We start from the raw sequence: 110,825 nt of genomic DNA, 5'->3' as shown, positions 1-110,825 counted from the left end.
GTCCGGCGGCAGGTGCCCCCTGCCGGACGTCATGCGCGGCGAGACCGCCGTCGCGGCAACGCTCAGTCGGCCAGTCCGCGCAACAAGTCGTTCACGCTGGTCTTGCTGCGCGTCTTCTCGTCCACCTGCTTGACGATCACCGCGCAGTACAGCGAATGGCTGCCGTCCGCCGCCGGCAGCGCGCCCGACACCACCACGCTGTACGGCGGCACGCTGCCATAGCTGACCTCGCCGGTCATGCGGTTGTAGATCCGCGTGCTCTGGCCGAGGAACACCCCCATGCCGATCACGCTGTGGTGGCCGACCACGAAGCCTTCGACCACCTCGGAGCGCGCGCCGATGAAGCAGTGGTCCTCGATGATGGTGGGCCCGGCTTGCAGCGGTTCCAGTACGCCGCCGATGCCGACGCCGCCGGAGAGGTGGCAGCCCTTGCCGATCTGCGCGCAGCTGCCGACGGTGGCCCAGGTGTCGACCATGGTGCCCTCGCCCACATAGGCGCCGATGTTGACGAAGCTGGGCATCAGCACCACGTCCCTGCCGATGTGGCTGCCGGCGCGCACCACCGCACCCGGCACCACGCGCGCGCCCAGCTGGCGGAACGCGGCCTCGTCGAAACCAGCGAAGCGCGCCGGCACTTTGTCCCAGAACGGCGCGGGCGCGGCGTCCACCACGGCCATGTCCTGCGTGCGGAAGTACAGCAGCACGGCCTTCTTCAGCCACTGGTTCACCCGCCAGCCGCCGTTGCCATCGGGCTCGGCCACACGCAGGTCGCCGCGCTCCAGCCCGGCGATGGCCGCGTCCACCGCCGGGCGCACGCGCGCGGCGATCTCGTCGGCGGTCAGGTCGGCACGGCGCTCCCAGGCCTCATCGAGGGTGGCGCGCAGGACGTCGGTGTCGGGCAGGTTCATCGTTTGTCTCCGTCGAGGGCGGCCAGCAGCGCGTTGCGCAGTGCGTCGCGGCGTTCGGGCGCCAGGGCCTGGTTGTGTTCGTCGCTGACCAGCAGCAGATCCTCTGCGCGCTCGCCGAAGGTGGCGATGCGCGCGTCATGCACGCGCAAGCGCTGCTCACGCAACACGCGCGCCACGTCGGCCAGCAGGCCGGGCCGGTCCGTGCAGACCAGACCGATGCGGGTAATCCCGGCTACATCAGCAAAATCCAGCTGCGGGGGCACACGGAAGTGGCGCAGGTGCTGCGGCTGGCTGCGCCGCGCCGGCTGCAGGCGGTCGATGTCGCCGCCCAACGCGCGCGCCAGCGCCGCGGCCAACATGGCCGGCTCCGGCGCTTGGCGCTGCTCGGCCGGCAGCACGTGGAAGGTGTCGAAGATGGTGCCGTCCGGGCCGTCCAGCGCGCGCGCCTGCAGCACGCTCATGCCGAGCCGGTCGAGAGTGATCACGATGGCGGCGAACAGGCCATCGCGGTCGGGCATGTGCACCAGCACGTCCAGTCCGTCGCGGCCGTCGCGGCCGGGCATGGCGCGCGCGGCGACCACGGTCTGCCCGGGCGCCGCATCGCGCAGGGCAGCGGCCTGCCAGGCGATCTGGTCGGCGCGGCTGCGCAGGAAGTTCTCCTCCGGCATGCGCGCGAACATCGCGGCAATGGCGTCTTCGGTATGCCCCCCCGCCAGCAACAGCGCGCGGGCAGCCTCGCGGTTCTCGGCGATGCGCTCGGCGGTGCCCACCGGCTGCCCCAGCCCGCGGCGCAGCGCCAGCCGGGTAGCGGCATGCAGATCGGCCAGCAGGCGGTCCTTCCAGCTGTTCCACAGCTTGGGCGAGGTGCCGGCGATGTCGGCGCAGGTCAGCAGGTAGAGCGCGTCCAGCCGCTGGCGGTCGGCCACTTCCGCGGCGAAGCGGTGGATCACCTCGGGATCGGTGATGTCCTGCTTCTGCGCGGTCACCGACATCAGCAGATGGCGGCGCACCAGCCACTCCACCAGCGCCGTGTCGACCTCCGACAAGCCGTGCGCTTCGCAGAACGCGCGCGCGTCCACCGCGCCGAGTTCGGAATGGTCGCCGCCGCGGCCCTTGCCGATGTCGTGGAACAGCCCGGCCAGCAGCAGCAGCTCGGGCTTGCGCAGCGAGGGCCACACCTGGTGAGCGGTGGAAAACCGCGGGTCGGGCTCGCCGCTGGCGAACCCGTCCAGATTGCGCAGCACGGCCAGCGTGTGCTGGTCCACGGTGAACGCATGGAACAGGTCGAACTGCATGCGGCCGGACACCTGCTGGAACGCCGGGATCCAGCGCCCCAGCACGCCTAGCCGGGCCATGCGCTCCAGCGTTTTCACCGGCTGCGGGCCGCGCAGCAGCGCCAGGAAGGCGTCGCGCAGGGATGGCGGCGCCTCCGCGTAGCCGGGAATCTGCGGCAGCTCCTGCGCCAGTTCGCGCGCGGTCTGGGAATGCAGGCCGCGCAGCGCCGGATCGGCGGCCCAGGCGGCGAACAGCGCGAACACATGCGCCGGGTCTTGCCCCAGCCAGCCGGGCACGCGCGCCGCCAGGTAGCCGCCGCGGCGTTCGAAGTGCGCATCGATCGGCTCCGGGACGGCGACCCCGGCGAAGTACTCCTCGAAGCGCTGCAGCAGGCGATCGCTGATGCGCCGCACCACCGCCGCGCTGCGGTAGAAGCCCTGCATCATCTGCTCGACAGCCAGCGCCCCGCCATCGTCCTGGTAGCCCAGCCGTGCCGCCAGCAGCTTCTGGTAGTCGAAGCGCAGGCGCTCTTCGCGCCGGCCCGCGACCAGATGCAGGCCGTAACGCAGCCGGCACAGCGCGCGCCGCTCGCGCTCCAGCGCGGCGGCTTCGTCCCAACCCAGCCGGCCGCATTCGATCAACTGGTCCAGCGCCCGCACGCCGAAGCTGCGCAACGCCAGCCAGCCCAGCATGTGCAGGTCGCGCAACCCGCCGGGGCCGTCCTTGAGGTTCGGCTCGAGATTGTCGGAGGTGTCACCGAAGCGGGCGTGCCGGCGGCGCTGTTCCTCGCACTTGGCTTCGAAGAACGCTTCCGGTGGCCACACCCGCGCGGGCGACACGGCATCGCGCAATGCGGCCTCGGCGGATGCCCCGGCGCACAGCGGGCGCGCCTCGATCAGCGCGGTGAGCACGGTGATGTCATCGGCCGCCTCGGTGCACTGGGCCGCCGAGCGCACCGCGTGGCTGGCCTCCAGCCCGGCATCCCACAGCAGCGCGATGAAGCGTGCCAGCGCGGCCTGGTGGGTGCGCTGGGCGTCCGGTTCGGCCAGCACCAGCAGATCGATGTCGGAACACGGGAACAGCTCGCCGCGTCCGTAGCCACCAACCGCGAACAGGGCCAGCGGGGCATCGCCGGGCAGGCAGCGCCGCCACGCCGCGCGCACCTGCGCATCGACGGCGCGGGCGCGCAGCGTGACCAGACGATCGGCCGGGAACCCGGCGTCATAACGCCGCGTCAGGCGGGCATCGGTCCGCGCCAGCGCGGCCTTCGCCGCGGCGGACCAGGCAGGATCATCGCCCGCCGGCGCGCTCACAGGTCGTTGTCGTCGCCCGGCAGGCGGGTCAGGATTTCCACGCCGTCGCGGGTCACGGCCACGGTGTGTTCCCACTGCGCCGACAGCTTGCGGTCCTTGGTCACCACGGTCCAGCCGTCCGGCAGCAGACGGGTATGGCGGGTGCCTTCGTTGATCATCGGCTCGATGGTGAAGGTCATCCCTTCCTGCAACACCAGCCCTTCGCCGGGGCGGCCGTAGTGCAGTACCTGCGGGTCATCGTGGTAGACCTTGCCGATGCCGTGGCCGCAGTACTCGCGCACCACCGAGAACCGCTCGGCCTCGGCGTACTGCTGGATCGCATGGCCGATGTCGCCCAGCGTCGCACCCGGCTTCACCGCGCGGATGCCGCGGAACATCGCCTCGCGGGTGACCTCCACCAGCCGCCTGGCCATCACCGAGGGCGTGCCGACGAAGTACATGCGACTGGTGTCGCCGTGCCAGCCGTCCTTGATGACGGTGACGTCGATGTTGACGATGTCGCCGTCCTTCAGGACCTTGGCCTCGCTGGGAATGCCGTGGCAGATGACGTTGTTGACCGAGGTGCACACGGTCTTGGGATAGCCGCGGTAGCCCACGTTGGCCGGGATCGCGCCCTGCACGTTGACGATGTGGTCGTGGCAGATGCGGTCGAGTTCCTCGGTGGTGACGCCCGGCTTCACGAACGGGGCGACCACCTGCAGCACTTCGGCGGCCAGGCGGCCGGCCTCGCGCATCTTCTCGATCTCGGCGGGGGTCTTCAGATGGATGCTCATGGCAGGGATTATCGCCCATCCGTCCCCGACCCGGGGCCCGGCGGGCGGATCGCCTGTCCGCGCCCCCCGCCAACGGCCTGCATGCCGGGAAGAGGGCCGCGTTTGCCCCGCCCGCGCGCCCCGGGCTATACTCCACAGGCTTTATCGCCGCTACGACGGGCGCACCGTCGAATCCACACCTGTCGGCAATCCCTGCTCCGGGGTGCCCGCGCAAGCGGGTTCGGTTGCAGTGACGACAGGGAGGCCCAACCCCGGAACCCAGCGCATGCCGCGTGCGGCAAGGCGCACCGCCCTCAACCCTGGCGCGGGTTCCACCCTATCGGAGTTTCTGCAATGCCCCAGATCACCATGCGCCAGATGCTGGAAGCCGGCGTCCACTTCGGCCACCAGACCCGCTACTGGAACCCCAAGATGGCGCCGTACATCTTCGGTGCCCGCGGCAAGATCCACATCATCAACCTCGAGAAGACCGTCCCGCTGTTCAACGACGCGATGAACTTCATCAGCGGCGTGGCGCAGAAGCGCGGTATCGTGCTGTTCCTGGGCACCAAGCGCAGCGCGCGCGACGCCGTCAAGGAAGAAGCCGAACGCTGCGGCATGCCCTATATGACCCAGCGCTGGCTGGGCGGCACCCTGACCAACTTCGCCACAGTGAAGAAGTCGGTGGCCCGCCTGAAGGAGCTCGAGGCCGCCGAGACCGACGGCACCTTCGACAAGCTGGTCAAGCATGAAGTGATGGGTCTGCGCCGCGAACGTGACAAGCTGCAGGCCTCGCTGGGCGGCATCAAGGACATGAACCGGCTGCCCGACGCCCTGTTCGTGATCGACATCGGCCATGAAGACATCGCCATCAAGGAAGCCAAGAAGCTCGGCATCCCGGTGGTGGCAGTGGTCGACACCAACTACGATCCGGCGCTGGTCGACTACCCCATCCCGGGCAACGACGACGCCATCCGCGCCGTGCAGCTGTACGCCCGCGCCGCCGCCGACGCGGTGCTGGAAGGCAAGGCCGCCGCCCCGAACGCCGCCAATGTGCGCGAGGAAGACTTCGCCGCCGCGGTCGAGGGCGAGGAAGCCGCCAAGCCGGCCCGTCGCAACGGCAAGAAGGGCGAGTAATCGCCCCGTCATGCGGCCGCGCCATGCTGCGCGGCCGCGAGTTATTGCTCGTCATTCCCGCGCAGGCGGGAATCCAGGGACATTGAAGTCTGTCGGGCGAAGTCCATGGATTCCCGCATGCGCGGGGATGACGTCACCCACCCTCTAGAGGCAACCCCCAATGGCTGAAATCACCGCTTCCCTCGTGAAGGAACTGCGCGAGCGCACCGGCGCCGGCATGATGGAGTGCAAGAAGGCGCTCACCGAAAACAACGGCGACATCGACGCGGCGGCCGAGTGGCTGCGCAAGCAGGGCCTGGCCAAGGCCGACAAGAAGGCCAACCGCGTCGCCGCCGAAGGCCGTATCGCGGCGGCCCAGGCCGGCGGCAAGGCCGTGCTGGTCGAGGTCAATTCCGAAACCGACTTCGTCGCCAAGGACAGCAACTTCATCGCCCTGTGCGAGGCCGTGGCCCAGGCGGCGCTGGACTCCGGCGCCGCCGACGTGGAAGCCCTCAAGGCCGCCAAGGTGGCCAGCGGCGAGAGCGTCGAAGAGGCTCGCGCCGCCGCCGTGGCGAAGCTGGGCGAGAACATCCAGGTGCGCCGCATGGTGCGCGTGGACGGCAGCAACACCGTCGCGGCCTACGTGCACGGCGGCAAGATCGGCGTCCTGGTCGAGCTGTCCGGCGGCGACGCCGAGCTGGCCCGTGGGCTGGCGATGCACATCGCCGCCATGAACCCGCCGCACAACAAGGCGTCCGACGTGCCGGCCGAGTTCATCGCCAAGGAAAAGGAGATCGAGCTGGCCAAGATGAGCGAGAAGGACAAGGCCAAGCCGGCCGACATCCTCGAGAAGATCATCAGCGGCAAGATCAACAAGATCATCAACGAGGTCACCCTGTACGGGCAGCCCTACGTGCTGGACGGCGACAAGACCGTCGAAGCCGTGGTCAAGGCCGCCGGCGCCGACGTGATCGGCTTCCAGCGCCTGGTGGTCGGCGAAGGCATCGAGAAGGTGCAGGAAGACTATCTTGCCGAAGTCGCCAAGGCGATGCAGGTCTGAGTCCCCGCACCCCCTGATCCACGAAAAACCCGCCGGCGACGGCGGGTTTTTTGTTGCCGCCTGTCGGCCAGGCGTCAGCCGCGGTGGTAGGGATGGTTGGCCAGCAGCGCGGCGGCGCGGTAGAGCTGTTCTGCCAGCACCAGCCGCACCAGCATGTGCGGCAGGGTCAGCGGGCCCAGCGACCAGTGCTCGTCGGCGCGGGCGATGACCTCGGGCGCATGGCCTTCCGGCCCGCCGATCAGGAACGCAAGGTCGCGCCCCTGCCCGCGCCAGTATTCGAGCCGCTGGGCAAGTTGTTCGGACGAATGCATCTTCCCGCGGCCATCGAGCGCGACGACGTGCGCCTGCTTCGGCAGCGCGGCCAGCACGCGGGCGCCCTCGTCGGCCATCGCCCGGACGGTGTCGCGCCCCTTGCCACGCACGCCGGGCTCGATCTCGGTCAGCTCCAGCGGCAGCCAGTGCGAGAGCCGCTTCTGGTATTCGGCAAAGCCCTGCGCCACCCAGCCGGGCGCGCGCTCACCCACGGCGACCAGGCGGGCCTTCATGTCACCGCCCTGATCCCGCGCGGCAGGGCTCAGGCCTCCGGCGTGTCAACCGCCGCATCATCGGGATGCTGATCGCCCACCGACCACAGCCGCTCCAGCGCATAGAACTCGCGCACCCGCGGCAGCATGACGTGGACCACCACGTCGCCCAGATCCACCAGCACCCATTCGGCCTCGCGCTCGCCTTCCACGCCCAGCGGCATCACGTCGAGCTTCTTGGCGAAGCGCACCACTTCATCCGCCGCCGACTTGACGTGGCGGGTGGAGGTGCCGGAGGCAATCACCATGAAATCGCAGACGCTGCTCTTGCCGCGCACGTCGATTTCCACCACGTCCTTGGCCTTGAGTTCCGCAAGCCCATCGTGCACGGCCCTGAGCAGGGCCTCCACGGACGGTGGCGGGCTGGGCAGGCGGGTCTTGATGACGTGGGCGGCAGTGGTCAAGGGCGAACGCTCGGTCGAGAGGCTGGCAGTATAACGGCCGGGTCGCGGTAGAGATTGAGCTCGACGATGCGGGCCGCGACCCGTTCAGGAACCCAGTCCCGCCACGACTCGCCCGCGGCGATGCGGCGGCGCAGCTCGGTGGAGGATTCCGGGCGCAGTTCGGGCAGCGGCAGCAGGGCGAAGCCCCCGCAGGGGCTGTCCGCGAGCGCGTCGGGCGGCAGCCAGCGCTGGTCGAGCTCCGCCAGCACCGCGGGCGCCTCCGAGCGCAGGCGCGCGGCATCCACCTCGGCCCCCGGCCGCTGCACGGCGACGACGTGGGCCAGCGCGAACAGGTCGCGCCAGCGGTGCCAGGTGTGCAGCTGCAGCAGCGAATCCGCCCCGACCAGCCAGGCCAGCGGCGCCGCGAGGCCAGACTCGGCGCGCAGGTCGGCCAGCGTGTCCACCGTGTAGGACGGCCCGGCGCGATGCAGTTCGCGGCGGTCCACGTGCAGCCCGGGTTCGCCTTCGATCGCCAGCTCCAGCAGCTGCGCGCGCTGTTCGGCATCGGCAAGGGTGGCGGCCTTGTGCGGCGGATCGCGCGCCGGCAGCAGCGCCACCTCGGCGTGCAGCGCATCGCGCGCGGCGCGGGCAATGGCGATGTGGCCGTTGTGGACGGGATCGAAACTGCCGCCGTAGAAGACCCGCAGCGGCGCGTTCACGACGCCAGCAGGCGCAGCGCGCCCTTGTCCGCCACCGCCAGCAGCAGGCGCTCCAGCTGCAACCAGGCGTCGTGGGTTTCACGTCCGGGCCGCACGCGCCCCTTGGAGATCCGGTCCACCCCTCCCGCCGCGACCAGCAGCGCCTGCCAGCGCTCCGGCGCGTGGCGCGCCAGCGCGCGCTTGTAGACCGCCTGCTTGGAATCCCAGATCCGCAGCGCCTTGCACTCGGCAGCGAAATTGCGGGCGCGCGCCAGCGCGGTGACGGTGTGCAGCTCCTTGACCACCATGCCCATCAGCGCGGGGATCGCCTCGCCCTCGGCGCGCAGGCCGGCGACGATGCGCGAGACCTGCGCGGGCTGGCCGTTGAGCGCGGCATCGACCAGGCGGAATACGTCGAAGCGGGCCGAATCGGCGACCAGCGCGTCCATCCGCCCGGCGTCCAGCACCTCGGCCTGCCCTTGCAGCAGCAGGGCAAGCTTGTCGACCTCCTGCGCCGCGGCCAGCAGGTTGCCCTCGACCCGCTGCGCGAGCCGGGCGACGGCGTCGGGCGTGGCCTTGACGCCGCGGCTGCGCAGGCGCGCGCCGATCCAGCCGGCCAGTTCGTGCGGTTTCACCGGCCAGGCAATGGCGACGTGGCCGACCTTCGCGATGGCCTCGCTCCACTTGCCGGCATGCGCCTTGGACCATTCGCCGGCAATCACCAGCAGGACCACGTCGGGCGGCGGCGCGGCGCAGAAGGCGGCGATTGCCTTGCCCCCGTCGGCACCGGGCTTGCCGGTGGGCAGGCGGACTTCGACCAGACGCCGGCTGGCGAACAGGCTGGGCGCGTGGAGGGAGGCTTCCAGCGCGGCCCAGTCGGCATCGCGGCCTTCCATGTCATGGACTTCGCGCTCACCGATGCCCTGCGCACGCGCGGCGGCGCGTACGGCGTCGGCCGCCTCCAGCACCAGCAGCGTCTCGCTGCCAGCCACCAGGTAGGCGGGCCGCAGCGGCTCGTTGGCCAGTTGCCCGGGAAGGCGGTCGGCGCCCAGTTCCATGTGCGATGGGCTCGCTGCGGTTACGGCGCGGACGGCTTGGAGGCGGCATCCACGCGGCGCAGAATGGCCGTCGCCATGTCGCGACGCAGCTCGCGCACCAGCATCTCGCGCTCGCTGGCCTTGCCGATGGAGTCCACCGCTGGCGCCAGATAGTCGCGCACCAGTTCCACCGCCTGCTGCGGCACGGCGACGCTGCCATCGGCACGACGCAGGCTGAACACCACCGCATAGCGCAGCGCATATTCCTGGGCACGGCCGGACTGGTCGTTGCTGATCGGCATGTCCGCCCACTGCTCGGACAATACCTGCAGCGTGGCTACATCCTCCGTGGCCGAGGCCGGGGCCGCCTGCGCGCCTGCGCGCTGCAGGCCCGCGGCCAGCAGGTCGCCCAGTGGGCTGTAGGGATCCGCGGTCAAGACACGCACCGGGCCAAGGTTGGCCGGCAGGTCGAGGGCATTGCGCAGATGGAAGCCGCAGCCGGACAACAGGGCGGCGGACAGGGTGAGGGCGGCGAGACGGAGGTTCATGGTCAGAGTGTATCGCGCTTCCCCGACCGGGCCGCGGGCCCATCGGCAATCCGCAGGGCACGCAGGCAACCGCCGGGCCGCGTGACGGATCGGCCGCCGCCCCGGACGGAAGCGGCGGCACCGCGTGGCTTACACCACGATATTGACGATCTTGCCGGGCACCACGATGACCTTCTTCGGCGCCTGTCCGGCGATGAACGACGCCACACCGGGCGCGGCCAATGCGGCGGCCTCGATGGCCTCGCGCGGCGCGTCCACGGCGACCTCGAGGGTGCCGCGCAGCTTGCCGTTCACCTGCACCGCCAGCGTCACCGCGTCGCGCGCCAGTGCGGCCGGGTCCGGCTGCGGGAACGGCAGGTCCTCCAGCAGCGTCTCGGGATGGCCCAGCACCTGCCACAGCGCATGCGCGATGTGCGGGGTGATCGGATTGAGCAACAGCACGATGGCCTCGAATGCCTCGTGGCGCACCGCACGGCCCTGCTCGCTCATGTCACCGAACTTGCCGACGTGGTTGAGAAGCTCCATCAGCGCGGCGATGGCGGTGTTGAAGCTGTGGCGGCGGCCGTAGTCATCGCCGACCTTCTGGATGGTCTCGTGCACCTGCCGGCGCAACGTCTTCTGTGGCGCATCCAGCACGGCCGGATCGACGACCGCATGGTCGGGCTGCGCGGCGTGCGCGTGCACATCACGCCACAGGCGGCGCAGGAAGCGCGCCATGCCTTCCACGCCCGCCTCGCTCCACTCCAGCGACTGCTCCGGCGGCGCGGCGAACATCGAGAACAGGCGCACGGTGTCGGCGCCGTACTTGTCCACCAGCACCTGCGGGTCGACGCCGTTGTTCTTCGACTTCGACATCTTCTCGGTGCCGCCGATCTTCACCGGCTGGCCGTCTGCAACCAGCGTGGCGCCGATGACGCGCCCCTTGTCATCGCGCTGCAAGGCGACGTCCGCCGGGTTGATCCATTCCTTCGCACCGCCCGCACCTTCGCGGTAGAAGGTGTCGGCCACCACCATGCCCTGGGTCAGCAGATGCGTCGCCGGCTCGTCACACCGCACCAGGCCCGCGTCGCGCAGCAGCTTGTGGTAGAAGCGGAAGTACATCAGGTGCAGAATCGCGTGCTCGATCCCGCCGATGTACTGGTCCACCGGCAGCCAGTAGTTGGCGCGTTCGTCCACCATGTCGGCGGCGCCCGGCGAGGTGTAGCGGGCGTAATACCAGCTCGACTCCATGAAGGTGTCGAAGGTGTCGGTTTCGCGCTCGGCCGCGCCACCGCACTGCGGGCAGGTGGTCTTGCGCCACTCGGGGTCGGACTTGATCGGCGAATGCACGTCGCCGGCGGCGAAAGCGTCGGCCACGTCCTCTGGCAGCACCACCGGCAGCTGGTCCTCGGGCACAGGCACCGCGCCGCAGGCGGCGCAGTGGATCACCGGGATCGGGCAGCCCCAGTAGCGCTGGCGGCTCACGCCCCAGTCGCGCAGGCGGAAGTTGACCCGCCGCCGACCGGTGCCAGCCAGCTCCAGGCGCACGGCCAGCGCCTCGAAGGCAGCATCGAAATCCAGGCCATTGAACTCGCCGGAATTGATCAGCCAGCCGCGCTCGGTATGCGCGCCCTCCTCCTCGATCCGGCGCAGGTACTCGCGCACCACCGCCACTGCGGCATCGACCTCGACCACGTCGACCGGCGCGTGGCCGCCCAGCGCCACCGCCATCGGATCATCGTGCTCCTGCAGGTGCGCCGACAGCTCTTCCAGCGCGTCGCGGGTGGCCGCATCCACCACCACCGGCTTCACCGGCAACCCGTAGGCCTTGGCGAACTCCCAGTCGCGCGCATCGTGCGCCGGCACCGCCATCACCGCCCCGGTGCCGTAGCCCATCAGCACGAAGTTGGCGACGTAGATCGGGATGTCCTCGCCGGTCAGCGGATGCCTGGCCCACTGGCCGGTGGCCATGCCGCGCTTGTCCTGGGTTTCCAGCTCCGCCTCGGACACGCCGCCCTGCTTGAGGCTGGCGATGAAGGCGGCCAGCTCGGGATTGCCCTGTGCAGCCTTCTGCGCCAGCGGGTGTTCACCGGCGATGCTGAGGAATGTCACCCCCATCAGCGTATCGGGGCGGGTGGTGAACACGGTGAGCGGTTCCGGCTCGCCATCGACCGGGAACTGGATCTCCAGCCCCTGGCTGCGGCCGATCCAGTTGCGCTGCATGGTCTTGACCGACTCCGGCCAGCCGGGCAGGCGGTCCAACTCGTCCAGTAGCTCCTGCGCGTAGTCGGTGATGCGCAGGAACCACTGCGGGATCTCGCGCTTTTCCACCAGGGCGCCGGTGCGCCAGCCGCGGCCGTCGATGACCTGCTCGTTGGCCAGCACGGTCTGGTCCACCGGGTCCCAGTTCACCACGCTGTTCTTGCGATAGGCCAGCCCCTTCTTGAGCAGGCGCACGAACATGCGCTGCTCGTGGACGTAATAGTCCGGCTTGCAGGTGGCGAACTCGCGGCTCCAGTCCAGCGCATAGCCCAGCGCCTTGAGCTGGCTGCGCATGTGGTCGATGTTGGCGTAGGTCCATTTGGCCGGCGCGGTCTTGTTCTTGATCGCGGCGTTTTCGGCAGGCAGGCCGAACGCGTCCCAGCCCATCGGCTGCAGCACGTTGTAACCGGTCATCCGCTTGTAGCGGCTGATCACATCGCCAATGGTGTAGTTGCGCACATGGCCCACGTGCAGCGCGCCCGACGGGTACGGCAGCATCGACAGGCAGTAGTACTTGGGTTTGCCGGCATCCTCGCTTACCTCAAAGGCGCGGGTGCGGTCCCAGAACGCCTGGGCGGCGGTTTCAACGGAGCGGGGATCGTAGTGGGCAGATTCGGACACGGCAGGCGCACTGGCAGGAAATCGATTCTGAAAGCTTACCGCAGCGCACCATGCGCCGCCCGCGTGGCACTATCCGTCGACACCCGGGAGACACCTCGATGCGCACCCACTTCGCCCTCGCCGCCAGCCTGCTGGCCGCCGCCATCCCGCCCGCCGCCCGGGCCGAGCCCGCCGATACCCTGCTGCAGTGCGGACGCGTGTTCGACGCCCGCGCCGGCAAGGTGCTGGGCCCCCATGTCGTGGTGGTCCGCGACGGGCGCATCGCCGAGGTCCGGCCGGGCACAGCCGGGACGGATGCCACCGGCCAGCGGATCGACCTGTCCGACCGGACCTGCCTGCCCGGCTTCACCGACCTGCACGTGCATATGGCCAGCCAGTCCAGTCCGCAGAGCTATTCCGAGGGGTTCCGACTGGACCCGGTGGACTTCGCCTACCGCAGCGTCGGGTTCGCGGACCGCACGCTCATGGCCGGCTTCACCAGCGTTCGCGACCTGGGGGGCGAGGTTGCCCCCCACCTGCGCGATGCCATCCAGCAGGGACTGGTCCGCGGGCCTCGCATCTTCGCGGCTGGCAAGTCCATCGCCACCACCGGCGGCCATGCCGACCCCACCAACGGCTGGAACGACGCGCTCTCGCACCTGGTCGGGCCGCCCGGCCCCACCGAAGGCGTGATCAACTCCATCGATGATGCGCGCCAGGCCGTGCGCCAGCGCTACAAGGAAGGCAGCGACGTCATCAAGATCACCGCCACCGGAGGCGTGCTCAGCTACGCGCGCTCGGGCGATGCCCCCCAATTCACCGTGGAGGAGGTGCGCGCGATCGTCGATACCGCACGCGACTACGGGTTCCGCGTGGCCGCACACGCCCACGGCGAGGAAGGCATCTACCGCGCCGTGCAGGGCGGGGTGACCAGCATCGAGCACGGCACCTACATGAGCGACCGGGTCATGCGCGCCATGAAGGAGAAGGGCACGTGGTACGTGCCGACCATTTATGCCGGCCGCTTTGTTGCCGACAAAGCCAAGATCGATGGCTACTTCCCGGAAGTCGTCCGCCCGAAAGCCGCGCGCATCGGCGCGCTGATCCAAGCCACCGCCGGCAAGGCGTACCGCAACGGCGTGAAGATCGCCTTTGGCACCGACATGGGCGTCGGCCCGCACGGCGACAACGCGCGGGAGTTCCTGTACATGGTTGAAGCCGGCATCCCCGCAGCCTATGCGCTGCAGGCGGCCACCCTCCATGCCGCCGAGGTGCTGGGCGTTGACGACCAGGGCGTGCTGGAAGCCGGCAAGCGCGCCGATGTCATCGCCCTGCCCGGCGACCCGGTGGCCGATATCGGCAACACGATGAAAGTCGACTTCGTGATGAAGGACGGCGTGGTGTACCGGGAACCTGCGCGATGAACCTCGAGTGGATGGGCTACCTTGCCGCCACCTGCACCACGCTCTCGTTTGTGCCGCAGGCCGTGCGCACCCTGCGCACACGCGATACCTCCGGCATCTCGCTGTGGATGTACGTGGTGTTCACCTTCGGCATCGCCTGCTGGTTCGGCTACGGGCTGTTCCTGCGGTCGTGGCCGATGATCGCCTCCAACGCGGTCACCTTCGTGCTGGCGGCGACGATCCTGCGGATGAAGCTGCGCTACGGCTGAGCGCGAACGCCGCGGCGCACCACCACCCGAACCACGCCGCGAACGCCAACCGCTGCGCCAGCCCTACCCAGCTTCCCAGCGGCGCAACCACCGCCAGCAGCGGCACCAGCAGGCCCGCGGCGAGGCACAGCAGCGCGAAACCCGCGCCGCGCCGCGCCCCGGCCGCCAGCAGCAGCGCGCCCGGCACGAAGGCGATCCACCACAGCATCCACACCAGCGCGTGCAAGCGGCCGGCATGGCCGTCCAGCTCGCGTGCGTCCAGCGGCAGCGCGCCCTGCAGGGCGAACGCCAGCGCCGATCCCTGCACCAGGGTCAGCCCGATCCGTGCCACCCAGCCCTGCCCGGCCAGCGCCGGGCGCAGGCTGCGGGACGCCAGCAGCAGCGCGATGCCCGGCAACAGGAAGCCCCCCGCGTTGAACAGCATCGCGCCCGGCAGGCCCGTGGCCCCGCGCAGCGCGACCGGGTGCAGCCAGTGCGAATACGCCGGCAGCCCGATGCCCGCCAGCGCCAGGGCAAGACCGAACAGGAGGGCGGCCAGGCCGGCCAGGAGAACGGCGGCAGAGGGACGGGTCATGCGGGCCGGGTCCATTGGAAGACGTCTTCGATCCGCACGCCCAGCGCATCGGCGATGCGGAAACCCAGCTCCAGCGACGGCGCGTAGCGCCCCGCCTCCAGCGCGATGATGGTCTGCCGGGTCACCCCGCAGGCATCCGCCAGCGCCTGCTGGGTCATCTCGCCGCGCTCGAAGCGCAGGCGGCGGATCGCGTTCTGGATCGAGGTGCCGCTCATGCCCGGCGGTCCCGCCAGTAGATCAGGCGGTTGCGCGGAGACAGGGCGGACATCGACGTTACCTTTGACTTACACAATGTAAGTCAAACGTTACATTCGATATCGCGGATGTCAACTGCTGTTTACATCTCCTTGTGAACCGCCGGCCGCGTCGCCATGTTTGCGGCATTCCAATCGCTTCCCACGCCATGACCGACACCGCCCACCCCCATGTGTTCGACGCCACCGCCGCCCGCTTCGAGGAGGAGGTGATCCGGAAATCGATGGAAACACCCGTCCTGGTGGACTTCTGGGCCACCTGGTGCGGCCCGTGCAAATCGCTCGGCCCGATCCTGGAGAAGCTGGCCGCCGACTACCACGGCGCGTTCGTGCTGGCCAAGGTGGACGTGGACAAGGAGCAGGAGCTCGCCGCCGCGTTCCAGATCCGCTCGGTGCCCACCGTGATGCTGGTGAAGGGCGGGCAGCTGGTGGACGGCTTCCCCGGCGCGCTGCCGGAAGGCCAACTGCGCGAGTTCCTGAAGCACCATGGCATCGAACCGGCCGCAGCCCCGGAGCAAGCCGCCGCACCAGAGGCCGCGCCACCGGTGGACCCGCACGCGGAGGTCATGCGCCTGCGCAAGGCCATCGCGGCCGCGCCGGACCAGGACGAACTGAAGCTCGACCTGGCGCTGGCGCTGCTGCAGACCGGCGCGGCAGCCGAGGCCGAACAGCTGCTCGATGCCCTGCCCGCCAACCTGGCCACCGACGACCGCACCATCAAGGCGCGCGCGCGGCTCGGCTTCGCCGCCCTGCTCAAGGACGCGCCCCCGATGGAAACGCTGGAGGCCGCCATCGCCGCCGACCCCGGGGACCTGCGTGCTCGCCACTTGCTGGGCGTGCGCCAACTGATGGCCGGCGACGCGGAGGCCGGCATGGCGCAGTTCCTCGAGATGCTGCGCCGTGACCGCAACTTCGGCGACGGATTGGCGCGCAAATCGCTGATCGACGCCTTCCGCGTGGTCGAGGACGAGGACCTGGTGGGCCGCGTGCGCCGCCAGATGTCGGCGCTGCTCCTGGCCTGACGCCGCCGGCATACGGCGGCGGCTTGGTCAGTACGCTTGCGTATGGGATCATGCGCGCCCAGCCCCGCCCCGCGCCCTGCACCGCCGCCGCATGGACCACCGCCTGTTCCGCCACGGCATCAACCTGTGGCCCCCGTTCCTGTTCGCCGGCATCCATCTGACCCGGCTTTCGGCGGACTACACGCAGGCACGGGTCGAACTGCGCCTGCGCCCGTGGAACCGCAACTACGTGGGCACCCACTTCGGCGGCAGCCTGTTCGCGATGACCGACCCGTTCTGGATGCTGATGGTCCTGCATCATCTCGGGCGCGACCACTATGTCTGGGACAAGGCCGGTGAGATCGAGTTCGTGAAGCCCGGGCGTGGCGTGGTGTGGACCGGCTTCACGCTGGATGCCGCCACGCTGGACGCGCTGCGCACCGGCGCCGCCAACGGCGCCAAGGTGCTGCACTGGTTCCAGAACGAGGTCGTGGACACCGACGGCGAGGTGGTCGCTCGCGTCCGCAAGCAGCTGTACGTGCGTCGCAAACCGGGACGCTGACCGTTCCCCCGGCCGTCGCGACCGTCGTATGCTCCGGTGGATTCGGGCAAGCGAATGACACCGTGACGGACAAGACCCAACCCAGCATCGACGGCTACCGCATCCTGCGGGTGATCGGCCACGGCGGCATGTCCACGGTCTACCTGGCGGAGCAGGCGTCGCTGGAGCGCAAGGTGGCGCTGAAGGTGATGCTGGCCGACGCGCTGGCCGACGAGATCAGCCGGGCGCGCTTCGAGAACGAGGCGCGCATCATCGCCCGTCTGGAGCACCCCAATATCGTGGGCATCCACGAGGTGGGGCGCACCGCCGACGGGCTGCCGTTCTACTCGATGCCCTATCTGTCGCACGGCCACCTGGCGCAGCGCCGGCTGGCCGGCGACCAGCCGAAGGTCGCCGCCATCCTGCGCAGCCTGTTGCAGGCGCTGGACTACGCGCACGTGCGCGGCGTAGTGCATCGCGACGTGAAGGCCGAGAACGTGCTGTTCGACGACGCCGACCGGCCGATGCTGGCCGACTTCGGCATCGCCCTGCGCCGCGGCAACAACCCGCGCCTGACCACCGCCGGGCTGGCCGTGGGCAGCACCGCCTACATGCCGCCGGAACAGGCGCGCGGGCAGGAGGTGGATCGCCGCGCCGACATCTACAGCATGGGCGTGCTGACCTGGGAAATGCTGATGGGCCGCCTGCCGTACAGCGCCGGCGATGCGCTGTCGATGGCGCTCAAGCACGTGCAGGAACCGGTACCGCGCCTGCCCGAGCCACTGCGCCATTGGCAGGGCTTCATCGATCGTGCGCTGGCGAAAGACCCAAAGGACCGCTTCGCCAGCGCCAACGAAATGCTGCAAGCGCTGGACGCCCTGGAGCACCGCAGCGGCAAGGCGTTCGCCCCGGTGGAAGTGCCCACTGAAGCATCGGTGCCGGCCCGCCCGTCACGGCGACGCGCGCTGGTCGCAGGCCTGGGGCTTGCCGCCGTCCTTGGCGGCGGCATCGGCTATCTGGCGCTGCGCACGCCAGCACCCGCCAGCGTGGAGGCAGACGCGGGGACAACAGCCACCGATGCCGAAGCGGCGCTTCCCGCGCCTGCCGCCGGTGCGGTCACCGGCCTGGCCGATCCGCTGGCCGATCCACTGGCCGATCCACTGGCCGAGGGGCCAAGCGTCGCCGCCTTCGTGGCCAATGCCGACCAGCAGCTGCGTACCGGCGCGCTGCTCGCACCGAAGAACGCGAACGCCTGGGACAGCATCGAAGCGGCATGGCGCACCAACCCCACCCATCCCGACACGCTGCGCCTGACCGCCCTGTTGTTCGACGCCTTGGCGAACGCCTCGGAACGCGCGCTGCTGGATGGCGACCTCGCCACCGCACGCGTTGCGTTCGAACGCGCGCGCCAGCTGGACGTGCGCCGCGGCGGCACCGGGGCCTCGATCGTGCTGCTGCGCAAGCGCCTGGACGCCGCGCTGGAGAAGCGGCTCACGGCGCTGCTGGCGAACCCCACGGCCCGGCCCGCTGCCGCCGCGCTGCTGGCCGACACCAATGCCTGGCTGGGCCTGGATCCTGCGCGGCAGCGCGCCCTGCAAGCCCGCATCGGCGCGCCTGCCCCCCGCGTTGCTGCAGACCCGGCCGTCCCGGCACAAGCAGAGCCCCCCACCGCCGCCATCGAGCTGACCACCGTGACGCGCGGCGACTACGCCCGCTTCGTGGCCGCCACGGGCCGCCAGGCCGCCGACTGCGGGCGCGGCTTCCTGGGCCGCAAGCTGCGCTGGGACAACCTGCTGGGTGGCGACCGTCGGCCGGTGGCCTGTGTCTCCGCCGACGATGCCCAGGCCTATGCCGCTTGGCTGGGCCAGCAGGACCAGCACCGCTACCGTCTGCCCAGTGCCGGGGAACTGCAGGGCCAGCCCAGCGTTCCGGCCAGCTGGGTCACGCTGTGCGCCGATCACGCCTGCACCCGGCGCATGGCCTTCGGCAAACCGGCGCCGCTGGACGCACAACGCGGCTACGACGACGTCGGCATCCGCCTGGTGCGCAGCCGCTGACCCCGAAAGCCGGCGTGCCCGGGCGCGCCACCGTCAGGGGACCGCCCATCCAGTCAGACGTGTTCGCCGGCCCCGGATAGCCGGCCCGCAAGCACAATCGCGCACGCGATCAGCGGCGCGGACATCGCGTCAGGACACGTGCCGCATCCCGCGAAGCGGACACGCCCAGGGATGGACGTGTCCAGCCCCCTTCACTCCGCTGCCCCCTTGCGGCGCCCGCCTTCCACGGCATCACGCAGGGCGCGGATGGCGGTCACGGTCTCCTGGGTCTTGCGGGTGAACTCGCCGTCCAGCAGGGCCTGGGCCTGGGCCGTCCGGCCGCGCTGGTGCTCACGCACCACCTGCGCCGCCGCGGCATGGAACTGCCGGTGATGCTCTTTCAGTTTCTGGTATTCCGGCAGGTGCTGCACCTGTTCCCCCTTGCCATACAACCACTGGCCCAGGGCACAGACGCTGTCCTTCTGGACGGTGTCCGGATCCAGCGGCTCGCCGCCGCCACGCAGGTAGGTCTTGAGCCGCAGCTTCCACTGCGCATGCTTTTCGATCATGTCCTCGAACGAGGCGATGGTGCCTTCCTGCGCGTGGCCGGCCGCCCCGCTGTGTGCATGGGTGTGGGCGGGCGCGGGCGCACGGGCGGCGGCGCGGGCGCTGGCCTGCTGCTGCGCGGCCAGCCGGAACGCCGCCACCGCCTCGGCCAGGGCCTCGGCCTGCTGACGCATGCTCTCCGCCGAGGCCGCCGCCTGCTCCACCAGCGCGGCGTTCTGCTGGGTGCCTTCGTCCATCTGGGTAATGGCCTGGTTGACCTGCTCGATCCCCGCGCTCTGCTCCTGCGAGGCGGCGCTGATGTCGGCCATGATGTCGGTGACCCGCTGCACGCTGCCGACGATCTCGCCCATGGTGCGCCCGGCCTGGTCCACCAGCAGACTGCCTTCTTCCACCTTCACCACCGAGTCGGTGATCAGCTGCTTGATCTCCTTGGCGGCATTGGCGCTGCGCTGTGCCAGCGCGCGCACCTCGGCGGCCACCACCGCAAACCCGCGGCCCTGCTCGCCGGCGCGCGCGGCTTCCACCGCCGCGTTCAGCGCCAGGATATTGGTCTGGAAGGCGATGCCGTCGATCACCCCGATGATGTCGGCGATCCGGCGCGAGGCGGCCTGGATTTCGCTCATGGTGCTGACCACCTGCTGCACCACCTGCCCGCCGGATTCGGCCACGCTGGCCGCACCCTGCGCCAGCTGGTTGGCCTGGCGGGCGTTGTCGGCGTTCTGCTTGACGGTCGAGGTCAGCTCTTCCATCGACGAGGCGGTTTCTTCCAGCGCCGCGGCCTGCTGTTCGGTGCGGGCCGACAGATCCGAGTTGCCGGCGGCGATTTCGCCTGCGGCCGCGCCGATGCTGTCGGAGGCGGCGCGGATTTCGCCGATGATCCGGGTCAGCGCCTCCACCGTGCGGTTGGCGTCGTCGGCCATCTGCCCGAACGCGCCCGCCCACTCGCCCTCTACCCGCCGGGTCAGATCACCCTCGGCCAAGCCCTGCAACACGTACTGGATCCCAGCCAGCGCGCCCTGCAGGCCATCCAGCAGGGTATTGAGGCTGCGTGTCACCTGCCGGAAGAACCCGTGCTTGCCGGCCTCGTCCAGGCGCCGGCCCAGCTCACCGCGCGCTGCCGCCTCCACCACCTGCCCGATCTCGTCTTCCAGCGCCAGTTCCTCGGTGCGGTCGCGCCATTCCAGCACAGAGCCGATGCGCTCACCGGACGCATTCAGCGACGGCTTGAGCAATACTGCACAGGCGCGATCACCCAGATCCACCAGCTCATGCCGCTCGCCGGTCAGCCCATCGAGCACGGCCTGCCAAGTCGCCAGTGACGGATGCAGGGCAGTGAGCGGTTGACCCATCACCAGGTCAGCCTCTTCCCGCGCCAGTACGCCGGCGCGCACCAGAAGCTGCAACAGGGTGCGGTTGGCAAACACGATCTGCCCCTTGGCATCGGTCAGCAACACGCCGCTGGAGGCGGTCTCCAACCCATCGACGATCCGCTGGACGCGATCTTTTTCATGGGCCATGCCATGCACTTCGAATCCCAGCCGGATCTGCAGACTCTTGATCTCCTGCAGAATGCGGCCCACTTCATCGCTGCGAGACACGTCGATTGGGCCAGTGAAGTCATTGCGCTCGATCCGGCGCAGCGCCTCGCGTGCCTCCTCCAGCCGGCCGACCACATCGCGCGACAGCCACCAGGCCGAATACAACAGAAAGGCCAGGCCGGCGCCCCACAGCCCCCAGTCCAGCGCATGCGCGCCGCCCAGCCGCAGCATCAGCACCAGGGCCAGCGCCGGGCCGAACAACGCAAACAGGGCCAGCCGGACGGGCAGGCTGAGCTTCCACAGCGGGTTCAGGCGTTCCCACCACGGCACCCGCACCAGATGGCCATTGCGCAGCACGACGCCTTGCAGGCGGCCGGCGCGCAGTGCGGCGTAGTCGCGCTCGGCCTCTTCCACCCGCGCCCGGCTGGGTTTGCGGCGCACCGACTGGTACCCCACCAGCTCGCCGCGCTCATCCACCAGCGGGGTGACATGAGCCTCCACCCAGTAGTGGTCGCCGTTCTTGCAGCGGTTCTTGACCATGCCCACCCAGGGCCGGCCTTTCTTCAGGGTGGCCCAGAAATCGGCAAACGCCTCCGGCGGCATGTCCGGGTGGCGGATGATGTTGTGCGGCTGGCCAATCAGCTCGGCCGGGGTGTAGCCACTGATCTCGCAGAAATACGGATTGATATAGGTGATGACCCCGCGCGGGTCGGTGCGCGAAACGATCAGCTCGCCGTCCCGGAACGGCACCTCGCGGCCCGTGACCGGGCGCCTACGCAGGTCCTCGCGTGACAGCGAACGCGGCCCGGACCGTGCCGGGGCAGTCTGGGGCGATGCGTTGCGGTCAAGCTCGACAGCGGCGACAGCCATGGGCACGATTCCTTTTCCCTAGAAGAACGGCACGGTGTGTCATGCGGTATCGGCCACCCTGGCAACGGCTTTAACCGCAGCCACGGCTACACTATCGCCATGTCCTCTCCCGCCCTCGCCCCCCGCCTGCAGCGCCTGTTCCTGACCGGCCTGCTGACCCTGTTACCGCTCTGGCTGACCTGGGCCGTGCTGAAGTTCGTTTTCGGACTGCTGGGAGGGCTGAGCAAGCCGCTGGTGGAACCGGGGTTGCAGGGCCTGGCCGCCGAGCATCCGCATTCGCTGGGCTGGCTGGTGGCCCCCTGGGTACAGGATGCGATTGCGCTGGTGGCCACGCTGGCCGTCATCCTGCTGGCCGGCTGGCTGGCCCAGCGCGTGGTCGGCCAGCGCCTGCTGCGCTGGCTGGAGGCGCTGGTGGCGCGCATCCCGCTGGCCAATACCGTGTATGGCAGCGCACGCAAGCTGCTGGACATCCTGCAGACCAAGCCGGACGGCACCCAGCGGGTGGTGCTGGTGGATTTTCCACACACCCAGATGAAGTCCATCGGCTTCGTCACCCGGGTGATGCGCGAACAAGGCAGCGGCCGCGAGCTGGCGGCGGTGTACGTGCCGACCACGCCCAACCCCACCTCGGGCTATCTGGAAATCGTGCCAGTGGACAAGATCACGCCCACCGACTGGAGCGTGGATCAGGCGATGAGCTTCATCATCAGCGGCGGCGCGGTGGCGCCGGGTGAGATCCCCTTCACCCCACCCGCCCGGCAGGACTGACCTGTGCGGCAGCTCGACGACCGCGCCACCCGCCTGTTCATCGCCCTGGCTGCGTTCTTCTGCGTCAACGCGGTGCTGGCCGAGTTCATCGGGGTCAAGATCTTCTCGCTGGAGGCCACCCTGGGCATCGCCCCGGTGCATTGGCGGCTGCTCGGCGAAGGCGGCACCCTGGACTTCACCGCCGGTACGGTGATCTGGCCGATCGTGTTCATCATGACCGACACGGTCAACGAATACTTCGGCAAGCGCGGCGTGCGCCTGATCAGCTGGCTGGCGGCCGGGCTGATCGCCTATGCCTTCCTGTTTGCCTTCATCGCCATCCAGCTGGCCCCGGCCAGCTGGTGGGTGGCCAGCGCGCAGACGCAGGGCGTGCCGGATTACCAGGCCGCCTACGCGGCGATCTTCGGCCAGGGCATGTGGATTACGGTGGGCTCGCTGGTGGCATTCCTGATCGGCCAGCTGGTGGACATCCACGTCTTCCACCAGATCCGCCGCCGCACCGGCGAGCGCCACGCCTGGCTGCGCGCCACCGGCTCGACCATGGTGTCGCAGCTGGTGGACAGCTTCGTGGTGCTCTACATCGCCTTCGTGCTGGGGCCGGCGCACTGGCCGATGTCGCGGTTCCTGGCGGTGGCCAGCCTGAACTACACCTACAAGCTGCTGGCCGCAGTGGCGCTGATCCCGCTGCTGTACCTGGCCCGTGCCGGGATCCACCGCTACCTGGGGGAGGCGCGTGCGGCACAACTGATCCACGCCGCCGCCCACGACCACGCCGCCGCACCGCACCCGTTCCCGGTGGACTGACCCGCCCGCGCTGCCCGTTTCGTCGCCGCCCTGCGTCACATTGCCCCCACCCCCCGCCGGCGCGACAATAGCCGGATGATCGATGCCTCCCGCTATCCCCTGCTGTCCCGGATCGACAGTCCCGCCGACCTGCGCCAACTCCCGGAATCCGAGGTCCGTGCGGTGGCGGACGAGCTGCGCGCCTACCTGATCGAATCGGTGGGCAAATCCGGCGGTCATTTCGGCGCCGGCCTGGGCGTGGTGGAGCTGACCACCGTGCTGCATTACCTGTACCAGACGCCGGACGACCGCATCGTCTGGGACGTCGGCCACCAGAGCTACCCGCACAAGATCCTGACCGGCCGCCGCGACCGCATCCACACGGTCAAGCAGAAGGACGGCGTAGCACCATTCCCCAAGCGCGAGGAATCCGAGTACGACACCTTCGGGGTGGGCCACTCCTCGACGTCGATCTCAGCCGCCTTGGGCATGGCCATCGCCAACGCCCGCGCCGGCAACCCGCGCCGGGTGGTGGCGGTGATCGGCGATGGCGCGATGACCGCCGGCATGGCGTACGAGGCGCTGGGGCACGCCGGTGGCATGGACGATGAGCCGGATCTGCTGGTGATCCTCAACGACAACCGCATGTCGATCAGCGAATCGGTGGGCGGCCTGACCCGGATGCTGGGCCGGCTGTCCGGCAGCCGCACCCTCAATGCCCTGCGCGAAGGCGGCAAGAAGCTGCTGGGCGACAAACACAGCCCGCCCGCCCGCTTCGTCAAGCGCTGGGAAGAACACTGGAAGGGCATGTTCGTGCCCTCCACCCTGTTCGAGGAGATGGGCTTTCATTACACCGGCCCGATCGACGGCCACGACACCGACGCCCTGCTTGCCACCCTGAAGACACTGCAAGGCCTGAAAGGCCCGCAGCTACTGCACGTCATCACCACCAAGGGCAAGGGCTACGAACTGGCCGAAGGCGACCAGATCGGCTACCACGCGGTGGCCCCGTTCGACCCGGCGGTGGGCGTGGTGCCGGCCCAGGGCAAGCCGAAGAAGCCCACTTACACCGACGTGTTCGGCGACTGGCTGTGCGACATGGCCGCCGCCGAGCCGCGCCTGCTGGCGATCACCCCGGCCATGCGCGAAGGCTCCGGGCTGGTGCGTTTCAGCCAGGAATACCCGGACCGCTATTTCGATGTCGCCATCGCCGAGCAGCATGCGGTGACCCTGGCCGCCGGCATGGCCTGCGAAGGGGCCAAGCCGGTGGTGGCGATCTATTCCACTTTCCTGCAGCGCGCCTATGACCAGCTGGTGCACGACGTGGCCATCCAGAAACTGGACGTGCTTTTTGCAATCGACCGTGCCGGCGTGGTCGGCCCCGATGGCGCCACCCATGCCGGCAACCTTGATCTGTCCTATCTGCGCTGCGTGCCCAACATGGTGGTGATGGCGCCTGCCGACGAAAACGAATGCCGGCAGATGCTGTCCACCGGGTTCCAGCACGTCGGCCCGGCGGCGGTGCGCTACCCGCGTGGCACCGGCCCCGGCGTTGCCGTGCAACCGTCGCTGGAGACCCTGCCGATCGGCAAGGCGCAACTGCGCCGGCGCGGCGGCCCGCTGGCGCTGCTGGCGTTTGGCGCGCTGGTACCGGTGGCCGAACAGGTGGGCGAGGCGCTTGGCCTGACCGTGGTCAACATGCGCTTCGTCAAGCCGCTGGACCGCGATCTGGTGCTGGAACTGGCGCAGACCCACGCAGGCCTGATCACCCTGGAGGACAACGTGGTGGCCGGTGGCGCCGGCAGCGGCGTGGCCGAACTGCTGGCGGCCGAAGGCGTGGTGGTGCCGATCCTGCACCTCGGCCTGCCCGATGCCTTCCAGCACCATGCCAGCCGCGAGCAGCTACTGGCCGAGGCGGGCCTGGACGTGGCGGGCATCCGTGCGTCGGTACTGCGGCGGTGGCCGTCGCTGCAGGCCGGCACACCCACCCGCGCCGCCTCCTGAACCCGCGCGCGGCGGACCTTCGCATCATTCGTCCGGCGCGATGACCGTGTACCCCTTCGCCTGCAGCGCAGCCAGGTAACCATTCGGCCCCAGCAGGTCATTGAGCGGCAGCGTGGCGAAGCTGACCGCAGTGCGATCCAGCGCGGCTTCCGCTGCGGCCAGCCATTTCGCGCGCAGCTTGTGCTGGGCATCGCCAAAGCCCAGACGCTTGCCGATGCCCGCCTCGGTGATCGCGCTGCTGCAGGCTTCCCACTGGTAGGCCGGAGGCAACACGCGCAACGCGGCGATATCCCCGGTGGCCCACGCATTGGCGCGTGCGCGCATGGCATCCAGATCGGTCTCGATGCGCTGCAGGGTGTTGTCGAAACAGGCCAAATCGTCCAGGGTGGTTTTTGACCACTCCTTCAGCAGCGGCTTCGGATCGGTGATGGTGATGGTCTCGCGCACCACGGTGACGGCCGGGTTGTGCGCCTTGATCGCCTCGCTGACTACCGGCCAGGTGCGGTCGGTGGTCTCCAGCCCGTTCTTCTTGATCGCGGCGGAATAGAGTTCCTGCGCTGCAAACAGCGGCCGCCGCGTCTCCACACCGCCGTCATTGCCGATGTAACGCGCCTTCAGGACCTGCCAGCGCGCATATGACGCGGGCGATACCACTTCGCGCAGGGTCTTGCCATCGGGATTGTTGCGGGCGCCCAGCAGCTTGGGCAGCAACAGCAGGCCGCGGAAGAAACCGACGTCCGCATCGATCTGTACGCCGCGCATGCGGATGACCTCGCCCGCCTGCGCCAGGACCTGCCGCACCTGCGCCGATTGCCACTGCATCTTCACCGGCAGCGGGCTCAGCGTGCCAAGGATGTAGAGCTCGTGGTTGCCCTTGCGCACTAGCCACAGGCCGGGGCCCGGCTGTTCGCCCTCCACCACCACCGGCGCCTCGGTCCGGATACCGTCCGCCACCGGCGCCTGCTGCGCCTGCAGCGGCGACGCCACCGCCAACCATGCAGTCACCCACGCAACCTGGATATATCGACGCATCCCTCGTCCTCATGCCTGTCGAGCGCGCAGTGTGACGTGATCCGCGGCCGGAAGTTCCACCCGGCGATGAACGCATGCCTCTGGTTGCGCTACCCTCGGCACGATCCACCGCAGGAAAGCCCCATGGCCATCCGCATCGTCCGCCTCGGCAGTCCACGCGCACCCGGCGAAGGCCTGCGGATCGGCACGGTGCGCAGGCCGCCGCGGGGCGTGCCGAAGACGCAGTTCGCCAGCCGCGATTTCTATGATGTCTGGCTGCCCACCGTTGCGCCCAGCCAGCACGCCATGGACATCGCCCATGCTGCAACCACGCCGGCGCAATGGGCGGCGTTCTTTCGCCGTTACCGCAGCGAGATGAAGCAACCAGACGCGGCGCATGCCATCGCGCTGCTGGCAGCGCTGTCGCATTCCACCGCCATCAGCGTGGGCTGTTATTGCGAGGACGAAGCCCATTGCCACCGCCACGTGTTGCGCCAGCTGCTGCTGGACGCCGGCGCGGTGATCGCCGACTGATTCGCGCCCTTCAGTCCTGCGAGCGCGCCACCGCCTGCTTCGCCCCCGCCGCCGCATCGGCGATCCGCCAGAGGTAGAAGCTGGCATAGCTGCGGTAGGGCCCCCAGCGTTCGCCGCGCGCCGCAAGCGCCTTCGGTGTCGGCATGGCCTCGCTCTTGTCCACCGCCTGCGCCCCCTTGCGGATACCGAGATCGTCGATGGGCAGCACGTCGGGCCGGCCAAGCCGGAACATCAGCATCATCTCCACGGTCCAGCGCCCGATGCCGCGGATCGGTACCAGTGCCCTGACGATGTCATCGTCGGACATGGCGGCCATTCGGCGCAGGCTCGGGATCTCGCCCGCCTCTTCGCGCCGCGCCAGGTCGCGCAGGGCCAGCAGCTTGTTGCCGGACACGCCGCAGCCGCGCAGCGCGGCATCGTCGATGCGCGCCAGGGTGTCGCAATGGAAGCGGTCACTGCCGATGGCGGCTTCCACCCGCGCCACGATGGTGCCCGCCGCCTTGCCGCTGAGCTGCTGGTAGAGGATCGCGCGCGCAAGCGCATCGACCGGGTCGAACGGCAGCCGCCAGCGTGGATCCGCCTCGATCGGACCCAGCCGGCGCATCCACGCGCCCAGCTTGCGATCGCACCTGCACAGGTGCGCGAACGCCGCGTCAGTGTCGAATCCCCGCGCGTGTCGTGCCATACCAGCGCCTTCAGCCGCGCAGCCGGGCGTAGCCGTGCAGCAACCAGCCGAGGATCATCAACCCGCCACCCAACGGCGCCAGCACGGTCGGTGCGCCCAGCAGCGCCGCGGCAACCAGGCTGCCGGCGAACAGCAGTACGCCGGCCAGCAACAGGGCCAACGCCAGCAGAGCGACGAAGCGCTGGGCCAGCGGTGCCAGCGCCGCCAGCGCCAGCCCGTGGCCGAATCCGAACGCCGCCGCCTGCACCAGACGCAGTTGGGCCTCAGGCAGGGCGGCGTGCATGGCATAGGCGGACAGGGCCACCGCCAGGCCGGCGAGCAGACTGCCGACGGCGCCCAGCAGGCGGCGATAGAAAACGAAAGGCGGGACGATGGAAACGGTCATGCGCACATTCTGCCAACAAGGGCCGCCAGAAACGCAAACGCCGCGTCATCGACGCGGCGTTTGCAGGCTTGCACGGGATGCACGGAGGCGCTTATTTCACCGGCCAGTAGACGTCGAACTGACCGTTTTCGGTGAAGGCACCCGCCACGCCGGACTTGTAGTCCTCGAAGGCACGATCCTTGACCTCGTAGCCGTGGGTTGCCGCCCAAGCACGCAGCGCGTTGCGGACGTTCTCCAGTTCGGCCATGTAGCCGGTGTAGGAGGCCATCACTGCCCGCGATGCCGGGGCCTGCGCAACCTGCACGGGGCCCTGGGTCACGATCTTGCCGATCGCGCCGCCATCCTTCTTGCGAACCGGCTGCACCACGTCGAAGGTGTAGGTCTCGCGCCCCAGGTCGGTGGTGACAATGCGCAGCGGGCCCGCCGCCTCGAGACCATTCGCCTCCATGACGCGCTTGATCCACTCGCTGTTGGCGTTCATCGACGACTGGATCTGTGCATTGCCGCGCTCGACGGCGCCGGCGTTGACCACCAGCAGGTCTTCAGCCGGACGATCGACCACCTTCGGCGCGGTCATCTTGCTGTCCTTCATCGCGTAATCGACGTTCGGCACGGCAGCCAGCATGTTGACCAGGCGGGTCAGGCCCATCTTCATGTCGTCGCCCACGTGGCGGGTCACGTACAGGCCGGCGTAGCGGCCCAGCAGGTCCCAGCCGTAGTCGACGTCGTAGGTCTGGGTGATCTCGACGTTGCGGTTGTTGCGGCCGGTCGGCTTGAAGGTGAACTCGGTGCGCTTGTTGCTACCGCGCTCGATGTTCTCGATCGCATAGGCCACCTTCTCGCGCGGCACGCTCTCGACGATCTTCCACGAGCCGCTGCCCAGGTTCTTCTCCTGGGAGACATAGTCCAGCTGGGCGCCCACGCCCTCCTCCGGGCCGGACAGGGTCAGCTGCATGCGCGGATCGCGCAGCGGCAGCGTGTTCCAGTCCTTGAAGCGACGGAAGCTGTTGAGGGTATCGAACACGATGGTCAGCTTGCGGTTGGTCTCGATCTTCTCCACCAGATGGCGCGAAGACGGCAGCGCAAGGCCCACGACCAGGTACAGCGCCACGACGATCGCGAGCGAAATCAGGATCTCGAGCAAACGGGTCATTCAGGAATCTCCGGATAAGGCCGCCAGCGGCCTTGAGCCGCGCAGACCCGTCATCCTAGCAAACCGGGACGGGTTACGGCGAGGGGTCCGCACCCCGAAAACGCGACGCCGCCCCGCAATTCCGCCCCAAGGCCGCATCGGCAGCAGCACGCGCGCCGGGCCAGCGGCAGGTGGCCCGCGCAGTCAGACCAGCTGCAGCTCGAACGCCTTCAGCACCGCCCGGGTGCGGTCGCGCACGCCAAGCTTGCTCAGTATGTTGGAGACATGGTTCTTGATGGTGCCCTCGGCCACGCCCAGCGAGTTGGCAATTTCCTTGTTGGAGAAGCCGCCGGCCATCAGCCGCAGGATTTCGGTTTCGCGGTCGGTCAGCGGGTCCGGGCGGTCCAGGCTGACGAACTCGTTGCGCATGTGCTCCAGCCCCGACAGCAGGCGCTGGGTCACCGCCGGCTGCACCAGCGAACCACCGGCAGCCACGGCCTGGATGGCATCCACGAGCTGTTCAAGCGACACGTCCTTCAGCAGATAGCCCTTGGCGCCGGCCTTGATGCCGGCCAGCACCAGCGCATCGTCGTCGAAGGTGGTCAGGATGATGGTGGGCGGCAGCGCCCCGGCCTTGCCCAGCGCCTGCAACGCCTCCAGCCCGGACAGCACCGGCATGCGCATGTCCATCAGCACCACGTCGGGACGGACCTGGGGAATCTGCTCCACTGCCTGGCGGCCATCCGAGGCCTCCGCCACCACCTCGATACCCTCGGCCAGGGACAACAGCGAACGGATGCCCTGGCGCACCAGGGTCTGGTCGTCGACCAGGAACACGCGGATCATGCGGTGACTCCTTCCGGAAGGCGCACGGCGGCGTTGGGCGCCACCGGCAGGGTGATGGTGAGCTGGAAGCCCTGGCCGCGACGGCTGGCGATGTCCAGCCGGCCGCCGTGCTGGCGCAGACGTTCGCCCAGGCCGCGCAAGCCATTGCCGGGCGCCACCTGATCGCTGCCACGACCATCATCGCGCACCTGCAAGACCACATTCTGCCCCTCGCGATACGCGCGCAGCCAAAGCTGCCCGGCATCGGCATGGCGGACCACGTTGGTGATGGCCTCCTGCGCGCAACGCAGCAGCACGTGCGCGCGCTCGGGATCATCCACGGTGAGCGGCTGCTCGATGTCCATGTGGATGGCCAGCTTCGGCACGTTCTCCGCCAACGGACGCAGCGCCGCGCCCAGGTCGATGGCGCCCCCCTCGCGCAACTGGCTGACCGCTTCCCGCACGTCGGTGAGCAGCAGCCGCGCCAGGGTATGCGCCTGCTGTACATGCTCCTTCACGCGCCCGTCGGACAGGTGGCCGGCCACTTCGAGGTTCAGGCTCAAGGCGGTCAGGTGGTGGCCCAGCAGGTCGTGCAGCTCGCGCGAGATGCGGGTGCGTTCGTTGACCCGCGCGCTGTCCGCCAGCAAAGCGCGGGTGGCCCGCAACTCCGCATTAAGGCGCCGCTGCTCCTCGCGCGCCTGCGCCTGCTGCAATGCAACCAGACTGACGATGAATACGAATCCCGAAAAACCGGCGTACAGCATCGACTGCATGAGCGCTTCCAAAGGCGGAAACCCCAGCCAGCGAATGAACACGGGCGCCACTGCCAGCTGGCTGGCCAGCAGCCAGCCCGCGCCCAGCGGCAGCGGCAGCAGCCAGGGCAGCACGCAGGCCGCCACCATCAGCAGCACGCTGCCCAATCCCGACCCATTGAAGTAACTGACGCCCAATGCAGCCAGCGTCAATACCAGCAGCAGCAGGTAATCGGCAGGCTGGCGACTACGGCCGCCCAGGTGGCGGGTCAGCCAGGCATACCCAGCGCCGAACGCCAGGTAGGACAGCCAGCCCTGCCAGGGCATCGGCCGCAGAGCCAGTTCCTCGTCGGCCGCCCCCAGGTGCGGCGCCAACCACGAATACAGCAACGGCAGCCCGACCACCGCCCAGGTGAACAGGCCGGCGTAGCGCAACAGGCGGGTATGGGAAATGCGGGCGAGCATGGCGCCTTATACCCCTTCACGGGCGACGGCGCCCCGGATCGAAGGTCATGGGCGCGCAGCGGCGGCCCATGCGATAATCACGCCCGGGTTGCGACCAGCGAACCCGCCTGCAGCAATCACCGGAGCTCCAAGGAATGTCGATCGTCATCCGCGACGTGCGCGAGCACGAGCTGGATTCCGTCCTGGCCCTCAACAACGCGGCAGGTCCTGCGATTCTTCCCCTGGACTTACCCCGGCTGCGCCGGCTGTACGACACCGCGGAGTACTTCCGCGTTGCCGAGCGCGATGACGCGATGGCCGGTTTCCTGATCGGCTTTGGCGCCCACGCCAACCACGACAGCAGCAACTTCGCCTGGTTCCGCGAGCGCTACCCGGACTTCTTCTATATCGACCGCGTGGTGGTGGCCAGTCGCCGGCGCGGCGGCGGCGTCGGCCGCGCCCTCTATGCCGACGTCCAGAGCTATGCCGAGCTGCGCTACCCGCACCTGGCCTGCGAGGTGTTCCTGGAGCACGGCACCGACCACGCCCTGTTGTTCCACGGCAGTTTCGGCTTCCGCGAGGTCGGCCAGCACGTGATGCCGGCGCATGGCGTGCGTGCCGCCATGCTGATGAAAACGCTGTGCAGCTACCCCTGGGTGCGTGACACCTACGGCGATGCCCTGCCGGATGTCGCCTGGCTGCAGCGTCCGCGTGTATCCATCGACGCGGCCATTGGCCGGCGCCACGCCCAAGGGGGTGGCGCATGAGTGCCCAGCCCGATTACGCCCAGGCCGGCGAACTGAAATTCGGCCAGGTTGGCATCGCCAACCTGCGCGTGCGCACGCTGGACCCGGCCCAGCTGGCCGCGGAGATGCGCGAGCGCGTGCAGCGCGCGCCCAACCTGTTCGCCCGCGCCGCGGTGGTGCTGGATTTCAGCGGCCTGACCAGGACGCCGAGCCTCGACGAGGCGCGCGCGCTGGTGGACGGCCTGCGCGAGGCCGGTGTGCTGCCGGTGGCATTGGCCTACGGCACCAGGGAGATCGACGCGCTGGCGCAGCAGCTTGGCCTGCCGCTGCTGGCCAAGTTCCGCGCCCAGTACGAGCGCGGCGACGAAGCGCCCGCCCCGGCGCGCCCCGCCGAAGCACCGCGCCCGGCGGAACCGGCCGCGCCCGCACCCGTGGCGGTGGCCGCCGCCGGCGCGCCCGGGCTGATCCAGGTCGCGCCGGTGCGTTCCGGCCAGCAGGTCTACGCCGAGCAGCGCGACCTGACCGTGCTGGCCATGGTCGGCGCTGGCGCCGAGGTGCTGGCTGATGGCAGCATCCACATCTACGGGGCCCTGCGCGGCCGCGCCCTGGCCGGCGCGCGGGGCAACGAAAGTGCCCGCATCTTCTGCCGCGAGTTCGATGCCGAGCTGGTGGCGGTCGCCGGGCACTACAAGGTGATGGAAGACATCCCCGCCGACCTGCGCGGCAAGGCCGTGCAGGTGTGGCTGGAACAAGGACAACTCAAGATTGCGGCGCTCGACTGAGCGTCGTCCCACAGCATCACGGAGGAAGCCAACTTGGCTGAGATCATCGTAGTCACCTCGGGCAAAGGCGGCGTCGGCAAGACCACGACCAGCGCCAGCCTTGCCACCGGGCTCGCCCGCCGCGGCAAGAAAGTCGCGGTCATCGACTTCGACGTCGGCCTGCGCAACCTCGACCTGATCATGGGATGCGAGCGTCGCGTGGTGTACGACTTCGTCAACGTCATCCACGGCGAGGCTACGCTGAAGCAGGCCCTGATCAAGGACAAGCGCTTCGACCACCTGTTCGTGCTGGCCGCCAGCCAGACCCGCGACAAGGACGCCCTGAGCAAGGAAGGCGTGGAGAAGGTGCTGAAGGACCTGGCCGCAGATGGCTTCGAGTTCATCATCTGCGACAGCCCGGCCGGCATCGAGAAGGGCGCGTTCCTGGCCATGTACTTCGCTGACAGGGCGATCGTGGTGGTCAACCCGGAAGTGTCCTCGGTACGCGACTCCGACCGCGTGCTGGGCCTGCTGGCCTCCAAGACCCACCGCGCCGAGCGCAACGACGGCGAAGTGACCGCGCATCTGCTGCTGACCCGCTACAACCCGGCGCGCGTGGAAGGCGGTGAGATGCTGTCCATCGCCGACGTCGAGGAAGTGCTGGGCCTCAAGACCATCGGCGTGATCCCCGAATCCGGCGATGTGCTGAATGCCTCCAACAAGGGCGAGCCGGTGATCATGGATGGTGAATCCATCGCCGGCCAGGCCTACGACGACGCAGTGGCCCGCCTGCTGGGCGAAGACCGCCCGCTGCGCTTCACCACGGTGGAGAAGAAGGGCTTCTTCAGCAAGCTGTTCGGAGGCTGACGCATGGCCATCTTCGATTTCCTCAAGCCCAAGAAGAACACCGCCTCGGTCGCCAAGAACCGCCTGCAGATCATCATCGCCCAGGAGCGCAGTTCCGCCGGTGCGCCGGACTACCTGCCGCTGATGCGGCGCGAGATCCTGGAAGTGATCCGCAAGTACGTGAACGTGGACACCGACGCAGTCAAGGTGGACGTGGTCAAGGACGGCGAGCACGACGTGCTGGACATCTCGGTCTCGTTGCCGGATCGCGGGACGGCGCCCGCCTGACGGGCAGGCCTTCCCGGCCACGGGAAGGCCCCGGGACACGAAGAGCAGACGCAAGCACATCATGCAGGAGCGGGCCGCCCATCCCCGTCACGCAAGTCTTGCAGGCGCGCCGTACGAGCCTGATGTCCTGACCCTTGCCGATATCGGCTTCGACGCGCCCCGCGCCCTGCTGGCCCGCTACGGACTGACGCTGGAGCGCGTGGCCGACGGCGCCCCGATTCCCGGCAGTTACTGGGGCGACCGCGAGGCCGGCATCATCGGCACCACCGTCCACGCGCGCGCCGACACGCCTGTGCACTCGCTGCTGCATGAAGCCTGCCACCTGATCGTGCTGCCCCCCGAACGGCGTGCCGCCGTGCATACCGACGCCACCGACTCGGTCGCCGAGGAGGACGCCGTCTGCGTATTGCAGGGCCTGCTGGCCGACGCCCTGCCCGGCGTCGGCCGCCACCGCCTGTGGGCCGATATGGACGCCTGGGGCTACACCTTCCGGCTCGGCTCGGCACGCGCCTATGTCGAGCACGATGCCGGGCACGCCTGGGATTGGCTGCGCCGGCACGGGCTGGTGGATGCCACCGGCGCGGTGTTGCTGCCGGATTGAGCAACCGAAGACTCGAGCGCTGGCGCGCATGCCGCCACCGCGTCGCGGATGCCCGCGGGTCCCTGGGGGAGGCTGCCCGCCACCCCTGCCCGCGCCTGCGTTTACCATCCCCCCATTCCGAACCGGCAACAGGCCCATGCAGACCGACCTCACTCCGCAACCGGCCGCAACCGCCTGCGCGCTGCCGGCACAGTACTACACCGACCCCGCCATGCCTGCGCGCGATCGTCGCGCGATTTTCGAGCGCAGCTGGCAGCTGGTGGCGCATGTGTCCCAGTTGCGCGGAGTGGGCGACCATGCCGTGGTGGATCTGGCCGGCCTGCCGGTCATCGCCATGCGCGGCGGCGACGAGCAGGTGCGGGTGCTGCACAACGTCTGTCGTCACCGCGCCGGCCCCATCGCGCAATGCGACGGCCTGGCCGCGAAGTCCTTGCGCTGCCGCTACCACGGCTGGACCTACACCCTGGACGGACAGCTGCGCTCCGCGCCCGAGATGCAGGGCGCGGTGGGCTTCGCTATGGCCGATGTCCGGCTGCCGCAGCTGGCGGTGCGGGTCTGGCAGGGGCTGGTGTTCGCGGCGTTTGACGAAGCCACCGCGCCGGACTTCGATGCGTTCGTCGCCGGCATCGACGCCCGCCTTGGTGCAGACCGCGGGCTGGCACAGTACGGCGGCCACCACCGGGTGGCCTACGAGATCGCCTGCAACTGGAAGGTCTACGTCGACAACTTCCTCGAGGGCTACCACGTGCCCTTCGTGCATCCGGGCCTGAACCGGCTGTTGGACTACCGCAGCTATCGCACCGAGCTCTCACGCTGGCACTCGCTGCAGTGGAGCCCGCTGGAAAGCGCCGCTGCGCTCTACGGCAGCGGCGACGCGCTGTACTACTGGCTGTGGCCGAACACCATGCTCAACATCCTGCCGGGCCGGCTGCAGACCAACCGCGTGGTGCCGCTGGGCGTGGACCGCTGCCAGGTGGTGTTCGACACCTACTACGCGCCCGACGACAGTCCGGAAGGCCGCGCGCGCCGCAGCGCGGACATCCAGTTCAGCGACGGCGTGCAACACGAGGACATCGGCATCTGCGAGGACGTCCAGCGCGGGCTTGCGTCCGGCAGTTACGTGCCGGGCCGGCTGAACCCATTGCGCGAAACCGGCGTCCACCATTTCCAGGAACTGCTGCGCGCGGCCTACCGCGGGCACGCCGCCAATGCTGCGACGGGCCAGGCCGGGGGCGCCGTCGATGTCCGCGCCTGAGGTCGCCGCGGCAGAGACCACCGCCGCCACGCCTGCGCGCGCGCCGCTGGGCCTGTGGATGGCCACCGCGCTGGTGATCGGCAGCATGATCGGCAGCGGCGTGTTCCTGCTGCCGGCCGCGCTGGCACCCTATGGCGCGTCCAGCCTGCTGGGCTGGGCCATCGCGCTGGGCGGCGCACTGCTGCTGGCGGCCACCTTCGCGCGGCTGGCGGTGCATTGGCCGTGCACGGGCGGGCCTTATGCCTATGTCCGGCGCGCGTTCGGCGATACCGCCGGTTTCGCCATCGCGTGGAGCTACTGGGTCTCCATCTGGTCCGGCATGGCGGCAATCGCGGTGGCCTTCGCCGGCAGCCTGGGCGCACTGTTCCCCACGCTGACCGCCACCCCCGTGCGCGCGGCGCTGTGCGCGCTGGCAGCGCTGTGGACGTGCACGCTGGTGAACGTGGCGGGCCTGCGCGAGGCCGGCCGGCTGCAGGTCGTACTGACCACGCTGAAACTGCTGCCACTGCTGCTGTTCGGCCTGGTGGCCCTTTGGTGGGTCGGCCCCGAGCGCTACGTGCCGTTCAATCCCAGCGGGCAGTCACTGCCGCAGGTGGCCAACGCCACGGTCATCCTGACGATGTGGGCGCTGTGCGGGCTGGAAGTGGCCACCGTGCCGGCCGGCGCGATCCGCGACCCCGCCCGCACCATCCCGCGCGCCACCCTGCTGGGCACGCTGCTGGCCGGCGTCGCCACCATCCTGGCCTGCACGGCGGTGATCGGGCTGGTGCCGGGCGACGTGCTGAAAGCGTCCGGCGCGCCGATGGCGGAAGCCGCCGCGCGCACCTGGGGCCCCGGCGCCGGCATCGCGATCGCCGCGCTGGCCGCGGTCTCCACCTTCGGCGCCATCAACGGCTGGGTGATGGTCTGCGCGCAGGTATCGCTGGCCGCGGCCAGCGACGGTCTGTTCCCGCGCGCCTTTGCCCGGCGCGACCGCCACGGCACGCCCGTGTTCGGCGTCCTGGTGGGCAGCAGCCTGGCCACCGTGCTGGTCATCGCCAGCTACAGCCGCTCGCTGGTGGACCTGTTCACCTTCATCCTGCTGATCTCCACCTCGGCCATCCTGCTGCCGTATGCGGCCAGCAGCGCCGCCTGGCTGCGACGCGGCACCGGCGGCGGGCGCGTGGTCGCTGCCTTGGCGCTGCTGTACAGCCTGTATGCGCTGTCAGGCGCCGGTACCGAGGCATTGGGCTGGGGTGCGGTGCTGCTGCTGGCGGGGCTGCCGGTGTACGCGTGGATGCGCCGCGCCGGCCGGCCGATGTCATAGCACGGTCGGTTCCAGCGCCGCCGGTTCTTCCGGGGCCCGCAGCACGCGCCGCGAGGCGTGGGTTTCCCACCACCAGAACAGCCAGCCCCCCACCATGAAGGCCGCAGCGGCCAGCGCCAGGTGCAGGCCGGCATCGCTCACCAGCGGCGACAGCAGGCCGGCGATGGCGGCGTTGACCTGCAGGCCGAAGAAGGCCTGCAGCGACGAGGCGCTGCCGCGCTGGCGCGGGTACATGTCGAGAATGGCAAGGGTGATCACTGGGAACGCCAGCGCGATGCCGAACGCGTTCAGGCTCATCGGCAGCACCGCCCACGGCACGACCGGCACGTCCACCCACAGGTTGTAGCCGACGTTCAGCGCCATCGCCACGCCGCAGCAGGCAAAGCCCAGGCCCGCCAGATGCCGCCCGTCGATGCGCCCGGCGGCGCGGCCCGAGACGAACGCGCCCAGCATCATCCCGCCGATCATCGGCACGAAGAACCAGGCGAACTGGCGCTCGCCCAGCCGCAGCAGCTCCAGCACGAACGCCGGCGCCGAGGCGATGTACAGGAACAACGCCCCGAAGTTCAGCCCGGCCGCCACCGACAGCCGCAGGAAGCGCGGGTGGCGCACGATGCCCCAGTACCCGCGCAGCAGCGCCATCGGATGCAGCGGCAGCCGCGCGACCGGGGGATGGGTTTCCGGCAGCGCGCGCCACACCGCCGCCGCCAGCACCGCCGCGAACAGGGCGAGGAACCAGAAGATCGCCGGCCAGCGGTGCCAGCCCAGCAACCAGCCGCCCAGCACCGGTGCCACCGCGGGGGCGATGCCGAAGATCATCGAGACATGGCTCATCAGGCGCTGGGCGTCGTGACCGTGCAGCACGTCGCGGATCACCGCCCGCCCCACGATAAGCCCCACCCCCGCGCTGAACCCCTGCAGGGCCCGGAACGCCAGCAGCTGCGGCAGGGTGGTGGCCAGCGCGCAGCCCAGCGATGCCAGCATGAACACCACCAGCCCCGACAGGATCACCCGCCGGCGCCCCAGCGCATCCGACAGCGGGCCGTGCACCAGGCTCATCGCCGCATAGGCCAGCAGGTACACGCTGATGGTCTGCTGCATGGCCAGCTTGTCGGCCCCCAGCTGGGCGCCGATCTGGGGAAACGCCGGGAAGAGGGTGTCGATCGAGAACGGCCCGAACATGGCCAGCCCGCCCAGCAGCAGGGCCAAGCGGCGGGGCGGGGGCGTCGACGATGAGGGCATCAACGGATTGTACGGACGGCGCGGCCGCCGGCGGCCACCGCCCTGTATAATCGCCGGCACACGGAGGGAGAAGCGCGCGGACCTCGTCACGCGGCGCTGCCGAAGGCGCAACCGCCCGGAATCGCTCAGGCCCAAGACCGCCGTGTGACCACACTCTGGAGAGATCGGCGCGTCCAACCCAGCGGGCGATGCCGGCGCCGAAGGGGCACGAAGCCGCGGGATTTCCCTCCCCGCCCGCGCTTCCAAACTCTCAGGCAGAAGGACAGAGCGGGCATCCCCTCACCGCGCGATCGCGCCCCCGGATGCCGCCATGACCCAGCCCTCGCTCCGTTCGCTAGAACACCACGACGCCTTCATCGACCGCCACATCGGCCCCAACGACACCGAGATCGCGGCGATGCTGCGGGAAGTCGGCTTCGATTCGCTGGAGGCTTTCACCGATGCCATCGTCCCGGCCTCGATCAAGTCGGAGGCGCCACTGGCGCTGCCGGAGGCGATGACCGAGGTCGACGCGCTGGCGAAAATCCGCGCCATCGCGCAGAAGAACCAGCTGTTCAAGAGCTTCATCGGCCAGGGCTACTACGGCACCCACACGCCCAACGTCATCCTGCGCAACATCCTCGAGAACCCGGCCTGGTACACCGCCTACACGCCCTACCAGGCCGAGATCTCGCAGGGCCGCATGGAAGCCCTCATCAACTTCCAGACCATGGTGGCCGACCTGACCGGGATGGACATCGCCAACGCCTCGCTGCTCGACGAGGCCAGCGCCGCGGCCGAGGCGATGACCCTGGCGAAGCGCTCCGCGAAGTCGAAGTCCGACACCTTCCTGGTGATCGGTGATACCCACCCGCAGACCATCGAGGTGCTGCAGACCCGCGCCGAGCCGCTGGGCCTGAAGGTGAACGTGGTGCGCGGTACCGACGCGGTCCACGCTGCCATCGCCGCAGGCGACTACTTCGGCGTGCTGGCGCAGTACCCGGCGTCCAGCGGCTGGGTCGCCGACTGGGCGAAGGACGCCGAGGCCATCCATGCCCACGATGCGCTGTTTGTGGTCGCCACCGACCTGCTGGCCCTGACTCTGCTGAAGTCGCCGGGCGAAATGGGCGCGGACATCGTGATCGGCAGCAGCCAGCGCTTCGGCGTGCCGATGGGCTTTGGCGGCCCGCACGCCGCCTTCATGGCCTGCCGCGACGCCTACAAGCGCAGCATGCCGGGCCGCCTGATCGGCGTGTCCATCGACGCCGACGGCAACCCCGCCTACCGCCTCACCCTGCAGACCCGCGAGCAGCACATCCGCCGCGAGAAGGCGACTTCCAACATCTGCACCGCGCAGGTGCTGCTGGCGGTGATGGCCTCGATGTATGCCGTCTACCACGGCCCGGACGGCCTGAAGCGCATCGCCCAGCGCGTGGCGCGCTACACCGCCATCCTGGCCGCCGGCCTGCGCCAGCTGGGCCATGCCACCGTGCATGCCACCGCGTTCGACACCCTGTGCATCGACGCCGGCGACCGGTCCGCCGCGCTGGTCGAGCGCGCCCGCGCGCACCGCGCCAACCTGCGCGTGCGCCAGAATGGCTCGATCTGCATCTCGCTGGACGAAACCACCACCCGCGCCGACCTCGAACTGCTGTGGCGCATCTTCGGTGGTGACGACGCCCAGCTCCCGGACATCGACGCGCTGGACGCAACCGCACCCTCGCTGATCCCCGCCGACCTGCAACGCACCTCGGCGTTCCTCACCCACCCGGTGTTCAACACGCACCACAGCGAACACGAGTTGCTGCGCTACATGCGCATGCTGGCGGACAAGGACCTGGCGATGGATCGCACCATGATCCCGCTGGGCAGCTGCACCATGAAGCTCAATGCCACCACCGAGATGATCCCGGTGACCTGGCCGGAGTTCGGCAACCTGCATCCCTTCGCGCCGGCCGAGCAGGTGCAGGGTTACAAGGAGCTGATCGAGAGCCTGGAAGCGATGCTGGTGGAAGCCACCGGCTACGATGCGGTGAGCCTGCAGCCGAACTCCGGCGCCCAGGGCGAATACACCGGCCTGCTGGCGATCCGCGCCTACCACGCATCGCGCGGCGAGGGCCATCGCAACATCTGCCTGATCCCGGAGTCCGCGCATGGCACCAACCCCGCCTCCGCGCAGATGTGCGGCATGAAGGTGGTGGTCACCAAGTGCGACGCCAACGGCAACGTGGACATCGAGGACATCCGCGCGCAGGCCGAGAAGCACTCGGCCAACCTGGCCGCGCTGATGATCACCTACCCGTCCACCCACGGCGTGTTCGAGGAGGACGTGGTCCGCATCTGTGAGATCATCCACCAGCACGGCGGCCAGGTGTACACCGATGGCGCCAACATGAACGCGCTGGTGGGCCTGGCCAAGCCGGGCAAGTGGGGCTCGGACGTGTCCCACCTCAACCTGCACAAGACTTTCTGCATCCCGCACGGCGGCGGTGGCCCCGGCGTGGGCCCCTGCGCGGTGAAGGCGCACCTGGCACCGTTCCTGCCCAAGGCCTTCGGCGACGCCGGCCTGCGCACGGCGGGCACCGGCACCGGCGCGATGGTGTCGGCAGCCAGCTTCGGCAGCGCCTCGATCCTGCCGATCAGCTGGATGTACATCGCGATGATGGGCCGCGATGGCCTGCGCAAGGCGACCCAGGTGGCGATCCTCAATGCCAACTACATCGCCCGGCGCCTGGCCCCCCACTACCGCACCCTCTACACCGGCCGCAACGGACTGGTGGCGCATGAATGCATCCTTGACCTGCGTCCGCTGGAGAAGCTGTCCGGCATCAGCGCCGAGGACGTGGCCAAGCGCCTGGTGGACTTTGGCTTCCATGCGCCGACGCTGAGCTTCCCGGTGGCAGGTACGCTGATGGTGGAACCCACCGAGTCCGAATCCCTGCACGAGCTGGACCGCTTCATCGATGCGATGATCCAGATCCGCGCCGAGATCCAGGACGTGATCGACGGCAAGCTGGACCGCGCCGACAATCCGCTGAAGCACGCCCCACACACCGCGATGCGGGTCAGCGCCAGCGAATGGACGCACGCCTACCCGCGCGAGCTGGCGGCGTTCCCGCTGCCCAGCCTGAAGCAGGTCAAGTACTGGCCGCCGGTGGCGCGCGTGGACAACGTGCACGGCGACAAGAACGTGTTCTGCGCCTGCATCCCGGTGGACGCGTACAAGGACTGATCGGCACCACTACCCGCACAAACGACACCCCCGCCCCGCGCGGGGCTGTCCGTTTGTGGCATCGCCCATCCGCCGTCTGACTGCGCAGCAAGATCGCGACAAGCCCCTGCCGGCTCCCCCTATTCCCCTGAGCCCGCCCTGGCACTAGATTGGCGGGGTGTCCGCCGCGCCGCACGTTCGCCCCGACGGACCCGCGCGCCAACCCGTTCGCAGGCTGGCCGACTTCCAATCATCCCTGGGGAGGGGACGCCATGCACCATCGCGCATTACCCGGCAAGCGCCGGCTCTGCATCGCCCTGTTGACCGCGCTGGCTCTGCCGGCCATGGCCCAGCAGGCCGACGACAAGACCGCCACCGATGCCAAGGTCAAGACGCTGGACCGCCTGACCGTGACCGGCTCGCGCATCCAGCGCACCGACATCGAGGCCGCGCTGCCCATCACCATCATCCAACGCGCGGAGATCGACGCGCAGGGCATCACCTCGGCCGAGCAGCTGCTGCAGCAGCTCAACGTCGCCAGCAACGGCCCCGACAGCCTGGCCGCCAACAGCGGCGTCGCCCCGCCGGGCACGCGCGGCAACAACGGCGTGTCCGGCGCCAACCTGCGCGGCCAGGGCGCCGACGCCACGCTGGTCCTGCTCAACGGCCGGCGCGTGGCCACGCACGGCCTGGCCGGACAGGTGGTGGACCTGAACTCGATCCCGTTCGCCGCCATCGAGCGCGTGGAAGTGCTGCGCGACGGCGCCTCCGCGGTGTACGGCACGGACGCCATCGGCGGCGTCATCAACTTCATCACCCGCCGCAACTACCAGGGCTATTCGATCACCGGCGGCGCCGACGTCACCCAGGAAGGCGGCGGCAACATCTACCACGCCAGCCTGCTGGGCGGCTGGGGCGATCTTGACACGGACGGCTGGAACGTCTGGGCTGCCGTGAACGTCAAGCAGAACAGGATCCTGCGCGGCAAGCAGCGTGATTTCGCCAACAGCTTCCAGCCCGCGCGCGGCCTCTCCCCCGACACCCGCGGCACACCGTTCGCCAACGTCTTCAGCGGCACCGGCAGCCTGATTGGCAGCGGCCTGCGCGATCCGGCGAGCAACCTCACCAAGACCGCGATCAACGTGCTGGACTTGCCCGGTGGTGCCGGCTGTGAAACCGGCGGCGACATGATGGGGCCCTACGACGACAAGATCTGGGCCAGCCCGGGCTCCAGCTTCGCCTGCGCATGGGACTACGGCCGGGCGCGTACCATCCAGCAGCCGGTGGACACGGTGCAGGCCATCGGTCGCGCCACCTTCAAGATCAACGACAACCACGAGTTCTTCGCCGAGCTGATGGCGTCGGACGTCCGCTCGACCCGCCAGTTCGAGGCGCAGCAGATCAGCACCACGGTGAATGCCAGCGCCACCCAGCTGGACGCCTACGAACTGAACGCCAACACGCAGGCGACCTACAACGCCATCTACAACCAGATCCACGACTACTTCGGCGACCAGGCCAATCTGGTGTACGGCCGGCCGATCACCTACCGCTGGCGTTGCTACGCCTGCGGGCCGCGCCAGCTGGAAACGACCACCAAGGCCTACCGCCTGCTGTTCGGCATGACCGGCGTGCTGGGCAACTGGGATTACGACATCGGCCTGTCGCGTGCGCAGAGCCGCGCCCAGACCGTCCTGGCCGGTGGTTACTACTACACACCGCAGCTCAAGGCCGCGCTGAAGAGCGGCCTGCTGAATCCGTTCCTGCTGCCCGGGCAGGACCAGTCGCAGGCGGCTTACGCTGCGCTGGCGGCGGCGGATGCCAGCGGACTGCTGCTCTACCGGGGCGTCTCCACCACCACCACGCTGGATGCCAGCTTCAGTGGCAGCCTGGGCTTCAAGCTGTGGGGGGAGGAGGATGTGAAAGCGGCGGTGGGCTTTGACGTGCGCCGCGAGGAGTACGAGTTCAACGGCCCGTCCGACTGGTCGCGTGGCAACGCGTTCGTGTTCGGCGCGCCTGGCGATGCCTCCAACTACATGTCGCCGAAGACGCGCAACGTGAAGGCCGTGTTCGCGGAGTTCAACCTGCCGGTGGTGGACAGCCTGGAGGTGAACCTGGCGGTACGCCACGACCGCTACGATGGTTTCGGTGGCACCACCAACCCGAAGTACTCGTTCAAGTGGCAGCCGATCGACTGGCTGGCGGTGCGCGGCGCCTACAGCACCGGCTTCAAGGTGCCCGACTTCGCCAAGCTGTTCCGCGGCATCACAGAGACCCAGTACACCGGCCTCGACCTGGCCGACCCCGCCGTCTGCCCGAACGGCCGCTACAATCCGGACGTGCCGGCCTGCAGCGTGCAGATCCGCCCGGACATCGTCACCGGCGGCAACCCGAACCTGAAGCCGGAGGAAGCCAAGCAGCGCAGCCTCGGCGTGGTGTTCGCGCCGACCGCCGACTTCAACCTCAGCCTGGACTGGTGGGAGATCGAGCGCATCAACACCATCCGCAGTGGCTTCAGCCTCAGCACCATGACGGCGAACTACCCGCTGTACGCCTCCAATTTCATCCGCGACAGCAGCGGCAATATCGTCCAGATCGACCAGCGCTACATCAACACCGGCGGCACATTGACACGCGGCATCGAGCTGGATGGCAACCTGCGCGGCCAGCTGGCTGGCGGGGACTGGAGCCTGCACCTCAACGGCAACTACCTGCAGACGTTCAAGACCAAGTCGTTCGACAGCCTGCCTTACAGCAACAACCTGGTGGGCGAATACGAGCGCTACTTCAACCTGCCGATCCGCTGGAAGCACACGCTGGCGTTCGGCTGGCACAAGGGCGACTGGTCGCACCTGCTGACCCAGGTGTACCGCGGCGGCTACAAGGACTGGCAACCGCCGGGCATCGCCAACGGCTACACCCCGCCGGACTACCAGCGCAACGTGGGCAGCTACACGCTCTACAACTACAGCGTGAGCTGGACCGGCGTTGACAAGCTGAAGCTGACCTTCGGCGTCCGCAACCTGCTGAACACCGATCCGCCGTTCACCCTGCGCTACCTCGACGACGGCGACGGCGCCGGCTGGGAAGCCCGCGTCGCCGACCCGCGTGGCCGCGCCTTCACCGTGCTGGCGGAATACGCGTTCTGATTCCGATCGCAATCGTGCAAAACGAACAGGCCCCGCGATGCGGGGCCTGTTCGTTTCCGGCGATGTGCGGGATCAGACGCCGTGCTGCTTCAGCCACGCCTCGATCTGCGGCAGCCGCTGCTGGCGCAGCTTCACCCGCGTCTGGATGCCGTTGACCACGCGCTCGGCGTCGCGGCGCGAGGTCGGCGCGATGTACTTCTCCGCGAAGGCGTTGATCTTGTCGACCATCGCCAGGTCCGTGGCGCTGCTGCCCAGGCCCGGGTAGAAGCGCGCCCGCGACGTGGAATCGACCAGTGTGTCCACCTTCTCGCGGTGGGCCACGGCGAAGTCGAAGGCCATGTCCGGGTGCTCCCACGCCACCGTCGAGATCATTGACGCACTGTTGGTGGCACCGGGCTCGTCGGTCAGCGCCATGTCCAGCGCACGCTGCGCCAGCGCCTTGTCCTTGGCGGCCGCCAGCAGGCCGTAGTACTGGTCGCGCAGCATCGAGGATTTCTCGGCCTTCGCCATCGCGTGCAGCTTGTCCCAGGTCGCGGCGTCGGCATTGCGCGCCACCATGCCCAGCACGGTGCGGCGCAGGTCGGCCGGCAGCGCGGACGGATCGGTCGCGGATGCGTCGAAACGACGGCGCGCCTCGGCCAGCACCTTGGCGTCGCCCAGCGCGCCCAGCATCGCGATCATGCTGGAGCGCAACTGGCGGGTTGCCGCGGAATCGCCATCGCGGTTCTGCCAGCCCAGCTGGGCGAATTTCGGCGCCAGCCGGGCCTGCGCGAACTTGCGGAACGCCGCCTGGCGCGCGGGGTTGTCCTTCAGCATCGCGTCGATGTTGGACAGCATGCCCGCGACGTTCTGCCACAGCTCTGGCGCCGCCTGCAGCGGCACCTGCAGCGCCAGATCAAGGGCATCTGCCTCCGGTTGCAGACCGACCGCCGCCAGCGCGGAGGCGTCCAGCATCACGCCCATCTGGTCCACGGCCGGCAGGGTGGCAAAGCCTGCGCTGATCGCCTTGAACTGTGCGGGCGCATAGAGCGTGCGGAAGTAACCCTTCTGGCCGGCGTTGACCAGCACCGGCGCGCCGCAACCCGGCAGGCGCACGCTGGCCTGGCCGTCCACCAGCACGCGCACGACCTTGCCGTCGGCGCCGCGCAGGCTGACCGGCACGCGCCAGCGCAGCGGTGTCTTGCCCGGGCGGTCCACGGTGTACTCGCCCTGCTCCAGCTGCACCACCGTCTCGCCGTTGGCGCAGGTGCTGCTGGCCTTGATCAGCGGCACGCCCGGCTGCAGGGTGAAGTCGTGCGCGACCGTGGTGAACTGCTTGTCCGGCGCGGCCTTCTCGATCTCGGCCCACAGCTCGTCGGTGACCGCATTGCCGTAGGCGTGCTTGGCCACGTAACTGCGCACGCCGTCGCGCCATGCCGCTTCGCCCACGTAATCCTCCAGCATGCCGATCACGGCCGAGCCCTTGCCATAGGTGATGCCGTCAAAGGCCTGGCTGGCCTGCTCCACCGTGGCGACATGCTGCACGACGGGATGCGTGGTGGCGTAGGCGTCGCCGCCCATCGGGCCACGGCTGGTGAACGCGGCATCCACGCTGTCGGCATCCCACTCCGGGTGCAGCTTGCGGGTGGTGCGGCCTTCCATCCAGGTCGCGAACCCCTCGTTCAGCCACAGGTCGTCCCACCACGCCATGGTGACGAGGTTGCCGAACCACTGGTGGGCGATCTCGTGGGCGGCGGTGGTGAACACGCGCTGCTGGTCGGAGATGTTGGAAATCGCAGGATCCAGCAGCAGCGAGGACTCGAAGGTGAAGATCGCGCCCCAGTTCTCCATCGCGCTGAAGAACTGGCTTCGACCGGGCGCGGCGATGTTGTCCAGCTTCGGCAGCGGGTAGGCCACGCCGAAGTAGTCGTTGTACTCGCGCAGCACGTCCCGGCTGGCCTCCAGCGCAAAGCGGGCCTGCTCCACCTTGCCCTTCTGGGCGATCACGCCGATTTCCACGCCGCCATCGGCCAGCGTCGTGCGGTCGAATTCGCCCACCGACAGGAACAGCAGGTAGGTGGACATCTTCGGGGTCGGCTTGAACAGCGTCAGGGTGCGGCCATCGCCGAGGTCGTGGGTGCTGGCCGCCGGCATGTTGCTCACCACCATGTGCCCGGTGGGAGCCACCACGCTCAAGCCGAATGTCGCCTTGTAGGCAGGCTCATCCCAGGACGGAATGAAGCGGCGGGCATCCGAGTTCTCGAACTGGGTGTAGAGCGCGCGCTTCCTGCCGGCCTGGGTGGGGTAATCCAGCGCGAACAGGCCATTGGCCTGGGTGCCGATCTTGCCGCTGTAGTCGATGGACAGCAGGTAGCTGCCGACCGGCAGCGGCTGATCGAACGTGAAGGTGGCGGTCTGGGCGTTGGCATCCACGCTGGTCTTGGGCACCAGGGCCTTGCCCTGCGCACGGCCCAGGCTGACGTTGGCGAAGGTCATGTCGACCGCGTTCAGCGTGATCGACCGCGTGGGTACCAGCACGTCGACATTGATCCGCACCTTGCCGTCGAACGTCATCCGGTCGGCATGCGGCACCACCTCGACGTCGTAGTGGGTCGGGCGCACATCGCGCGGCAGCTGGGTGGTGACACTGACGGCAGCCGTCGGGGCATCCGGCGCCAGGCCGGCGGGATGGGCAAGGACGGCGGGGCCGGCACTGGCCAGTGCCAGGGCGATAGCGGTCACCAGGGTACGACGCATGGGAGGTTCCTCGAACGGGGGCGATGCGGACGCTGGGGACCGCGGTGCACCGATGTTCCCGCCCGGAGGCGCCGCGCGACAGCCCCGGAAGTCATGCCGAGGCGGTCCGCCCTACAGCAGGTGCAACATCACCGCGACGTAGTGGCAGACGCTGCCGGCGATGACGAAGCCGTGCCAGATCGCATGCGACCAGCGCATGGCCGGCCGCAGGTAGAAGACCGTGCCCAACGTGTAGGCCACGCCGCCGGCCAGCAGCCACAGCAGCGACGCCGTCGAGAGCGCGTGCAGCATGGGCTTGGCGGCGGCCAGCACCAGCCAGCCCATGCCGATGTAGATCAGCGTGGACAGCCGCTTGAAGCGGCCGGTGTAGAAGAGCTTGAACACCACGCCGGCCAGCGCCAGCGTCCAGATGGTGCCGAACAGCCACCAGCCGGTGGGACCGCGCAGCCCGACCAGGGTGAACGGCGTGTAGGTGCCGGCGATCAGCAGGTAGATCGCGCAGTGGTCGAACACCTTCAGCCGGCCCTTGACCACCGGGTGCGAGATCGCGTGGTACAGGGTGGAGGCGGTATAGAGCAGCAGCAGCGCCACGCCGAAGACGATGGCCCCGGCCAGCTGCCAGCCGTCGCCGTAGATTGCGACCAGGGTGACCAGCACCGCGCCGCCGGCCAGCGCCGCGGCGGCGCCCAAGCCGTGGGTCAGCGCGTTGGCGAGCTCCTCGCCGGGATGCGGGACGAAATCGGAGCGGGAGGAGGCGTGCTGCATCGCAGCAGGATAGCGCGTCCTGCCGCCCATCGGCGCGCGGCCCGCCATCGTCAAAACCGGACGGCGGTCGCCGTTTCCCGGTGCGTGGAGGCGTAGAGTAGCCGCGTGTTCCCCGCAGCGAGGTGGCCCGCCATGGCCCTCACCGGCGTGTCCTCCAACAGTTCCCTGTCCGGCATGCAGGCCGCTGCACAGCGGATGCAGGCCGCGGCCAGCAACACCGCCAACCGGCAGACCGACGGATTCGAACGCCGCGGCGTGGTCCAGACGGCCACCCCGGACGGCGGCGTGCAGGCGCGCATCGTCGCCACCGGCATGCCCAACGACGGTGAGGCGGCCATGGTGTCCGATGCGGTCGAGGCACGCGAAGCCGCACTGGCGTTCGCAGCCAACACCTCCGCCCTCCGCGCCCGCGAGGATGCGTTGGGCACCCTGCTCGACGCGTTCGCCTGACGCCCGGAACCTGAAACGCAAACGGCCGGCCCCCGCGCGCGGGCCGGCCGTTCTTCATTGCACCCGACTCAGGCGAACGGGTCGCGCAGCACCATGGTGTGGTCGCGGTCGGGGCCGGTGGAGACGATGCTGATCGGGCAACCCGCCAGCTCCTCCAGCGCACGCAGGTAGGCGCGCGCCGCCGGCGGCAGCTTGTCCCACTCGGTGATGCCGTGGGTGTTCTCGCTCCAGCCCGGAAACTCCAGGTACACCGGCGTGATTTCCTCCCACCCCTGCGCATCCAGCGGTGCGTATTCCGTGCGCTTGCCGCGGTACTCGTAGGCGATGCACATCTTCAGCTTCTCCATGCCGTCCAGCACGTCCAGCTTGGTGATGCACAGGCCGCTGATGCCGTTGATCGCCACCGCACGCTTGAGCGCGACGATGTCCATCCAGCCGCAGCGGCGCGGACGCCCGGTGGACGCGCCGTACTCGGCGCCACGGTCGCGGATGCCCTGGCCGATGGCATCGTCCAGCTCGGTCGGGAACGGGCCGCCGCCGACGCGCGTCGCATACGCCTTGGCGATGCCCAGCACGTAGTCGATCGCGTCCGCGCCCACGCCGGCACCGGCCAGCGCGCCGCCGATGGTGGTGTTGGAGCTGGTCACATAGGGATAGGTGCCGTGGTCGATGTCCAGCAGCGCGCCCTGCGCGCCCTCGAACAGCACCCGCTTGCCCTGCTTGCGCAGCTCATGGCAGATGCCGGCAACATCGGACTTCATCGGCTCGACGTACTCGCCGAACGCCAGCGCCTCGGCATACACGCTGTCGAAATCCACCGGGTCCACGCCCAGGTAGTTGGTCAGCACGAAGTTGTGGTAGTCCAGCGCGGCGCGCAGCTTCTCGGCCAGCTGTTCCGGGTAGTGCAGGTCGGCGATGCGGATGCCGCGGCGCGCCACCTTGTCCTCGTAGGCCGGGCCGATGCCGCGGCCGGTGGTGCCGATGGCCTTGCCGCCGGCGGCCTTCTCGCGCGCCTGGTCCAGGGCGATGTGGTACGGCATGATCAGCGGCGCGGCCGGGCTGATCTTCAGGCGCGAACGCACTTCCACGCCCGCCGCCTCCAGCTCCTCGATCTCCTTGCGCAGCGCGGCCGGCGAGATCACCACGCCATTGCCGATCAGGCACAGGGCGCCGTCGCGCAGGATGCCGGACGGGATCAGGTGCAGCACCGTCTTCTTGCCGTTGATGACCAGGGTGTGGCCGGCGTTGTGGCCGCCCTGGAAGCGCACCACGGCGCCGATGTCCTCGGTCAACAGATCGACGATCTTGCCCTTGCCTTCGTCGCCCCACTGGGCGCCCAACACCACGACCGACTGGCCCATGGCCACACTCCTGCGTTTCTGGCGGCCATCGGGGCCGCTGGATGGATGCGCCTGGAACGCCGTCCGCCTGGATCGGACCGCCATCGGGGCGGGCCAGGCCTGAGGGGTGCCAGACACGGAAAAAGCCGAGGCGGGCCCCGGCTTTTCCAAATTCTACCCGCTTCCCCACCCGGCGGCGAGCCGAGGCCGTTGGCAGCCGGTCAGCCGCCGCGCACCAGGTACAGCGCCACCAGCCCCAGCATCAGCACGCCGCCGCCGATGCGGCGCACCTGCTCGTCGCTCATGTTGAGCAGCTGCAGCGCGGCGCGCTTCCAGGCCGACGGCGCGGCGAACAGGAACAGGCCTTCGATGACCGCCACCAGGCAGAGCGCCGCCCACAGGTCCGACATCGGTCAGCGGTCGCTGCGCAGGTACTGCAGGAACGGGTCGTTGCGCTCCAGCACGATCACGCTGTCGCCACCGGCAAACGCCTTGCGGTAGGCCTCCAGGCTGCGCTGGAAGGCATAGAAGCCCGGGTCGCGGTTGGCCGCCTCGGCATAGATGCGCGCGGCCTCGGCGTCGCCTTCGCCGCGCAGCTTCTGTGCGTCGCGCTCGGCCTCGGCGATGATCACCTGCTGGTCGCGGTCGGCACCGGCGCGGATCTCGTTTGCCTGCTCCTCGCCTTCCGCACGCAGACGGCTGGCCACCTGCTGGCGCTGGGCGCGCATGCGGTTGTAGACATCGTCGATCACGCGGCTGTCGGTGGGCAGATCAAGCTGCTTGATGCGCAGATCAAGGATGCGCACGCCAAGCGTGGCCGCGCCCTTGTTGATGATGTCCAGCTGACTCTTGACGATCTCCGTGCGGTCGCCCGACACCGCCTGCTGCAGGGTGCGCGCGTTGATCTCGTTGCGCAGTGCGTCCTTGATGATCGGCGCCAGGCGGTCCACCGCGGCGCTCTCGTCGCCGCCAGTGGCGCGGTAGAACGCACGCGCATCCTGGATCTGGCCGATCGCGAAGAAATCCACGCTGACGTCCTTGCGCTCGGAGGTCAGGTAGCGCTCCGGCTCGGCCGGCAGCACTTGCAGGCGCCTGTCGAACACGCGCGCGGTTTCCACCAGTGGCCACTTGAAGTGCAGGCCTGGCCCCAGATCGACCCGGGACACGCGCCCAAGGTTCAACACGATCGCCGTGTGGCCTTCGTTGACCACGAACACCGAGCCCATCAGCAAGACCAGCGCGGCCACCACGGCCGCCATCCATGCCGGGAACTTCATCGCACCACCTCCTCGCGTCCCGCCGGCCGGCCGCTGCGCGCAGGCCGCGCCGGATCATCCGAACTGGCCTGCACCAACGGGGAAAGCTGCTCCGGCGTCAGCACCGGGGCCGTCGACGTGGCCGGCGCAGCGGCATTGGCCAACGGCACGTAGATCAGCTGGCGACCGTCGCCGCCCACCACCTTGCGGTTGCGTGCCAGCACATCCTGCACGGTTTCCAGCCACAGCCGCTTGCGGGTCACGTCCGGCGCCCCCTTGTACTGCTGCACCAGCAGGGTGAAGCGCTCGGCGTCACCGGTGGCACGTGCGATCTCGGCGGTCTTGTAGCCCTCCGCCACGGTGCGCACGCGGGCGGCCTGGCCACGGGCCTCGGGAACCACCTTGGCGGCGTAGGCGCGGGCCTCGGAGATCAGGCGCTCCTTGTCCTGCTGGGCGCTGTTGACATCGTCGAAGGCCGGCTTGACCTGCTGCGGCGGACGCGCGTCGGGCAGGTTGAGTTCGGTCACCACCAGGCCGGTGCGGTAGGCCTCCAGCGACTTCTGCAAGCGATCGCGCGCCGACACGGCCAGCTGCTCGCGCGCGCCCAGCACGGTATCGAGGGTGGAACGCCCCACCTGTTCGCGCACCGTGCTCAATGCGGCCTGCTTCAGCACTTCGTCGCCGTCGCGGGTGCCGAACAGATACAGCTTCGGATCGGCCACGCGGTACTGGACGTTCACCGCCACCTCGACGATGTTTTCATCGCTGGTGAGCACCGGCACCCGGTCCTCGTAGTTCTTGATCTGGGTGGCGTTGACCTTGATCACGCGCTCGATCGGCCACGGCAGCTTGAGGCTGGGACCGGGCTGCATCACCCGGTTGAACTGGCCGAAGCGCAGCACCACGCCGCGCTGCTGTTCGGCGATCAGCACGAAGCAGTTGAAGACCAGCCAGAGCGCCAGCGCCAGGCCGATCCAGCGCAGCGGGCTGCCGCCGCCCAAATCGGGCAACTTGTCCAGCAACCGGCCGAAGCCGCCACCCGTCGATCGACCGCCGCCGCCACCGGGGCGGTTCCAGGCCATCCAGGCCGCTCTTGGCCCGCGCGGGCCGCTGTGTTGTGTCGTCATGGGGCCGATTCTACCGGGAAGCCATCGTCGGAATCCTCCGGTCCGGGGACAGGCAGCAGCGGGCGCAGCGGGGCGCCGTCGGCCTGGGCGGCCAGCCGCGCCGCCTCCGCCAGGGGCAGGTCCACGTCCAGCATCCAGCGCTCGCCGTCGTGCTGTTCGCCGCGCACCGCTCCCAGCGCATGCAAGCGGGCGCGCAGGCGGCCGGCATCGGTGGGCAGCAGCACCTCGCCGGCGACGCGACGCAGCCCGAGGCGCTCGCCCAGCGCATCGCGCAGCAGGTCCAGCCCCAGCCCGTCGCGGGCCGACAGCCAGACCGCACTGCGCGCCTCGCCGGGGGCATCGATGCGCGGCTGAGCGCCCTCGATGCGGTCGATCTTGTTGAACACCACCAGCTGCGGCAGGTCGCCGGCGCCGATCTCGTGCAGCACCGCATCCACCTGCGCCATGCGCTCGTCGCGCAGCGGATCGTCTGCATCGACGACGTGCAGCAGCAGGTCGGCCTCACGCGCTTCACTCAGGGTGGAACGGAACGCGGCCACCAGCTCGTGCGGCAGGTCGCGCACGAAGCCGACGGTATCGGCCAGCACCACGCTACCGCCCGGCAGCTCGATGCGGCGCACGGTGGGGTCGAGCGTGGCGAACAGCTGGTCCGCCGCATAGGCGCCGGCGCCGGTCAGCGCGTTGAACAGGGTGGACTTGCCGGCGTTGGTGTAACCCACCAGCGCCACCCGCGGCAGCTCGCTGCGGACGCGGGCGCGGCGCATCTGGGCGTGCTGCACCTCGACTTTCTCCAGCCGCTTCTGCAGCATCTCCATGCGCTTCTGCAGCAGCCGGCGGTCGGTTTCCAGCTGGGTTTCGCCGGGGCCACGCAAGCCGATGGCACCGCCGCGCTGGCGCTCCAGGTGGGTCCAGCCGCGCACCAGGCGGGTGGCCATGTGGCGCAGCTGCGCCAGTTCCACCTGCAGCTTGCCCTCGTGGCTGCGCGCGCGCTGGGCGAAGATGTCCAGGATCAGGCCGGTGCGATCCACCACCCGGCGCTCCAGCGCCTTCTCGAGATTGCGCTCCTGCACCGGGGTCAGCGCATGGTTGACCAGCACCAGGTCGGCGCCGGTGGCCTCGCAGGCCGCCTTTACCTCGTCCAGCTTGCCGGTGCCGATCAGGATCGACGGATTGGGCTTGTCGATGCGGGCGGGCAGGACCGCCGCCACGCGCGCACCGGCCGAGCGCGCCAGTTCGGTGAATTCCTCCAGCACGCCTTCGGCCGGCGGGCCGCCGGCATGGGGCTGGATCAGCAGCGCGTTCTCACCGCCGCGCGAACGTTCGAAGAATTGGGTGGACATCGGGCATGACGTGCGGGCGAAGGCCCGCGATTGCAAGCCCGTGCCGTTACCGGATCATCCGGCGTCGGGCTGCGCCGGTTCCGCCGCGTCGGCCGTCTCCGGGCCAGCCGCGCCCAGGCGGACGTTGCGGGCGGGCACCACGGTGGAGATCGCGTGCTTGTAGACCATCTGGCTGACGGTGTTGCGCAGCAGGATGACGAACTGGTCGAACGATTCGATGGTGCCCTGCAGCTTGATGCCGTTCACCAGATACACCGAGACCGGCACGCGCTCGCGGCGCAAGGCGTTCAGGAACGGATCCTGCAAGGATTGCGACTTCGTCATGGATTCCCCGTGCTGTCGTGCGTTGTCGTTGTTGTCGTGGGCGGACGCCCGTGGCGATCCCCGGCCCCGCGCCCGTCCATCGCGGCGGGCGCGTCCCGATGTTAACGCAGGAGTCATGCCCGGGGGAACGCCGTCGGCCCTGCGTCAGGCCGGCCGCGCGCGCCCGAGGAAACCGGCCACCGCTGCGTCCAGCGCGGCCTGCTGGGATGCCGGATCGAACCATCGCGCATCCAGTTCGCCGCGCAACCAGGTGAACTGGCGCTTGGCCAATTGCCGGGTCGCGGCGATCGCGCGGGAGCGGAACTCCGCCGGCGAGGAGGCGCCGTCCAGGTACTCCCAGGCTTGCCGGTAACCCACCGCGCGCAGAGCCGGCAGGTCCAGCGGCTTGGAGTGGGCGCGCAGTTCCGGCAAGGCGCGCAGGGCGCGCACCTCGTCGAGGAAGCCGGCCGCCAGCATGGCGTCGAAGCGGGCTTCGATGCGGGCGTGCAGGTCCTCCCGGCGCGGCGGCGCCAGCACCAGTTTCAATACCCGCAGCGGCAGGCGAGCCCCGGCCGCATCGCGCTGCCAGGCGCTGATCGGACGGCCGCTGAGCCGATAGACCTCCAGCGCGCGCTGGATGCGCTGCGCGTCGGTGGCATGGATGCGCGCGGCCGCTACGGGATCCACCTGCGCCAGCTCGGCGTGCAGCGCCGCCCAGCCGCGCACCTCCGCCTCGGCGGAGATCGCAACGCGCAGCGCCTCGTCGGCCTGCGGCATGTCGGACAGGCCTTCCAGCAGCGCGCGGAAGTAGAGGCCGGTGCCGCCGGCAAGGATCGGCAGCCGGCCACGGGCCACGATGCCGTCGATGGCGGCCCGCGCGTCCGTCGCGAACTCGGCGGCCGAGTACGGCTGCCACGGCGCGCGCAGGTCGATGAGGTGGTGCGGCGCCAGCGCCTGCTCCGCGCGGGTGGGCTTGGCCGCGCCGATGTCCAGGCCGCGGTAGACCAGCGCGGAATCGACGCTGACGATTTCACCGCCCAGTCGCCGCGCCAGCGCGATGGCGTACGCACTCTTACCCGACGCCGTGGGGCCCATCAGCGCGATTGCGCGCGGGCGCGCGTCCAGCCGCATCGGGTCAGTAACCGCTTTCGTGCAGGCTGGCCCGGACCTGCTGGTGGCGGGCCCGTACTTCCGCGGCCGGCGCAGGCGACAGCAGGCTGCCCAGCACGACCGCGATGCCGCCGGCCAGGAACCCCGGCACGATTTCGTACAGCGCACTGCCCGTGTGCTTCCACAGCACCACGGTCAGCGCGCCGGCCACCATGCCCGCCAGTGCGCCGACACCGGTCATCCGGCCCCAGACCAGCGAGAGCAGCACCACCGGCCCGAATGCCGCGCCGAAGCCGGCCCACGCATAGCTGACCAGGCCGAGCACGCGACTGTCGGGGTCGCGGGCGATGAAGATCGCCAGCAAAGCCACCGCCAGCACCGCGGCGCGCCCCATCCACACCAGCTCGCGCGGGCCGGCGTTGGGCCGCAGGAAGCCGCGGTAGAAGTCCTCGGTAAGCGCGCTGGAACAGACCAGCAGCTGGCAGCTGAGCGTGCTCATCACCGCGGCCAGAATGGCGGAGAGCAACACCCCCGCCACCCACGGATTGAACAGCGCCTCGGCCAGCACGATGAAGACGCGCTCGGGGTTTTCCGCCAGCACGCCGGCCTGCTGCGGATGCTGGGTAGCCCAGGCGATGCCGGACAACCCCACGGCGATCGCGCCCAGCAGGCACAGAACCATCCACGTCATCCCGATGCGGCGCGCCTGCGGGATCACCGCCAGCGAATCCGCCGCCATGAAGCGGGCCAGGATATGCGGCTGGCCGAAATAGCCCAGGCCCCAGGCCAGCGCGGAGACGACTGCCACCAGACCACCGCCACCGATCCATTGCAGGCGCGACGGATCGACCTGTTCGATGACCCGCAGCGTCTCGCCCGGCCCGCCCACGCTGAGGATGACGATGACCGGCGTCAGCAGCAGCGCGAAGATCATCAGGGTGGCCTGCACCGTGTCGGTCCAGCTCACCGCAAGAAAGCCGCCGATCAGGGTGTACAGGATCGTGGCGGCCGCCCCCCACCAAAGGGCCTGCGCGTAGGGCAGCCCGAATACGCTCTCGAACAGGCGCGCGCCGGCCACGATGCCGCTGGCGCAATAGACCGCGAAGAACACCAGGATCACCAGCGCCGACACGGCGCGCAACAGGCGTCCGTTGGCGGTGGAGCCGGTGTTCGAGAAGCGCGTCGTGAAGTAGTCCGGCAGCGTCAGGGCATTGTCGGTGCGCTCGGTGTAAACGCGCAGCGGCCCCGCAACGAAGCGCCAGTTGCACCATGCGCCGATGCACAGGCCAACGGCGATCCACGCCTCGCTGACGCCGGTCAGGTACAGCGCGCCGGGCAGGCCCATCAGCAGCCAGCCGCTCATGTCGGACGCGCCCGCCGACAGCGCGGTGACGTAGCCGCCCAGCGAGCGTCCGCCAAGGATGTAGTCGTCCAGGCTGCGGGTGGAGCGCCAGGCCGCCAACCCGATCCCCACCATCGCCAGCAGGTACAGGCCAAAGGTGATCAGCAGCGGGGTACTGGCGGTCATGCGCGGGCTCCGGTTGGACGCCGCACTTTAACCCGTCCGGGTCCGGTCATTCCGGCCAGACGATCTCCGGTTTGTTTGCCTGCTTGCGCGGTGCCGGCACGGCGGCGACCGCCGTCCACACCTTCAGCGCGTCCACGGTTTCGGCCACGTCGTGCACGCGCAGCAGCAGGGCACCCCGCTGCGCGGCCACCAGGTGTGCCGCCACCGAGCCTGCCATCCGCGCCCGCGGCTCGGTGCGGCCGGTCAGCTCGCCAATGGTGCGCTTGCGCGACAGGCCCGCCAGCACCGGCACACCCAGCTCGGTGAAGCGCTCCAACTGCGCCAGCAGCTGCAGGTTGTGCGCGGTGGTCTTGCCGAAGCCGAAGCCGGGGTCCACCACGATGTTCTTCCTGGCGATGCCGGCCATCTCGGCGGCGAAGATGCGCTCGGCGAGAAAGCGGTGCACCTCGCCCACCACGTCGTCGTAGTCCGGCGCCTCCTGCATCGAGCGCGGCTCGCCCAGCATGTGCATCAGCACCACCGGCACGCCCAGCTCCGCCGCGGCACCGAGCGCTCCGTCGCGGCGCAGGCCATACACGTCGTTGAGCATGCCCGCACCCGCGGCGACCGCCGCGCGCATGACCTCAGGCTTGCTGGTATCGATGCTGATCGGCAGCGCGGTCGCGCGCGCCAGCCGCTCGACCACCGGCACCACGCGCCGCAGTTCCTCCTCCACGGGCACCTCCTGCGCGCCCGGCCGGGTGGATTCGCCGCCGATGTCCAGCACATCGGCGCCCTGCTCCGCCAACCGCAGGCCGTGCGCAACCGCCGCCTCCGCATCGAAACAGGCGCCACCGTCGGAGAACGAATCCGGGGTGACATTCACGACCCCCATCACCCGCGGGCGATCCAACCGCAGGACGCGTCCGTTGCAATCCAGTTGCGGGGCGGTATCGAACATCGGGGACTCCAAACGAAACAGGCCAGAGCGAACTCTGGCCTGTCGGTGCGGGCGAGGCAAGCGCGCTCAGGTCTGGGCGGCGGGCCCGGCAATCGGAGCGGCAGGTGGGGCAGCGTCGGTGCGCTTGCTGCCCGACTTGTTCCACCCCATGGGCGGCGGAACTTCGCGGCCCTCCATGATCGCGTCGATCTGCGGCACGTCGATGGTTTCGTACTCCAGCAGCGCCTTGGCCATCGTGTGCAGCTTGTCGATGTTCTCGGTCAGGATTGCCGTGGTGCGCGCATAGGCCTTGTCGAGGATGCCGCGCACCACGTCGTCGATCCTGCGCGCGGTGTCATCGGAGACGTTCTTGTGCTGGGTCACGCTGCGGCCCAGGAACACTTCGTCCTCCTCCTCGCCGAAGGTGATCGGGCCGAGTTCGGACAGGCCCCACTTGGTCACCATGTTGCGTGCCATCTTGGTGGCGCGCTCGATGTCGTTGGAGGCACCGGTGGTCACCTTGTCGGGGCCGAAGATCAATTCCTCTGCCACACGGCCGCCGTACAGCGAGGCCAGCTGGGACTCGATGGCGGTGCGGTTGTAGCTGTATTTGTCGCCCTCCGGCAGGTACATGGTCACGCCCAGCGCGCGGCCGCGCGGGATGATGGTGACCTTGTAGACGGGGTCGTGCTCCGGCACCAGCCGGCCGACGATGGCATGGCCGGCTTCGTGGTAGGCGGTCAGCGTCTTTTCCTGCTCGCTCATCGCCATCGATCGGCGCTCGGCGCCCATCAGGATCTTGTCGCGCGCCTTGTCGAAGTGCTCCATGCGCACTTCCTTCTCGTTGCCGCGCGCGGCGAACAGCGCCGCCTCGTTGCAGAGGTTGGCGAGGTCGGCACCAGAGAAGCCGGGCGTGCCGCGGGCGATGGTCATCGGCTCCACGTCGGCCGCCAGCGGCAGCTTGCGCATGTGGACCTTGAGGATCTGCTCGCGCCCCTTCACGTCGGGCAGGCCCACCACCACCTGGCGGTCGAAGCGCCCCGGCCGCAGCAGGGCCGGGTCGAGCACGTCGGGGCGATTGGTGGCGGCAATCACAATGACGCCCTCGCCGCCCTCGAAGCCGTCCATCTCGACCAGCAACTGGTTGAGGGTCTGCTCGCGCTCGTCGTGGCCACCGCCCAGGCCGGCGCCGCGATGGCGGCCGACCGCATCGATCTCGTCGATGAAGATGATGCAGGGCGCGTGCTTCTTGGCCTGCTCGAACATGTCGCGCACACGGCTGGCACCGACGCCGACGAACATCTCGACGAAGTCCGAGCCGGAGATCGAGAAGAACGGCACCTTGGCCTCGCCGGCGATCGCCTTGGCGAGCAGCGTCTTGCCGGTGCCGGGCGGGCCGACCATCAGCACGCCGCGCGGGATCTTGCCGCCCAGCTTCTGGAAGCGCGACGGGTCGCGCAGGAACTCAACCAGCTCGGCCACGTCCTCCTTGGCCTCGTCGCAGCCGGCGACGTCGGCAAAGGTCACCTTGACCTGGTCATCCGACAGCAGCTTGGCGCGCGAACGGCCGAACGACATCGCGCCCTTGCCACTGCCACCGCCCTGCATCTGCCGCATCATGAACAGCCAGAAGCCGATGATCAGCAGCACCGGCAGGAAGTTCAGCACCAGCGACCAGAACGAAACACCGGAATCCGGCGGTGCCTGCTTGATCTCCACCTTGTGCTGGATGAGGTCGTTGATCAGGTCCTTGTCGCGGACCGGGGCGGTGGTGGTGCCGCTGCTGCCGTCGGTGCGCTCGAAGCTGATGCTGCGCTCGTTGCTGGCGATGTCGACCTTCTTGATCCGGTCGTTCTCCACGTCCTGCACGAACTGCGAGTAGACGACCTCCTGATTGGCGGCCAGCTTCGGCGAGAAGCTCTGGAAGACAACCATCAGGACGGCAGCCACCACCACCCAGAGGAGCAGGTTTTTCGCGAGATCGTTCATGTCGTCCTTTGTCCTTATGCCTTCCGCCTGCTGCCGTCCGCCTATTTCGCCTGGGCCAACTTGCCGGTGGCCAGCGCGTAGACCTCCGGAGACCTGTTACGCGATGCCGCCGGCTTCCGGATCACCACTTTGGCATACCGCCGCCGCAGTTCCCGCACGTATTCGTCGAACCCGGCCCCCTGGAACAACTTGATCAGGAAGGCACCGCCGGTGCGAAGCTGGCCGTCGGCGAAGTCCATCGCCAGCTCGGCCAGGTGCATCGCGCGCGGCTGGTCCACTGCCGCTACACCACTCTTATTGGGGGCCATGTCGGACAACACAAGGTCAACCGGCTGCCCGCCAAGCAGCTCCAACAACCCGGATAGAACCGCATCGTCCCTGAAGTCGCCATGAAGAAAATCCACCCCGGCCAGCGAGGGCATCTCCAGAATGTCGCTGGCGATCACCCGGCCCGGGCGGTTCGGGTCCAGCCGGTCGAGCTCCTGGCGGATCCACTGCGACCAGCCGCCCGGGGCCGCCCCCAGGTCCACCACCACCATGCCGGGCTTGAGCAGGCGGTCGCGTTCGACCAGCTCCTCCAGCTTGTAGGCGGCACGCGAGCGCATGCCCTCGGCCTGCGCTTTCTTGACGTAGGGGTCGGAGAAGTGTTCCTTGAGCCAGCGCTGGCTGGATTTACTGCGGGTGGCCATGCCTGCGGTCCCCCTCCCGCAGGGGGGAGGGCTGGTGGGAGTAAGGAGCCCGCCGGTAGGCGGCCCTGCTGGCCTGCATGATACCCTGCACCTCCCTGATTATCCGCCACGTGCCGCATGCCGATCGCCCTCACCAATGCCCAGCTCCGCTTCCTTCGCGGGCAAGCCCACGACCTCAAGGCGATGCTGCAGGTCGGCGGCAAGGGCATCACCGACGCCCTGGTGGCGGAGGTGGATCTGGCCCTGGAGCATCACGAGCTGATCAAGGTGAAGGTGGCCGGCGTGGACCGCGAAGCGCGCGACGCCATGATTGCCGACCTGGCCGACCGCACCGACGCCGCGCTGGTGCAGCGCATCGGCCACACCGCGGTGCTCTATCGCCCCGGCAAGGACAAGCGGCAGATCGTCCTGCCGCGCGCCTGATCCCTCCCGCGATACCGCGATGCAGCTCAATCTTGAACGCCCCGACTACCCATTCTTCCTGCGTGGCGCCGACGGCGCGGGCGCGCTGGTCAACGACCGCCGCCTGACGGCGAGTTTCGTGGTGGCACCCGACACCCTGGTCGAAGCCTGGCCGGTCCGCGACGTGCGGCAGATGACGCCGGCCGATCTCGACGTCGTGCTGGCCCTGGCCCCGGAACTGGTGGTGCTGGGCACTGGCCCCACCCAGGCCTTTCCGCCGGCCGCGGTGATGGCCGCCTGCCTGCAGCATGGCATCGGCCTCGAGGCCATGACCAATGCCGCCGCCGCGCGCACCTATTCGGTGCTGGCAGGCGAGGGACGACGGGTCGTGGCCGCCTTCGTGTTTCCCTGAACCAACGCCCGCCCGGCGGTTGCCGGGCCCGCGCTTCGGGGCTATGGTGCCCCGCAAATCCGATGACACCCGCGGGCGACGCGCCAGCCGCGCCGCCCGCATTGCTTTGCTGGAGCCACTCACACCATGAGCACCACCGACCAACGCCCTGCCCTGCTGCTGTCCCGCATCGACGTGGAACGGATCGAGGACCTGCTGGAGCGCCCGGAGTACCGCAGCCTCGACACCACCGCCCTGCGCGGCGAGCTGGAACGTGCCGAGCTGGTCGAGCCGGGCACGATGCCGGGCGACGTCATCACCATGAACACCACCGCGCTGGTGGAGGTCGTCGACGACCAGCAGCAGGCACACGCCCATGCGCTGACGCTGGTCTATCCCCGCGACGCCGACGGCAGCAGCGACAAGGTCTCGATCCTCGCCCCGGTGGGCAGCGCCCTGCTGGGTCTGCGCGTGGGCGACAGCATCGACTGGCCGCTGCCGGGCGGCCGCCGCGGCGCCTGCACGTGCAGGCGATCCGCTACCAGCCGGAAGCCGCGGGCCAACTGCACCGCTGAAGAGGTCCCGGCGTCACGCCGCGGCAGGCGGCCGGGGCGCGCCCAGGCGCCCCAGTTCCCCCAGCATCTCCCACGATTTCAGCCCGCGCCCGCCGAGGTGGTGCAGCAGCACTCCCCGAAGCGGCAGGCGCAGGCTGGCCAGATCGTCTGCATCGGGCAGGACGTCGTCGGCCAGCGCCAGCAACGCGCGGCCCGTGGCGGTGTCACGGCGCTCGCCGGCGCGCTCGCTGTACAGCCGGCGCGGCCCCTCCTCGGGATCCAGGCGATAGCGCGCGCCAGGATCGACCGCCATGCCATCGGCCTCCTGCCCGAACGCCAGGCCCACGCCCAGCGCCTCTAGCAGGTCGCGTTCGAACCGGCGCAGCGTCCATGCCAGCGGCTCACCCGCACGCAGGCGCTCGCGTACCTGCGCGTAGGCCGCGTGCAGTTCCGGCTGCGGCACATGGCGCGGGGCCAGCCGCAGGCACAGTTCGTTGACGTAGAACCCGGCCATTGCCGCATCCCCGTGCAGCAGCGGCGCGGCATCCACCGCCTCGGCGGCGGCGAGCTGCGCCAGCTCGCCTTTCTGCACCGCATCGAAACGGATGGACTGCAGCGGCTGCAACGCAGCGCGCAGCAGATGCTTCCTGGGCGCCAGCACCCCGCGCGCGACCAGGCCGATACGGCCGTGATCGGCGCTCAGCACTTCGACCAGCAGGCTGGTCTCCCGCCATGGGCGGGCGTGCAGGACGAAGGCGGGCTCGGCAGTGAAGCGCATTCCCGCATTGTAGGAGGGCGCCATGGGGACGTGCCGGGGTGATCGGCACCGCCATGCGCGATAGTGCGCCGTGTCCGAGCCGGAATTCACGCGGATGCCTCACGGCACCCGCCGGATCAGTCGTGGTAGCCCAGCGCGCGCAGCGCCGCTTCGTCGTCGCTCCAGCCTTCGCGCACGCGCACCCAGGTCTGCAGGAAGACCTTGGCGTCGAACAGGCGCTCCATCTGCTCGCGGGCGTGCTTGCCGATGTCGCGCAGGCGCTCACCGCCCTTGCCGATCACGATGGCCTTCTGGCCTTCACGCTCGACCCAGATCACCGCATCGATGCGGTACATCACCCCGGCCTTGGGCGAGGGCTCCTCCTCGAACTTCTCCACCTCCACCGTGGTGGAGTACGGCAGCTCTTCGCCCAGCCGGCGCATCAGCTGCTCACGCACCAGTTCACCTGCGAGGAAGCGCTGGCTCTTGTCGGTGATCTCGTCCTCGCCATACATCGGCGCGGCCTCCGGCATCAGATCCAGCAGCGTGGCGACCAGCGGCTCCAGCCCGCTGCGCTTGAGCGCGGAGAGCGGATGCACGGCGGCGAATTCGCGCCCTTCCGTCACCTTGGCGATGAACGGCAGCAATGCCGTCTTGTCCTTGAGCTTGTCGACCTGGTTGACCACCAGCACCACCGGCAGGCCAGCATTGCGCAACGCATCGTAGGCCAGGCCGTCCTCGTGGTCCCAGCGGCCCGCCTCGACCACCAGCAGCGCCGCGTCCACGCCTTCCAGCGCGCCGCGCGCGGCACGGTTCATCATCCGGTTCATCGCCTTGCCGGAGCGCTTGCCCTGCTCGCCGTGGATGCCGGGCGTGTCCACCAGCTGCAGCTGTCCGCGCGGGAAGGTGGCGATGCCCAGAAGACGATGTCGCGTGGTCTGCGGGCGGTTGGAGGTGATGCTGACCTTGGCGCCGACCAGCGCATTGACCAGGGTGGATTTGCCGACGTTGGGCCGACCGATCACGGCGACGGCGCCGCTGCGGGACGTGGGGGTGTTCATGCCTGTTCGATATCCTTGAGCGCGGCCTCGGCCGCCTGTTGTTCCGCCGCCCGCCGCGAGCTGCCCTCGCCTTCGGTACGCAGCGCGGGCACGGACAGGGTGCAACTGACCCGGAAGATCCGCGCGTGGTCCTCGCCCCCCTCGTGCAGCAGCGCATACACCGGCAGCGGATGCTGGCGGGCCTGCAGCCACTCCTGCAGGCGGGTCTTGGCGTCCTTGCCGACCTTGTTGGCGGGCGGCAGCGCTGCGATCAGCGGCGCGAACCACGGCAGCACGACCGCGCGACAGGCGTCGAAACCCGCATCCAGATAAATCGCCGCGATCAACGCTTCCAGCGCATCGGCCAGGATCGAGTCGCGCCGGTGACCGCCGGTTTTCATCTCCCCCGGCCCCAGCACCAGATGGGCGCCGAGATCCAGCGTGCGGGCGATCCCCGCCAAAGCCGACTCCCGCACCAGCTCCGCGCGCGCGCGGGTGAGCGCGCCCTCGTCGGCCCTGGGCCAGTGCCGGTACAGCGCTTCGGCGATGAACTGGTTGACCAGCGCATCGCCGAGGAACTCGAGACGTTCGTTATGCGGACTGCCGGCGCTGCGGTGGGTCAGCGCCTGCGCCAGCAGCGCGGGGTCCGCGAACACATGGCCGGCGAATGCCGGCCCCGGACCGTCACTCGGCGCTTGCGCCACGCGCCAGTACCCGTTCGGCGTGGAACTTGCCGACCACATCGAGATTGGCCATCAGCGGCTCGCGGCGCTCGTAGTCCACGATCATCTTCAGACCGCCGTCACCCGACTCGAACTTCAGTGCGTCCATCTTCTTGACGTGGTCCGCGTAGCTCATCTCCAGCCGGCGCTGGTAGCGCTCGCGGATCTTGTCCTTGGAGGCACCGGCAAGTTCCGGATCCTCCGCCAGCCCCTTGAGTGCCTGCTGCACGGAGTAGTACTCGATATACATGGGCACGATCTTCATGGCCACGTAGGCGAAAAAAATCGCTACGCACAGGGTGATCAGGAACCCCAGCATGGTCATGCCTTGCTGCTTCTGCTTCATGCGCACATCCCCTCTTGGTTGAACGGCCGGGTGTCGATCAAGGAATACGGGTTCCGATGCGGGAAACGTCCACCCAGTGGTCGGCACTGGCATCGAAGTTCATCCACACCATGAACGCCTTGCCGCGCAGGTTGGCCTCCGGCAGGAACCCCCAGAACCGGCTGTCCTCGCTGTTGCCACGGTTGTCGCCCATGACGAAATAATGCCCTTCCGGCACCGTCCAGTCACCCTCCGCCACGCTCATTTCGCGCTCCAGGATGAAATGTGGGCGGCCAGGCAGCCCTTCGGTCAGCTTGGTATCGCCGGTCTCGCCAGCCCCCTGGCCAACGCCGGTGTAGATTCCTTCCACCCGGTATGGCAGCACGGTGCCGTTGATGCTCACCTTGTGGTCGTGATACCCGATGGTATCGCCGGGCAGGCCGATGACCCGCTTGATCCAGTCCTCGCGAGGGTGGTGCGGCGGACGGAACACCACCACGTCGCCGCGTGCGGGCTCGCCGTTGTCGAGGAATTTCTTGTTGGTGATCGGCCAGCGCAGACCGTAGGAGAACTTGTTGACCAGGATGAAATCGCCGATCAGCAGGGTCGGCATCATCGAACTGGACGGAATGCGGAAAGGCTCGGCGACGAAGCTGCGCAACCCCAGCACCAGCGCCAGCACCGGAAAGAACGCCTTGGAATAATCGACCAGCGCCGGCTCTTTGGCGTCATCCAGCGGGCCTGCAGCGGCCGCGCGGCGCTTGGCCAGGAACAGCTTGTCCAGCAGCCAGACCAGGCCGGTGACGGCGGTCAGCGCCACCAGAATCGTTTCAAACCACACCATCATGCGGCGCTCTCCGTCATTTTCCGGCCGGGCCGGACCAGGGTTGCATCAGGCCGCCCGGCCGGGCCGCGGGTAGGCGGCGCCATCGCGGCGGTGGTCGCGGACGGCGTCACTTGCCGTCCACCTGCAGCACGGCAAGGAAGGCCTCCTGCGGGATCTCCACGCGACCGACCTGCTTCATGCGTTTCTTGCCTTCCTTCTGCTTCTCCAGCAGCTTCTTCTTGCGCGTGGCATCGCCGCCGTAGCACTTGGCCAGCACGTTCTTGCGCAGCGCCTTGACGGTGGTGCGGGCGATGATCTGGCTTCCGATCGCCGCCTGGATGGCCACGTCGAACATCTGCCGCGGGATCAGATCCTTCATCTTCTCGCACAGCTCGCGGCCGCGCCGGTCGGCGTGGCTGCGGTGGACGATGATGGACAGCGCGTCCACCCGGTCGCCGTTGATCAGCGTGTCCACGCGCACAAACGGGCCGGCATCGAAGCGCAGGAAGTGGTAATCCAGCGAAGCGTAGCCGCGGCTCACCGACTTGAGCTTGTCGAAGAAATCCAGCACCACCTCGGCCATCGGCAGCTCGTAACTGATCTGCACCTGGCTGGCCATGTAGGTGATGCCGATCTGCACGCCGCGCTTTTCCTCGCACAGTTTGATGATGTTGCCGATGTACGGCTCGGGCGTGAGGATATTGGCGCGGATGATCGGCTCGCGGATCTCCTGCACCTGGTTGATCGGCGGCAGCTTGGCGGGGTTGTCCATCGGCACGATGGTGCCGTCGGTCTTCAGCACCTCGTAGATCACCGTGGGTGCGGTGGTGATCAGGTTGAGGTCGTATTCGCGCTCCAGCCGCTCCTGCACGATCTCCATGTGCAGCATGCCGAGGAAGCCGCAGCGGAAGCCGAAGCCCATCGCCTCCGAGCTTTCCGGCTCGAAGCGCAGCGCGGCATCGTTCAGGCGCAGCTTCTCCAGCGCCTCGCGCAGCGCCGGGTAATCCTCGGCATCGACCGGGAACAGGCCGGCGAACACGCGCGGCTGCATCTCCTGGAAGCCCGGCAGCGGCGCCGGCGCCGGGTCGGCCGCCAGCGTAAGCGTGTCGCCTACCGGCGCACCGTGCACGTCCTTGATGGAAGCGGTGACCCAGCCCACCTCGCCCGCGCGCAGGGCCGGCAGCACCTTGCGCTTGGGTGTGAACACGCCGACCGCGTCCACCAGGTGGGTGCGGCCGGTCGACATCACCAGCATCTTGTCGCCGGGCTTCAGCTCGCCCTGCATCACGCGCACCAGCGAGACCACGCCGAGGTAGTTGTCGAACCACGAGTCGATGATCAGCGCCTGCAGCTTGTCGGTGTCGCGCGGCTGCGGCGGCGGGATGCGGTGGACAATGGCCTCCAGCACGTCGCCGACGTTGAGCCCGGTCTTGGCGCTGATGGCGACGGCATCGGCGGCATCGATGCCGATCACGGCCTCGATCTCCTCCTTCACCTTGTCGATGTCGGCGGTAGGCAGGTCGATCTTGTTCAGCACCGGCACCACTTCCAGGCCCTGCTCCACCGCGGTGTAGCAATTGGCCACCGACTGCGCTTCCACGCCCTGCGCCGCATCCACCACCAGCAGCGCGCCTTCGCAGGCCGCCAGCGAGCGGCTGACCTCGTAGCTGAAGTCGACGTGGCCCGGGGTATCGATGAAGTTCAGGAAATAGGTGTTGCCGTCCTTCGCGGTGTACGGCAGCGAGACCGACTGCGCCTTGATGGTGATGCCGCGCTCGCGCTCGATCGGGTTGGAGTCGAGCACCTGCGCTTCCATCTCGCGCGCCTGCAGGCCGCCGCACAGCTGGATGATGCGGTCGGCCAAGGTCGACTTGCCGTGGTCGACGTGGGCGATGATGGAGAAGTTGCGGATGAACCGCATCGAATCGTGCTGCATGTGGGGGCGTCGGCTGGGTGCGGCGCAGGCCGCGGGAGCGCAGCCTGACATAAAAATAGCTTTTCATTATCGCACAGGCCCGCTGGCGGCCCTGCCGCGCGCCCAGCCGCTCTTAATGCGGGCGCCGACCAGTTCGCTGGCCGGCGCCCGCACACGCCTCACTTACCGGCCGGCGTGACCGTGACGTAACGGGTACCGCTGCCGCGGCGCACCAGCAGCATCACCGGCTTTTCGGTGCCGGCGGCGCGCAACTGGGCGTCCAGTGCAGCCGCACTACCGACATCATTGCGGCCCACCGCCAGCACCACGTCGCCCGGCATCAGCCCGGCCTCACGCGCGGCCTGCCCCTCGATGCGGGCGATCAGCACGCCTTCCTTCGGCTGCAGGCCCAGGCGGCTGCGCTGCTGGGCGGTCAGATCCTGCCCGACGATCCCCAGCGGATTGGCCTGCGCGGGCGCGCTGGAACGGGGAGCCGCACTGCCCTGGTCGCCGGCGTCGGCACTGGCCTCATCCAGTGCCCCCAAGGTGGCGGTCAGCGTCCGCGGCTTGCCATCACGGATCACCTCCAACGTGACCCGACTGCCCGGCGCCATTGCGCCGATGATCGGCGGCAGGTCGCTGGACTCGTACACCGGCCGCCCATTGACACTGCGGATCACGTCCTGGCGCTGCAGGCCGGCGCGTTCGGCGGCACTGCCGGGCTCCACCGTGGCCACCAGCGCCCCGTTGGCATCGGGCAGGCCCAGCGCACGAGCGGCATCGCGGTCCATGGCCTGGATCTGCACGCCCAGCTGCCCGCGCCGCACCTTGCCGTTAGCCTTGAGCTGCTGCACCGCGTTCATCGCCACGTCGATCGGGATTGCGAAGCTCACGCCCATGTAGCCGCCGGAATTGCTGAAGATCTGCGAATTGATGCCCACCACTTGCCCGCGGGTGTCCAGCAGCGGGCCGCCGGAATTGCCGCGATTGATCGCCACGTCGGTCTGGATGAACGGGACGTAGCGCTGGTCGGCGCCGGGGTTGGCGCGGCCCACCGCGCTGACGATACCGGCAGTGACGGAATGGTCCAGGCCGAACGGCGAGCCGATCGCCACCACCCACTGGCCCGGCTTCAGCGTGGCGGAATCGCCGATGCGCATCACCGGCAGGCCCTTGGCGTCGATCTTCAGCAGCGCAACATCGGACTGTTCATCGCTGCCCACCACCTTGGCGGTGAACTCGCGGCGGTCGGCCAGGCGGATGCGCACGGTGTCGGCGCCGTCGATCACATGGTGATTGGTCAGCACGTAGCCGTCGCTGGAGATGATGAAGCCGGTACCCAGCGAGGTCCCCCGCGGACGGGCGTTCGGCATGCCGGGCATGCCCGGCATCGGGGTCATGCCGGGGCCGAAGAAGCGACGGAAGAACTCGGGGATCTGGTCTTCGCCGTCCCCCTCATCGTCGCCGGGCATCTGCGGGGCGCGGCCAGACTTCGCAATGGCCGGCTTGCTGCCGATTTCCGCCTGCACGCTGACCACGGCAGGGCCGACCTGCTCGACCAGACGCGTGAAGTCCGGCAGGCCGGCCACCAGCTCGGGGGCCGGTGTGGTCGGCTGGCCGGCCAGCGGCGTCTGCGCATTGGCGGCGTTCTGGCCGCTGCAGGCGCCGACGCCGGCCACGGCCAGCGCAGTGGCCAACAGAAGGGGGCGGAAAACGGTGCGGGGTGCAGGCATGGCGAAGATATCCTCGAAGACACGGATGGGGACGAACCGCTCGCCGGGCCTTGGCCGGCGCGACGGGACTCATGGGGAATCAGGGCTGCGGCTGGGAGCCGGACGGGCCATCATCCTGGGCCGGTGTGGCGGCGACATCGGACAACAGGGTCGGCGGCGCGCGGAAGGCGGACGGCGTGAAAGGATTGTCCGCGGCCCGCGGCAGGTGTTCACCGAAACCAACGGCCAGACTGCCGCCACTGCCGTACTGCGACAGGATCGAGCGCGGCCAGGGCCGGGGCACACTGTCCGTGGACGGCAGGACGGGGAAGGCAGCCGCCGGCATGTCCGGTTCTGCGGCCGGAGGCGTGGCGGCGGCGATGCCGACGCGCTCTGCCTGGGCGGGCGTAGCCATCGGAGATGCGCTTGGCAACTTGCTGCGGCGCAGCGGTGTGGTAACGGCCACTGCTGCCGAGGCGACCCGCCTATCCGGGGTTTCCGCCTGCGGCGCGGGCGCGGGCGTCGGCGCAACTTGCTGCGCGGCCGGCATCGCCACGGCGGATCGGGTGGCCGCAACCTCCTGCGCCACAGGCCCCACCGCAACATCGGGATCCAGGGCCGGGCGCGCCAGCAGGGCCACCAGGCCCAGCGCGGCAGCCAGCGCGGCGATGCCCGCCCCACGGCGCAGCCAGACCGGGCGCAACGCCGCGGCACGTGCCTGCGCGGCCACGGCGTCCTGGCCGCGCAATGCGGCGCCGACCCGCGAAGCGAAATCCGCCGGCAGGTGCCGGGCGGGCGCCAGGCCGCGCATCACGTCGCTGGCGATGCGCCATCGCTCCCAGCTGCCGGCCAGCTCGGCGTCGTGCTGCAGGCGGCGCAGCAGGAAGCGGGTCTGGTCTTCCGGCAGTGCCCCGTCCATCAGCGCGGACAGTTGCTCCCGGCTGCTGAGCTGGGTGAGGTCGATGCAGTGGCGGTCGGTGTCGGCGTCGGTATGCATGGGCGTCATGAGGCGTGCGAGCGCTTCGGCAGTTCGTCGTGTTCCAGCAGGGGGCGCATCCGGGCATCGATAGCTTCGCGGGCGCGGAAGATCCGCGAGCGCACCGTGCCGATCGGACAGCCCATCCGCTCGGCGATCTCTTCGTAACTCATCCCTTCCACTTCGCGGAGGGTGATCGCTTCGCGCAGATCAGGCGGCAGGGCTTCGACCGCGGCCAGCACCGTTTGTTCCAGCTGCTGGCGCATCAACTCGCGCTCGGGCGTGTCGTTGTCGCGCAGACGCAAGCCGGATTCGAACTGCTCGGCATCCTCGATCTCGATGTCTTCGCCCGGTGGCCGGCGGCCGTGGGCAGCTAGGTGATTCTTGGCGGTGTTCACCGCGATCCGGTGCAGCCAGGTGGAGAACTGCGCGTCGCCGCGGAACCCGCCAATGGCGCGGTAGGCGCGGATGAAGGTGTCCTGCGCCACGTCCTGCACCTCCGACCAGTCACGCACATACCGCGAAATCACCGCCGCGACGCGGTGCTGGTACTTGCGCACCAGCAGATCGAAGGCGGCGGTGTCGCCACGCTGCACGCGGGCCACCAGGTCCTGATCCAGCGCTTGCGACACCCGATCCTCCTTCATGTTCGCCGCGGCCTCGCTGGTGGGCCCGGTCGCTTCCGGGCGTTGTGACAGGGACAGACCGCGAAAGTTCCGCGGGAGGATTCGAATCTGCAGACGATTAGACACGTATTCAAGTTGTCGCGGGCTACGATAAGCCCTTTCCCCTGGTACGGATGACACGCCCATGGCCGATTCCTCCGCAAACCGTTTCGACGGACTCCGCCTTCGCCACTGGACGCACCAGTGCCGCGAGGACGGCGTGCTGGTGCTGGCGTTCGACCGCGCCGACGCCGCAGTCAACGCGTTCTCGCAGGACGCCCTGATCGAGTTGGGCGAGGCGCTGGAGCGTATCGCGCTGGAGCCGCCCAAGGCGCTGGTGATCGCGTCCGGCAAACCGGCAGGCTTCATCGCCGGGGCCGATCTCAAGGAATTCCAGGACTATGACCGCCGCGGCACCGTCGAGGAGGCGATCCGCCGCGGCCAGGACACTTTCCAGGCGTTGGCGGAGCTGCCCTGCCCCACGGCGGCGGCGATCCACGGCTTCTGCATGGGCGGCGGCACCGAACTGGCGCTGGCCTGCCGGTACCGCGTGGCCAGCAGCGACGCCTCCACCCGCATCGGCCTGCCGGAAGTGCAGCTGGGCATCTTCCCCGGCTGGGGCGGCAGTGCCCGCCTGCCGCGCCTGGTCGGCGCACCGGCGGCGATGGACCTGATGCTGACCGGCCGCGCACTGAGCGCGAAGGCCGCGCGCGGCATTGGCCTGGTGGACAAGGTGGTGGAGCCGGCGCAGCTGATCGACGCCGCCGCCGCGCTGGCGCTGAAGGGCACCGTGCGCCCGTTCAAGCAACGCGCGCTGGGCTGGCTGACCAATACCTTCCTGGCGCGCAAGCTGCTGGTGCCGCAGATGGTGAAGCAGGTCGCGCGCAAGGCGCCCAAGGCGTTCTATCCCGCGCCCTATGCGCTGATCTCCACGTGGGAACGCTACGGTGGCGCTGGCATCCGTGCGCGGCTCGACGCCGAGCGCCGGGCGGTGGTGAAACTGGCCGCCACGCCCACCGCGCGCAACCTGATCCGCATTTTCTTCCTCACGGAGCGACTGAAGGCGCTGGGCAAGGGCGATGCCGGCATCAACCGCGTGCACGTGATCGGCGCCGGCGTGATGGGCGGCGATATCGCCGCGTTCGCTGCCTACAAGGGCTTCGAGGTGACGCTGCAGGACCGCGAGCAGCGCTTCATCGACAGTGCCTTGCAGCGCGCGCAAACCCTGTTCGAGAAAAAAGTGAAGGACGAGAGCAAGCGTCCGGCGGTGGCCGCGCGACTGAAGTCCGACCTTGACGGCGCGGGCGTGCCCGAGGCCGACCTGGTCATCGAGGCGATCATCGAAAACCCGGACGCCAAGCGCGACCTCTACCAGTCGGTCGAACCGCGCATGAAGGCCGACGCGCTGCTGACCACCAACACCTCGTCGATCCCGCTGGACGAATTGCGCCCGCACATCGCCCGCCCGGCGCAGTTCGCCGGCCTGCACTACTTCAACCCGGTGGCGCAGATGCCGCTGGTGGAGATCATCCGCCACGCCGGCATGGCCGCGGAGACCGAGCGCCGCCTGGCCGCGTTCTGCAAGGCGCTGGGCAAGTTCCCGGTGCCGGTGGCCGGCACGCCGGGCTTCCTGGTCAATCGCGTGCTGTTCCCGTACATGCTGGAAGCGGCCACGGCCTATGCCGAGGGCATCCCCGGCCCGGCCATCGACAAGGCGGCGACGCGCTTCGGCATGCCGATGGGGCCGATCGAACTGCTCGACACCGTGGGCCTGGACGTGGCCGCCAGCGTCGGCAAGGAGCTGGCACCCTTCCTCGGCCTGGACGTGCCGGCGGCGCTGGCCACGGTCGAAGCCGGCAAGCGCGGCAAGAAGGACGGGCAAGGTATCTACAAATGGGAGAACGGCAAGGCGATAAAACCCGAACTGCCGGCCGGCTACGTGGCGCCCGACGACCTGGAGGATCGCCTGATCCTGCCGCTGCTCAACGAAGCCGTGGCCTGCCTGCACGACGGGGTGGTGAGTGACGCCGACCTGCTGGACGCCGGTGTGATCTTCGGGACGGGCTTTGCCCCGTTCCGCGGCGGCCCGATCCAGCACATCCGCGCCACCGGCGCCGACGCGCTGCTGGCGCGGCTGGAAACGCTGCGCGCGAAATACGGCGAGCGCTTCGCGCCGCGCGCGGGCTGGGACAACCCGGTACTGCGCACGCCGGCGGCCTGAAGCCGCAGCGCCGGACTCACATCGTCTGGGTCGGCTGGTCCGCGTTGAGCGTGCCGGCCAGGGTGGTCTCGATCTTGCTGCGCACCGCCTCGCCTTCGGCGGTGTCGGCGAACTGGACGCCGATGCCAGCAGCCCGGTTGCCCTGCGCGCCGGTGGGGGTCACCCACACCACCTTGCCAGCCACCGGCAGGCGCTCGGAGGAGTCCGGCAGGGTGAGCAGCAGGAAGACCTCGTCGCCGATGAAATAGCGCCGCGTGGTGGGCACGAAGATGCCACCGTGGCGGATGAAGGGCATGTATGCGTTGTACAGCGCCGCCTTGTCCTTGATCGCCAGCGACAGGATGCCCTGTCGTGCCCCGCCCGTCGGATTGCTCATTCCCTGTTCCCTGTCAGTTGCACGGTCCCGGCCTCAGCGCCACGCCAGCAGTGCTTCCGCGACCGCGAGGTCGGCGCGCACGGTGGTGTGCAGCAACTCGCGGGCGCGGTTGGCCGCGTCGAAGCGCGCGGCCAGCGTGCGGGTTGCGGCCGGATCGGTCAAGCCCGCGGCCTCGCGCAACGCGAACTCGGCCAGATGACGCAAACGTTCCGCGGCGCGCCCATCGGCCACCCAACGCTGCGCCACTTCGGTGGCCTCGGCCTGCCCGCGCTGCAGTGCCTGCGCGTCCTTCACCGCGTCACGGCGTAGCACCAGCCCGTCGCCGGCAGCCCACGCATCGGCCAGGCCGGGGTGCCCGCGGGCCGCGTCCAGCGCTTCCTCCGCCAGGGCCGGGGCATGGCCGCGCTGGCGCAGCCAGTCCAGCGCTTCGGCACGCGGCGGCAGGCGCAGCTCCAGCCGCTGGCAGCGGCTGCGGATGGTGGCCGGCAGCTGCGCGGGGCTGGACGCCAGCAGCCACAGGTAACGGCCAGGCTGCGGCTCTTCCAGCGTTTTCAGGATCGCGTTCCAGGCGCTCCAGTTCACCGCATCGGCCGGATCCACGATCACCACCTGCGCGCCGCCCAGCTGCGAGGTCAGACCCATCTTCCCGGTCAGCGCGCGCACCTGCTCGATCACGATTTCGGCGCGCGGCTTGCCGGTCTTCTGGTTGATCTCGTAACCGAGGAACAACAGGTCCGGGTGGGCGCTGTGGCCCCAGGGATGCGCCGGCGTGCCGTCGGGGCGCACTTCCAGCGCCTCCATCTGCGAGCGCGCGGCAAACAGCGTGCAGCTGCGGCAGCTGCCGCAGGGCTCGCCGTCCGGGCGCGGCGCCTGGCACAGTAGGCGCCGGGCCAGGTGCTCGGCCAACAGGCGCTTGCCCAGCAGCGCCGGGCCCGCGATCAGGGTGGCATGGCCGAAATGACCGGCAGTCATCGCTTCGGCGGCCTGCGTGTAGGCGCGCTGCTGCCAGGGCGAGAGCGGCGGCAACAGGCTCATGCCAACCCCTCGCGATAGGTGGCCAGTGCGGCCAGCGCCGCGGCCGCGACGGTGGCGGCATCGGGACTGGCGTCGATCACCCGGATGCGCCCGGGCTGCTGCGCGGCGCGGGCCAGGAAGCCGGCGCGCACGCGCTCGAAGAAGTCGTCGCGTTCGCGCTCGATGCGGTCCGGCGCGGCGCCGTCCAGCAGGTCGCGCCCGCGGGTGCGCTCGCGCGCATGCGCCACGCCCAGGTCCAGCAGCAGCGTCAGTCCGGGTTCGATGCCCACCGCGCGCCGCTCCAACTCGGCAATGAAGCCGACGTCCATGCCGCGCGCCGCGCCCTGGTAGGCGTAGCTGGAATCGGTGAAGCGGTCGCTGATCACCCACGCGCCGCGGGCCAGCGCCGGCAAGACCACCTGCTGCACGTGCTGCGCGCGCGCCGCGAACATCAGCAGCAGTTCGGTGGTCGGATGCACCGGTTCGTCGCCCGCCGCCAGCAGCAGGCCGCGGATGCGCTCGGCCAGCGGCGTGCCGCCGGGCTCGCGCGTGGACACCACCTCGAAACCATCGGCCAGCAGCGCATCGCGCAGGGCCGAGAGCACCGTGCTCTTGCCGGCGCCCTCGCCGCCTTCGATGGTCAGCAGGCGCGGCTGGGACTGCAGCATCGTCACTTCGGCGCAGCTCCTTCGCGCACGGCCTGGCGCTGCGCGCGGTAGCGCTGCACGTAGTCCTTCACGGCGGCATTGTGGTCCGCCAGCGAGGCGCTGAACACGTGGCGGCCGCTGCCGTCGCCCACGGCGACGAAATACAGCGCGTCGCCCGGCGCCGGACGCGTGGCCGCGCGCAACGCCGCCTTGCCCGGCATCGCGATCGGCGTGGGCGGCAGGCCGGCGCGGGTGTAGGTGTTGTAGGGGGTGTCCGTGGTCAAGTCGGCGCGGCGCAGGTTGCCGGCGTAGCGCGAGCCCATGCCGTAGATGACGGTGGGGTCCGTCTGCAGGCGCATGCCGGCCTGCAAGCGCCGTACGAACACGCCGGCGATCTGCGGCCGCTCGTCGGCCACGCCGGTTTCCTTCTCCACGATGGAGGCCAGCGTCAGCGCTTCGTCGGGGGTGGCCAGCGGCAGGTCCGGCGCGCGCGCCGCCCACGCGGCGGCCAGCGCCTTGTCCATCGCCGCATACGCGCGCTCGAGCACGTCGAGGTCCGCGTCGCCGCGCACCCACGCATAGGTTTCCGGCAGGAAGCGGCCCTCGGGATGCTGACCGGGATGGCCCAGCGCGGCCATCAGCGCGGCATCGTCCATGCCCGCGGTCTTCTGTGCCAGCAGCGGCACCTTGCGCAGCGCCGCGCGCAGGTCGCGGATGCTCCAGCCTTCGACGATGGTGAACTTGCGCCGCACCACCTTGCCGTCGCGCATGGCGATCAGCAGCGCGCGCGGCGTGGCCGCGCTGGCCAGCGCGTACTCGCCCACCTGCAGCCGGCCGGCGGCGCGGGTCTGGCGCGCCAGCAGCTGCCAGGCCAGGCGGTTGCCTGTGGCGATACCCTGCGCCTGCAGCTTGCCCAGCACCTTGTCGAGGTTGTCGCCGCGCGCGACCACCAGCGTAGCGTCGGCGCCGATGCCCGGCAGCGGCGTGTCGGCGAACGCGCGGAAGCGCTGCCAGGCGAAGGCCAGCAGCACTGCGCCGATCAGCAGCAAGACCAGCAATACGCGGCGCAACATCATGGAATCGTCCCGGAAGATGTGAACATCGGATAGGCCATGGCCAGCCGCGCCTGCAGGTCGGCCAGCGCCGCGGGGACCGCCCACGAACGGGCGCCCAGCGAGATCACCGGCAGGATACCGCGCACGGCGTTGCACAGGGCCAGCCCCTCGGCCGACAGCACGTCCTCCATCGACAGCGCCGCCTCGGCCACCAGGCCCGCGTCCAGCAGCCAGCCGCGCAACACGCCGGCGACGCCGCAGCGCGCCACCGGCGGCGTCCACCAGCGACCGTCGCGCCGCACCAGCACGTTCGCCGAGGTGGCGCACACGGGGGCGCCGTCCGCATCGCGGACCAGCCCCTCGTCGCAGCCGGCACGCTCCGCCTCCGCCCGCGCCAGCACCTGCTCCAGCCGGTTGCAGTGTTTGATGCCCGCCAGCGCCGGCTGGATCGCCAGGCGCATCTGGCAGACGTGCAAGCGCAATGCCGCCTGTGGTTGCGGCAGCGGGTGCCGTGCCAGCATCCAGACCGGCATGGCGTCTGCCGGTGGCGCATAACCACGGCCACCATCCCCCCGGGTCAGCAGCAGCTTGAGCACGCCGGCCTCGACGCCCGCCATCAGCTCGGCGATGCGTGCTTCGACGAACGCCGGCTCCGGCATGGCGATACCGAGCCGGGCCGCGCCCTCGCGCAGGCGGGCGACATGCCGCGGCCACAAGGGCACCTCGCCGCAGTGCACGCGCATGGTCTCGAACACGCCGTCGCCATACTGCAGCCCGCGATTGGCGAATGGGACCGTGTCCGCGCGCGCAAGGCCCCGGAACAAGGCGACTGTCTGGGCACTCAACGCAGTCGCTCCCCGGGACTCGCCATGCGCGTCGAATGCCGGAACATGTGCTCCCGGCTTTCCGGGCGCGCCGTGGCGATTCGAATCGCAACTCCGTCCATCACTCCACCCCCAGCGCGCGCAGCATTCCGCGCGCCTTCGCCCGCGTTTCGTCCAGTTCGCGCTGAGGATCGGAGTCGATCACGATGCCGGCGCCGGTGCGGAAGCGCAGCGTGCTGCCCTCGACTTCCGCGCTGCGGATCAGGATGTTGAGGTCCAGATCACCGCCATGGCCCAGCCAACCCATCGCGCCGGTGTAGGCACTCCGGCCTGTGGCCTCCAGCTCGGCGATGATCTGCATGCAGCGCACCTTCGGGCAGCCGGTGATGGTGCCGCCGGGGAACACCGCGGCGATCGCCTGTCCGGGGGTCACGCCGGCGCGCAGCGTTCCACGCACGTTGCTGACGATGTGGTGCACGTGGGCGTAGCTCTCCACCGTCATCAGCTCGTCCACCCGCACGCTGCCTGGCGCGCATACGCGGCCCAGGTCATTGCGCTCCAGATCGAGCAGCATCACGTGCTCGGCACGCTCCTTCGGATGCCCGACCAGCTCGCGGATGCGTGCCGCGTCGTCGTCGCCCGGAAAGCGTGCACGCGTGCCGGCGATCGGCCGCGTCTCCGCCACGCCGTCGCGCAGCGACAGCAGCCGCTCCGGGGACGCGCTGACCACGCTGCCCCACGGGCTGCGGAAAATACCGGCGAACGGCGCAGGGTTGTGCGTGCGCAAGCGCGCAAACAGCGCCGCAGGGGCCAGCGGCCGATCGAAGCCGACCCGCCAGCCGCGCGACAGGTTGGCCTGGAACACGTCGCCGGCGGCCAGGTACTCCAGCACCCGCGCCACCCCGTCCAAATACCGCTGCGGCGGATCCTCGTCGATGCTGGCTGGCGGTGTCCATGCGGGCAGCGGCGGCAGCGCAAGTGCGCGCTCGGCGTCGTCGGCGATGCGTTGCAGCCAGGCCTCCCCGCCGGCTTCCGCCACGGCCACGCAGTCGCCCGTGGCGCGGTCACGCAGCAGCGCCGCCGGGCAGCGCAGCGCAACCGCGATCGGCAGGCCACCCTCGGCCGCCGGCAGCTGGAGTACCGGCTCAACCTGCGCGGCCAGCTCGTAGCCGAGCAGCAGCGCCCAGCCACCGCGGAACCGCAGCGATGGCTCCACTCCGGCGTCATCTGCCGCACCGCGCGCGTCCTGCCAGCGCGTGTCCAGCACGTCGAGGAAACGGCCGTCGACCAGCGCGCCGTCAAACGTGCGCACGCAGCCATCGCGATGCAGAGCAAAGCCCTCGCCGCCGTGCGCCAGCAGCAGGTCGTACCGGCCCAGCGCACCGCCGCTGCTGGACTCCAACAGCACCGGATAGCGCGCCGGATCAAGCCGGTGCAGGGCCAGCAGGTCGGGGGCGTTGGCGATGGGTCGACGGTTCATCGGCGGCAGGCACCCCGCCCTGCACCTCCCCCGGACGCGGAGGAGGCGACAGGCGTCAGATCCGCTTGAAGACTAGGGTGCCGTTGGTGCCGCCGAAGCCGAAGCCGTTCGACACGGCCACGTCGATCTTCGCCTCGCGGGCGACATTGGGCACGTAGTCCAAGTCGCAGCCTTCGCCCGGCTGCTCCAGGTTGATGGTGGGTGGGATCACGCCGGTTTCCAGGGCTTTGATGGTGTAGATCGCCTCCACGCCGCCGGCCGCGCCCAGCAGGTGACCGGTCATCGACTTGGTGGAGCTGACCATCGTCCTGTAGGCGTGGTCGCCCAGCGCGCGCTTGATCGCCAGCGTCTCTGCCACATCGCCCAGTGGGGTGCTGGTGCCGTGCGCGTTGAGGTAGCCCACGTCCTCCGGGTTCACCCCGGCGTCGCGGAACGCCATCGCCATGCAGCGCGCCGGGCCTTCGCCGTTCTCGCTGGGCGCGGTCATGTGGAAGGCATCCGACGAGGCGCCGAAGCCGGCCAGTTCGCAGTAGATGCGGGCGCCGCGGGCCTTGGCGTGCTCGTACTCCTCCAGCACCAGGATGCCGGCGCCGTCGCCCAGCACGAAGCCGTCGCGACCGGCGTCCCACGGCCGCGAGGCGCGGGTGGGATCATCGTTGCGGGTGCTCATCGCCTTCATCGCGCAGAACCCGCCCATCGAGGTCGGGGAGCTGCCGCGCTCGGCGCCGCCGGCGAACATCACGTCGGCATCGCCGTGCTGGATCATGCGCATCGCCATGCCGATGCTGTGGTTGGAAGTGGCGCAGGCGGACACCGCGGAGAACGTCGGCCCCTTGAGTCCGGTCATCAGCGAGAGCTGGCCCGGCAGCATGTTGATGATGGTGCTGGGGATGTAGAACGGGCTGATCTTGCGCACCCCGCCTTCGTGCAGCTTGACGGCGGTCTCCTCGATGCCCCAGATGCCACCGATACCGGCACCGATCAGCGCGCCGATGCGCTCGGCATTGGCCTCGGTGACCTCCAGGCCGGCGTCGTCCTTCGCCATCAGCGCGGCAGCAAGCCCGTAATGGATGAAGTGATCCATCTTCTTGGCGTCCTTCGGGTTCACCCAGCGGGTGACGTCGAAGCCGCGGATCTCGCCGGCGATGCGGGTGGGATAGGTGCTGGCGTCGAAACCCTCCACCAGGCTGATGCCGGAACGGCCGTGGGTGATCCCGTCCCAGTTGCTGGCCAGGTCGTGCCCCAGCGGCGAGACGATGCCCATGCCTGTCACTACCACGCGGCGCTTGCCCATCATCCAGTCCTCCACACGCTCGTTACGTTCGATGCAAACACAGGGGGCCGCATGCGCGGCCCCGTGGGTCCCGCGGGCGAACGCCGATGGCGGCGCGTCCCCGGGGTATGCCTGGCAGGCGCCGGCCGTGGGGCCGGGCATCCACCCAGGAAAGACCATCACGCCTTGACGTGGGCCTTGATGTAGTCGATCGCCTGCTGCACCGAGGTGATCTTCTCGGCGTCCTCGTCCGGGATCTCGCACTCGAACTCTTCCTCGAGCGCCATCACCAGCTCCACGGTGTCCAGCGAGTCCGCGCCCAGGTCGTCCACGAACGACGCGCTGGTGGTGACGTCTTCTTCCTTGACGCCCAGTTGTTCGACGACGATCTTCTTGACGCGCTCTTCGATGGTGCTCATGTTGCGTTGCTCCTCATGGGGCTGTTCAGGCCGTAATGACCTAGTTTAAGGGAAAATCCGGGCGCTGCATGGCGGCAGCCGGGGCGCCCGCGGGGGATCGGGGAAAGACCGGCCCGAAGGCCGTCAGGGCATGTACATGCCACCATTCACGTGCAGGGTCTCGCCGGTGATGTAGCTGGCGTCGGGGCCGGCAAGGAAGGCGACGGCGCGGGCGATGTCGGCCGGCCCGCCCAAGCGGCCCAGCGCGATCTGGCCCAGCATCGCCTGCTTGGCGGCCTCCGGCAGGTCGGCGGTCATGTCGGTGGCGATGAAGCCCGGCGCCACGACATTCACGGTGATCCCGCGGGACCCGATTTCCTTGGCCAGCGACTTGCTGAACGCGATGATGCCGGCCTTGGCCGCCGCGTAGTTCGCCTGGCCGGCATTCCCGGTCACGCCGATCACCGAGGCGATGTTGACGATGCGTCCCTTGCGCGCCTTCATCATGCCGCGCATCACCGCCTTCGAGGCGCGGTAGACGCTGGTGAGGTTGGTGTCGAGGACGGCCTGCCAGTCCTCGTCCTTCATCCGCATCAGCAGGTTGTCGCGGGTGATGCCGGCGTTGTTGACCAGGATCGAGATGCCGCCGAACTCCGACGACACCGCATCCACCAGCGCCTCGATGGCGCCGGCCTCGTTGACGTTGAGGCGACGGCCATGGCCGCCGGCCGCAGCCAGCCGCTCGGCGATCGCCTGCGCGCCGGCGTCCGAGGTGGCGGTGCCGATCACAGTCGCGCCCCGCGCGGCCAGTTCGTCGGCGATCGCGGCGCCGATGCCGCGCGAGGCGCCGGTGACCAGCGCGATTTCACCCTTCAAGACCTGCTCGCTCATGCCTTCCAATCCTCGATGGCGCCGGCCAAGTCGGCCGGTGTGCCCAACGCGCGGGCGTCGAGCGATTTGTCGATGCGCTTGACCAGGCCGGTCAGCACCTTGCCCGGGCCGCATTCGGCGATCCGGGTGACGCCACGCGCGGCCAACGCCTGCACGCAGCCGGTCCACTGCACTGGCAGGTAGAGCTGGCGCACCAGCGCGCTTCGGATGCCGTCCAGATCGTCGTGCACGCGCGCGTCCACGTTCTGCACGACGGGCAGCGCCGGCAGCGCCCACTGCAGGCCGGCCATCGTTTCGGCCAGCCGGTTCGCGGCTTCACGCATCAGCGGCGTGTGCGACGGCACGCTGACCGCCAGCTTGACGGCCTTGCGCACGCCCTTCTCCTGCAGCAATGCCAGCGCACGGTCCACCGCCGCTGCGTCGCCGCCGATCACGATCTGACCGGGCGAGTTGTAATTGGCCGGCACCACCACCTGCGCGCCAGAGGCCTCCTCACACGCGGCCTCCACCAGCGCATCGTCAGCGCCGAGCACGGCGGCCATCGCGCCGGTGCCGGCAGGCGCGGCGTCCTGCATCAGCTGCCCGCGGATGCGGACCAGGTGCGCACCGTCACGCAACGACAGCGCGCCGGCCGCGACCAGCGCGGTGTATTCGCCCAGGCTGTGGCCGGCCAGCACGGCCGGCCGCACGCCGCCCTGCGCCTGCCACACCCGCCATACCGCCACGCCCGCGGCCAGCAGGGCCGGCTGGGTGAATTCGGTGCGGTTGAGCATTTCCTCGGGGCCGCCCTGGGAGAGCGCCCACAGGTCGACCCCGGCGCCGTCCGAGGCTTCCTCGAAGGTGGCCTTGACGGAGGGATGGAGTTCCGACAGTTCGGCCAGCATGCCGACCGACTGCGACCCCTGGCCCGGAAACACCAGGGCGATGGACTGGGAAAGGGAGGCTTCGCTCACGCTATGCACACCTTGTGGGGAGAATGCGGGGCCGGACCCCGCGGTGGGGCGGGCATGATACGAGCAATTGCTCTAGGCCGTCTGTACCGGGGCGTATGCATCCTGCGGGCCTGTGCGTGGCACGGCGGCATCGCGCCGCGCCCGCAGACCGGACGGCCGGTTCAGTAGCGCAGCAGCGCCGAGCCCCAGGTGAAGCCGCCGCCGAACGCCTCCAGCAGCAGCAGTTGGCCGCGCTGCACGCGGCCCGAGCGGACCGCTTCATCCAGCGCCAATGGCACCGAGCCGGAGGAGGTGTTTCCGTGGCGGTCCACGGTGACCACCACGCGGTCCATCGGCATGGCCAGACGCTTGGCGGTGGCTTCGATGATGCGCAGGTTGGCCTGGTGCGGCACCAGCCAGTCGATCGCGCCGCGATCCAGGCCGCTGGACTCCAGCGCCTCGTCGACAACGGCATCAAGCGCCTTGACGGCGTGCTTGAACACCTCGTTGCCGGTCATCATCACCCGCACCCCGGCGTTGTGCTCCTCCGGCTTGAAGCCGGCGGACACGCCCACCGGGTTCCACAGCAGCTCCTTCTTGCTGCCGTCGGCATGCATGTGGGTGCTGAGGATGCCGGTGTCCGTATCGGCCTTGAGTACCGCCGCGCCGGCACCGTCCCCGAACAGCACGCAGGTGCCGCGGTCGCTCCAATCCAGCATCCGGGTCAGGGTCTCTGCGCCGATCACCAGCGCCGTCTTGGCGGCGCCCGAGCGGATGAACTTGTCGGCGATGGTCAGCGCATAGATGAAGCCGGAGCAGGCCGCGTTGACGTCGAACGCCGGGCAGCCGGCGATGCCCAGCTTGTGCTGGATCAGGCAGGCGGTGGACGGAAAGATCAGGTCCGGGGTGGTGGTGCCGACCACGATCAGGTCGATCTCGTCGGCAGCCACGCCGGCGGCTTCCAGCGCGCGCAGCGCCGCCCGGTAGCCGAGGTCGCTGGTGGTCTCGCCTTCCGCCGCCACATGGCGCTCGCGGATGCCGGTACGCGCGGCGATCCACTCGTCGCTGGTGTCCACCATCTTCGCCAGATCATCGTTGGTCAGCACCTTCTCGGGCAGGTAGCTGCCGGTACCGGCGATGCGGGCGTAGATGCGGCTTTCGGTCTGGCTCATGCGAACGGCAACTCCCTCGGCGAAGCGGACAAGATTAGCCCATGCGGGCCCGGGCGCGGCGGCGCACGGGAATCAGGGCCGCAAAAACGCCAACGGCCGCACCATGGGGCGCGGCCGGGCGTCGTGCAGGCGGACGGCCTTGCGGCCGGCGATCACTCTTCGTCGACGACCTTGGTCTTCGGCGCAATGACCTGCTTGCCGCGGTAGTAGCCGTCGGCGGTCACGTGGTGACGCAGGTGGGTCTCGCCGCTGGTCGGATCGGTGGCCAGCTGCTTGGCGGACAGGGCGTCGTGCGCGCGGCGCATGCCACGGCGGGACGGGGAAACGCGGGACTTCTGGACGGCCATGGGACAACTCCAAGAAAAACGTGTGTGACGCGCGATGTGGCGATTATCGCACTATTCCTTCTTCCACCCCGCCAACGCCGCGAACGGGTTCGCCTGGGCGGTTTCCTCCACGGTGGGCGCGAAGTCGCGCTCGACCGCCTCGGCATCGGGCGACACCGGCACCACCGGCAACGCCAGAATCAATTCGTCCTCCACCAGCTCGGCCGGCCGCAGCAGGCCATCAGCAGGCACCAGCAGGGGTTCGTAGTCCGGCGGCAGGGCGGCTTCTTCGGCCTCGTCGCGGATCAAGCCCAGCCGTTGCACCACCCGCACCGGCTGCAGGAACCGCTGCAGGCTGCGCTGGCATTCCAGCGGCAGCTCCGCCTCGATCCGCAGTTCCAGGTACGGCACCTTCAGGTTGTCGGTGTCGAAGGCAAGCACGTAGCGCACTTCCCCTTCAGCATCGACCAGACTGTCCCGAAGGCGCGCCATCGCCGACAGCAGGACCCGACCCTCGAACTCGCGCCGGGCCGCCACCATGCGCCAGGCGTCCAGAGTTTCCGGAACCCGGCTTGTCGACAGTTCGGACATAAGCCGGAAAATGCTACGCGCCGCAGCCGGCGCTGTCAAATCGTTGCCAGGCTCGCGCCCGCGCGCCCGGCCGGGTTTGCGCCCTCCCGGCCCACTGCCGCAGACTGCAGGCATGGACATCGCCCTGCCCCTTCTGTTCGTGGCACTCGCCGCTACCGCGTCCTGGCTGGCCTTCCGCCTGCGCCGCGGCAGCCTGCAGCGCCAGCAGGCCATCTCCCAGCTGCTGGACGCCGCCGATGCGCTGGAAGCCCGGCTGCGCGCCGCGCGGACGGAGATCGAAACGGTGGCCGGCCATGACCGCAATCCGGTGCGCGCAGCCATGCAGGACCTGCTGCGCCAGCGCCTGTGGCTGCAGGAAAACGCGCAGCATGCCAGCTTGGCACAGCTGCGCGGCGTGCGTGATGCGCTGGACGCCGCCCGTGCCCGCTTGGAACATCAGTTGCAGCGTATCGACCAGGCTCGCGCCGGGGCCGCCTGACCATGCCAACGCTCGTCCTCGGCTCCACCTCCCGCTACCGCCGTGAACTGCTGGAACGGCTGCGCCTGCCGTTCGACGTGGCGCGCCCGGAGGTGGACGAGACCCCGCTGCCGGGCGAGCCCCCCGCGATGCTGGCCATCCGGCTGGCCAACGCCAAGGCGCGCGCGGTGGCTTCGACCCTGGCGGACGGCTGGGCGCTGGGCTCGGACCAGGTGGCCGACCTCGACGGACACCCACTCGGCAAGCCGGGCCACCGCGAGGCAGCCATCGCCCAACTGCGCGCGATGTCCGGCCGCACGGTGTACTTCCACACCGCGCTGTGCCTGGCCCACCCCGACGGCCGCATGCTGGCCGCTACGGACCGCACCGACGTCCGCTTCCGCCCGCTGGATGAGGTCGAAATCGCGCGCTACGTGGATGCCGAACAACCGTTCGACTGCGCCGGCAGCTTCAAGTCCGAAGGCCTCGGCATCGCCCTGTTCGAAGCCATCGAGAGCCGCGACCCGACCGCTTTGATCGGCCTGCCGCTGATCGCGACCTGCACGCTGCTGCGGCAGGCGGGGTTCGCGCTGCCCTGACCCCCCCGAGAAGGCACGCAACAGCCGCCGTGCGCTCGCCTTTCAGCGCATCTCGATGGGTTGCTGCGGCCCGTCCTCGACTGCGCCGTCCCCCCCGATGATGCGCAATCCCAGCCAGTGGCGACCCGGCGGTAGCGCGGCGGCATCCACTGTGCCCTCGAACTGCACGTCCGGGCCGGCCGGGTCCCGCGATCGGCCGCGCAGGAACATTCCGACCACCCACGGGTTCGGGCCGGCGCGGCGCGCGGTGGCAACGCTGCGGCCATCCAGCAGCACGTGCACGGCGCGAACGCCGACCACGTCCTTGACGGCCCAGGCCGACACGGTGAAGCGGCGGCCTACGCGGGCACCGGCCGTCGGCATGTCGATATGGGACAGCGCAGGCGTGACACAGGGCCCCGCCACGCGCTTGGCGGGTAGCGCGAACAGCAGGAAGCGCTGGCGGCCATGGTCGATATTGAGCACGCGCGGCGGCGGCAACGGCCCAACCTGCGCGCACAGGCGCTGGTAGTAGGCAAGCCGTTCGCTGAAGCGCACGTCGCCATCTCCAACCACCAGCAGCATGGGCGCGGTGCGAACACCATCGTGCTGGAGGCCCCACAGCGCCAGCTGCGGCGCGCGCCCGTGCTGGTGGTTGAGCAGATGGTCCAGCACCGCGATGTCCGGCGTGCCCAGCAGGAAGCCCAGCTCGGCGCCGATCTTGAAATCCCCGGCCAGCAGCCGGGTACCGGATGGCAGGCGCGCGCGCTCCGCGCGCACCGCATCGGCCAGCGGTTCCCAGCCAGCGAAATTCGAGGGATACAGGCGATGCCCCGCGGTCTGCTGGCGCCAGACCGGCACCGCCGCCAGCACGGAGAAGCCCAGCACCACCGCCAGGCCCAGCGCCGTGGTGGCGTAGGTGGCGATGCGCCAGCCGCGCGGCCAGCTGTCCAGCACCGCCGGTACCAGCGGCAGCAGCGCCACGAACCCGGGCAGCGGCCAGTGGAAGCTGACCCGTTCACGGTCGGCGAAGAAGCCCAGCAGCAGAAAGCCCGCGACGATCCCCAGCCCGCACAGTGCCAGGTAGCGCGATGCCGGCCGCGCATCGCGCAGGCCACGCACGCCGGCCAGGGCCAGCGCGGCCAGCAACAGCGGTGTTACCGGCAGCAATTGCAAGAAGCCCAGCAGCAGGCCATCGCTGCCGAACTGCCACGGGTGGCGGTCCAGCAACTGGAAGCGCAGGCCGGCCTCGGCATGGTGCAGGTTCCACAGCAGCAGCGGCAGCCATGCCAGTGCCCCGGCAACGACCGCCAGCCACTGCGCGGGGTGGCGCAGCGCGCGGCGACCGGCAGGAAGCGCCAGCAGCGCGAGGAAACCCACCGCGATGACCGCGGCGAAGCGGTAGTGGGTCAGGCCGCCCAGCACCAGCCCCAGCGCCAGCTCACCCGCCGCCCACGCATCCACCCGTTCCAACAGGCGCACGCCGGCGTCGAGGCAGAGCAGCGATGCCAGCAGCAGCGGCACGTCCGGCAGTGCCAGCAGGCCTAGGCTGCCGGCCAGGGGCAGCAGCAGCGCCAGCATGCCGGCCTGCCAACCGGCGCGAGCGCCGGACACTCGGGTCGCCAGCCGCACCACCAGCCAAGGCAGCGCGGCGCCGATCAGCAGGAACGGCATCCGCAACCCAAGGGCATGCGGGCCGAACACCTCCACGCCCAGCCGGGCCAGCCACGCCGTCAGCGCCGGCAGGTCGGAGTACGCCCAGGCCGGGTGCTGGCCTTCCTGCCAGTAGAACGCCTCGTCGACGAACAGCGGCAGGTGCACCGCCAGCACCAGCTTGAGGGCACACACCAGCCCCCAGGTGGCGATGAACCACCGCCGTGCCGCGTCCGCGCCGCCTGTGTCCCGCATGTATGGGCGTCCTCGCTACACTCGCCGTTCCCCCGTGATTCCATGCCCGACGACATGTCCACGAACCCGGCACCGGCGCAGATGCTACCCGATGACCTCCGCCAGGCCCTGCGCGAGGCGCAGGCGCAGGTGAACACGCTGGTGCTGGGCAAGCCGGTACAGGTGCGGCTGGCGTTCGTCGCCCTGCTGGCCGGCGGCCACCTGCTGATCGAGGACCTGCCGGGATTGGGCAAGACCACGCTGGCGCATGCGCTGGCCGCGACATTGGGGCTGGACTTCAAGCGCGTGCAGTTCACCTCCGACCTGCTGCCCTCCGACATCCTGGGCGTCTCCATCTACGAGGCGCAGGCGCGCCGCTTCGAATTCCACCCCGGGCCGGTGTTCACCCACGTGCTGCTGGCCGACGAAATCAACCGCGCGCCGCCGCGCACGCAGAGCGCGCTGCTGGAGGCGATGGCCGAGCACCAGGTCAGCCTGGACGGCCAGACCCGCACCCTGCCCGATCCCTTCCTGGTGATCGCCACCCAGAACCCGGTGGACCTGTCCGGCACCTACCCGCTGCCCGATTCGCAGCTGGACCGCTTCCTGCTGCGGATGGCGCTGGGCTACCCCGACGCCGCGGCGGAGCGCGCCCTGCTGGCCGGCGCCGATCGCCGCGACCTGATCGCGGGCGTCGCCCCACTGCTGGACGCGCCGCGCATCCTCGCACTGCGCCACGCCGTGCCGCAGGTGCACGCCAGCGAGGCGCTGCTGGATTATGTGCAAGCGCTGATCGCACGCAGCCGCCAGCAGCCCGGCGTGCGGGTGGGCCTGTCGCCGCGGGCGGGGTTGGCGCTGCTGCGCGCCGCCCGCGCACATGCGCTGCTGCTGGGCCGCAACCACGTGCTGCCGGAGGACGTGCAGGCCCTGTTCCCGGCGGTGGCCGAACACCGCCTGGTGGCAGAGGCCGACGCCTCCGCCGCGGGCCTGGCCAAGGCCATCCTGCATGCGGTGGCGGTGGACTGAAGATGCGCCCGGGGTTGCGCGCGCGCCTGCAGAGCTGGACACGCCCGCGCGCGCCGGAAGCGCTGCCCGCGCAGTTGACCCGTCACCGCATCTACGTACTGCCCACTGCCAGCGGGCTGTTTTTCGGGGTGCTGCTGGGGGCCATGCTGCTGGGCGCGCTGAATTTCAACAACAATCCCGCCCTGCTGCTGGCCCTGCTGCTGGCGGGTGCCGCGCTGGGCAGCCTGATCGCCGCGCACTTGCAGCTCTCCGGCCTGCGGGTCGATGCACTGGGGGCGGAGCCGGTGGCAGCCGGTGAACCACTGCACCTGCACATCGCGCTGGCGGCACCGGATGCCCGCCAGCGGCGCGGCCTGCGCCTGGCCTGCGCAGGCGAGGCGGTGCATGTGGCGCTGGATGCGCGCGGCACCACTGCCGCCCTGCCGCTGGCCACCACGCACCGCGGCCTGCTGCCGGCGCCGCGCCTGGAACTGTCCACAGTGCAGCCGCTCGGGCTGGCGCGGGCGTGGGGCTACGTCTGGCCCGCGCAGGCGCTGCTGGTCTACCCGGCGCCGGAAACGCAGGCACCACCGCTGCCGCTGCCGGCAGGCAGCCAGAGCCGGCCGCAGCCCAGCCGTACCGGCGAGGACCCGCACCACCTGCGCGACTACCGCCCCGGCGATGCGCCGCGCTCGGTGGCATGGAAGGCTTCGGCCCGCCACGACACCCTGCTGGTTCGCGACGGCGAACAGGCCCGCGGCGGCGAACTGCTGCTGGACTGGGCGCAGACCGATGGGCTGCCCTACGAGCAGCGCATCCGCCGGTTGGCGCGCTGGGTGGACGACGCCGAGCGCGATGGCCGTCGCTACGGCCTGCGGCTGCCGGCGACGCCGCCCATCGAAACCGGGCAAGGCGCCAGTCATCGCCACCGCTGCCTGCGTGCGCTGGCCCTGCTCCCGCAAGACGCACGCGTGGACGGCGCCCCGCATGGCTGACGCCGTCTCGCCCCGCATGGCCACAGCCACCCGCGCGCACGTGCTCGCGGCCGCGGCGGCCTGCCTGCTGCCCCTGCTGTTGCAGCTGCCCACCGTACTGGGAGTCGGCTTTGGCGTTGGCGCCCTCGCCGTGGCGGCGGCCGCAGGTCGCGCGCCGCTGCCTGCCCTGCTGCGGCTGTTGCTGGGCGGCTGCGCGCTGCTGGCGGTGGCCGCAGTGGCCCCCGGCATCGGCCGCGACACCGCCTGCGCGGTGCTGGCCGCGATGCTGGCGCTGAAGCCCGCCGAAACCTTCACCCTGCGTGACGGCCGCAGCCTGGTCGGGTTCGGCCTGTTCGCGCCCTTCGCCACCTTCCTGCTCGACCAGGGCCCGCTCAGTCTGGTACTGGCCCTGGTGGCCGTGCTGCTGGCACTGCTGGCGCTGCAGCGGCTGGCTGCAGACGAGGGCGAACAGACCCCCTTGGCGCCGCGCGCCGCCGCGGCTGGCGTGCTGCGCCTGTTCGCACTGGGCCTGCCGCTGGCGCTGGCCGCCTTCTGGCTGTTCCCGCGCCTGCCGACCCCGCTGTGGGGCTTGCCGCAGCGCTCCATCGCCACTCCGGGCCTGTCCGACACGATGACGCCGGGCCAGATGTTCGAGATGCTGCTGGACGACAGCCCGGCCGCGCGCGTGCAGTTCTTCGACACCGCACCGCCGCCGCAGCAGATGTACTGGCGCGGCCCCGTGCTGTGGGATTTCGACGGCCGCACCTGGCGGCAGGCGCGTGATCTGCAACGGCTGCCCCCGGCGCCGATGCAGCCCGCCGGCCCGGCGTGGGACTACCGCATCGACCTGGAGCCGACCGAGGACCGGCAGCTGGTGGCGCTGGACCTGCCCACGCAGTTACCCGAGGGCGCCTACGCCAGCCGCGACTACACGCCGTGGGCAGACGTCCCGCAGTACAACGTCTCACGCTGGCGGATGCGCTCCGCGCCGGCAGCGGCGTTCGAAGCCGACCTGCCCGCGCCGCTGCGCGCCCGCGCACTGGCCCTGCCGCGCGACTTCAACCCGCGCACCCTGGCGCTGGGACGGCAGTGGCGGCGCGAAGCCGGCAATGACGCGCGCGGCCGCGCGGACGCCGCCATCGCCGAACGTGCGCTGGCGATGATCCGGCGCGAATTCGCCTACACCCTCGACGTGCCGATGGCCGGCCGCAACGAAGTCGACGACTTCCTGTTCGACCGCAAGCAGGGCTATTGCGAGCACTTCAGCTCGGCGTTCGTGGTGCTGATGCGTGCGGCCGGCATTCCCGCCCGCGTGGTCACCGGCTATGCCGGCGCCTACCGCAACCCGATCGGCGATTACTGGCTGGTGCGCAAATCGGACGCCCATGCCTGGGCGGAGATCTGGCTGCCGGCGCGCGGCTGGGTGCGCGTGGACCCCACCGCGGCAGTGGCGCCGGAGCGCGTGTTCGACACCATCGCGGACCGGCGCCCGGGGCGCATCGCCGGGTTGGACGCGCTGGTGCCGATGTTCAACGCCGGCGACTGGCTGCGCCGCGGCTGGAACGATTTCGTGCTGGGTTTCAACGCGCAGCGCCAGCAGCGCCTGCTGAAGCCACTGGGGCTGGAGAAGCTGGGCGCTGGCGGATTGGCCGCGCTGTTCGCGGCGCTGGCCGGGCTGGCGCTGGCGTGGATGGCATGGCGGATTTCCCGCGGCGAGCGTGAGCGTGATCCGCTGCTGCGGGCCTGGCGCCGGCTGGAGCGCCGCTACCGCCGCCTGGGCCGCGGCCGCGCCCCGCACGAGCCGCCGCGCCAGTGGGCCGCGCGGGTGGCCGCGGACCTGCCCCGCGCCGGCCAGCATCTGACGACGCTGGCCGAGCGTTTCGCGGCTGCGCGCTATGCCCCGAAGGCCGACCGCGCAACCGTGCAGGCGCTGGTGCGCGACCTGCGCGCGCACCGGCCCTGAGCCATCAGGGCGTGCCGAACCGCCCCAGCGGCGCACCGGCCAACAGGTGCAGGTGGACCTGGAATACGGTCTGCCCGCCGTGGCCATTGCAGTTCATCACGACGCGGTAGCCATCCTCGGCGAAGCCCTGCGCCTTCGCGTAGCGCGCTGCAGCGATGGCCAACCGACCGATCACCACGGCATCGTCCTCGGGCACATCGTTGAGGGTGGCGTAATCGCGCTTGGGCACGAACAGCACGTGCACCGGCGCCTGCGGCGCGATGTCGCGGAACGCGAATAGGTGTTCGTCCTCGTACACGATCTCGGCGGGAATCTGGCGATGGAGGATCTTGTGGAAGATGGTGTCGGACATGGCGGGTTCCCGGCAGTGGCTGCACGCATTGTAGGAACGGAACCGTCGGCCGGTGCCAGTGCCGACACATCCCCGTCGTCGACGGACGCCCTGTACGGGGGTGGTGCGATGGCCCGCCAGCAAGCTTCAGAGGATCTCGCTGCGGCTGCCGAAGGCGTGCGAGAGCGTGCCGCGGTCCACGTATTCCAGTTCGCCCCCCAGCGGCACGCCGTGGGCCAGCCGGCTGGGTTGCACGCCGCGCGCGCGCGCCAGCTGCGCCAGGTAGTGTGCGGTGGCCTCACCCTCCACGGTGGGATTGGTGGCGACGATCAACTCGCGCACCTCGCCCTCCTCCAGCCGCTGCGCCAGCAGATCCAGGCCCAGCTCGCGCGGGCCGATGCCGTCCAGCGGGCTCAGCCGGCCCTGCAGGACGAAATACAGGCCGCGGAAGCCGGTGGCCTGCTCGATCGCCAGGCGATCGGCCGGCGTCTCCACCACGCACAGCAGCGCCGTGTCGCGGGCGCTGCTGGCGCAGGTCGGGCAGATCTCCGTCTCGCTGAAATCGCGGCAACGGGCGCAGTGGCGGATACGTTCCATCGCCTCGGCCAGCGCATCGGCCAGCCGGCGCCCGCCGTCGCGCTGGCGCTCCAGCAGGTGGTAGGCCATCCGCTGCGCGGATTTCTGGCCCACGCCCGGGAGCACGCGCAGCGCGTCGATGAGCTGTTCGAGCAACGAAGTGGTCATGTGCGGGGCAGGGTGTGGGACAAGCTGCCGCCGCATGCGCAACGTGTGCCGGCGGCAGGCAGCAGCATCCGGATCAGAACGGCAGCTTCATGCCCGGCGGCAGCGGCATGCCGGCAGTGGCCGCGGCCATCTTTTCCTGCGAGGCGGCGTTGATCTTGTTGACCGCGTCGTTGAACGCCGCGGCAATGAGGTCCTCCGCCATCTCCGGGTCGGCCAGTGCGGCCGGGTCGATGCGCACCTTGCGGCAGTCCATGCGGCCGCCCAGCGTCACGCTGACCATGCCGCCGCCGGCATTGCCGGTGACTTCCAGCGCGGCCACTTCTTCCTGCGCGCGCTGCACGTTTTCCTGCATCTTCTGGGCCTGCTGCATCAGCTGGGCGATGTTTCCACGCATGGGGGATCTTCCATCGTTGCGTTGTGGGGAATCTCAGGGACCGTCGAGGGGCCGGATCGAATCCGGCACCAGCTTGGCACCATGGGTCTGCACCAGCCGCTGGATCGCAGGATCGGCCACGAAGCCGGCCTCTGCCGCGGCCTGGCGGGCATCGCGCTCACGCGCGTTGCGGGCGGTTGCGGTCTCGCCGCGCGGGGCGCCAATCTCGAAGCGCAGCTGCACCTCGCCGCCCAACTGCCGACCAAGCGCATCCACCAATTGCAGGACCAGGCTGGGCGACTTCAGGTGCTCCTGCTCGGGTGCCAGCGACAGGCGCAGCACGCCATCGGCATGGCCGACGAAGCCCGCGTTCTCGGCCAGCAGTTTGGCCGGGCCCTTCAGGCCGCAGCTGGCGACGAGGGCCAGCCAGTGCTCGGAGTCGGTCACCAGCCGGACACTGGCCGCCTGGGCGGACGGCGCGACGGGCGCAACCGTTGCGGCTGCCGGCGGTGCCGGCGGCATCGGCTGCCCGGCGGACGGTTCAATCGGCGACGGCGGTACGGACGGCGCGGTGACCGCAGGACGGGCCGTCGGCGCGGTCACCTCGGCCAGTGCGGCGCGCGCGCGCGCGGCGGCATCGCTGCGGGCCTGCGGCGACGACGGCGGCGCGGACGAAGGGCCGACAGCCGGACGCGATGGTGCGCCGGGATGCGCGGGCGCATCAGGACGGAACGCCAGCATCCGCAGCAGGGTCATCTCGAAGCCGCTGCGCGGGCTGGGCGCATAGCCGAGGTCGCGGCGACCGTGCAGCGCCATCTGGTACCACAGCTGCACCAGCTCCGGCCGCAGCCGGTTGGCCAGGCCTTCGACATCGATGGCATCGCTGCCCACGTCCACCGCGGGCACCAGCTGCTTGACCTGGATCCGGTGCAGGGCGTGCGCGAAGGCATCCAGGATGCTGGCCCAATCAGGGGAGAATTCCGCCAGTTGCGCGGCTTCCTCCATCAGGCGCGCGCCGTCGCCGTCGGCCAGCGCGGCCAGCAGCGCCTGCACGCGGCTGCGGTCCACCGTGCCCAGCATCGCGGCCACCGCCGCGCCGTCCAGCCGCCCGCCCGTGTAGGCGATGGCCTGGTCGAGCAGCGACAGGCCGTCGCGCAGGCTGCCGTCGGCCGCGCGGGCCAGCTGCGCCACCGCGTCGTCGTCGGCCTCGATGCCTTCGGCCGCCAGGATCTTCACGATCTGGCCGCGGATCTGCGCCTCGTCCAGCCGCTTGAGGTTGAACTGCAGGCAGCGGCTCAGCACCGTGACCAGCAGCTTCTCCGGGTCGGTGGTGGCGAACAGGAACTTGACGTGCGCGGGCGGCTCTTCCAGCGTCTTCAGCAGCGCGTTGAACGCCGGCTTCGACAGCATGTGCACTTCGTCGATCAGGTAGACCTTGTACTTGCCGCGGCTGGGCATGTACTGCGCGTTCTCGATCAGCTCGCGGACGTTGTCCACGCCGGTGTTGGAGGCGGCGTCGATCTCCAGCAGGTCGATGTAGCGGCCGGCATCGATGGCCTTGCAGGTCTCGCACTCCCCGCAGGGGTCGCTGGACGTGCCGCGCTCGCAGTTCAGGCTCTTGGCGAAGATGCGCGCGATGGTGGTCTTGCCGACGCCGCGGGTGCCGGTGAACAGGAAGGCGTGGTGGACGCGGCCGGTCTCCAGCGCGTTGGTCAGCGCGCGCACCACGTGTTCCTGGCCGACCAGTTCGGCGAACCGCTTGGGGCGCCACTTGCGGGCGAGCACGAGATAGGACATGCCCCATTGTGGCATGGGCCGCCGGCACGCCGGCGTCTCCCCGGGCGTTCTGTTGTGGAACCGCCGGGCCGCCGCTAGAATGCGCGATCCCGGAGAGGTGTCCGAGTGGTTGAAGGAGCACGCCTGGAAAGTGTGTAAGCGTCTAAACCGCGCTTCGGGGGTTCGAATCCCCCTCTCTCCGCCAGGTTCCCGGGCCGCGCGCTGCGCGGCCCACGTCTATGGTGGCCCCGTCGGCCCCTCGCGACGCTAGGTCGAAAACCCCGCCAGGGCCGGAAGGCAGCAACGGTATCGACTGACGCGGGCGCCGAGGCCAGCCGGTGGGGCCGCCACCTTTTCGGGCCCTGCCCCTCGCCACCTGCCTTGCCGCGGCGCCAGGCCGTGCGCCCCCCCCCCGGCACGAGTGCCGGCCTCAGTAGCCGCGGTCCCACGCCGCCGCATACGCCGCGCGCAGGCGGGCGAAGTTGGCGTCCACTTCCTCCGCGCTGCGCGTGCCGCGCAGCTTGCGCAGCGAGCGGTGCAGGCGCGCGAGGTTGGCCTCGCGCCAGGCAGTGGCCGGGATGCGCAATCGCGACTGGTCGAGGTCGATGAACCAGCCGCGGCCCTGCCCGTCGAACAGGATGTTGTGGGCGTTGAGGTCGGCGTGGTCCAGACCGGCACGATGGAAGCGGGCGACCAGCTGGCCCGCCGCCTCCCACGGCGCGATCCCGTCGGCAGCCAGCGCGGCCAGCGGGCGCACGTCCTGCAGGCGCTGCATCAGGATCGCCGCGCGGTAATGCAAGCCGTCGCGGTGGTACCAGGCGGCGAACGGCAGCGGCACCGGCAGCTTCCTGGCGCGCAGGGTGCGCAGCAGGCGGAACTCGGTGAAGCTGCGCACGCGCTGGATGCCGCGCCACAGGTGGCGGTCGCGGCTGAAGCGGGCCACCAGGCCACCGCGCAGGTAATGGCGCAGCAGCGCATCGCCCTGGCCGAAGTCGATGAACCAGGCGCCGCCGCGGCCCCCTTCCGACACCTGCTGGGCGGCCATGCCCCAATGCGCCGGGTCGAACCAGTCGGGCTCGGGTTGCCGCACTTGCGTGCGGTCGAACAGAATCGCGCCGTAGCCGCGCGCGTCGCGGAACGGCGTCAGATGCTCGTTGGCGTCGAAACCCGTCATTTTTCCGAGTGTAACAACCGCGTGCAAAAAGCCCATGCCCCACGTTCGATCTGCCTGCTGCGGCTGTCCGCGCTGGGCGACGTCACCCACGTGCTGCCGCTGGTGCACACCCTGCAAACCGGGCTGCCCGGCGTCGCGCTGACCTGGATCATCGGTCGCGGCGAGCGCCGCCTGTTGGACGGCTTGCCGGGCGTGCGCTTCGTGGAATACGACAAGAAGACCGGGCTGGCCGGCATGCGCGCCCTGCGCCGCGAGCTGGGCCAGCGCTTCGACGTGCTGCTGCAGCTACAGGTCTCGGCGCGCGCGAACCTGCTGTCGGCGTTCGTACCGGCACGGCGGCGGATCGGCTACGACCGTTCGCGCAGCAAGGAGGGCCACGGCCTGGTCGTCAACGAGCGCATCCGCGACCACGGCAACATCCACGTCCTGGACGCCATCGGCAGCTTCTGCGAGCCGCTGGGGCTGGTACGCGACGACGTGGTCTGGAACCTGCCGGTGCCGGACGATGCCCACGCCTGGGCGCGCGCGCAATGGCCCGACGACGGCCGCCGCACGCTGATGGTCTCGCCCTGTTCCAGCCATCCGCTGCGCAACTGGCGCGCCGAACGCTACGCCGCGCTGGCCGACCACGCCGCGGCACAGGGCTGGCGGATCGTGCTGTGCGGCGGCCGCAGCGAGCTGGAGCGCAGTACCGGCGATGCGATCCTCGCCGCCATGGCAGCGCGCGCGGAGGTGCTGGACCTGATCGGCAAGGACACCCTCAAGCAACTGCCAGCCCTGCTGGCCCGCGCCGACCTGCTGGTCACGCCGGACTCCGGCCCGATGCACATCGCCAACGCGATGGGCACGAAGGTACTGGGCCTGCACGCCGCCACCAATCCGCACCGCAGCGGCCCGTATTCCGACCGGCGCTGGTGCGTGGACCGCTACGACGCCGCCGCGCGGAAATACCGCGGCAAGCCGGCGTCGGAGCTGAAATGGGGGACGAAGATCGAGGCCGACGGCGTGATGGACCTCATCGCCGTCAAGGACGCGGTGGCGGCGTTCGAGCGTTTCCGCGCCAGCCTCGGGTGAGGCTCAGGCGCCCTGCCCGGTGCCGTAATCCTGGTAGGACTTCTCCTCGACATAGGCCGAGCCCAGTGCGAGGTTGATGTCCTTCTTCACCCGCGCGCGGATGTCGTTCTGGAAGTAGACCGCACGCGCCAGCCGGATGAACTCGTCGTCGAAGGCCTGCGCCTTCTCCTTCAGGCGGATGTCGTCCTCGATCACCCACAGGCGCTCGTTGACCGCCTTCAGCTCGGCGCGCAGCGTGGCGATGTCCTGCCCGGCAGCCGGGTGGGCCATCCAGGTCTTTTCCAGCGCGGCCAGCTCGTTGCGGACGTTGGCCAGCTTGGCCGGGTCGGTCATGCGCTCGGACTTGATCTGCAGAATGGCGATCTTGTCCAGCAGCTCGCCGAACGACACGGGCACCAGGATCTCGGACATCGGGACGCAGCCTCCGGAAGGGGCCGCCAGTGTACCCGCCTTGCCGCCGGGCCACGCGCCCCGTATGATGCGCTCCCCACTTCCGGAGAGGTGGCAGAGCGGTTGAATGTACCTGACTCGAAATCAGGCGTAGGTTTATAGCCTACCGAGGGTTCGAATCCCTCCCTCTCCGCCAGACATGAGCGCGCCCCCGTCAGGGGGCGTTTTCATGTCCGCGGGGGAACGCGATGGACGAGCGCTCTTGCAGGATTAAACGGCTCGACAGGATCGCCGACCGGGGAAGCCGCAGGCCGCCCTCCCGGCGCGCAAGCCCCAAGACGGTGCTTTCGGCAAGGGCGCGCAGGCCGGTTCTGCCCAACCATCGCCCCAGGGCAAGCCCTCCCCGCATTGCCATCGCGTCCGGTTCCCCCGCATGATCCCGTTACCCCCGATGACCCCCGGACACTTGCCGCCCGCATGATCGAATTCGGACACCTGACGCATGTCGGCCTGCGGCGCGAGCTGAACGAAGACACCTACTACGGCGACAGCGAGCTGGGGCTCTGGCTGGTGGCCGATGGCATGGGCGGGCACGAGTTCGGCGAGGTGGCCAGCGCGCTGGCCCGGGAGACCATCGTCCGCGAGGTGCGCGCCGGCACGCCGCTGGCCGAGGCCATCCGCATCGCCGACGAGGAGATCATCCGCTGCTCGCGTCGGCGCGGGGACAGCCTGCCGATGGGCACCACCGTGGTTGCGGCACGGATCGATGGCAACCGCTTCGAGGTGGCGTGGGTTGGCGACAGCCGTGTCTACCTGTGGCGCGACAACCTGCTGACGCAGATCTCGCACGACCACAGCTACGTGCAGGAGCTGATCGCACAGGGCGCGATCAGCGCCGACCAGGCCCGCAGCCACCCGCACCGCAACGTGGTCACCCAGGCACTGGGCGTGACCGCCCCCGAGCAGCTGAACGTGGAGACGCTGAGCGGCGAGCTGCGCCCCGGCATGCAGCTGCTGCTGTGCAGCGACGGCCTCACCGAGGAAGTCGATGACCGCCAGATTGCGCAGGTATTGGCGCACCAGGAATGCAGCGCGCAGGAATGCGTGGACGGGCTGGTGGCCGCGGCGCTGGACGGCGGCGGCTCGGACAACGTCACCGTGGTGCTGGTCCGGCGCCACTGACGCCGCAGCTCAGGCGGCGTCGGTCTCCAGCGCCAGCCACAGGCAGCGCCCGGACTTTTTCTCCAGGCCGGCCAGCCGCGCGGCATGCGCTTCGGCCTCGTCGGGCGCCACCCGCACGCGCGGCCGCGCGGCCGCGTCGCCCACGTCCACCGGCAGCACTGCGCCAGCTTGCGCCTCCTCGGCAGGCGCGCTGTCGAAGCCGATCTCGCTCTGGCCCGAGGTCAGCGCCAGGTAGACATCCATCAGGATCTGGGCGTCCAGCAGCGCGCCGTGCAGCTGCCGCTGCGAATTGTCGACGCCAAGGCGCTTGCACAGCGCGTCCAGCGAATTGCGCTGCCCCGGGAAGCGCTGGCGCGCCAGCAGCAGGGTGTCTTCGACCGTGCAGCGGTCCTCGATGCGGCCCGCGCCCGCCAGTCGCGCCAGCTCGGCGTTGAGGAAGCCGAGGTCGAACGCCGCGTTGTGGATGATGAGCTCCGCGCCGTCGATGAAGGCCAGGAACTCCTCCGCCACTTCGGCAAAGCGGGGCTTGTCGGCGAGGAATTCAAGGGTCAGCCCGGTCACCTCCTGGGCGCCCGGCTCGAACTCGCGGTCCGGGCACAAGTAGCGGTGGAAGGTGCGCCCGGTCGGCCGCCGCTCCAGCAGCTCGACGCAGCCGATCTCGACCACGCGGTTGCCCTTCTGCCACTCCAGGCCGGTGGTTTCAGTATCGAGGACGATCTGTCGGTGCGCGGACGTCGCCATCAGCCTGCCTGCTCCTTGAATTTCAACGCTTCTGCGCGCGCCAATTGGTCGACGCGTTCGTTCTCCGGATGTCCGGCGTGGCCCTTCACCCAGCGCCAGTCCACCGCGTGGCGGGATGCTGCGGCGTGCAGCCGCTCCCACAGATCGCGGTTCTTGACCGGGTCGCCACCAGCGGTCTTCCAGCCACGTCGCAGCCAGCCCGCCATCCACTCGGTGATGCCCTGCCGGACGTACTGGGAATCGGTGGTCAGCACGACGCTGCAAGGCTCTTTGAGCACTTCCAGCGCGGCAATGGCCGCCATCAGCTCCATCCGGTTGTTGGTGGTCTGCGCTTCACCGCCGGCCAGTTCACGCTCGACGCCGCGCCAGCGCAGCAGCGCGGCCCAGCCACCGGGCCCGGGATTGCCCAGGCAGGCGCCATCGGTGTGGATCTCCACCTGCTTGCGGGTCATGCCGGCGTCCCTGCGCGCAATGCCAGCACGCGCCGATGGGGAAGCGGCGTCAGCGGCAGCCGGCGCTTCTCGGCGCGCAGCAGGAAGGCCGCACGCAGGCCGACGCCGTCCTGCTGGCGGGCGTGCGGGATGCGCTCCCAGGTCGGCCCCACACCCTGCGTGACCGAATCCGGCACCAGCCCGGCGGCCCGCAGGCGACGGCGCCAAGTCACGGGCTCGCGGGCCTCCAGGCCTTGGCCGCGCCAACGCCAGCGATATGGCGACAGCGGATTCAGTGCCAGCAGCCACAGCCAGCCGCCGGGCACCAGCACGCGCTCGCATTCCGCCAGCAGGCCCACCGGGTCGCAGCCGGCATCGCCCAGGTGCTGGACGATGGCCACGGCACAGGACGCATTGGCCAGCGGCAGCGGCAGGCGGCAACGCAGGTCGCCATGGAACCCCGCAGCGCCCCCGTGCAGGCACAGCGGCAGGCCACTCTCGGGGTCCCTTGGCGGCGTCGCCATCGAGGGCCCGAACCACAGCACCGCCGGCCCCAAGCGCGAGCGCGCGGCTTCCGCCACCAGCTCGGCCTCGCTGTCCAGCAGGGCCCGGCCCGCATCGCTGGCAAACCAAGCGTCGGCCGCGGCGGGATCGGGTTGTGTGTGGAACGCAGGCAGCGGCATGATCGGGATTCTGCGGGAAACCCCGCGCCGCGTCACGGCTGGACAAATGGATCTGCGTGCGGTTCCCGCCTTCGACGACAACTACATCTGGCTGCTGCGCGATGCCGAGGGCCGCGCACTGGTGGTCGATCCGGGCGAAGCCGCGCCCGTGCTGGCCGCGCTGGGCGACGTGCCGCCGCTGGCCATCCTGCTCACCCACCACCACGGCGACCACGTCGGTGGCGTCGCCGATCTGCTGGCACGCTGGCCCGCCACGCCAGTACTGGCTCCGCACGACGACCGCATCCCGCAGGCCAGCCAGCGCGTGGCCGGGGGTGATCGTGTCAGCGTCGGCGACTGGCACTTCGATGTGCTGGCCGTGCCCGGCCACACCCGCAGCCACGTCGCCTACCACGGCGAGGGCCTGCTGTTCTGCGGCGACACGCTGTTCAGCCTGGGCTGCGGGCGGATGTTCGAGGGCACGCCGCCGCAGATGCACGCCTCGCTGGCGCGACTGGCCGCGCTGCCCGGCAACACCCGCGTGTGCTGCGCGCACGAATACACGCTGGGCAACGCGGCATTCGCGCTGGCGGTGGAACCCGGTAACACCGCGCTGCAGGCGCGCGCCGAGACGGTCCGCGCCCTGCGTGCCAAAGGACAGCCCACCCTGCCGACGACGCTTGCCGAGGAGTGCGCCTGCAACCCGTTCCTGCGCTGCAACGTGCCGGCCGTGCGCGCGGCCGCCGAAGGCCACGCCGGCCAGCCACTGGACGATGCCGCGGCCGTGTTCGGCGCGCTGCGCGCCTGGAAGGACGGGTTCCGCGCCTGAGGCCCATACGGGTGCGCACACTGGCCGCACCCGGGCGCGCAAGGCACACTAGGGCATTCGTTCGACGCGCCCCACGCGCATCATCAAGGAGACACCATGGGATTCCTGCAAGGCAAGCGCGCGCTGGTCACCGGCATCGCCAGCCAGCGTTCCATCGCCACCGGCATTGCCGATGCCTTCCACCGCGAGGGCGCCGAGCTGGCGCTGACCTACCAGAACGAGAAACTCAAGTCGCGGGTCGAGGACGCCGCCGCCGAGTACGGCAGCAAGATCGTGCTGCCGCTGGACGTGGCGTCCGACGACCAGATCGATGCCTGTTTCGCCGAGCTGGGCAAACACTGGAGCGACGGCTTCGACATCCTCGTGCACTGCATCGCCTTCGCGCCGCGCGAAGCCATCGAGGGCGACTTCCTCGACGGCATCAACCGCGAGCGCTTCCATATCGCCCACGACATCAGCGCCTACTCGCTGGCCGCGCTGGGCAAGGCCGCGCGGCCGCTGATGAAGGGCCGCAACGGCAGCATCCTCACCCTGTCCTACCTCGGCGCCGAACGCGCGCTGGCCAACTACAACACGATGGGCGTGGCCAAGGCTTCGCTGGAAGCCACCGTGCGCTACATGGCGATGGCGCTGGGCCCGGAGGGCACCCGCGTGAACGCCATCTCGGCCGGCCCGATCCGCACACTGGCGGCCAGCGGCGTGGCCAACTTCCGCAAGATGCTGAGCCAGTTCGAGGCGGTCGCACCGCTGCGACGCGCGGTGACCATCGAGGACGTCGGCAACACCGCGGCGTTCCTGTGCTCCGACCTCGCCCACGGCATCACCGGCGAAATCACCTACGTGGATGCCGGCTACAACATCATGGGGATGAGCGGTATCGAGTGATCCCGCCCGTCACGGCGGCTCCATGTAAAACGCCCGGCAGCGCCGGGCGTTTTTTGTTGTGGCAGACAGGGCGGCACCATCACCGCCCATGCCACCTTACAGGCGGTCTTCGGCGACCTGGATGTCGTACTTGGCGCGCGCGGCACGCACAAACGCATCCTGCGCCTGCAGGCCCTTTGCATTCGCCAACTGGCGGCGCAGCCCAGCGCGCTCTTGCGGGGTGACCTGCCCGATATCAGCGTCACGGACCGCACGCACGGCAAACACCATGTACTGGCCATCCACCAGCACCTTGTCGACTACCGGCTGAGCTGACTGCGGACGCGGCGCGCTGAAGAACGCCTGGGACGCCTGTGGCGAGGGCACCGGCATGCCGCGACGGATGTCGTTGGCCTCCGACACGGACAGCCCGGCCGCAGCAGCGGCGGCGGCCAGCCCGTCGGTGCGGGCGGCCTTCAGCAGGGCATCGGCGGCAGCCTCCGCGGCCTTGCGCTGGCGGTCGGCGCGGATCGCCGCCACCACGGCGTCACGCACCTTCGCCAGCGGCAGCGGCTGCTCCGGGACATGGTCGATCACCCGGATCAACACGGTGCGCTCGGGTCCCAGCTCGATCGGATCGCTGGCAGTGCCATCCTGCAGCAGGCTCTCGGTGAAAGCGGCGCGCAGCACCTTCTGGTCGCTGGCGATGCCCGGCCCACCCGCGCGGCTGAACGCCGGTGTGGTCTGCAGCGGCAAGCCCACCGCCTTGGCCGCGGGCTCCAGCGAGGTGGGAGTCTTGTAGGCGGCATCCACCAGCTTGCCGGTCAGCTCGTTGAAGGCACGCTCGCGTGCACCCTCCTGCAGCTCTTTCTCCAGTTCGGGGCGCACCTCATCAAACGGACGCTGCACCGCAGCGCGGATCTGGTTCACCTTGATCACATGCCAGCCGAAATCGGTCTTGACCGGCCCACGCACCTCCCCGGCCTGCATCGCGAAGGCGGCGTCATCGAAGGCCCCCGGCATGCCGCCTTTGGCGATCCAGCCCAGGTCGCCGCCGCTGGCCTTGGAGCCGGCGTCGTCAGAATTGACGCGGGCCAGCGCGGCGAAATCGGCGCCGGGCGCCTTCGCCTCGGCGGCCAGCTTGGCAGCCTTCGCCTCGGCGGCCTTCTTGTCGGCGGCGCTGGCGTTGGCCGCCACCGACACAAGGATGTGCGACACCTCGCGTTTTTCCGCCGAGGAATACTTGGCGATCTGCTCCTGGTAACGCTTGCGCAATGCCGCCTCGTCCACCGGCGCGGCCGGCATCGCGGCGCCATCCACCTCGACGTACTCCAGGCGCACGGTTTCAGGCTGGCGATACTCCGCCTTGTGGGCCTGATACCAGGCGTCGATCTGGGCCGGGGTGACCTCGGCGGTGTCCGCCGCCGGCACCGGCAGCATCACGAAACTGACGTCGCGATGCTCGCCCAGCAAGCGCATCAGCCGGTCAAGCTCGGCATCCGTGACGAAAGCCGACCGCGCAATGCCAGTGGGGATCAGTTCGTTCTTCAGGCTGTCGCGGATACGCGCCTCGAAGTCGCGCGGCGTCAGCGGCGGGTTCTGCGAGGCCAGCAGCAGCCGGTAGCGGTCGGCATTGAAGGCGCCATCCACCTGGAAGTCAGGGAATTTCCGGATTGCATCCGCCACGGCCTTGTCGCCGATGACAATGCCGGCACGATCGGCCGCAAGCTTCATCAGCTCCTCGTCAATCAGGGCATCGAGGATGCGGCGCTTGTTGTCCACCGACTCGAACGCCTTCGGGTCGAAGGCATCACCCTGCTGCTGCCGCAGATTGGCGCGGGCAATCTCGACCCGTTCGCGATAGCTCTGCTGGTCGATGTCATGGATCGACCACAGGTAAGTCACCGGCCAGACGCGCGGCGCCGACGGCCACCAGGCCGGCGGCTGCGCGATGCGCGCAACGTAGGTCTCCACGCGCTGCGACATGTACGACTCCACCCCGAAAAAGGCGAAGGGGACGATCAGCAGGCCGAGGATCACAGTGGCGATCCAGCCGGAGGTCTTTTCGCGGAGCTTCTGCAGCATGGGCAAACCGGTACGGGGATGTAGCCGGTTAGTCTAACCCGAGCAAGCCGGTATCGCCGCGGGGCGCAGGGTGCGGACAGCAAAAAGCCCCGCATTGCTGCAGGGCTTTTGCTTGGAACTGGCGGAGTGGACGGGACTCGAACCCGCGACCTCCGGCGTGACAGGCCAGCATTCTAACCGACTGAACTACCACTCCGCTGGGAGCCCGCAATCATACCGACATTTTCGGCGGGCGCAACACTTTTTTCCGGCTGGTGGGCACTGAGGGGATCGAACCCCCGACCCGCTCCTTGTAAGGGAGCCGCTCTACCGCTGAGCTAAGTGCCCGGGACGGGGATTATGGCAGCACGCCCGCCGCGGCGAAACCCGGGCCTCGAGTCACGCCAGCAATGGCCGGAAACGGAAAAGCCCGGCTTGCGCCGGGCTTTCCGAAAGCAGCTTCACGCGTGGGCGATCAGTTGACCGCGTCCTTCAGCGCCTTGCCAGCCTTGAACGCCGGGTTCTTGGAGGCCTTGATCTTGATGGTGTCGCCGGTGCGCGGGTTGCGGCCGGTACGGGCGCCACGCTTGCGCACCGAGAAGGTACCGAAGCCCACGAGGGTGACGGTATCGCCCTTCTTGAGGGCCTTGGTGATGGCAGCGATCATCGCGTCGACAGCGCGGCCGGCATCGGCCTTGGTCAGTTCAGCGTGGTCGGCGACGGCTTCGATGAAATCGGCTTTGTTCATTTGCTTTTAGGCTCCGTTGCGGAAGGTGACGCGAAGAGAATTCCGTTGACCTGTGCCGTGGCGCTCCCCTGCCATGGCACCGGGCTTGCCGTGGCGCATCGACGGGCCGCCGCGGTTGCCCACCTTATACCAGCGCCATTTCCGTCGCGCAACACGAAAGCAAGTACTGGCGCGGCTTTCAGACTAACGCCCGGCCCCGCGTCGGGGCCGGCACTCCTCCATCCTCAATGCTTGACCGCCGGCCCGGCCCCGGCGCGCCGTCTGGTGCGCTGTTTGACGGGTGCGGCCAGGCCACGCCCCTTCGCCGACGCCCGCGCCGGCAAAGGACGCTCCAGCGCCAGATCCAGCACCTCGTCGATCCACTTCACCGGCACGATCTTCAGGTGCCTGGTGACCGTTGCCGGGATGTCGGCCAGGTCCTTGCGGTTCTCCTCCGGAATGATGACGGTGCGGATGCCGCCGCGAAGCGCCGCCAACAGCTTCTCCTTCAGGCCGCCGATAGCGGTGACCTTGCCGCGCAGGGTGATCTCGCCCGTCATCGCCACGTCATGGCGCACCGGCACCTTGGCCAGCATCGAAACCAGCGCGGTGGCCATCGCGATGCCCGCACTGGGCCCATCCTTGGGCGTGGCGCCATCGGGTACGTGCACGTGGACGTCGTGCTTCTGCAGGAAGTCCAGCTCAATGCCCAACTGCTCTGCGCGGGCGCGCACCACCGACAGCGCCGCCGACGCCGACTCCTTCATCACATCGCCCAGCTGGCCGGTGAGGATGAGCTGCCCCTTGCCCGGCACCAGCGTCGACTCGATCTGCAACAGGTCGCCGCCGACCTCGGTCCATGCCAGCCCGGTGACCAGGCCGATCTCGTTTTCCGCCTCGGCGCGGCCGAAGTCGAAGCGCTGCACGCCCAAGTATTTGTCGAGGTTCTTGTCATTGACCACCACGGTCTTCAGCTTGGCGATCTTGCCTTTCTTGCCTGCCGGCGCAGGGCCCTTCAGTGCGATCTCCTTGACAACCTTGCGCGCGATCTTGGCGATCTCGCGTTCGAGGTTGCGCACGCCCGACTCGCGCGTGTAGTAGCGCACGATGCCGGTGATCGCACTTTCCTCGATCCGCAACTCGCCCTCGCGCAGGCCGTTGGCCTTGAGCTGCTTGGGGATCAGGTAGCGCATTGCGATATTGAGCTTCTCCTCCTCGGTGTAGCCGGGGATGCGGATCACCTCCATGCGATCCAGCAACGGGCCGGGGATGTTGAGCGAGTTGGAGGTGGCGACGAACATCACCTCGGACAGGTCAAGATCGACCTCCAGGTAATGGTCGTTGAAGGTGTGGTTCTGCTCCGGGTCAAGCACCTCCAGCAGCGCCGAGGACGGGTCGCCGCGGAAGTCCATCGACATCTTGTCGATCTCGTCCAGCACGAACAACGGATTCTTCGTGCCGACCTTGTTGAGGTTCTGCACGATCCGGCCCGGCATCGAGCCCACGTAGGTGCGGCGGTGGCCGCGGATCTCGGCTTCATCGCGCACACCGCCCAGCGCCATCCGCACGAACTTGCGGTTGGTCGCCTTGGCGATGCTCTGGCCCAGCGAGGTCTTGCCCACACCGGGCGGGCCGACTAGGCACAGGATCGGCCCCTTCATCTTCGACACGCGCGACTGCACCGCCAGGTACTCGAGGATCCGGTCCTTCACCTTCTCCAGGCCGTAGTGGTCGGCATCCAGCACCGCCTGGGCCGTCTTCAGGTCCTTGTGCACCTTGGTGCGCTTCTTCCACGGCACACCCAGTAGCCAGTCGAGGTAGTTGCGCACCACGCCGGCCTCGGCCGACATCGGCGACATCTGCCTGAGCTTGGCCAATTCGCCACGCGCCTTGGCCTCCACCGCCTTCGGCATGCCGGCATGGGCAATCCGTCGCGCAATGTCTTCCAGGTCGTTGGGCACGTCGTCCAGCTCGCCCAGCTCCTTCTGGATCGCCTTCATCTGCTCGTTGAGGTAGTACTCGCGCTGGCTCTTCTCCATCTGCGACTTGACCCGGCCGCGGATGCGCTTTTCCATCTGCTGCACATCGATCTCGCCATCGACCAGGCCTACCAGCAGCTCCAGTCGCCCGGCAGTGTCCAGCGTTTCCAGCAGCCGCTGCTTGTCGGCCAGGCGGACGCCAAGATGGGCGGCAACGGTGTCGGCCAGGCGATCCGGCTCATCGATGCTGGACAGCGTCTGCAGCAGCTCGGCCGGCAGCTTGCGGTTGGTCTTGATGTACTGCTCGAACAGCGCGAGCAGCGAACGCACAATGGCCTGCACTTCACGCGGCTCGCGCTCGGTGGCAGACGCCACCTCCACTGCTTTGGCAAACAGCGCGCCATCGCGTTCGTGCACGTCTTCGGCGCGGGCCCGCGCCAGCCCCTCCACCAGCACCTTGATGGTGCCGTCAGGGAGTTTCAGCAACTGCAGCACCTGCGCCATCGTGCCGATCGCATGCAGGTCGGCGGCGCCAGGATCATCGGTGTCGGCGGCCTTCTGCGCCACCAGCAGGATGCGCTTGTCGCCCTCGACGGCCAGGTCGAGCGCACGGATGGATTTCTCCCGCCCGACGAACAGCGGGATGACCATGTGCGGGAACACCACCACGTCGCGCAACGGCAGTACCGGCAGCACGTGGGCATCGGAAGGGGGGGGGCTAGCAGCCATTGCAGAACTCCGGATGACGATCGCGACGCACCTGCGCCGCCATGCGCTGTTTATGGGGGTGCCGCGCCCGCGTTGCAAGCGCCACCCGGCATGCCGTGGCGGCTGGCACGTGGGGGACGGCAATCACTGCGGAAGATCGTTGACGTTCAACGAAAAAGCCGCCCGAAGGCGGCTTTTACAACGTTCCGGACGGGCCGCCGCGTTCAGTCGGCAGCAGCCGCCTTGGCACCCGCCTTGGCCGGCGCCGGCACGGTCTGGTAGATCAGATACGGCTCCGATTTGTGCTCGATCACCGACTCGTCCACCACCACCTTGCTGACGTTCTCCAGCGACGGCAGCTCGTACATGGTATCCAGCAGCACCGACTCGACGATGGTGCGCAGTCCACGCGCACCGGTCTTGCGCTTGAGCGCCTTCCTGGCGATGGCGGACAGCGCGTCCGGACGGATATCCAACTCCACGCCCTCCATCTCGAACAGCTTCTTGAACTGCTTGGTGATGGCGTTCTTGGGCTCGGTGAGAATCTTGACCAGGGCGGCTTCGTCCAGTTCCTCCAGCGTCGCCACCACCGGCAGGCGGCCGACGAACTCGGGGATCAGACCATACTTGATGAGGTCCTCGGGCTCGACGTTCGCCAAGACCTGGCCGATGTCGGCCTTGCGCTCGGTGCTCTTGACCTTGGCCCCGAAGCCGATGCCGCCGGCCTCGGTGGAACGCTGCTGGATCACCTTGTCCAGGCCTGCGAACGCGCCACCGACGATGAACAGGATGTTGCGGGTATCGACCTGCAGGAACTCCTGCTGGGGATGCTTGCGACCGCCCTGCGGCGGGACGCTGGCAATGGTGCCTTCGATCAGCTTGAGCAGCGCCTGCTGCACACCCTCGCCGGACACGTCGCGGGTGATCGAGGGGTTCTCGGACTTGCGGCTGATCTTGTCGATCTCGTCGATGTAGACGATGCCCTGCTGTGCCTTTTCGACGTCGTAGTCGCACTTCTGCAGCAGCTTCTGGATGATGTTTTCCACGTCCTCGCCGACGTAGCCGGCCTCGGTCAGCGTGGTGGCATCGGCCATGGTGAACGGCACGTTCAGCATGCGCGCCAGCGTTTCCGCCAACAGCGTCTTGCCCGAGCCGGTGGGTCCGACCAGCAGGATGTTGGATTTGGCCAGTTCGACGTCGTCGTTTTTCTGGCGGCTTTCGATGCGCTTGTAGTGGTTGTACACGGCGACCGCGAGCGTCTTCTTCGCACGCTGCTGGCCGATCACATACTGGTCCAGTACCTCGAGGATCTCGCGCGGCTTGGGCAACGCGCTGCGGCTGGACTGCGCCTTCTCCTCCAGCTCCTCGCGGATGATGTCGTTGCAGAGCTCCACGCACTCGTCGCAGATGAACACGCTGGGCCCGGCAATCAGCTTGCGCACCTCGTGTTGGCTCTTCCCGCAAAAAGAGCAGTAGAGGATCTTGCTGCTGTCGCCGGTATTGCGTCCCTGACGGTCTTCGCTCATTCGCAACTCACTCGCCGCACGGTGCGGCTTTGGCCCGAGAATACCATACGCCCCCGCCGGGCCCAGCCGGGGCGGTGCCTGTGCTGCCTAGACTGTATCGGCTGGCGGCACGGATCCATGAACCCGCACCACCGCCCATTCAGCTTGCCTGGATGGACTCTTCCGGACGCCGGGTCAGGACTTCATCCACCAGCCCGTAGTCGCGGGCGGCCGAGGCGCTCTTGAAATTGTCGCGCTCGGTATCGCGGGCGATGACCTCGATGGACTGGCCGGTGTGGCGGGCCAGGATCTCGTTCAGGCGCTCGCGCATCGACAGGATCTCGCGCGCTTGGATGTCGATATCCGTGGCCTGGCCCTGGGCCCCGCCCAGCGGCTGATGGATCATCACCCGCGAATTGGGCAGCGCATAGCGCTTGCCCTTTGCGCCTGCCGCCAGCAGCACCGCGCCCATCGAGGCCGCCTGGCCAACGCAGATCGTACTCACGTCCGGCTTGATGTACTGCATGGTGTCGTAGATCGCCATGCCGGCCGTGACGATGCCGCCGGGCGAGTTGATGTACAGGCTGATGTCCTTTTCGGGGTTCTCCGCCTCGAGGAACAGCATCTGCGCGACCACCACGTTGGCCACATGGTCGTCGATGCCGCCGACCAGGAAGATCACCCGCTCCTTCAGCAGGCGCGAATAGATGTCGTACGCGCGCTCGCCACGGCTGGTCTGTTCGACCACCATCGGCACCAGGTTCAGGTTCTTGATCGGATCCATGGGTTCTCGCTCGGCGTTTCCGCCTGTTGAAGGTTACTGGCTGATCGCTTCCTGGAAGGTCAGCGTCTTCTCGGTATGCTGGGCGCGTTCGGCGATCCAGTCGATCACCTGCTCTTCCATCACGCGGTTCTGCAGGCCCTGCATCAGCTGGGGATCATTGCGGTAAAGATCAATGACCTGCTGGGGCTGCTCGTAGGTGGACGCGATCAGGCGCATGGTTTCATTCAGGCGCTCCGGCTCGAGGCGCAGCTCGTTGCGACGGGCCACCTCGGCCACCAGCAGGGCCACCAGAACGCGCTTGCGCGCGGCGTCCTGGAAGGCCTCCGGGCCGGCGGTGAGCTGCTGGCCCTGCTGGCGGGCCTGCTCGGCGGCATTGGCCAGCAACGCGTTCGCCTCGTCCTGGACGATGCGCGGCGGCAGCTCGACGTGCGAATAGGCGGCCACCAGCTGCTCGCCGACTTCGCGACGCAGACGGTTCATCAGCGCGCCCTTGAGCTCGCGCTCCAGATTGGCACGGATCTCGGCCTTGAACTGGTCCAGGTCCCCGCTCTTGACCCCGAAGCTGCGGATGAACGCGGCATCGACCTCCGGCAGCACCAGCTCGGCCACGTCGAGCAGCTTGAAGGTGGAGGTAATGGTCTTGCCGGCGAACTGCGCGGCGTGCCAATCGGCAGGCAGGGTGATATCGAGCGTCTTCTCCTCGCCCGGCTGCATGCCGACGATGGCGGACTCCACCTCCGGGTAGACCGCAGCGGAGCCCAGCACGGTGCTGGTGCGCTCCACGCCTTCGGCCGGCATGCGGACGCCATCGACCACGCTGCTGGTCTCCAGATTCACCAGATCGCCAGCCTTGGCGGCGCGGGTCACCTTGGTCCAGCTGCCGCGCTGCTGGCGCAGGTTTTCCAGCATGCGCTCGACGTCGGCGTCGGTCACTTCAGCGACATGGCGCGTGATCTCCAGCTTGGCCAGATCCAGCTCGCCGAAGTCAGGGGCCAACTCGACCGAGGCGATGAACTTCAGCTCGCCCTCGGCGGCATCCTCGCCCGGCGCCACCTGCGGCGCACCCACCACCTTCAGCGAATTCTCGCTGACGGCCTTGCCCAGGCCTTCGCGCAGCAGGCCATCCAGGATCTCGGCGCGCACCTGGCCGCCATAGCGCTGCTCGACCACCTTGGTCGGTACCTTGCCCGGGCGGAAGCCCTTGATCCGCACGTTCTGCGCGATCTCGCGCAGGCGGCTGCCGACCTGTGCATCGACATCGCCGGCAGGCAGGCTGAGGATGACGCGGCGCTCGAGGTTGCCGATGGATTCGACCGAGACTTGCATGATGCGATGACTCCTGGGTGGGTTCGCGCGAACCCGGACGTTATGCGGATGGATGCGTGGACCGGGACAGGTGCCCCGGGCGCGGCCATGACCGCGCGGAACTTGCTAGTTTCCCCGATTTCCCGCCGGCCCGCCACCTGTCCTGCGCATCCGCATTGACAGAAGGCGCGCGGCGCCTGACAATGCGCGGCCTTTCGTTGCACTGGCGTGCCCGGAAGTACGGCGTCCGCAGTCGTCGGGCGGCGCCGGGGTGCTTAGGTTCCGTCGGCGGGGTATAGCGCAGTCTGGTAGCGCGCCTGCTTTGGGAGCAGGATGTCGGGGGTTCGAATCCCTCTACCCCGACCATTCCGGCATCCGCACGTGCATGCTTTCCGGCCCGGGCGCCCGTAGCTCAACCGGATAGAGCACCGGCCTTCTAAGCCGGTGGTTGCAGGTTCGATTCCTGCCGGGCGCGCCAGACAGCGGTACAGGTTCAGTGGTGGCTGTAGCTCAGTTGGTTAGAGTCCTGGATTGTGATTCCAGTTGTCGTGGGTTCGAGTCCCATCAGCCACCCCATTCCATCGATGAACGGCCTCACGCGGGTACTTGCAGACGGCCGGGTGTTTGCTACAATTTCGCTTCCCGGGGCCGTTAGCTCAGTTGGTAGAGCAGTTGACTCTTAATCAATAGGTCCAAGGTTCGAATCCTTGACGGCCCACCAAACCCCGAAACGCCCGGCCACAAGCCGGGCGTTTTCTTTTGCGCGCCATGATCCAGCGCGGATTCGAACCTGCGGTTCGCCCGCTGCGCGGGCCCGGCCCGGTGCGGTGCAGCGCACCGGGCGCTCGCGGGCGCGCCGCTACGCTGCGCGAAAGCCCCGCTCACCCTTGACGGCCCACCAAACCCCGAAACGCCCGGCCACAAGCCGGGCGTTTTCTTTTGCGCGCCATGATCCAGCGCGGATTCGAACCTGCGGTTCGCCCGCTGCGCGGGCCCGGCCCGGTGC

103 protein-coding genes, 8 tRNA genes, 1 other RNA gene, 1 pseudogene and 1 riboswitch are annotated in these 110,825 nt (G+C 69.5%); of the genes and pseudogenes, 41 read left to right on the top strand and 72 right to left on the bottom strand.

The window, feature by feature from the left end:
• Positions 1 to 62 precede the first annotated feature (62 nt).
• Genes dapD through map form a run of 3 tightly spaced genes read right to left on the bottom strand, consistent with a single transcriptional unit; the run spans position 63 to position 4,269 of the window.
• A complete protein-coding gene (gene dapD / locus ACK4SG_RS03900; RefSeq protein WP_409599928.1) occupies positions 63 to 908 on the bottom strand; it encodes a 2,3,4,5-tetrahydropyridine-2,6-dicarboxylate N-succinyltransferase in 846 nt (281 codons plus the stop codon).
• On the bottom strand, positions 905 to 3,496 hold the full coding sequence (gene glnD, locus ACK4SG_RS03895) for a [protein-PII] uridylyltransferase (RefSeq protein ID WP_409599926.1): 2,592 nt from the start codon (positions 3,494 to 3,496) through the stop codon (positions 905 to 907). The genes dapD and glnD overlap by 4 nt, the downstream gene beginning before the upstream one ends.
• Entirely contained in the window at positions 3,493 to 4,269 is a 777-nt protein-coding gene (gene map / locus ACK4SG_RS03890) for a type I methionyl aminopeptidase (protein WP_409599924.1), read from the bottom strand. The genes glnD and map overlap by 4 nt, the downstream gene beginning before the upstream one ends.
• Positions 4,270 to 4,602: 333 nt before the next feature.
• Between map and rpsB the strand changes: the two genes are divergently transcribed.
• Together rpsB and tsf are read left to right on the top strand one after the other, a co-directional pair.
• The gene (gene rpsB, locus ACK4SG_RS03885) at positions 4,603 to 5,385 is read left to right on the top strand and encodes a 30S ribosomal protein S2 (RefSeq protein WP_409599922.1); all 783 of its coding nucleotides are present in this window, start codon (positions 4,603 to 4,605) and stop codon (positions 5,383 to 5,385) included.
• A 160-nt stretch (positions 5,386 to 5,545) separates the two neighbouring features.
• On the top strand, positions 5,546 to 6,424 hold the full coding sequence (gene tsf / locus ACK4SG_RS03880; RefSeq protein WP_409599920.1) for a translation elongation factor Ts: 879 nt from the start codon (positions 5,546 to 5,548) through the stop codon (positions 6,422 to 6,424).
• Positions 6,425 to 6,498: 74 nt separating this feature from the next.
• Here tsf and rlmH read toward each other — a convergent pair whose 3' ends face one another.
• The 6 genes from rlmH to leuS form a co-directional block, all read right to left on the bottom strand.
• Positions 6,499 to 6,969 (bottom strand): 23S rRNA (pseudouridine(1915)-N(3))-methyltransferase RlmH, encoded by a 471-nt coding sequence (rlmH, locus tag ACK4SG_RS03875; RefSeq protein WP_409599918.1) that lies wholly within the window; start codon positions 6,967 to 6,969, stop codon positions 6,499 to 6,501.
• 29 nt (positions 6,970 to 6,998) lie between these two features.
• Complete coding sequence (rsfS, locus tag ACK4SG_RS03870) at positions 6,999 to 7,412, bottom strand: ribosome silencing factor (protein ID WP_409599916.1); 414 nt, start codon at positions 7,410 to 7,412, stop codon at positions 6,999 to 7,001.
• Entirely contained in the window at positions 7,409 to 8,110 is a 702-nt protein-coding gene (gene nadD / locus ACK4SG_RS03865; protein ID WP_409599914.1) for a nicotinate-nucleotide adenylyltransferase, read from the bottom strand. Before nadD ends, rsfS begins: the two co-directional genes overlap by 4 nt.
• A complete protein-coding gene (holA, locus tag ACK4SG_RS03860; RefSeq protein WP_409599912.1) occupies positions 8,107 to 9,147 on the bottom strand; it encodes a DNA polymerase III subunit delta in 1,041 nt (346 codons plus the stop codon). The genes nadD and holA overlap by 4 nt, the downstream gene beginning before the upstream one ends.
• Before the next feature lie 20 nt (positions 9,148 to 9,167).
• Positions 9,168 to 9,674: an LPS assembly lipoprotein LptE gene (gene lptE / locus ACK4SG_RS03855; RefSeq protein WP_409599910.1), complete on the bottom strand. Its 507-nt coding sequence runs from the start codon at positions 9,672 to 9,674 to the stop codon at positions 9,168 to 9,170.
• Positions 9,675 to 9,803: 129 nt separating this feature from the next.
• On the bottom strand, positions 9,804 to 12,536 hold the full coding sequence (gene leuS / locus ACK4SG_RS03850; RefSeq protein WP_409599908.1) for a leucine--tRNA ligase: 2,733 nt from the start codon (positions 12,534 to 12,536) through the stop codon (positions 9,804 to 9,806).
• Positions 12,537 to 12,634: 98 nt separating this feature from the next.
• On the opposite strand from leuS, the gene ACK4SG_RS03845 reads away from it, so the two are divergent.
• Positions 12,635 to 13,939 (top strand): amidohydrolase family protein, encoded by a 1,305-nt coding sequence (locus tag ACK4SG_RS03845; RefSeq protein ID WP_409599906.1) that lies wholly within the window; start codon positions 12,635 to 12,637, stop codon positions 13,937 to 13,939.
• Entirely contained in the window at positions 13,936 to 14,187 is a 252-nt protein-coding gene (locus ACK4SG_RS03840) for a SemiSWEET transporter (RefSeq protein ID WP_409599904.1), read from the top strand. The genes ACK4SG_RS03845 and ACK4SG_RS03840 overlap by 4 nt, the downstream gene beginning before the upstream one ends.
• On the opposite strand, the gene ACK4SG_RS03835 is transcribed toward ACK4SG_RS03840, so the two are convergent.
• Together ACK4SG_RS03835 and ACK4SG_RS03830 are read right to left on the bottom strand one after the other, a co-directional pair.
• Positions 14,135 to 14,761: a DUF998 domain-containing protein gene (locus tag ACK4SG_RS03835; RefSeq protein WP_409599902.1), complete on the bottom strand. Its 627-nt coding sequence runs from the start codon at positions 14,759 to 14,761 to the stop codon at positions 14,135 to 14,137. The two genes, ACK4SG_RS03840 and ACK4SG_RS03835, sit on opposite strands and share 53 nt — an antisense overlap.
• Positions 14,758 to 14,976 (bottom strand): helix-turn-helix transcriptional regulator, encoded by a 219-nt coding sequence (locus ACK4SG_RS03830; protein WP_409599900.1) that lies wholly within the window; start codon positions 14,974 to 14,976, stop codon positions 14,758 to 14,760. The genes ACK4SG_RS03835 and ACK4SG_RS03830 overlap by 4 nt, the downstream gene beginning before the upstream one ends.
• 188 nt (positions 14,977 to 15,164) lie before the next feature.
• Between ACK4SG_RS03830 and trxA the strand changes: the two genes are divergently transcribed.
• The 3 genes from trxA (at position 15,165) to ACK4SG_RS03815 (ending at position 18,614) form a co-directional block, all read left to right on the top strand.
• Positions 15,165 to 16,037 carry a thioredoxin gene (gene trxA / locus ACK4SG_RS03825; protein ID WP_409599898.1) on the top strand — a complete coding sequence of 291 codons (873 nt, stop codon included), beginning with the start codon at positions 15,165 to 15,167 and terminating at the stop codon, positions 16,035 to 16,037.
• Positions 16,038 to 16,128: 91 nt separating this feature from the next.
• Complete coding sequence (locus ACK4SG_RS03820) at positions 16,129 to 16,578, top strand: DUF4442 domain-containing protein (RefSeq protein WP_409599896.1); 450 nt, start codon at positions 16,129 to 16,131, stop codon at positions 16,576 to 16,578.
• Between the two features lie 62 nt (positions 16,579 to 16,640).
• Complete coding sequence (locus tag ACK4SG_RS03815) at positions 16,641 to 18,614, top strand: bifunctional serine/threonine-protein kinase/formylglycine-generating enzyme family protein (protein WP_409599894.1); 1,974 nt, start codon at positions 16,641 to 16,643, stop codon at positions 18,612 to 18,614.
• Positions 18,615 to 18,805: 191 nt separating this feature from the next.
• Here the strand turns inward: ACK4SG_RS03815 and ACK4SG_RS03810 are convergent, their stop codons facing one another.
• Positions 18,806 to 21,568, bottom strand: a complete 2,763-nt coding sequence (locus ACK4SG_RS03810) for a methyl-accepting chemotaxis protein (RefSeq protein ID WP_409599892.1) — start codon at positions 21,566 to 21,568, stop codon at positions 18,806 to 18,808.
• A gap of 99 nt (positions 21,569 to 21,667) precedes the next feature.
• On the opposite strand from ACK4SG_RS03810, the gene ACK4SG_RS03805 reads away from it, so the two are divergent.
• The 3 genes from ACK4SG_RS03805 (at position 21,668) to dxs (ending at position 25,123) form a co-directional block, all read left to right on the top strand.
• Positions 21,668 to 22,336 (top strand): DUF502 domain-containing protein, encoded by a 669-nt coding sequence (locus ACK4SG_RS03805; RefSeq protein ID WP_409599890.1) that lies wholly within the window; start codon positions 21,668 to 21,670, stop codon positions 22,334 to 22,336.
• A gap of 3 nt (positions 22,337 to 22,339) precedes the next feature.
• Positions 22,340 to 23,140 carry a queuosine precursor transporter gene (locus tag ACK4SG_RS03800; protein WP_409599888.1) on the top strand — a complete coding sequence of 267 codons (801 nt, stop codon included), beginning with the start codon at positions 22,340 to 22,342 and terminating at the stop codon, positions 23,138 to 23,140.
• 75 nt (positions 23,141 to 23,215) lie between these two features.
• Positions 23,216 to 25,123, top strand: coding sequence for a 1-deoxy-D-xylulose-5-phosphate synthase (dxs, locus tag ACK4SG_RS03795; protein ID WP_409599886.1), 1,908 nt, complete (start codon positions 23,216 to 23,218; stop codon positions 25,121 to 25,123).
• Between the two features lie 24 nt (positions 25,124 to 25,147).
• On the opposite strand, the gene ACK4SG_RS03790 is transcribed toward dxs, so the two are convergent.
• The gene (locus ACK4SG_RS03790) at positions 25,148 to 26,155 is read right to left on the bottom strand and encodes a TraB/GumN family protein (RefSeq protein WP_409599884.1); all 1,008 of its coding nucleotides are present in this window, start codon (positions 26,153 to 26,155) and stop codon (positions 25,148 to 25,150) included.
• Positions 26,156 to 26,278: 123 nt separating this feature from the next.
• On the opposite strand from ACK4SG_RS03790, the gene ACK4SG_RS03785 reads away from it, so the two are divergent.
• Positions 26,279 to 26,668: a DUF488 domain-containing protein gene (locus ACK4SG_RS03785; RefSeq protein WP_409599882.1), complete on the top strand. Its 390-nt coding sequence runs from the start codon at positions 26,279 to 26,281 to the stop codon at positions 26,666 to 26,668.
• Positions 26,669 to 26,678: 10 nt separating this feature from the next.
• Here the strand turns inward: ACK4SG_RS03785 and ACK4SG_RS03780 are convergent, their stop codons facing one another.
• The 5 genes from ACK4SG_RS03780 to ACK4SG_RS03760 all read right to left on the bottom strand — a co-directional run bounded on the left by ACK4SG_RS03780 (position 26,679) and on the right by ACK4SG_RS03760 (position 30,912).
• Positions 26,679 to 27,353 (bottom strand): DNA-3-methyladenine glycosylase family protein, encoded by a 675-nt coding sequence (locus ACK4SG_RS03780; RefSeq protein WP_409599880.1) that lies wholly within the window; start codon positions 27,351 to 27,353, stop codon positions 26,679 to 26,681.
• A 10-nt stretch (positions 27,354 to 27,363) separates the two neighbouring features.
• Positions 27,364 to 27,738, bottom strand: a complete 375-nt coding sequence (locus tag ACK4SG_RS03775) for a DUF423 domain-containing protein (protein ID WP_409599878.1) — start codon at positions 27,736 to 27,738, stop codon at positions 27,364 to 27,366.
• Positions 27,739 to 27,829: 91 nt separating this feature from the next.
• A complete protein-coding gene (locus tag ACK4SG_RS03770; protein WP_409599876.1) occupies positions 27,830 to 28,891 on the bottom strand; it encodes a polyketide cyclase in 1,062 nt (353 codons plus the stop codon).
• Positions 28,892 to 29,074: 183 nt separating this feature from the next.
• Complete coding sequence (locus ACK4SG_RS03765) at positions 29,075 to 29,716, bottom strand: response regulator (RefSeq protein ID WP_409599874.1); 642 nt, start codon at positions 29,714 to 29,716, stop codon at positions 29,075 to 29,077.
• A complete protein-coding gene (locus ACK4SG_RS03760) occupies positions 29,713 to 30,912 on the bottom strand; it encodes a sensor histidine kinase (protein ID WP_409599872.1) in 1,200 nt (399 codons plus the stop codon). The genes ACK4SG_RS03765 and ACK4SG_RS03760 overlap by 4 nt, the downstream gene beginning before the upstream one ends.
• Positions 30,913 to 31,046: 134 nt before the next feature.
• Here ACK4SG_RS03760 and ACK4SG_RS03755 point away from each other — a divergent pair, with 134 nt between their 5' ends.
• The 7 genes from ACK4SG_RS03755 to ACK4SG_RS03725 all read left to right on the top strand — a co-directional run bounded on the left by ACK4SG_RS03755 (position 31,047) and on the right by ACK4SG_RS03725 (position 36,694).
• A complete protein-coding gene (locus ACK4SG_RS03755; protein WP_409599870.1) occupies positions 31,047 to 31,658 on the top strand; it encodes a GNAT family N-acetyltransferase in 612 nt (203 codons plus the stop codon).
• On the top strand, positions 31,655 to 32,419 hold the full coding sequence (gene minC / locus ACK4SG_RS03750; protein WP_409599868.1) for a septum site-determining protein MinC: 765 nt from the start codon (positions 31,655 to 31,657) through the stop codon (positions 32,417 to 32,419). The genes ACK4SG_RS03755 and minC overlap by 4 nt, the downstream gene beginning before the upstream one ends.
• A 33-nt stretch (positions 32,420 to 32,452) precedes the next feature.
• Positions 32,453 to 33,265, top strand: coding sequence for a septum site-determining protein MinD (gene minD / locus ACK4SG_RS03745; RefSeq protein WP_409599866.1), 813 nt, complete (start codon positions 32,453 to 32,455; stop codon positions 33,263 to 33,265).
• A 3-nt stretch (positions 33,266 to 33,268) separates the two neighbouring features.
• Positions 33,269 to 33,532 (top strand): cell division topological specificity factor MinE, encoded by a 264-nt coding sequence (minE, locus tag ACK4SG_RS03740; RefSeq protein WP_409599864.1) that lies wholly within the window; start codon positions 33,269 to 33,271, stop codon positions 33,530 to 33,532.
• Between the two features lie 61 nt (positions 33,533 to 33,593).
• Positions 33,594 to 34,133: a hypothetical protein gene (locus ACK4SG_RS03735; protein WP_409599862.1), complete on the top strand. Its 540-nt coding sequence runs from the start codon at positions 33,594 to 33,596 to the stop codon at positions 34,131 to 34,133.
• Between the two features lie 136 nt (positions 34,134 to 34,269).
• On the top strand, positions 34,270 to 35,388 hold the full coding sequence (locus tag ACK4SG_RS03730; RefSeq protein ID WP_409599860.1) for an aromatic ring-hydroxylating oxygenase subunit alpha: 1,119 nt from the start codon (positions 34,270 to 34,272) through the stop codon (positions 35,386 to 35,388).
• A complete protein-coding gene (locus ACK4SG_RS03725; protein WP_409599858.1) occupies positions 35,375 to 36,694 on the top strand; it encodes an amino acid permease in 1,320 nt (439 codons plus the stop codon). The genes ACK4SG_RS03730 and ACK4SG_RS03725 overlap by 14 nt, the downstream gene beginning before the upstream one ends.
• Here ACK4SG_RS03725 and ACK4SG_RS03720 read toward each other — a convergent pair.
• The gene (locus ACK4SG_RS03720) at positions 36,689 to 37,936 is read right to left on the bottom strand and encodes a multidrug effflux MFS transporter (RefSeq protein WP_409599856.1); all 1,248 of its coding nucleotides are present in this window, start codon (positions 37,934 to 37,936) and stop codon (positions 36,689 to 36,691) included. The two genes, ACK4SG_RS03725 and ACK4SG_RS03720, sit on opposite strands and share 6 nt — an antisense overlap.
• A 145-nt stretch (positions 37,937 to 38,081) precedes the next feature.
• Positions 38,082 to 38,212, top strand: a riboswitch (glycine riboswitch).
• 34 nt (positions 38,213 to 38,246) lie between these two features.
• Here ACK4SG_RS03720 and gcvP point away from each other — a divergent pair.
• On the top strand, positions 38,247 to 41,147 hold the full coding sequence (gcvP, locus tag ACK4SG_RS03715; protein ID WP_409599854.1) for an aminomethyl-transferring glycine dehydrogenase: 2,901 nt from the start codon (positions 38,247 to 38,249) through the stop codon (positions 41,145 to 41,147).
• A gap of 251 nt (positions 41,148 to 41,398) precedes the next feature.
• A complete protein-coding gene (locus tag ACK4SG_RS03710; protein WP_409599852.1) occupies positions 41,399 to 44,275 on the top strand; it encodes a TonB-dependent receptor in 2,877 nt (958 codons plus the stop codon).
• Positions 44,276 to 44,347: 72 nt separating this feature from the next.
• On the opposite strand, the gene ACK4SG_RS03705 is transcribed toward ACK4SG_RS03710, so the two are convergent.
• Together ACK4SG_RS03705 and trhA are read right to left on the bottom strand one after the other, a co-directional pair.
• The gene (locus tag ACK4SG_RS03705; RefSeq protein ID WP_409599850.1) at positions 44,348 to 47,011 is read right to left on the bottom strand and encodes a M1 family metallopeptidase; all 2,664 of its coding nucleotides are present in this window, start codon (positions 47,009 to 47,011) and stop codon (positions 44,348 to 44,350) included.
• A 111-nt stretch (positions 47,012 to 47,122) separates the two neighbouring features.
• On the bottom strand, positions 47,123 to 47,776 hold the full coding sequence (trhA, locus tag ACK4SG_RS03700) for a PAQR family membrane homeostasis protein TrhA (protein ID WP_409599848.1): 654 nt from the start codon (positions 47,774 to 47,776) through the stop codon (positions 47,123 to 47,125).
• Positions 47,777 to 47,908: 132 nt separating this feature from the next.
• Here trhA and ACK4SG_RS03695 point away from each other — a divergent pair, with 132 nt between their 5' ends.
• Complete coding sequence (locus ACK4SG_RS03695) at positions 47,909 to 48,226, top strand: hypothetical protein (protein WP_409599846.1); 318 nt, start codon at positions 47,909 to 47,911, stop codon at positions 48,224 to 48,226.
• Between the two features lie 68 nt (positions 48,227 to 48,294).
• On the opposite strand, the gene ACK4SG_RS03690 is transcribed toward ACK4SG_RS03695, so the two are convergent.
• From ACK4SG_RS03690 to rlmE, 11 genes are all read right to left on the bottom strand, one after another.
• The gene (locus ACK4SG_RS03690; RefSeq protein ID WP_409599844.1) at positions 48,295 to 49,587 is read right to left on the bottom strand and encodes an adenylosuccinate synthase; all 1,293 of its coding nucleotides are present in this window, start codon (positions 49,585 to 49,587) and stop codon (positions 48,295 to 48,297) included.
• Positions 49,588 to 49,787: 200 nt separating this feature from the next.
• Positions 49,788 to 49,976 carry a DUF2065 domain-containing protein gene (locus ACK4SG_RS03685; protein ID WP_409599842.1) on the bottom strand — a complete coding sequence of 63 codons (189 nt, stop codon included), beginning with the start codon at positions 49,974 to 49,976 and terminating at the stop codon, positions 49,788 to 49,790.
• A gap of 3 nt (positions 49,977 to 49,979) precedes the next feature.
• Positions 49,980 to 50,843, bottom strand: a complete 864-nt coding sequence (gene hflC, locus ACK4SG_RS03680; RefSeq protein WP_409599840.1) for a protease modulator HflC — start codon at positions 50,841 to 50,843, stop codon at positions 49,980 to 49,982.
• The gene (gene hflK / locus ACK4SG_RS03675; RefSeq protein WP_409600693.1) at positions 50,840 to 51,904 is read right to left on the bottom strand and encodes an FtsH protease activity modulator HflK; all 1,065 of its coding nucleotides are present in this window, start codon (positions 51,902 to 51,904) and stop codon (positions 50,840 to 50,842) included. Before hflK ends, hflC begins: the two co-directional genes overlap by 4 nt.
• Before the next feature lie 41 nt (positions 51,905 to 51,945).
• Positions 51,946 to 53,289, bottom strand: coding sequence for a ribosome rescue GTPase HflX (gene hflX / locus ACK4SG_RS03670; protein ID WP_409599838.1), 1,344 nt, complete (start codon positions 53,287 to 53,289; stop codon positions 51,946 to 51,948).
• A gap of 54 nt (positions 53,290 to 53,343) precedes the next feature.
• Positions 53,344 to 53,613: an RNA chaperone Hfq gene (hfq, locus tag ACK4SG_RS03665; protein ID WP_409599836.1), complete on the bottom strand. Its 270-nt coding sequence runs from the start codon at positions 53,611 to 53,613 to the stop codon at positions 53,344 to 53,346.
• Positions 53,614 to 53,757: 144 nt separating this feature from the next.
• Positions 53,758 to 54,723 (bottom strand): tRNA (adenosine(37)-N6)-dimethylallyltransferase MiaA, encoded by a 966-nt coding sequence (gene miaA, locus ACK4SG_RS03660; protein ID WP_409599834.1) that lies wholly within the window; start codon positions 54,721 to 54,723, stop codon positions 53,758 to 53,760.
• Positions 54,724 to 54,727: 4 nt separating this feature from the next.
• Positions 54,728 to 56,230, bottom strand: coding sequence for a sodium/proline symporter PutP (gene putP, locus ACK4SG_RS03655; protein WP_409599832.1), 1,503 nt, complete (start codon positions 56,228 to 56,230; stop codon positions 54,728 to 54,730).
• Positions 56,231 to 56,276: 46 nt separating this feature from the next.
• On the bottom strand, positions 56,277 to 57,170 hold the full coding sequence (folP, locus tag ACK4SG_RS03650) for a dihydropteroate synthase (RefSeq protein WP_409599830.1): 894 nt from the start codon (positions 57,168 to 57,170) through the stop codon (positions 56,277 to 56,279).
• 66 nt (positions 57,171 to 57,236) lie between these two features.
• A complete protein-coding gene (ftsH, locus tag ACK4SG_RS03645; protein ID WP_409599828.1) occupies positions 57,237 to 59,138 on the bottom strand; it encodes an ATP-dependent zinc metalloprotease FtsH in 1,902 nt (633 codons plus the stop codon).
• A 41-nt stretch (positions 59,139 to 59,179) separates the two neighbouring features.
• Positions 59,180 to 59,827, bottom strand: a complete 648-nt coding sequence (gene rlmE, locus ACK4SG_RS03640; protein ID WP_409599826.1) for a 23S rRNA (uridine(2552)-2'-O)-methyltransferase RlmE — start codon at positions 59,825 to 59,827, stop codon at positions 59,180 to 59,182.
• Between the two features lie 117 nt (positions 59,828 to 59,944).
• Between rlmE and yhbY the strand changes: the two genes are divergently transcribed.
• The 3 genes and pseudogenes from yhbY to ACK4SG_RS03625 form a co-directional block, all read left to right on the top strand.
• The gene (gene yhbY, locus ACK4SG_RS03635; protein ID WP_409599824.1) at positions 59,945 to 60,250 is read left to right on the top strand and encodes a ribosome assembly RNA-binding protein YhbY; all 306 of its coding nucleotides are present in this window, start codon (positions 59,945 to 59,947) and stop codon (positions 60,248 to 60,250) included.
• A gap of 19 nt (positions 60,251 to 60,269) precedes the next feature.
• Positions 60,270 to 60,641, top strand: coding sequence for an Mth938-like domain-containing protein (locus ACK4SG_RS03630; RefSeq protein ID WP_409599822.1), 372 nt, complete (start codon positions 60,270 to 60,272; stop codon positions 60,639 to 60,641).
• Between the two features lie 126 nt (positions 60,642 to 60,767).
• A pseudogene (locus tag ACK4SG_RS03625) lies at positions 60,768 to 61,076 on the top strand (GreA/GreB family elongation factor); the annotation flags it as partial.
• Between the two features lie 132 nt (positions 61,077 to 61,208).
• On the opposite strand, the gene recO reads toward ACK4SG_RS03625, so the two are convergent.
• The 9 genes from recO to rpoE all read right to left on the bottom strand — a co-directional run bounded on the left by recO (position 61,209) and on the right by rpoE (position 70,079).
• The gene (gene recO, locus ACK4SG_RS03620) at positions 61,209 to 61,952 is read right to left on the bottom strand and encodes a DNA repair protein RecO (RefSeq protein WP_409599820.1); all 744 of its coding nucleotides are present in this window, start codon (positions 61,950 to 61,952) and stop codon (positions 61,209 to 61,211) included.
• A 116-nt stretch (positions 61,953 to 62,068) separates the two neighbouring features.
• The gene (gene era / locus ACK4SG_RS03615; protein ID WP_409599818.1) at positions 62,069 to 62,992 is read right to left on the bottom strand and encodes a GTPase Era; all 924 of its coding nucleotides are present in this window, start codon (positions 62,990 to 62,992) and stop codon (positions 62,069 to 62,071) included.
• A complete protein-coding gene (gene rnc, locus ACK4SG_RS03610; RefSeq protein ID WP_409599816.1) occupies positions 62,989 to 63,675 on the bottom strand; it encodes a ribonuclease III in 687 nt (228 codons plus the stop codon). The genes era and rnc overlap by 4 nt, the downstream gene beginning before the upstream one ends.
• Positions 63,656 to 64,039 (bottom strand): DUF4845 domain-containing protein, encoded by a 384-nt coding sequence (locus ACK4SG_RS03605; RefSeq protein WP_409599814.1) that lies wholly within the window; start codon positions 64,037 to 64,039, stop codon positions 63,656 to 63,658. Before ACK4SG_RS03605 ends, rnc begins: the two co-directional genes overlap by 20 nt.
• Before the next feature lie 37 nt (positions 64,040 to 64,076).
• Positions 64,077 to 64,862 carry a signal peptidase I gene (gene lepB, locus ACK4SG_RS03600; protein ID WP_409600691.1) on the bottom strand — a complete coding sequence of 262 codons (786 nt, stop codon included), beginning with the start codon at positions 64,860 to 64,862 and terminating at the stop codon, positions 64,077 to 64,079.
• 109 nt (positions 64,863 to 64,971) lie between these two features.
• Positions 64,972 to 66,765 carry a translation elongation factor 4 gene (lepA, locus tag ACK4SG_RS03595; RefSeq protein ID WP_409599812.1) on the bottom strand — a complete coding sequence of 598 codons (1,794 nt, stop codon included), beginning with the start codon at positions 66,763 to 66,765 and terminating at the stop codon, positions 64,972 to 64,974.
• Between the two features lie 173 nt (positions 66,766 to 66,938).
• Positions 66,939 to 68,492, bottom strand: coding sequence for a DegQ family serine endoprotease (locus ACK4SG_RS03590; RefSeq protein WP_409599810.1), 1,554 nt, complete (start codon positions 68,490 to 68,492; stop codon positions 66,939 to 66,941).
• 79 nt (positions 68,493 to 68,571) lie between these two features.
• Complete coding sequence (locus tag ACK4SG_RS03585) at positions 68,572 to 69,468, bottom strand: sigma-E factor negative regulatory protein (RefSeq protein WP_409599808.1); 897 nt, start codon at positions 69,466 to 69,468, stop codon at positions 68,572 to 68,574.
• A 5-nt stretch (positions 69,469 to 69,473) separates the two neighbouring features.
• Positions 69,474 to 70,079, bottom strand: a complete 606-nt coding sequence (gene rpoE / locus ACK4SG_RS03580; protein ID WP_409599806.1) for an RNA polymerase sigma factor RpoE — start codon at positions 70,077 to 70,079, stop codon at positions 69,474 to 69,476.
• 178 nt (positions 70,080 to 70,257) lie between these two features.
• Here rpoE and ACK4SG_RS03575 point away from each other — a divergent pair, with 178 nt between their 5' ends.
• A complete protein-coding gene (locus ACK4SG_RS03575; protein ID WP_409599804.1) occupies positions 70,258 to 72,333 on the top strand; it encodes a 3-hydroxyacyl-CoA dehydrogenase NAD-binding domain-containing protein in 2,076 nt (691 codons plus the stop codon).
• A 16-nt stretch (positions 72,334 to 72,349) separates the two neighbouring features.
• Here ACK4SG_RS03575 and ACK4SG_RS03570 read toward each other — a convergent pair whose 3' ends face one another.
• From ACK4SG_RS03570 to ACK4SG_RS03510, 13 genes are all read right to left on the bottom strand, one after another.
• Entirely contained in the window at positions 72,350 to 72,709 is a 360-nt protein-coding gene (locus tag ACK4SG_RS03570; protein ID WP_409599802.1) for a PilZ domain-containing protein, read from the bottom strand.
• A 33-nt stretch (positions 72,710 to 72,742) separates the two neighbouring features.
• The gene (locus ACK4SG_RS03565) at positions 72,743 to 73,738 is read right to left on the bottom strand and encodes a DNA polymerase III subunit delta' (RefSeq protein WP_409600689.1); all 996 of its coding nucleotides are present in this window, start codon (positions 73,736 to 73,738) and stop codon (positions 72,743 to 72,745) included.
• A gap of 2 nt (positions 73,739 to 73,740) precedes the next feature.
• Positions 73,741 to 74,391: a dTMP kinase gene (gene tmk, locus ACK4SG_RS03560; RefSeq protein ID WP_409599800.1), complete on the bottom strand. Its 651-nt coding sequence runs from the start codon at positions 74,389 to 74,391 to the stop codon at positions 73,741 to 73,743.
• Positions 74,392 to 74,393: 2 nt separating this feature from the next.
• Positions 74,394 to 75,446 carry an endolytic transglycosylase MltG gene (mltG, locus tag ACK4SG_RS03555; RefSeq protein WP_409599798.1) on the bottom strand — a complete coding sequence of 351 codons (1,053 nt, stop codon included), beginning with the start codon at positions 75,444 to 75,446 and terminating at the stop codon, positions 74,394 to 74,396.
• Entirely contained in the window at positions 75,443 to 76,270 is an 828-nt protein-coding gene (pabC, locus tag ACK4SG_RS03550) for an aminodeoxychorismate lyase (protein WP_409599796.1), read from the bottom strand. Before pabC ends, mltG begins: the two co-directional genes overlap by 4 nt.
• Positions 76,271 to 76,370: 100 nt before the next feature.
• A complete protein-coding gene (locus ACK4SG_RS03545; protein WP_409599794.1) occupies positions 76,371 to 77,729 on the bottom strand; it encodes an aminodeoxychorismate synthase component I in 1,359 nt (452 codons plus the stop codon).
• A 55-nt stretch (positions 77,730 to 77,784) separates the two neighbouring features.
• Complete coding sequence (fabF, locus tag ACK4SG_RS03540; RefSeq protein WP_409600687.1) at positions 77,785 to 79,023, bottom strand: beta-ketoacyl-ACP synthase II; 1,239 nt, start codon at positions 79,021 to 79,023, stop codon at positions 77,785 to 77,787.
• Between the two features lie 158 nt (positions 79,024 to 79,181).
• Complete coding sequence (gene acpP / locus ACK4SG_RS03535; RefSeq protein WP_374556346.1) at positions 79,182 to 79,421, bottom strand: acyl carrier protein; 240 nt, start codon at positions 79,419 to 79,421, stop codon at positions 79,182 to 79,184.
• A 123-nt stretch (positions 79,422 to 79,544) separates the two neighbouring features.
• On the bottom strand, positions 79,545 to 80,291 hold the full coding sequence (fabG, locus tag ACK4SG_RS03530; protein WP_409599792.1) for a 3-oxoacyl-ACP reductase FabG: 747 nt from the start codon (positions 80,289 to 80,291) through the stop codon (positions 79,545 to 79,547).
• On the bottom strand, positions 80,288 to 81,244 hold the full coding sequence (gene fabD / locus ACK4SG_RS03525) for an ACP S-malonyltransferase (RefSeq protein WP_409599790.1): 957 nt from the start codon (positions 81,242 to 81,244) through the stop codon (positions 80,288 to 80,290). Before fabD ends, fabG begins: the two co-directional genes overlap by 4 nt.
• 161 nt (positions 81,245 to 81,405) lie before the next feature.
• Complete coding sequence (locus tag ACK4SG_RS03520; protein ID WP_409599788.1) at positions 81,406 to 82,395, bottom strand: beta-ketoacyl-ACP synthase III; 990 nt, start codon at positions 82,393 to 82,395, stop codon at positions 81,406 to 81,408.
• Between the two features lie 152 nt (positions 82,396 to 82,547).
• Complete coding sequence (rpmF, locus tag ACK4SG_RS03515) at positions 82,548 to 82,742, bottom strand: 50S ribosomal protein L32 (RefSeq protein ID WP_139715308.1); 195 nt, start codon at positions 82,740 to 82,742, stop codon at positions 82,548 to 82,550.
• A gap of 51 nt (positions 82,743 to 82,793) precedes the next feature.
• The gene (locus ACK4SG_RS03510; protein WP_409599786.1) at positions 82,794 to 83,312 is read right to left on the bottom strand and encodes a YceD family protein; all 519 of its coding nucleotides are present in this window, start codon (positions 83,310 to 83,312) and stop codon (positions 82,794 to 82,796) included.
• Positions 83,313 to 83,424: 112 nt separating this feature from the next.
• Here ACK4SG_RS03510 and ACK4SG_RS03505 point away from each other — a divergent pair, with 112 nt between their 5' ends.
• Together ACK4SG_RS03505 and ACK4SG_RS03500 are read left to right on the top strand one after the other, a co-directional pair.
• Complete coding sequence (locus ACK4SG_RS03505; protein WP_409599784.1) at positions 83,425 to 83,790, top strand: hypothetical protein; 366 nt, start codon at positions 83,425 to 83,427, stop codon at positions 83,788 to 83,790.
• A 2-nt stretch (positions 83,791 to 83,792) separates the two neighbouring features.
• Positions 83,793 to 84,368: a Maf family protein gene (locus ACK4SG_RS03500; RefSeq protein ID WP_409599782.1), complete on the top strand. Its 576-nt coding sequence runs from the start codon at positions 83,793 to 83,795 to the stop codon at positions 84,366 to 84,368.
• 42 nt (positions 84,369 to 84,410) lie between these two features.
• Here ACK4SG_RS03500 and ACK4SG_RS03495 read toward each other — a convergent pair whose 3' ends face one another.
• Positions 84,411 to 86,255, bottom strand: coding sequence for an ArnT family glycosyltransferase (locus ACK4SG_RS03495; RefSeq protein ID WP_409599780.1), 1,845 nt, complete (start codon positions 86,253 to 86,255; stop codon positions 84,411 to 84,413).
• A 54-nt stretch (positions 86,256 to 86,309) separates the two neighbouring features.
• On the opposite strand from ACK4SG_RS03495, the gene ACK4SG_RS03490 reads away from it, so the two are divergent.
• Genes ACK4SG_RS03490 through ACK4SG_RS03480 form a run of 3 tightly spaced genes read left to right on the top strand, consistent with a single transcriptional unit; the run spans position 86,310 to position 90,176 of the window.
• On the top strand, positions 86,310 to 87,260 hold the full coding sequence (locus ACK4SG_RS03490) for an AAA family ATPase (RefSeq protein ID WP_409599778.1): 951 nt from the start codon (positions 86,310 to 86,312) through the stop codon (positions 87,258 to 87,260).
• 2 nt (positions 87,261 to 87,262) lie between these two features.
• The gene (locus ACK4SG_RS03485; RefSeq protein WP_409599776.1) at positions 87,263 to 88,234 is read left to right on the top strand and encodes a DUF58 domain-containing protein; all 972 of its coding nucleotides are present in this window, start codon (positions 87,263 to 87,265) and stop codon (positions 88,232 to 88,234) included.
• On the top strand, positions 88,227 to 90,176 hold the full coding sequence (locus ACK4SG_RS03480; protein WP_409599774.1) for a DUF3488 and DUF4129 domain-containing transglutaminase family protein: 1,950 nt from the start codon (positions 88,227 to 88,229) through the stop codon (positions 90,174 to 90,176). The genes ACK4SG_RS03485 and ACK4SG_RS03480 overlap by 8 nt, the downstream gene beginning before the upstream one ends.
• 4 nt (positions 90,177 to 90,180) lie before the next feature.
• On the opposite strand, the gene ACK4SG_RS03475 is transcribed toward ACK4SG_RS03480, so the two are convergent.
• The 4 genes from ACK4SG_RS03475 to dnaX all read right to left on the bottom strand — a co-directional run bounded on the left by ACK4SG_RS03475 (position 90,181) and on the right by dnaX (position 93,421).
• Positions 90,181 to 90,528: a histidine triad nucleotide-binding protein gene (locus ACK4SG_RS03475; RefSeq protein WP_409599772.1), complete on the bottom strand. Its 348-nt coding sequence runs from the start codon at positions 90,526 to 90,528 to the stop codon at positions 90,181 to 90,183.
• 126 nt (positions 90,529 to 90,654) lie between these two features.
• A complete protein-coding gene (gene recR, locus ACK4SG_RS03470) occupies positions 90,655 to 91,251 on the bottom strand; it encodes a recombination mediator RecR (RefSeq protein WP_409599770.1) in 597 nt (198 codons plus the stop codon).
• 73 nt (positions 91,252 to 91,324) lie between these two features.
• Positions 91,325 to 91,645, bottom strand: coding sequence for a YbaB/EbfC family nucleoid-associated protein (locus ACK4SG_RS03465; protein ID WP_409599768.1), 321 nt, complete (start codon positions 91,643 to 91,645; stop codon positions 91,325 to 91,327).
• 33 nt (positions 91,646 to 91,678) lie between these two features.
• Complete coding sequence (gene dnaX, locus ACK4SG_RS03460; RefSeq protein ID WP_409599766.1) at positions 91,679 to 93,421, bottom strand: DNA polymerase III subunit gamma/tau; 1,743 nt, start codon at positions 93,419 to 93,421, stop codon at positions 91,679 to 91,681.
• Between the two features lie 91 nt (positions 93,422 to 93,512).
• Here dnaX and ACK4SG_RS03455 point away from each other — a divergent pair.
• Together ACK4SG_RS03455 and ffs are read left to right on the top strand one after the other, a co-directional pair.
• Positions 93,513 to 93,605: transfer RNA gene (locus ACK4SG_RS03455), tRNA-Ser, on the top strand.
• Positions 93,606 to 93,648: 43 nt separating this feature from the next.
• Positions 93,649 to 93,745: signal recognition particle sRNA small type (ffs, locus tag ACK4SG_RS03450), an RNA gene on the top strand.
• An 85-nt stretch (positions 93,746 to 93,830) separates the two neighbouring features.
• On the opposite strand, the gene ACK4SG_RS03445 is transcribed toward ffs, so the two are convergent.
• Positions 93,831 to 94,574: a 3-deoxy-D-manno-octulosonic acid kinase gene (locus ACK4SG_RS03445; RefSeq protein ID WP_409599764.1), complete on the bottom strand. Its 744-nt coding sequence runs from the start codon at positions 94,572 to 94,574 to the stop codon at positions 93,831 to 93,833.
• Between the two features lie 21 nt (positions 94,575 to 94,595).
• Between ACK4SG_RS03445 and ACK4SG_RS03440 the strand changes: the two genes are divergently transcribed.
• Positions 94,596 to 95,648 carry a glycosyltransferase family 9 protein gene (locus ACK4SG_RS03440; protein WP_409599762.1) on the top strand — a complete coding sequence of 351 codons (1,053 nt, stop codon included), beginning with the start codon at positions 94,596 to 94,598 and terminating at the stop codon, positions 95,646 to 95,648.
• Between the two features lie 3 nt (positions 95,649 to 95,651).
• Here ACK4SG_RS03440 and ACK4SG_RS03435 read toward each other — a convergent pair whose 3' ends face one another.
• On the bottom strand, positions 95,652 to 96,059 hold the full coding sequence (locus ACK4SG_RS03435) for a DUF6165 family protein (protein WP_374556319.1): 408 nt from the start codon (positions 96,057 to 96,059) through the stop codon (positions 95,652 to 95,654).
• A gap of 84 nt (positions 96,060 to 96,143) precedes the next feature.
• On the opposite strand from ACK4SG_RS03435, the gene ACK4SG_RS03430 reads away from it, so the two are divergent.
• Positions 96,144 to 96,234 (top strand) — tRNA-Ser (locus ACK4SG_RS03430).
• A 281-nt stretch (positions 96,235 to 96,515) separates the two neighbouring features.
• Positions 96,516 to 97,220 (top strand): PP2C family protein-serine/threonine phosphatase, encoded by a 705-nt coding sequence (locus ACK4SG_RS03425; RefSeq protein ID WP_409599760.1) that lies wholly within the window; start codon positions 96,516 to 96,518, stop codon positions 97,218 to 97,220.
• 9 nt (positions 97,221 to 97,229) lie between these two features.
• On the opposite strand, the gene dnaQ is transcribed toward ACK4SG_RS03425, so the two are convergent.
• From dnaQ to ACK4SG_RS03410, 3 genes are read right to left on the bottom strand one after another with little or no spacing between them, the layout of a single operon-like run.
• The gene (gene dnaQ, locus ACK4SG_RS03420) at positions 97,230 to 97,961 is read right to left on the bottom strand and encodes a DNA polymerase III subunit epsilon (RefSeq protein WP_409599758.1); all 732 of its coding nucleotides are present in this window, start codon (positions 97,959 to 97,961) and stop codon (positions 97,230 to 97,232) included.
• Complete coding sequence (gene rnhA, locus ACK4SG_RS03415; RefSeq protein ID WP_409599756.1) at positions 97,961 to 98,413, bottom strand: ribonuclease HI; 453 nt, start codon at positions 98,411 to 98,413, stop codon at positions 97,961 to 97,963. The genes dnaQ and rnhA overlap by 1 nt, the downstream gene beginning before the upstream one ends.
• Positions 98,410 to 99,075 carry a hypothetical protein gene (locus tag ACK4SG_RS03410; protein ID WP_409599754.1) on the bottom strand — a complete coding sequence of 222 codons (666 nt, stop codon included), beginning with the start codon at positions 99,073 to 99,075 and terminating at the stop codon, positions 98,410 to 98,412. The genes rnhA and ACK4SG_RS03410 overlap by 4 nt, the downstream gene beginning before the upstream one ends.
• A 46-nt stretch (positions 99,076 to 99,121) precedes the next feature.
• Here ACK4SG_RS03410 and gloB point away from each other — a divergent pair, with 46 nt between their 5' ends.
• Positions 99,122 to 99,883 carry a hydroxyacylglutathione hydrolase gene (gene gloB, locus ACK4SG_RS03405; protein ID WP_409599752.1) on the top strand — a complete coding sequence of 254 codons (762 nt, stop codon included), beginning with the start codon at positions 99,122 to 99,124 and terminating at the stop codon, positions 99,881 to 99,883.
• Between the two features lie 96 nt (positions 99,884 to 99,979).
• On the top strand, positions 99,980 to 100,768 hold the full coding sequence (locus ACK4SG_RS03400) for an enoyl-ACP reductase (protein WP_409599750.1): 789 nt from the start codon (positions 99,980 to 99,982) through the stop codon (positions 100,766 to 100,768).
• Between the two features lie 96 nt (positions 100,769 to 100,864).
• On the opposite strand, the gene ACK4SG_RS03395 is transcribed toward ACK4SG_RS03400, so the two are convergent.
• From ACK4SG_RS03395 to tig, 8 genes are all read right to left on the bottom strand, one after another.
• Positions 100,865 to 102,832 carry a peptidyl-prolyl cis-trans isomerase gene (locus ACK4SG_RS03395; RefSeq protein ID WP_409599748.1) on the bottom strand — a complete coding sequence of 656 codons (1,968 nt, stop codon included), beginning with the start codon at positions 102,830 to 102,832 and terminating at the stop codon, positions 100,865 to 100,867.
• A 119-nt stretch (positions 102,833 to 102,951) separates the two neighbouring features.
• Positions 102,952 to 103,028, bottom strand: a tRNA-Asp gene (locus ACK4SG_RS03390).
• Positions 103,029 to 103,084: 56 nt separating this feature from the next.
• Positions 103,085 to 103,159, bottom strand: a tRNA-Val gene (locus ACK4SG_RS03385).
• Between the two features lie 127 nt (positions 103,160 to 103,286).
• Positions 103,287 to 103,559: an HU family DNA-binding protein gene (locus tag ACK4SG_RS03380; protein ID WP_409599746.1), complete on the bottom strand. Its 273-nt coding sequence runs from the start codon at positions 103,557 to 103,559 to the stop codon at positions 103,287 to 103,289.
• Between the two features lie 224 nt (positions 103,560 to 103,783).
• On the bottom strand, positions 103,784 to 106,246 hold the full coding sequence (gene lon, locus ACK4SG_RS03375) for an endopeptidase La (protein WP_409599744.1): 2,463 nt from the start codon (positions 106,244 to 106,246) through the stop codon (positions 103,784 to 103,786).
• Between the two features lie 203 nt (positions 106,247 to 106,449).
• Complete coding sequence (gene clpX, locus ACK4SG_RS03370; RefSeq protein WP_409599742.1) at positions 106,450 to 107,751, bottom strand: ATP-dependent Clp protease ATP-binding subunit ClpX; 1,302 nt, start codon at positions 107,749 to 107,751, stop codon at positions 106,450 to 106,452.
• Positions 107,752 to 107,890: 139 nt separating this feature from the next.
• The gene (clpP, locus tag ACK4SG_RS03365; RefSeq protein WP_409599740.1) at positions 107,891 to 108,514 is read right to left on the bottom strand and encodes an ATP-dependent Clp endopeptidase proteolytic subunit ClpP; all 624 of its coding nucleotides are present in this window, start codon (positions 108,512 to 108,514) and stop codon (positions 107,891 to 107,893) included.
• A 33-nt stretch (positions 108,515 to 108,547) separates the two neighbouring features.
• Positions 108,548 to 109,840: a trigger factor gene (gene tig / locus ACK4SG_RS03360; protein WP_409599738.1), complete on the bottom strand. Its 1,293-nt coding sequence runs from the start codon at positions 109,838 to 109,840 to the stop codon at positions 108,548 to 108,550.
• A gap of 268 nt (positions 109,841 to 110,108) precedes the next feature.
• Here tig and ACK4SG_RS03355 point away from each other — a divergent pair.
• The 4 genes from ACK4SG_RS03355 to ACK4SG_RS03340 all read left to right on the top strand — a co-directional run bounded on the left by ACK4SG_RS03355 (position 110,109) and on the right by ACK4SG_RS03340 (position 110,540).
• Positions 110,109 to 110,185, top strand: a tRNA-Pro gene (locus tag ACK4SG_RS03355).
• Positions 110,186 to 110,220: 35 nt separating this feature from the next.
• Positions 110,221 to 110,297 (top strand) — tRNA-Arg (locus ACK4SG_RS03350).
• Positions 110,298 to 110,318: 21 nt separating this feature from the next.
• Positions 110,319 to 110,395: transfer RNA gene (locus tag ACK4SG_RS03345), tRNA-His, on the top strand.
• A 69-nt stretch (positions 110,396 to 110,464) separates the two neighbouring features.
• Positions 110,465 to 110,540, top strand: a tRNA-Lys gene (locus tag ACK4SG_RS03340).
• Positions 110,541 to 110,825 lie beyond the last annotated feature (285 nt).

This window comes from Thermomonas sp., assembly GCF_046293095.1.
In the GTDB taxonomy this organism is placed as follows: Bacteria; Pseudomonadota; Gammaproteobacteria; order Xanthomonadales; family Xanthomonadaceae; genus Thermomonas.
This window is presented reverse-complemented; position numbering and strand designations above follow the sequence as displayed.

Excerpts from the sequence above, each read along its gene's own strand:
- dapD (WP_409599928.1), bottom strand. The coding sequence starts at position 908 with ATGAACCTGCCCGACACCGACGTCCTGCGCGCCACCCTCGATGAGGCC.
- map (WP_409599924.1), bottom strand. The coding sequence starts at position 4,269 with ATGAGCATCCATCTGAAGACCCCCGCCGAGATCGAGAAGATGCGCGAG.
- rpsB (WP_409599922.1), top strand. The coding sequence starts at position 4,603 with ATGCCCCAGATCACCATGCGCCAGATGCTGGAAGCCGGCGTCCACTTC.
- tsf (WP_409599920.1), top strand. The coding sequence starts at position 5,546 with ATGGCTGAAATCACCGCTTCCCTCGTGAAGGAACTGCGCGAGCGCACC.
- rlmH (WP_409599918.1), bottom strand. The coding sequence starts at position 6,969 with ATGAAGGCCCGCCTGGTCGCCGTGGGTGAGCGCGCGCCCGGCTGGGTG.
- holA (WP_409599912.1), bottom strand. The coding sequence starts at position 9,147 with ATGGAACTGGGCGCCGACCGCCTTCCCGGGCAACTGGCCAACGAGCCG.
- lptE (WP_409599910.1), bottom strand. The coding sequence starts at position 9,674 with ATGAACCTCCGTCTCGCCGCCCTCACCCTGTCCGCCGCCCTGTTGTCC.
- ACK4SG_RS03845 (WP_409599906.1), top strand. The coding sequence starts at position 12,635 with ATGCGCACCCACTTCGCCCTCGCCGCCAGCCTGCTGGCCGCCGCCATC.
- ACK4SG_RS03840 (WP_409599904.1), top strand. The coding sequence starts at position 13,936 with ATGAACCTCGAGTGGATGGGCTACCTTGCCGCCACCTGCACCACGCTC.
- ACK4SG_RS03835 (WP_409599902.1), bottom strand. The coding sequence starts at position 14,761 with ATGACCCGTCCCTCTGCCGCCGTTCTCCTGGCCGGCCTGGCCGCCCTC.
- ACK4SG_RS03830 (WP_409599900.1), bottom strand. The coding sequence starts at position 14,976 with ATGAGCGGCACCTCGATCCAGAACGCGATCCGCCGCCTGCGCTTCGAG.
- trxA (WP_409599898.1), top strand. The coding sequence starts at position 15,165 with ATGACCGACACCGCCCACCCCCATGTGTTCGACGCCACCGCCGCCCGC.
- ACK4SG_RS03820 (WP_409599896.1), top strand. The coding sequence starts at position 16,129 with ATGGACCACCGCCTGTTCCGCCACGGCATCAACCTGTGGCCCCCGTTC.
- ACK4SG_RS03810 (WP_409599892.1), bottom strand. The coding sequence starts at position 21,568 with ATGGCTGTCGCCGCTGTCGAGCTTGACCGCAACGCATCGCCCCAGACT.
- ACK4SG_RS03805 (WP_409599890.1), top strand. The coding sequence starts at position 21,668 with ATGTCCTCTCCCGCCCTCGCCCCCCGCCTGCAGCGCCTGTTCCTGACC.
- dxs (WP_409599886.1), top strand. The coding sequence starts at position 23,216 with ATGATCGATGCCTCCCGCTATCCCCTGCTGTCCCGGATCGACAGTCCC.
- ACK4SG_RS03790 (WP_409599884.1), bottom strand. The coding sequence starts at position 26,155 with ATGCGTCGATATATCCAGGTTGCGTGGGTGACTGCATGGTTGGCGGTG.
- ACK4SG_RS03785 (WP_409599882.1), top strand. The coding sequence starts at position 26,279 with ATGGCCATCCGCATCGTCCGCCTCGGCAGTCCACGCGCACCCGGCGAA.
- ACK4SG_RS03780 (WP_409599880.1), bottom strand. The coding sequence starts at position 27,353 with ATGGCACGACACGCGCGGGGATTCGACACTGACGCGGCGTTCGCGCAC.
- ACK4SG_RS03775 (WP_409599878.1), bottom strand. The coding sequence starts at position 27,738 with ATGACCGTTTCCATCGTCCCGCCTTTCGTTTTCTATCGCCGCCTGCTG.
- ACK4SG_RS03770 (WP_409599876.1), bottom strand. The coding sequence starts at position 28,891 with ATGACCCGTTTGCTCGAGATCCTGATTTCGCTCGCGATCGTCGTGGCG.
- ACK4SG_RS03765 (WP_409599874.1), bottom strand. The coding sequence starts at position 29,716 with ATGATCCGCGTGTTCCTGGTCGACGACCAGACCCTGGTGCGCCAGGGC.
- ACK4SG_RS03760 (WP_409599872.1), bottom strand. The coding sequence starts at position 30,912 with ATGCTCGCCCGCATTTCCCATACCCGCCTGTTGCGCTACGCCGGCCTG.
- ACK4SG_RS03755 (WP_409599870.1), top strand. The coding sequence starts at position 31,047 with ATGTCGATCGTCATCCGCGACGTGCGCGAGCACGAGCTGGATTCCGTC.
- minC (WP_409599868.1), top strand. The coding sequence starts at position 31,655 with ATGAGTGCCCAGCCCGATTACGCCCAGGCCGGCGAACTGAAATTCGGC.
- minE (WP_409599864.1), top strand. The coding sequence starts at position 33,269 with ATGGCCATCTTCGATTTCCTCAAGCCCAAGAAGAACACCGCCTCGGTC.
- ACK4SG_RS03735 (WP_409599862.1), top strand. The coding sequence starts at position 33,594 with ATGCAGGAGCGGGCCGCCCATCCCCGTCACGCAAGTCTTGCAGGCGCG.
- ACK4SG_RS03730 (WP_409599860.1), top strand. The coding sequence starts at position 34,270 with ATGCAGACCGACCTCACTCCGCAACCGGCCGCAACCGCCTGCGCGCTG.
- ACK4SG_RS03725 (WP_409599858.1), top strand. The coding sequence starts at position 35,375 with ATGTCCGCGCCTGAGGTCGCCGCGGCAGAGACCACCGCCGCCACGCCT.
- ACK4SG_RS03720 (WP_409599856.1), bottom strand. The coding sequence starts at position 37,936 with ATGCCCTCATCGTCGACGCCCCCGCCCCGCCGCTTGGCCCTGCTGCTG.
- gcvP (WP_409599854.1), top strand. The coding sequence starts at position 38,247 with ATGACCCAGCCCTCGCTCCGTTCGCTAGAACACCACGACGCCTTCATC.
- ACK4SG_RS03710 (WP_409599852.1), top strand. The coding sequence starts at position 41,399 with ATGCACCATCGCGCATTACCCGGCAAGCGCCGGCTCTGCATCGCCCTG.
- ACK4SG_RS03705 (WP_409599850.1), bottom strand. The coding sequence starts at position 47,011 with ATGCGTCGTACCCTGGTGACCGCTATCGCCCTGGCACTGGCCAGTGCC.
- trhA (WP_409599848.1), bottom strand. The coding sequence starts at position 47,776 with ATGCAGCACGCCTCCTCCCGCTCCGATTTCGTCCCGCATCCCGGCGAG.
- ACK4SG_RS03695 (WP_409599846.1), top strand. The coding sequence starts at position 47,909 with ATGGCCCTCACCGGCGTGTCCTCCAACAGTTCCCTGTCCGGCATGCAG.
- ACK4SG_RS03690 (WP_409599844.1), bottom strand. The coding sequence starts at position 49,587 with ATGGGCCAGTCGGTCGTGGTGTTGGGCGCCCAGTGGGGCGACGAAGGC.
- ACK4SG_RS03685 (WP_409599842.1), bottom strand. The coding sequence starts at position 49,976 with ATGTCGGACCTGTGGGCGGCGCTCTGCCTGGTGGCGGTCATCGAAGGC.
- hflC (WP_409599840.1), bottom strand. The coding sequence starts at position 50,843 with ATGAAGTTCCCGGCATGGATGGCGGCCGTGGTGGCCGCGCTGGTCTTG.
- hflK (WP_409600693.1), bottom strand. The coding sequence starts at position 51,904 with ATGGCCTGGAACCGCCCCGGTGGCGGCGGCGGTCGATCGACGGGTGGC.
- hflX (WP_409599838.1), bottom strand. The coding sequence starts at position 53,289 with ATGTCCACCCAATTCTTCGAACGTTCGCGCGGCGGTGAGAACGCGCTG.
- hfq (WP_409599836.1), bottom strand. The coding sequence starts at position 53,613 with ATGACGAAGTCGCAATCCTTGCAGGATCCGTTCCTGAACGCCTTGCGC.
- miaA (WP_409599834.1), bottom strand. The coding sequence starts at position 54,723 with ATGCGGCTGGACGCGCGCCCGCGCGCAATCGCGCTGATGGGCCCCACG.
- putP (WP_409599832.1), bottom strand. The coding sequence starts at position 56,230 with ATGACCGCCAGTACCCCGCTGCTGATCACCTTTGGCCTGTACCTGCTG.
- folP (WP_409599830.1), bottom strand. The coding sequence starts at position 57,170 with ATGTTCGATACCGCCCCGCAACTGGATTGCAACGGACGCGTCCTGCGG.
- ftsH (WP_409599828.1), bottom strand. The coding sequence starts at position 59,138 with ATGAACGATCTCGCGAAAAACCTGCTCCTCTGGGTGGTGGTGGCTGCC.
- rlmE (WP_409599826.1), bottom strand. The coding sequence starts at position 59,827 with ATGGCCACCCGCAGTAAATCCAGCCAGCGCTGGCTCAAGGAACACTTC.
- yhbY (WP_409599824.1), top strand. The coding sequence starts at position 59,945 with ATGCCGATCGCCCTCACCAATGCCCAGCTCCGCTTCCTTCGCGGGCAA.
- ACK4SG_RS03630 (WP_409599822.1), top strand. The coding sequence starts at position 60,270 with ATGCAGCTCAATCTTGAACGCCCCGACTACCCATTCTTCCTGCGTGGC.
- recO (WP_409599820.1), bottom strand. The coding sequence starts at position 61,952 with ATGCGCTTCACTGCCGAGCCCGCCTTCGTCCTGCACGCCCGCCCATGG.
- era (WP_409599818.1), bottom strand. The coding sequence starts at position 62,992 with ATGAACACCCCCACGTCCCGCAGCGGCGCCGTCGCCGTGATCGGTCGG.
- ACK4SG_RS03605 (WP_409599814.1), bottom strand. The coding sequence starts at position 64,039 with ATGAAGCAGAAGCAGCAAGGCATGACCATGCTGGGGTTCCTGATCACC.
- lepB (WP_409600691.1), bottom strand. The coding sequence starts at position 64,862 with ATGGTGTGGTTTGAAACGATTCTGGTGGCGCTGACCGCCGTCACCGGC.
- lepA (WP_409599812.1), bottom strand. The coding sequence starts at position 66,765 with ATGCGGTTCATCCGCAACTTCTCCATCATCGCCCACGTCGACCACGGC.
- ACK4SG_RS03590 (WP_409599810.1), bottom strand. The coding sequence starts at position 68,492 with ATGCCTGCACCCCGCACCGTTTTCCGCCCCCTTCTGTTGGCCACTGCG.
- ACK4SG_RS03585 (WP_409599808.1), bottom strand. The coding sequence starts at position 69,468 with ATGCATACCGACGCCGACACCGACCGCCACTGCATCGACCTCACCCAG.
- ACK4SG_RS03575 (WP_409599804.1), top strand. The coding sequence starts at position 70,258 with ATGGCCGATTCCTCCGCAAACCGTTTCGACGGACTCCGCCTTCGCCAC.
- ACK4SG_RS03570 (WP_409599802.1), bottom strand. The coding sequence starts at position 72,709 with ATGAGCAATCCGACGGGCGGGGCACGACAGGGCATCCTGTCGCTGGCG.
- tmk (WP_409599800.1), bottom strand. The coding sequence starts at position 74,391 with ATGCTGCAGTCCCAGCCGCGCCTGCTGACCATCGAAGGCGGCGAGGGC.
- mltG (WP_409599798.1), bottom strand. The coding sequence starts at position 75,446 with ATGATGTTGCGCCGCGTATTGCTGGTCTTGCTGCTGATCGGCGCAGTG.
- ACK4SG_RS03545 (WP_409599794.1), bottom strand. The coding sequence starts at position 77,729 with ATGAACCGTCGACCCATCGCCAACGCCCCCGACCTGCTGGCCCTGCAC.
- fabF (WP_409600687.1), bottom strand. The coding sequence starts at position 79,023 with ATGGGCAAGCGCCGCGTGGTAGTGACAGGCATGGGCATCGTCTCGCCG.
- acpP (WP_374556346.1), bottom strand. The coding sequence starts at position 79,421 with ATGAGCACCATCGAAGAGCGCGTCAAGAAGATCGTCGTCGAACAACTG.
- fabG (WP_409599792.1), bottom strand. The coding sequence starts at position 80,291 with ATGAGCGAGCAGGTCTTGAAGGGTGAAATCGCGCTGGTCACCGGCGCC.
- ACK4SG_RS03520 (WP_409599788.1), bottom strand. The coding sequence starts at position 82,395 with ATGAGCCAGACCGAAAGCCGCATCTACGCCCGCATCGCCGGTACCGGC.
- rpmF (WP_139715308.1), bottom strand. The coding sequence starts at position 82,742 with ATGGCCGTCCAGAAGTCCCGCGTTTCCCCGTCCCGCCGTGGCATGCGC.
- ACK4SG_RS03510 (WP_409599786.1), bottom strand. The coding sequence starts at position 83,312 with ATGTCCGAACTGTCGACAAGCCGGGTTCCGGAAACTCTGGACGCCTGG.
- ACK4SG_RS03505 (WP_409599784.1), top strand. The coding sequence starts at position 83,425 with ATGGACATCGCCCTGCCCCTTCTGTTCGTGGCACTCGCCGCTACCGCG.
- ACK4SG_RS03500 (WP_409599782.1), top strand. The coding sequence starts at position 83,793 with ATGCCAACGCTCGTCCTCGGCTCCACCTCCCGCTACCGCCGTGAACTG.
- ACK4SG_RS03495 (WP_409599780.1), bottom strand. The coding sequence starts at position 86,255 with ATGCGGGACACAGGCGGCGCGGACGCGGCACGGCGGTGGTTCATCGCC.
- ACK4SG_RS03490 (WP_409599778.1), top strand. The coding sequence starts at position 86,310 with ATGTCCACGAACCCGGCACCGGCGCAGATGCTACCCGATGACCTCCGC.
- ACK4SG_RS03485 (WP_409599776.1), top strand. The coding sequence starts at position 87,263 with ATGCGCCCGGGGTTGCGCGCGCGCCTGCAGAGCTGGACACGCCCGCGC.
- ACK4SG_RS03480 (WP_409599774.1), top strand. The coding sequence starts at position 88,227 with ATGGCTGACGCCGTCTCGCCCCGCATGGCCACAGCCACCCGCGCGCAC.
- ACK4SG_RS03475 (WP_409599772.1), bottom strand. The coding sequence starts at position 90,528 with ATGTCCGACACCATCTTCCACAAGATCCTCCATCGCCAGATTCCCGCC.
- recR (WP_409599770.1), bottom strand. The coding sequence starts at position 91,251 with ATGACCACTTCGTTGCTCGAACAGCTCATCGACGCGCTGCGCGTGCTC.
- ACK4SG_RS03465 (WP_409599768.1), bottom strand. The coding sequence starts at position 91,645 with ATGCGTGGAAACATCGCCCAGCTGATGCAGCAGGCCCAGAAGATGCAG.
- dnaX (WP_409599766.1), bottom strand. The coding sequence starts at position 93,421 with ATGTCCTATCTCGTGCTCGCCCGCAAGTGGCGCCCCAAGCGGTTCGCC.
- ACK4SG_RS03445 (WP_409599764.1), bottom strand. The coding sequence starts at position 94,574 with ATGACGGGTTTCGACGCCAACGAGCATCTGACGCCGTTCCGCGACGCG.
- ACK4SG_RS03435 (WP_374556319.1), bottom strand. The coding sequence starts at position 96,059 with ATGTCCGAGATCCTGGTGCCCGTGTCGTTCGGCGAGCTGCTGGACAAG.
- ACK4SG_RS03425 (WP_409599760.1), top strand. The coding sequence starts at position 96,516 with ATGATCGAATTCGGACACCTGACGCATGTCGGCCTGCGGCGCGAGCTG.
- dnaQ (WP_409599758.1), bottom strand. The coding sequence starts at position 97,961 with ATGGCGACGTCCGCGCACCGACAGATCGTCCTCGATACTGAAACCACC.
- rnhA (WP_409599756.1), bottom strand. The coding sequence starts at position 98,413 with ATGACCCGCAAGCAGGTGGAGATCCACACCGATGGCGCCTGCCTGGGC.
- ACK4SG_RS03410 (WP_409599754.1), bottom strand. The coding sequence starts at position 99,075 with ATGCCGCTGCCTGCGTTCCACACACAACCCGATCCCGCCGCGGCCGAC.
- gloB (WP_409599752.1), top strand. The coding sequence starts at position 99,122 with ATGGATCTGCGTGCGGTTCCCGCCTTCGACGACAACTACATCTGGCTG.
- ACK4SG_RS03400 (WP_409599750.1), top strand. The coding sequence starts at position 99,980 with ATGGGATTCCTGCAAGGCAAGCGCGCGCTGGTCACCGGCATCGCCAGC.
- ACK4SG_RS03395 (WP_409599748.1), bottom strand. The coding sequence starts at position 102,832 with ATGCTGCAGAAGCTCCGCGAAAAGACCTCCGGCTGGATCGCCACTGTG.
- ACK4SG_RS03380 (WP_409599746.1), bottom strand. The coding sequence starts at position 103,559 with ATGAACAAAGCCGATTTCATCGAAGCCGTCGCCGACCACGCTGAACTG.
- lon (WP_409599744.1), bottom strand. The coding sequence starts at position 106,246 with ATGGCTGCTAGCCCCCCCCCTTCCGATGCCCACGTGCTGCCGGTACTG.
- clpX (WP_409599742.1), bottom strand. The coding sequence starts at position 107,751 with ATGAGCGAAGACCGTCAGGGACGCAATACCGGCGACAGCAGCAAGATC.
- clpP (WP_409599740.1), bottom strand. The coding sequence starts at position 108,514 with ATGGATCCGATCAAGAACCTGAACCTGGTGCCGATGGTGGTCGAACAG.
- tig (WP_409599738.1), bottom strand. The coding sequence starts at position 109,840 with ATGCAAGTCTCGGTCGAATCCATCGGCAACCTCGAGCGCCGCGTCATC.